The organism is Pelagibaculum spongiae (assembly GCF_003097315.1).
Taxonomy (GTDB): domain Bacteria; phylum Pseudomonadota; class Gammaproteobacteria; order Enterobacterales; family Pelagibaculaceae; genus Pelagibaculum; species Pelagibaculum spongiae.
The window spans coordinates 57,672-173,014 of the sequence record NZ_QDDL01000006.1; the positions used below are offsets into that span (position 1 = coordinate 57,672).

Annotated in this window: 97 protein-coding genes (2 of these 97 cut by a window edge); 62 read left to right on the forward strand and 35 right to left on the reverse strand. The window is 43.1% G+C overall.

The window, feature by feature from the left end:
• The 7 genes from DC094_RS14440 to radC all read right to left on the reverse strand — a co-directional run.
• Positions 1–409 carry the 5' portion of a response regulator transcription factor gene (locus tag DC094_RS14440; protein ID WP_116687834.1) on the reverse strand. It extends 287 nt beyond the left edge of the window, so only the first 409 of its 696 coding nucleotides appear in the window; it begins with the start codon at positions 407–409; the stop codon falls past the left edge of the window.
• Between the two features lie 749 nt (positions 410–1,158).
• Positions 1,159–1,368, reverse strand: a complete 210-nt coding sequence (locus DC094_RS14445) for a hypothetical protein (protein WP_116687835.1) — start codon at positions 1,366–1,368, stop codon at positions 1,159–1,161.
• 87 nt (positions 1,369–1,455) lie between these two features.
• Complete coding sequence (locus tag DC094_RS14450) at positions 1,456–2,814, reverse strand: Na+/H+ antiporter NhaC family protein (protein WP_116688000.1); 1,359 nt, start codon at positions 2,812–2,814, stop codon at positions 1,456–1,458.
• Positions 2,815–3,009: 195 nt separating this feature from the next.
• Positions 3,010–3,180, reverse strand: coding sequence for a hypothetical protein (locus DC094_RS22145; RefSeq protein WP_158527337.1), 171 nt, complete (start codon positions 3,178–3,180; stop codon positions 3,010–3,012).
• Between the two features lie 306 nt (positions 3,181–3,486).
• A complete protein-coding gene (gene rpmG / locus DC094_RS14455) occupies positions 3,487–3,642 on the reverse strand; it encodes a 50S ribosomal protein L33 (protein ID WP_116687836.1) in 156 nt (51 codons plus the stop codon).
• Positions 3,643–3,653: 11 nt separating this feature from the next.
• Entirely contained in the window at positions 3,654–3,890 is a 237-nt protein-coding gene (gene rpmB, locus DC094_RS14460; RefSeq protein WP_116687837.1) for a 50S ribosomal protein L28, read from the reverse strand.
• Between the two features lie 177 nt (positions 3,891–4,067).
• Entirely contained in the window at positions 4,068–4,742 is a 675-nt protein-coding gene (gene radC / locus DC094_RS14465; RefSeq protein ID WP_116687838.1) for a RadC family protein, read from the reverse strand.
• Between the two features lie 257 nt (positions 4,743–4,999).
• Between radC and coaBC the strand changes: the two genes are divergently transcribed.
• From coaBC to DC094_RS14495, 6 genes are all read left to right on the forward strand, one after another.
• Entirely contained in the window at positions 5,000–6,220 is a 1,221-nt protein-coding gene (gene coaBC, locus DC094_RS14470; protein WP_116687839.1) for a bifunctional phosphopantothenoylcysteine decarboxylase/phosphopantothenate--cysteine ligase CoaBC, read from the forward strand.
• A gap of 25 nt (positions 6,221–6,245) precedes the next feature.
• Positions 6,246–6,707 carry a dUTP diphosphatase gene (gene dut / locus DC094_RS14475; RefSeq protein WP_116688001.1) on the forward strand — a complete coding sequence of 154 codons (462 nt, stop codon included), beginning with the start codon at positions 6,246–6,248 and terminating at the stop codon, positions 6,705–6,707.
• A gap of 282 nt (positions 6,708–6,989) precedes the next feature.
• Complete coding sequence (locus tag DC094_RS22630; protein ID WP_158527338.1) at positions 6,990–9,551, forward strand: phosphomannomutase/phosphoglucomutase; 2,562 nt, start codon at positions 6,990–6,992, stop codon at positions 9,549–9,551.
• Positions 9,552–9,617: 66 nt separating this feature from the next.
• The gene (gene argB / locus DC094_RS14485; RefSeq protein ID WP_116687841.1) at positions 9,618–10,511 is read left to right on the forward strand and encodes an acetylglutamate kinase; all 894 of its coding nucleotides are present in this window, start codon (positions 9,618–9,620) and stop codon (positions 10,509–10,511) included.
• Between the two features lie 7 nt (positions 10,512–10,518).
• Entirely contained in the window at positions 10,519–11,127 is a 609-nt protein-coding gene (gene slmA / locus DC094_RS14490) for a nucleoid occlusion factor SlmA (protein WP_116687842.1), read from the forward strand.
• Positions 11,128–11,615: 488 nt separating this feature from the next.
• Positions 11,616–12,764, forward strand: coding sequence for a porin (locus tag DC094_RS14495; protein WP_116687843.1), 1,149 nt, complete (start codon positions 11,616–11,618; stop codon positions 12,762–12,764).
• Between the two features lie 166 nt (positions 12,765–12,930).
• Here the strand turns inward: DC094_RS14495 and phnN are convergent, their stop codons facing one another.
• The 3 genes from phnN to DC094_RS14510 all read right to left on the reverse strand — a co-directional run bounded on the left by phnN (position 12,931) and on the right by DC094_RS14510 (position 16,756).
• A complete protein-coding gene (gene phnN / locus DC094_RS14500) occupies positions 12,931–13,485 on the reverse strand; it encodes a phosphonate metabolism protein/1,5-bisphosphokinase (PRPP-forming) PhnN (RefSeq protein WP_116687844.1) in 555 nt (184 codons plus the stop codon).
• 410 nt (positions 13,486–13,895) lie between these two features.
• A complete protein-coding gene (gshA, locus tag DC094_RS14505) occupies positions 13,896–15,512 on the reverse strand; it encodes a glutamate--cysteine ligase (RefSeq protein ID WP_158527339.1) in 1,617 nt (538 codons plus the stop codon).
• A 59-nt stretch (positions 15,513–15,571) separates the two neighbouring features.
• Positions 15,572–16,756 carry an ammonium transporter gene (locus DC094_RS14510; protein ID WP_422615586.1) on the reverse strand — a complete coding sequence of 395 codons (1,185 nt, stop codon included), beginning with the start codon at positions 16,754–16,756 and terminating at the stop codon, positions 15,572–15,574.
• An 857-nt stretch (positions 16,757–17,613) separates the two neighbouring features.
• Here DC094_RS14510 and rraA point away from each other — a divergent pair.
• The 3 genes from rraA (at position 17,614) to ybaK (ending at position 20,024) form a co-directional block, all read left to right on the forward strand.
• Positions 17,614–18,102, forward strand: coding sequence for a ribonuclease E activity regulator RraA (gene rraA / locus DC094_RS14520; RefSeq protein WP_116687848.1), 489 nt, complete (start codon positions 17,614–17,616; stop codon positions 18,100–18,102).
• A gap of 106 nt (positions 18,103–18,208) precedes the next feature.
• Positions 18,209–19,297 (forward strand): hypothetical protein, encoded by a 1,089-nt coding sequence (locus DC094_RS14525; protein WP_116687849.1) that lies wholly within the window; start codon positions 18,209–18,211, stop codon positions 19,295–19,297.
• A gap of 256 nt (positions 19,298–19,553) precedes the next feature.
• Positions 19,554–20,024 (forward strand): Cys-tRNA(Pro) deacylase, encoded by a 471-nt coding sequence (gene ybaK / locus DC094_RS14530; RefSeq protein ID WP_116687850.1) that lies wholly within the window; start codon positions 19,554–19,556, stop codon positions 20,022–20,024.
• A 35-nt stretch (positions 20,025–20,059) separates the two neighbouring features.
• On the opposite strand, the gene DC094_RS14535 is transcribed toward ybaK, so the two are convergent.
• Both DC094_RS14535 and DC094_RS14540 read right to left on the reverse strand, forming a co-directional pair.
• Positions 20,060–20,581, reverse strand: coding sequence for a DUF4442 domain-containing protein (locus DC094_RS14535; RefSeq protein WP_116687851.1), 522 nt, complete (start codon positions 20,579–20,581; stop codon positions 20,060–20,062).
• A gap of 135 nt (positions 20,582–20,716) precedes the next feature.
• Positions 20,717–21,940, reverse strand: a complete 1,224-nt coding sequence (locus tag DC094_RS14540; protein WP_116687852.1) for a GGDEF domain-containing protein — start codon at positions 21,938–21,940, stop codon at positions 20,717–20,719.
• Positions 21,941–22,431: 491 nt separating this feature from the next.
• Between DC094_RS14540 and glnA the strand changes: the two genes are divergently transcribed.
• From glnA to DC094_RS14575, 5 genes are all read left to right on the forward strand, one after another.
• Complete coding sequence (gene glnA / locus DC094_RS14550; RefSeq protein WP_116687854.1) at positions 22,432–23,841, forward strand: glutamate--ammonia ligase; 1,410 nt, start codon at positions 22,432–22,434, stop codon at positions 23,839–23,841.
• Positions 23,842–24,623: 782 nt separating this feature from the next.
• Positions 24,624–25,154 carry a DUF4124 domain-containing protein gene (locus tag DC094_RS14560; protein WP_116687856.1) on the forward strand — a complete coding sequence of 177 codons (531 nt, stop codon included), beginning with the start codon at positions 24,624–24,626 and terminating at the stop codon, positions 25,152–25,154.
• Positions 25,155–25,429: 275 nt separating this feature from the next.
• Positions 25,430–26,671 carry a nitrogen regulation protein NR(II) gene (gene glnL, locus DC094_RS14565; protein WP_116687857.1) on the forward strand — a complete coding sequence of 414 codons (1,242 nt, stop codon included), beginning with the start codon at positions 25,430–25,432 and terminating at the stop codon, positions 26,669–26,671.
• Between the two features lie 12 nt (positions 26,672–26,683).
• Positions 26,684–28,123: a nitrogen regulation protein NR(I) gene (ntrC, locus tag DC094_RS14570; protein WP_116687858.1), complete on the forward strand. Its 1,440-nt coding sequence runs from the start codon at positions 26,684–26,686 to the stop codon at positions 28,121–28,123.
• A 200-nt stretch (positions 28,124–28,323) separates the two neighbouring features.
• Entirely contained in the window at positions 28,324–28,782 is a 459-nt protein-coding gene (locus DC094_RS14575; RefSeq protein WP_116687859.1) for a DUF3465 domain-containing protein, read from the forward strand.
• Between the two features lie 1,152 nt (positions 28,783–29,934).
• Here the strand turns inward: DC094_RS14575 and DC094_RS14580 are convergent.
• Complete coding sequence (locus tag DC094_RS14580; RefSeq protein ID WP_116687860.1) at positions 29,935–30,234, reverse strand: hypothetical protein; 300 nt, start codon at positions 30,232–30,234, stop codon at positions 29,935–29,937.
• A gap of 123 nt (positions 30,235–30,357) precedes the next feature.
• On the opposite strand from DC094_RS14580, the gene DC094_RS14585 reads away from it, so the two are divergent.
• From DC094_RS14585 to DC094_RS14595, 3 genes are all read left to right on the forward strand, one after another.
• Positions 30,358–31,038, forward strand: coding sequence for a fumarate reductase cytochrome b subunit (locus DC094_RS14585; RefSeq protein ID WP_116687861.1), 681 nt, complete (start codon positions 30,358–30,360; stop codon positions 31,036–31,038).
• 71 nt (positions 31,039–31,109) lie between these two features.
• On the forward strand, positions 31,110–33,101 hold the full coding sequence (locus tag DC094_RS14590; protein WP_116687862.1) for a fumarate reductase flavoprotein subunit: 1,992 nt from the start codon (positions 31,110–31,112) through the stop codon (positions 33,099–33,101).
• Positions 33,101–33,838 (forward strand): fumarate reductase iron-sulfur subunit, encoded by a 738-nt coding sequence (locus DC094_RS14595; RefSeq protein WP_116687863.1) that lies wholly within the window; start codon positions 33,101–33,103, stop codon positions 33,836–33,838. The genes DC094_RS14590 and DC094_RS14595 overlap by 1 nt, the downstream gene beginning before the upstream one ends.
• A gap of 88 nt (positions 33,839–33,926) precedes the next feature.
• Here DC094_RS14595 and DC094_RS14600 read toward each other — a convergent pair whose 3' ends face one another.
• Positions 33,927–35,273, reverse strand: coding sequence for a hypothetical protein (locus tag DC094_RS14600; RefSeq protein WP_133245563.1), 1,347 nt, complete (start codon positions 35,271–35,273; stop codon positions 33,927–33,929).
• A 464-nt stretch (positions 35,274–35,737) separates the two neighbouring features.
• Here DC094_RS14600 and DC094_RS14605 point away from each other — a divergent pair, with 464 nt between their 5' ends.
• Entirely contained in the window at positions 35,738–35,911 is a 174-nt protein-coding gene (locus DC094_RS14605; RefSeq protein ID WP_206605667.1) for a hypothetical protein, read from the forward strand.
• 73 nt (positions 35,912–35,984) lie between these two features.
• Here the strand turns inward: DC094_RS14605 and DC094_RS14610 are convergent, their stop codons facing one another.
• The 3 genes from DC094_RS14610 to rimO all read right to left on the reverse strand — a co-directional run bounded on the left by DC094_RS14610 (position 35,985) and on the right by rimO (position 40,905).
• Positions 35,985–37,820 (reverse strand): hypothetical protein, encoded by a 1,836-nt coding sequence (locus tag DC094_RS14610; protein WP_133245564.1) that lies wholly within the window; start codon positions 37,818–37,820, stop codon positions 35,985–35,987.
• A gap of 370 nt (positions 37,821–38,190) precedes the next feature.
• Positions 38,191–39,381 (reverse strand): M20 aminoacylase family protein, encoded by a 1,191-nt coding sequence (locus tag DC094_RS14615; protein WP_339374127.1) that lies wholly within the window; start codon positions 39,379–39,381, stop codon positions 38,191–38,193.
• Positions 39,382–39,567: 186 nt separating this feature from the next.
• Positions 39,568–40,905, reverse strand: a complete 1,338-nt coding sequence (gene rimO, locus DC094_RS14620) for a 30S ribosomal protein S12 methylthiotransferase RimO (protein WP_116687866.1) — start codon at positions 40,903–40,905, stop codon at positions 39,568–39,570.
• Positions 40,906–41,156: 251 nt separating this feature from the next.
• On the opposite strand from rimO, the gene DC094_RS14625 reads away from it, so the two are divergent.
• On the forward strand, positions 41,157–42,062 hold the full coding sequence (locus DC094_RS14625) for a DMT family transporter (protein ID WP_116687867.1): 906 nt from the start codon (positions 41,157–41,159) through the stop codon (positions 42,060–42,062).
• A gap of 1 nt (position 42,063) precedes the next feature.
• Here the strand turns inward: DC094_RS14625 and DC094_RS14630 are convergent, their stop codons facing one another.
• On the reverse strand, positions 42,064–43,572 hold the full coding sequence (locus tag DC094_RS14630) for a hypothetical protein (RefSeq protein WP_116687868.1): 1,509 nt from the start codon (positions 43,570–43,572) through the stop codon (positions 42,064–42,066).
• Positions 43,573–43,776: 204 nt separating this feature from the next.
• Between DC094_RS14630 and DC094_RS14635 the strand changes: the two genes are divergently transcribed.
• Positions 43,777–44,412, forward strand: coding sequence for an FKBP-type peptidyl-prolyl cis-trans isomerase (locus tag DC094_RS14635; RefSeq protein ID WP_116687869.1), 636 nt, complete (start codon positions 43,777–43,779; stop codon positions 44,410–44,412).
• Between the two features lie 64 nt (positions 44,413–44,476).
• Here the strand turns inward: DC094_RS14635 and DC094_RS14640 are convergent, their stop codons facing one another.
• From DC094_RS14640 to DC094_RS14675, 8 genes are all read right to left on the reverse strand, one after another.
• Positions 44,477–45,472, reverse strand: a complete 996-nt coding sequence (locus tag DC094_RS14640) for a methyltransferase (protein WP_116687870.1) — start codon at positions 45,470–45,472, stop codon at positions 44,477–44,479.
• A 70-nt stretch (positions 45,473–45,542) separates the two neighbouring features.
• A complete protein-coding gene (gene tagF / locus DC094_RS14645; protein ID WP_116687871.1) occupies positions 45,543–46,301 on the reverse strand; it encodes a type VI secretion system-associated protein TagF in 759 nt (252 codons plus the stop codon).
• On the reverse strand, positions 46,301–49,801 hold the full coding sequence (tssM, locus tag DC094_RS14650) for a type VI secretion system membrane subunit TssM (protein WP_116687872.1): 3,501 nt from the start codon (positions 49,799–49,801) through the stop codon (positions 46,301–46,303). The genes tagF and tssM overlap by 1 nt, the downstream gene beginning before the upstream one ends.
• 21 nt (positions 49,802–49,822) lie before the next feature.
• On the reverse strand, positions 49,823–51,142 hold the full coding sequence (icmH, locus tag DC094_RS14655) for a type IVB secretion system protein IcmH/DotU (protein WP_116687873.1): 1,320 nt from the start codon (positions 51,140–51,142) through the stop codon (positions 49,823–49,825).
• 6 nt (positions 51,143–51,148) lie between these two features.
• Positions 51,149–52,486 (reverse strand): type VI secretion system baseplate subunit TssK, encoded by a 1,338-nt coding sequence (gene tssK, locus DC094_RS14660; RefSeq protein WP_116687874.1) that lies wholly within the window; start codon positions 52,484–52,486, stop codon positions 51,149–51,151.
• A 17-nt stretch (positions 52,487–52,503) separates the two neighbouring features.
• Positions 52,504–52,953 (reverse strand): type VI secretion system lipoprotein TssJ, encoded by a 450-nt coding sequence (gene tssJ / locus DC094_RS14665; RefSeq protein ID WP_116687875.1) that lies wholly within the window; start codon positions 52,951–52,953, stop codon positions 52,504–52,506.
• A gap of 58 nt (positions 52,954–53,011) precedes the next feature.
• Positions 53,012–54,523 (reverse strand): type VI secretion system-associated FHA domain protein TagH, encoded by a 1,512-nt coding sequence (gene tagH, locus DC094_RS14670; RefSeq protein ID WP_116687876.1) that lies wholly within the window; start codon positions 54,521–54,523, stop codon positions 53,012–53,014.
• A 26-nt stretch (positions 54,524–54,549) separates the two neighbouring features.
• Positions 54,550–54,843, reverse strand: a complete 294-nt coding sequence (locus tag DC094_RS14675) for a PAAR domain-containing protein (protein ID WP_116687877.1) — start codon at positions 54,841–54,843, stop codon at positions 54,550–54,552.
• Between the two features lie 368 nt (positions 54,844–55,211).
• On the opposite strand from DC094_RS14675, the gene tssA reads away from it, so the two are divergent.
• The 17 genes from tssA to argF all read left to right on the forward strand — a co-directional run bounded on the left by tssA (position 55,212) and on the right by argF (position 74,708).
• The gene (gene tssA, locus DC094_RS14680; RefSeq protein ID WP_158527340.1) at positions 55,212–56,357 is read left to right on the forward strand and encodes a type VI secretion system protein TssA; all 1,146 of its coding nucleotides are present in this window, start codon (positions 55,212–55,214) and stop codon (positions 56,355–56,357) included.
• A 117-nt stretch (positions 56,358–56,474) separates the two neighbouring features.
• Complete coding sequence (gene tssB, locus DC094_RS14685) at positions 56,475–56,975, forward strand: type VI secretion system contractile sheath small subunit (RefSeq protein ID WP_116687879.1); 501 nt, start codon at positions 56,475–56,477, stop codon at positions 56,973–56,975.
• 21 nt (positions 56,976–56,996) lie between these two features.
• On the forward strand, positions 56,997–58,484 hold the full coding sequence (gene tssC / locus DC094_RS14690) for a type VI secretion system contractile sheath large subunit (RefSeq protein ID WP_116687880.1): 1,488 nt from the start codon (positions 56,997–56,999) through the stop codon (positions 58,482–58,484).
• A gap of 24 nt (positions 58,485–58,508) precedes the next feature.
• Positions 58,509–58,994 (forward strand): hypothetical protein, encoded by a 486-nt coding sequence (locus DC094_RS14695; RefSeq protein WP_116687881.1) that lies wholly within the window; start codon positions 58,509–58,511, stop codon positions 58,992–58,994.
• A 12-nt stretch (positions 58,995–59,006) separates the two neighbouring features.
• Positions 59,007–59,477 (forward strand): hypothetical protein, encoded by a 471-nt coding sequence (locus DC094_RS14700; RefSeq protein WP_116687882.1) that lies wholly within the window; start codon positions 59,007–59,009, stop codon positions 59,475–59,477.
• An 8-nt stretch (positions 59,478–59,485) separates the two neighbouring features.
• The gene (locus DC094_RS14705; protein ID WP_116687883.1) at positions 59,486–60,331 is read left to right on the forward strand and encodes a type VI secretion system accessory protein TagJ; all 846 of its coding nucleotides are present in this window, start codon (positions 59,486–59,488) and stop codon (positions 60,329–60,331) included.
• Positions 60,312–60,827: a type VI secretion system baseplate subunit TssE gene (gene tssE / locus DC094_RS14710; protein ID WP_241504062.1), complete on the forward strand. Its 516-nt coding sequence runs from the start codon at positions 60,312–60,314 to the stop codon at positions 60,825–60,827. The genes DC094_RS14705 and tssE overlap by 20 nt, the downstream gene beginning before the upstream one ends.
• 17 nt (positions 60,828–60,844) lie before the next feature.
• Entirely contained in the window at positions 60,845–62,731 is a 1,887-nt protein-coding gene (gene tssF / locus DC094_RS14715) for a type VI secretion system baseplate subunit TssF (protein WP_116687884.1), read from the forward strand.
• A complete protein-coding gene (gene tssG, locus DC094_RS14720; RefSeq protein ID WP_116687885.1) occupies positions 62,695–63,708 on the forward strand; it encodes a type VI secretion system baseplate subunit TssG in 1,014 nt (337 codons plus the stop codon). The genes tssF and tssG overlap by 37 nt, the downstream gene beginning before the upstream one ends.
• A 54-nt stretch (positions 63,709–63,762) precedes the next feature.
• Positions 63,763–66,513, forward strand: a complete 2,751-nt coding sequence (tssH, locus tag DC094_RS14725; protein ID WP_116687886.1) for a type VI secretion system ATPase TssH — start codon at positions 63,763–63,765, stop codon at positions 66,511–66,513.
• An 8-nt stretch (positions 66,514–66,521) separates the two neighbouring features.
• Complete coding sequence (gene tssI, locus DC094_RS14730; protein ID WP_116687887.1) at positions 66,522–68,813, forward strand: type VI secretion system tip protein TssI/VgrG; 2,292 nt, start codon at positions 66,522–66,524, stop codon at positions 68,811–68,813.
• 678 nt (positions 68,814–69,491) lie between these two features.
• Positions 69,492–70,676: a metallophosphoesterase gene (locus tag DC094_RS14735; protein WP_116687888.1), complete on the forward strand. Its 1,185-nt coding sequence runs from the start codon at positions 69,492–69,494 to the stop codon at positions 70,674–70,676.
• 96 nt (positions 70,677–70,772) lie between these two features.
• Complete coding sequence (locus tag DC094_RS14740; RefSeq protein WP_116687889.1) at positions 70,773–72,059, forward strand: deoxyguanosinetriphosphate triphosphohydrolase; 1,287 nt, start codon at positions 70,773–70,775, stop codon at positions 72,057–72,059.
• 147 nt (positions 72,060–72,206) lie between these two features.
• Complete coding sequence (locus DC094_RS14745) at positions 72,207–72,902, forward strand: PspA/IM30 family protein (protein ID WP_116687890.1); 696 nt, start codon at positions 72,207–72,209, stop codon at positions 72,900–72,902.
• 47 nt (positions 72,903–72,949) lie between these two features.
• On the forward strand, positions 72,950–73,186 hold the full coding sequence (gene pspB, locus DC094_RS14750; RefSeq protein WP_116687891.1) for an envelope stress response membrane protein PspB: 237 nt from the start codon (positions 72,950–72,952) through the stop codon (positions 73,184–73,186).
• Entirely contained in the window at positions 73,168–73,494 is a 327-nt protein-coding gene (locus tag DC094_RS14755; protein ID WP_116687892.1) for a PspC domain-containing protein, read from the forward strand. Before pspB ends, DC094_RS14755 begins: the two co-directional genes overlap by 19 nt.
• 212 nt (positions 73,495–73,706) lie before the next feature.
• Positions 73,707–74,708 (forward strand): ornithine carbamoyltransferase, encoded by a 1,002-nt coding sequence (argF, locus tag DC094_RS14760; protein WP_116687893.1) that lies wholly within the window; start codon positions 73,707–73,709, stop codon positions 74,706–74,708.
• Positions 74,709–74,764: 56 nt separating this feature from the next.
• On the opposite strand, the gene DC094_RS14765 is transcribed toward argF, so the two are convergent.
• From DC094_RS14765 to rhlB, 3 genes are read right to left on the reverse strand one after another with little or no spacing between them, the layout of a single operon-like run.
• A complete protein-coding gene (locus tag DC094_RS14765) occupies positions 74,765–75,553 on the reverse strand; it encodes a methyltransferase domain-containing protein (protein ID WP_158527341.1) in 789 nt (262 codons plus the stop codon).
• Positions 75,553–77,049 carry an exopolyphosphatase gene (gene ppx / locus DC094_RS14770; RefSeq protein WP_116687895.1) on the reverse strand — a complete coding sequence of 499 codons (1,497 nt, stop codon included), beginning with the start codon at positions 77,047–77,049 and terminating at the stop codon, positions 75,553–75,555. Before ppx ends, DC094_RS14765 begins: the two co-directional genes overlap by 1 nt.
• Positions 77,050–77,058: 9 nt before the next feature.
• On the reverse strand, positions 77,059–78,348 hold the full coding sequence (gene rhlB, locus DC094_RS14775; RefSeq protein WP_116687896.1) for an ATP-dependent RNA helicase RhlB: 1,290 nt from the start codon (positions 78,346–78,348) through the stop codon (positions 77,059–77,061).
• Positions 78,349–78,541: 193 nt separating this feature from the next.
• Between rhlB and trxA the strand changes: the two genes are divergently transcribed.
• The 9 genes from trxA (at position 78,542) to DC094_RS14820 (ending at position 90,135) form a co-directional block, all read left to right on the forward strand.
• Positions 78,542–78,868: a thioredoxin TrxA gene (gene trxA / locus DC094_RS14780; RefSeq protein WP_116687897.1), complete on the forward strand. Its 327-nt coding sequence runs from the start codon at positions 78,542–78,544 to the stop codon at positions 78,866–78,868.
• Positions 78,869–79,162: 294 nt separating this feature from the next.
• Complete coding sequence (gene rho / locus DC094_RS14785; protein ID WP_116687898.1) at positions 79,163–80,422, forward strand: transcription termination factor Rho; 1,260 nt, start codon at positions 79,163–79,165, stop codon at positions 80,420–80,422.
• 157 nt (positions 80,423–80,579) lie between these two features.
• Positions 80,580–80,894, forward strand: a complete 315-nt coding sequence (locus tag DC094_RS14790) for a DUF3135 domain-containing protein (protein ID WP_158527342.1) — start codon at positions 80,580–80,582, stop codon at positions 80,892–80,894.
• A 162-nt stretch (positions 80,895–81,056) separates the two neighbouring features.
• Positions 81,057–81,812, forward strand: a complete 756-nt coding sequence (locus DC094_RS14795) for a FadR/GntR family transcriptional regulator (protein ID WP_116687900.1) — start codon at positions 81,057–81,059, stop codon at positions 81,810–81,812.
• 384 nt (positions 81,813–82,196) lie between these two features.
• Positions 82,197–83,669: a 4-hydroxy-3-polyprenylbenzoate decarboxylase gene (gene ubiD / locus DC094_RS14800; protein WP_116688004.1), complete on the forward strand. Its 1,473-nt coding sequence runs from the start codon at positions 82,197–82,199 to the stop codon at positions 83,667–83,669.
• 132 nt (positions 83,670–83,801) lie between these two features.
• Positions 83,802–84,536, forward strand: coding sequence for an NAD(P)H-flavin reductase (locus DC094_RS14805; protein WP_116687901.1), 735 nt, complete (start codon positions 83,802–83,804; stop codon positions 84,534–84,536).
• Positions 84,537–84,798: 262 nt separating this feature from the next.
• Entirely contained in the window at positions 84,799–86,781 is a 1,983-nt protein-coding gene (locus DC094_RS14810; protein WP_133245565.1) for a TonB-dependent receptor plug domain-containing protein, read from the forward strand.
• A 41-nt stretch (positions 86,782–86,822) separates the two neighbouring features.
• Positions 86,823–87,314, forward strand: coding sequence for a YfiR family protein (locus tag DC094_RS14815; protein WP_158527343.1), 492 nt, complete (start codon positions 86,823–86,825; stop codon positions 87,312–87,314).
• Positions 87,315–87,318: 4 nt separating this feature from the next.
• On the forward strand, positions 87,319–90,135 hold the full coding sequence (locus DC094_RS14820) for a hybrid sensor histidine kinase/response regulator (RefSeq protein WP_158527344.1): 2,817 nt from the start codon (positions 87,319–87,321) through the stop codon (positions 90,133–90,135).
• 61 nt (positions 90,136–90,196) lie between these two features.
• Here the strand turns inward: DC094_RS14820 and DC094_RS14825 are convergent, their stop codons facing one another.
• From DC094_RS14825 to mnmG, 4 genes are all read right to left on the reverse strand, one after another.
• Positions 90,197–91,117, reverse strand: a complete 921-nt coding sequence (locus DC094_RS14825; protein ID WP_116687905.1) for a ParB/RepB/Spo0J family partition protein — start codon at positions 91,115–91,117, stop codon at positions 90,197–90,199.
• Between the two features lie 64 nt (positions 91,118–91,181).
• Positions 91,182–91,979 (reverse strand): ParA family protein, encoded by a 798-nt coding sequence (locus DC094_RS14830; protein ID WP_116687906.1) that lies wholly within the window; start codon positions 91,977–91,979, stop codon positions 91,182–91,184.
• Between the two features lie 8 nt (positions 91,980–91,987).
• Complete coding sequence (rsmG, locus tag DC094_RS14835; RefSeq protein ID WP_116687907.1) at positions 91,988–92,680, reverse strand: 16S rRNA (guanine(527)-N(7))-methyltransferase RsmG; 693 nt, start codon at positions 92,678–92,680, stop codon at positions 91,988–91,990.
• Positions 92,680–94,590: a tRNA uridine-5-carboxymethylaminomethyl(34) synthesis enzyme MnmG gene (gene mnmG, locus DC094_RS14840; RefSeq protein WP_116687908.1), complete on the reverse strand. Its 1,911-nt coding sequence runs from the start codon at positions 94,588–94,590 to the stop codon at positions 92,680–92,682. The genes rsmG and mnmG overlap by 1 nt, the downstream gene beginning before the upstream one ends.
• A 160-nt stretch (positions 94,591–94,750) precedes the next feature.
• Here mnmG and DC094_RS14845 point away from each other — a divergent pair, with 160 nt between their 5' ends.
• From DC094_RS14845 to DC094_RS14885, 8 genes are all read left to right on the forward strand, one after another.
• Positions 94,751–95,386: an RING finger protein gene (locus DC094_RS14845; protein ID WP_133245566.1), complete on the forward strand. Its 636-nt coding sequence runs from the start codon at positions 94,751–94,753 to the stop codon at positions 95,384–95,386.
• Between the two features lie 192 nt (positions 95,387–95,578).
• Positions 95,579–96,970 carry an efflux transporter outer membrane subunit gene (locus tag DC094_RS14850; RefSeq protein ID WP_116687910.1) on the forward strand — a complete coding sequence of 464 codons (1,392 nt, stop codon included), beginning with the start codon at positions 95,579–95,581 and terminating at the stop codon, positions 96,968–96,970.
• A 16-nt stretch (positions 96,971–96,986) separates the two neighbouring features.
• Positions 96,987–98,213 (forward strand): efflux RND transporter periplasmic adaptor subunit, encoded by a 1,227-nt coding sequence (locus DC094_RS14855; RefSeq protein ID WP_116687911.1) that lies wholly within the window; start codon positions 96,987–96,989, stop codon positions 98,211–98,213.
• Positions 98,210–101,329 (forward strand): efflux RND transporter permease subunit, encoded by a 3,120-nt coding sequence (locus DC094_RS14860; RefSeq protein WP_116687912.1) that lies wholly within the window; start codon positions 98,210–98,212, stop codon positions 101,327–101,329. Before DC094_RS14855 ends, DC094_RS14860 begins: the two co-directional genes overlap by 4 nt.
• Before the next feature lie 62 nt (positions 101,330–101,391).
• Complete coding sequence (locus tag DC094_RS14865) at positions 101,392–102,900, forward strand: YcjX family protein (RefSeq protein ID WP_116687913.1); 1,509 nt, start codon at positions 101,392–101,394, stop codon at positions 102,898–102,900.
• Positions 102,897–104,012 carry a YcjF family protein gene (locus tag DC094_RS14870; RefSeq protein ID WP_116687914.1) on the forward strand — a complete coding sequence of 372 codons (1,116 nt, stop codon included), beginning with the start codon at positions 102,897–102,899 and terminating at the stop codon, positions 104,010–104,012. The genes DC094_RS14865 and DC094_RS14870 overlap by 4 nt, the downstream gene beginning before the upstream one ends.
• A gap of 626 nt (positions 104,013–104,638) precedes the next feature.
• Positions 104,639–104,896: a T3SS effector HopA1 family protein gene (locus DC094_RS14880; RefSeq protein WP_255420937.1), complete on the forward strand. Its 258-nt coding sequence runs from the start codon at positions 104,639–104,641 to the stop codon at positions 104,894–104,896.
• 1 nt (position 104,897) lies between these two features.
• Positions 104,898–105,077: a hypothetical protein gene (locus DC094_RS14885; protein WP_116687917.1), complete on the forward strand. Its 180-nt coding sequence runs from the start codon at positions 104,898–104,900 to the stop codon at positions 105,075–105,077.
• Between the two features lie 88 nt (positions 105,078–105,165).
• Here the strand turns inward: DC094_RS14885 and DC094_RS14890 are convergent, their stop codons facing one another.
• The gene (locus DC094_RS14890) at positions 105,166–105,588 is read right to left on the reverse strand and encodes a zinc ribbon domain-containing protein (RefSeq protein WP_116687918.1); all 423 of its coding nucleotides are present in this window, start codon (positions 105,586–105,588) and stop codon (positions 105,166–105,168) included.
• A 526-nt stretch (positions 105,589–106,114) separates the two neighbouring features.
• On the opposite strand from DC094_RS14890, the gene DC094_RS14895 reads away from it, so the two are divergent.
• From DC094_RS14895 to DC094_RS14910, 4 genes are all read left to right on the forward strand, one after another.
• Positions 106,115–106,936 (forward strand): sulfurtransferase, encoded by an 822-nt coding sequence (locus DC094_RS14895; RefSeq protein ID WP_116687919.1) that lies wholly within the window; start codon positions 106,115–106,117, stop codon positions 106,934–106,936.
• Between the two features lie 26 nt (positions 106,937–106,962).
• Positions 106,963–107,841, forward strand: coding sequence for an archaetidylserine decarboxylase (gene asd / locus DC094_RS14900; protein ID WP_241504063.1), 879 nt, complete (start codon positions 106,963–106,965; stop codon positions 107,839–107,841).
• 274 nt (positions 107,842–108,115) lie between these two features.
• Positions 108,116–108,331, forward strand: a complete 216-nt coding sequence (gene zapB, locus DC094_RS14905; protein ID WP_116687920.1) for a cell division protein ZapB — start codon at positions 108,116–108,118, stop codon at positions 108,329–108,331.
• 322 nt (positions 108,332–108,653) lie between these two features.
• Positions 108,654–110,642 carry a neutral/alkaline ceramidase gene (locus tag DC094_RS14910; protein ID WP_116687921.1) on the forward strand — a complete coding sequence of 663 codons (1,989 nt, stop codon included), beginning with the start codon at positions 108,654–108,656 and terminating at the stop codon, positions 110,640–110,642.
• Between the two features lie 71 nt (positions 110,643–110,713).
• On the opposite strand, the gene DC094_RS14915 is transcribed toward DC094_RS14910, so the two are convergent.
• A complete protein-coding gene (locus tag DC094_RS14915; RefSeq protein WP_116687922.1) occupies positions 110,714–111,184 on the reverse strand; it encodes a GNAT family N-acetyltransferase in 471 nt (156 codons plus the stop codon).
• A gap of 290 nt (positions 111,185–111,474) precedes the next feature.
• On the opposite strand from DC094_RS14915, the gene DC094_RS14920 reads away from it, so the two are divergent.
• The 4 genes from DC094_RS14920 to DC094_RS14930 form a co-directional block, all read left to right on the forward strand.
• Positions 111,475–111,837, forward strand: a complete 363-nt coding sequence (locus DC094_RS14920; protein WP_116687923.1) for a hypothetical protein — start codon at positions 111,475–111,477, stop codon at positions 111,835–111,837.
• 259 nt (positions 111,838–112,096) lie between these two features.
• Positions 112,097–114,202, forward strand: a complete 2,106-nt coding sequence (locus DC094_RS14925; protein ID WP_116687924.1) for a metallophosphoesterase family protein — start codon at positions 112,097–112,099, stop codon at positions 114,200–114,202.
• Positions 114,203–114,525: 323 nt separating this feature from the next.
• A complete protein-coding gene (locus DC094_RS22150; protein WP_158527345.1) occupies positions 114,526–114,675 on the forward strand; it encodes a hypothetical protein in 150 nt (49 codons plus the stop codon).
• Between the two features lie 193 nt (positions 114,676–114,868).
• Positions 114,869–115,343, forward strand: partial view of a gamma-glutamylcyclotransferase family protein gene (locus DC094_RS14930; protein WP_116687925.1) — the 5' portion only. Its footprint extends 14 nt past the window's final position; 475 of the gene's 489 nt are visible here — the first part of the coding sequence; its start codon is at positions 114,869–114,871; its stop codon lies beyond the right edge, outside the window.

Genomic DNA, 115,343 nt, shown 5'->3' on the forward strand with positions numbered 1-115,343 from the left:
ACCAGTGGCGAAACTCAACAGCTTGACTGGCTTCAACTGGCACATCTCCCGAGCGCACTCGCTGTGACAGGTTTTTTGCGCAGGCAAGTAACTCTCGCATTGGAATAGGTTTGGCGTAGTAGGCATCGGCGCCATTTTCTAAGGCAATCACTCGTTCAACGGGATCATCGCAGGAAGTGGTAAAGATAATTCCAGTTTGAGATTTTTTACGAATTTCTTTACACAGAGAATGGCCATCGGTATCGGGCAGCATCAAATCGATAAAAATCACATCAAAATCGTAGCGCTGGATTCGCTGCAGGGTTTCTTTGCCATCTGGAAGCTCCTGAATCGTCCAGCCTCTAGCGCGAAGATATTCAGCTAGTAGGGTACGGGCAGCAGGATCGTCTTCAATAATTAAAGCATTCATGATCAGTCTGCAGCCTCTGTGAAAAGTAAGAAATATTCAGACTTAAAACGATTAACGTTATTTTGTAATAGAAAGCTATTGCAGCACAATCACTTTATTCAATAAAAAAGGCCGTGAGCATCGTTAAAAGATACTACGACCTTAACACTCATCCTGAGCCAAGCTGTTGTTTGAAATAGTTATTTTCAGCTGTCAGTCCATTGAGGTTCTATCAGAGCGTACTTGTAGAGCAGGAATACTTTTAATAGATGCTGTTTAAGTGTCTCTTCTAAACAATTCCTTCTCAGTGATGCAATTTCAACATATTTTTCGATGGATGTAATTTTTGTAAAATATGCGGTGCATCAAAATTTACAGCGTGGAATGAGTAAAAGGCTTGCTGGAGGATCTTAAGCAATCGTTGCAATCTTTACATTGTTATCGATTGCGATACATAAAAAAGAATAGCTGTCTATTTTCAGCGATAAGTTGGTATTTATTGCAAAGCTACTTTGTTGTCGTGTGGCTTTTTAAATTTTCGGCGTGTCTGTTGGAGTAGAATTTGATGGTTGAAATGGAATGCACCTGAATAGGTGGTATTTATGAGAGGCATGGCGAGCGTGCAACGTGGGCAGGAAACCGTTGAATATATCGTGCTAATTATTTTGATTGTGGTTGCGATAATAACAGTGGTTAATTTATTTCAGGCAACTATTTCATGAGCAGACATAAAAGGACATAAGCAGTTGTAAGTGTTGTGAGGTATGAAGTTAGGCAGGAATTGAACAGGATATTTTTGCTAGAAGGGTTTTGTTGAAAAAAGAACAGCGCCAGCTGCTTTTATTCAGCTGGCTCCGCATTTCCTGTTGTTGACGTTGTTTGTCGGTTTTACGTTTTGCCTTGTTAGTTTTCTGGTGAACTCCGCCTTTGCGCATGATGGGGTCAAATGCAAAGGGGTTACGCCGATCAGGCTTAGCCATAGCGATTTCCTTTCGATAAAAAAACACCGCGACCTAAAAAGTAGGCTGCGGTGCGAATTATGATTCAGCTAACTGGCCTTTGCAAAGTTAGGCGAATTTCTTTTGGTTGCCGGTGGTCACTGGCACCTTCTGCAGCCAGATGCTGGCTAATGCAATCACAGCTAATGCCAAGCAATAATGAACGCTTAAGCTCAATTCTACTGGTGATAAGCCAGCGATTGATCCGGCCAGCAATAATTGTGCACCCCACGGAATCACCCCTTGCACCGCACAAGAGAAAATATCTAAAAGGCTGGCGGTTTGTTTCGGTTCAATCGCGTGTTCATTGGCAATATCTTTTGCTACATCGCCGCTGATAATAATGGCGACGGTGTTATTTGCAGTGCAGGCATCAGTGGCGACGGCTAATGATGCAATACCTAAACAACCGGCCCGTTTTCCACCATTTTTTGTCAGGTTTCGAATCTTTTCCGATAACCAAACCAAACCACCTTGCTGCTTGATTAGGGCACTTAAGCCACCTACCAGCATCGACAGCAACATGATTTCAAACATGTTAGAAAAACCAGCGTAAATGTCGTTGGTATATTGGCCAAAGCTATAGTCAGCAACTAATAGGCCGATCACTCCGGAAATAATAAGGCCGCTGCCTAAAACTAGCAGTACGTTTAACCCGCTTAAGGCCAAAGCTAAAACGGCAACATAAGGTACTACCAGTAAAATTGAGCCAGTGTCTTTTGCTGCTACGGGAGCTGCGTCATTTAAAATAAATAACGAAATCAGAGTAATAATTGCTGCGGGTAATGCCAGCTTGAAGTTAACTCTGAATTTATCTTTCATCTCACAACCTTGGCTGCGAGTTGCGGCAATGGTGGTGTCAGAAATAATCGAAAGATTATCACCAAACATTGCGCCACCGACCACTGCGCCCATGGTAATGCCTAGCGACATGCCCGTTGCTTCAGCGGCGCCTACTGCGACAGGAGCGACTGCTGCGATGGTGCCCATCGATGTGCCCATTGCGGTTGCGATAAACGCTGCAATCACAAAAATACCGGGTAATACCAGAGATTCTGGGACTAGCGACAAACCCAATGCAACGGTAGCGTCGACACCGCCGATGGCTTTGGTAACCGCAGCAAATGCACCGGCAAGTAAAAATACCATGCACATGGTGATCAGATTGACGTTACCTATGCCTTCTAAAAAGGTTTCTAGCGCAGCATTTAGTTTTTGCCGGCTGATGAACAATGCAAGGATCAACGCCGGTAATACGGCAACAGGGGCTTTTAATTGGTAAAAAGCAAAGTCGGTTCCAGCCAGGCTGTGATAAATGCCACTGCCAATGAAAATCGCCAGAAAAAGCAGAATAGGCACTAAGGCAATACCGCGGCCTAGTGGTTTTTCAACAGAGTTAGAGGTTGTAGCAGATTGAATTTGAGTCATCTTCGAACTTCTCTTCTTCAGACCAGCGCAGTAAGCAGCCACATTTAGTTTGGGCAGGTAATGAGCGAAAAATTGGTCAGGGTAGTCCGGCAAGTTCATAAAAACGCCTCGCTGGCGTCCACCTACCGGGATTTGCCATAACTGGGTTATGGCGTGAATGATCTACAGAAAAAGTTACCTGTTAGATCGATATCGTTAGCGACACATTCGGTCGATCACCGCGCCATGAATAGATTCGCCTTCAGGAGAGGCAGGTGCGATGCAATAAAAAGTTGGCTGGGGGATGTCGATGAAAAATGCCATATCCATCGCCTCAGACGAAGTGTCTGATAATTCAGTGGCGTATTGGATAGTCAGGCCTTTCATGGATAACCAACTCTCAAGGGAATATTAGAAAAACCAGTCTAAGCACAGCTGAATAAAAATTCACAAAACAAAGGAAAAACGGTCTGAGAAACAAGATGGAAGGATTTCAATTGAAGGTGGCATGACCAAAAGTGACTTGGCCAATCGAAAATCAGCCGCAATTATTGCCAGAAGTGTAAACAGTAGGTCCGATATTCAAGTGCCGATCATAGAATTGAATTATCTAAATACAATTTTCAGATACAACAAAGGCGCCCGAAAGCGCCTTTGTCGTTGAACAAGCTCTAACAGCTCAGCCGGGATCAATTACTTGATCTTGGCTTCCTTGTAAGTCACATGCTTGCGAACAACAGGATCAAACTTTTTGATCTCCATCTTCTCAGGCATGTTCTTCTTGTTCTTGTCAGTGGTATAGAAATGGCCGGTGCCGGCGCTTGATACCAGACGGATCTTATCGCGCATGATTTAGCTCCTTATACCTTCTCACCACGGGCACGCAGTTCAGCTAGAACTACATCAATACCCTTTTTATCGATAGTACGCAGACCCTTACTGGATATACGCAGTTTTACAAAACGCTTCTCAGCTTCTACCCAAAAACGATGCGAATGCAAGTTAGGCAAAAAACGACGACGCGTTCTGTTTTTAGCGTGGGAAACATTGTTCCCGGTCGCAGGACGCTTGCCTGTAACCTGACAAACTCGTGACATATGTCTATCTCCAAAATTCTTTCACGGATGCCGTGTCTCAGCGCTGATAGGAACGACATCCGGCACATGCTGCAGCACGAAGCGGCACTTTATACCAGAGAGCGGCTGTCAACTCAAGAATTACTATTTTTTACCAGCTTGAATGCGATAAAAAACAGCTGGTTGGCGAAAAGTGCTTTATAACCAGCCCCTTTCTGCGAATGATACCGCTTGGCCGTCACCTATCACAAGGTGATCAAGCAACCTAACTTCAATTAGTTGTAACGCTTGGTCAATTCTTGAAGTAACGGCGCGATCTGCTGAACTAGGTTCAGCGACCCCGGAAGGGTGGTTATGGGCAACAATCATCGCTGCGGCGTTATAATGCATTGCCAGCTGAACCAATTGTCGGGGATATACGCTAGCACTGGCAATACTGCCTTGGCTCACTTCGTGAAAAATAATCAGCCGATGTTGTTGGTCGAGTAACAGCGCTGCAAACACTTCATGCTTTTTATGACGTAACTTGGCAAAGAGAAAGTCTTTTACCGCTTGTGGATTCTCTAAAACGGTATCTTTGGTTAGCTGATCTGCTAGATGCCGCCGCGCCATTTCCATTACAGCTTGAAGCTGTGCATATTTTGCTGGCCCAAGGCCTGGCATGTCACAAAACGTCGTTTGATCGGCTTCTAATAAACCGCGCAATCCATCGAAATGATTAATTAACTGCTGTGCCATTTCGACTGCTGAAACGCCAGGTCGGCCGATCCGTAAAAAAATCGCCACCAATTCAGAATCAGAGAGACTAGAAGGACCTTGATGCAGTAATTTTTCACGAGGTCGCTGTTGGTCAGGCCATTGCTTAATACTCATTAATAATCAACTAGCCTGAAATGGGCTTTATATAGACAAAAACAATAGTTGGAGGTGGTTTTTTTTATAAAAATCGGCATCTTGGTGAAGCAGTTCTCTGATTAACGGCTGATTAAATTGTAGATTGGTCTAGTGAACTTGGCCGTTTCTGTCGTCGTAGTTTCAGAATGCGTCACAAGTGTGCAAAATAGCTGGCAGATTTCTGATCGCCTTGCGATCTGGGCCCGATCTAGAAAAGGCGAGGTTAAGCGAAAGTTATGAAACTTGAAGGTAAAAAAATTCTTCTGGGCATTACCGGTGGAATTGCTGCATACAAATGCCCTGATCTGGTACGCAAATTAAAGCAAGCCGGTGCGCAAGTGCGGGTGGTTTTAACTCCAGCTGCCGGTGAATTTGTTAGTGAAATGAGCCTGCAAGCGGTCAGTGCTTACCCAGTGGCCAATTCTTTATTTGACCCGGCAGCTGAATTGGCGATGGGACATATTGAGCTGGCGCGTTGGGCAGATCTGGTGTTGATTGCACCAACAACGGCTGATTTTATCGCCAGAATGGCGGCAGGCATGGGTAACGATTTATTGTCTACCCTGTGCTTGGCGACCACGGCACCCATTGCAATTGCACCGGCAATGAACGTTGAGATGTGGAATCACCCGGCAACCCAACAAAACCTGACAACGCTAAAAGATCGAGCGGTATTTCAGTTTGGGCCAGCACAAGGTGATCAGGCTTGCGGTGAAATTGGTTTTGGCCGAATGCTTGAACCACTAGAGTTGGTAGATGCTTGTAGCGAAGTATTTTCTAAACGTGAAGTTGCACAAGTTCTGGCAGGTAAAAAGCTGTTAATTACAGCAGGTCCAACTCGCGAAGAGCTAGATCCTGTGCGCTACATCACCAACCATAGCTCGGGGAAAATGGGTTATGCGCTGGCTGAAATGGCAATGGCTGCGGGTGCTCAAGTAACGCTGGTTTCTGGGCCGGTGAATATCTCTGCACCAAAAGGTGTCGAGCTAGTGCGAGTCGGTAGCGCGTTGGATATGCATCAGGCAGTATTATCTCGCGCACAATCGCAAGATATATTTGTTGCTGCAGCGGCAGTTGCAGATTATCGACCTGCTAGTCGGGTCGACCAAAAGATTAAGAAAACTGGCGACAATGATGACATGGTGATCGAGCTGGTTCGCAACCCAGATATTTTGGCTGACGTTGCTGCTTTAGCGAACAAGCCGTTTTGTGTTGGTTTTGCCGCAGAAACCCGCGATCTGGAACACTATGCGCGTGGCAAGCTGAAACGTAAAAAGCTCGATATGATTTGCGCCAATCTGGTATCGATACCCGGGCAAGGATTCAATGTAGATACCAACGCATTAGATGTCTTCTGGAAGGACGGCGGTAAAAGTCTTTCTTTGGCAAGTAAACAACAATTAGCTGTGCTGTTGGTTGAGTTAATCGCCGAACGTATGGCGGTTGCCAGACAATAAAGTTAACCCAAAAGTGGATACTCAAGTGAGCAAGCAAACCTTACAAGTAAAAATTCTTGATCCCCGGTTGGGTAATGAAATTCCCATGCCGCAATATGCAACAGAAGGCTCTGCAGGATTAGACCTTAGAGCCTGTGTTGAATATGCAACTGAAATTAAGCCGGGTGAAACTCAGCTGATTCCAACGGGAATGGCGATATATATCGAAGACGCTAATCTGGCGGGAATGATTTTACCTCGCTCAGGATTAGGCCATAAGCACGGCATCGTTCTGGGTAACTTGGTCGGATTAATCGATTCAGATTATCAAGGTCAATTAATGGTGTCTTGTTGGAATCGTGGTGATAAGCCATTCACTATTTTGCCCGGTGAACGCTTGGCGCAATATGTTTTAGTGCCGGTATTGCAGGCTGAATTTCAGATTGTTGAAGAATTTGAACAGACCGATCGTGGTGAAGGTGGCTTTGGTCATTCTGGTCGACACTAAATCGCGCTATAAGTCTGTAGGTGAGTCGTTTGGCTGGTTAATCACCCGGCAAGCGGCTTTAATCATTTTTACCACACCGCCGATTCTTTAACCTGACTGACCCGTTTGAGCAGGATGCTCCAAATAAATCAGTAAACTGGTTAATGTAAATGGCTATTTAAGCGCTTGTTGATTATCTGCTGATGGCCGTCAGCAACGTTGTTAGTCATTAATAAGCACTATTTTTGATCAGTATTAATCGCTATACCGAACAGGTATAGATAGATGCGATGGAGAAAAAGGATGAAGGTGTTCGGACGTAATCTTTTCACAAGGAAGGAAACCTCCAAAGTACCTGATAACAAGGAGCCACGTATCGAGCGAAGTATGCGGTTTAGCAGCATGCTATGGCGAGGAGCCGGTCTGGTCGCGTTATCTTTGATGGTGGTGTTAGCCTGGCATGGTTGGAGCGCCTTAGTCGTTCCCGCTGAAACAAAGCAATTTGAAAAGGCACAGCAGCAATCCACTGTTTTGGCCAGCGCATTGGCCGGCCGTTTGCAGCTCTGGCAATCTCAGCTCGATCAATCAGCGGCCAATCCTTATTTAGCGGTTTTGCTACAAGGAAAAGATCCGAGTTCAATTGCTCGTATGGAAAGTGAGCTTTCTGCGCGTCAACCTTGGTCGATTGATGCCCGTTTATTGCCAACCAATTTGATTGATCCAGATCTTGAAGCTGGCCTAACTTATTCGGTGCTGGAAATGCTACGGCATGCTGAACGTGGCGAGATGACAGTTGAAGCCATCAACTGGAAGGATCGACAAGCTCGAATCAATATGGCATCGCCAATCCGTGATGCTAAAGACCGTGTTAATGGCGTATTACTAGCCAGCTATGACAAGCGTTTTGTTAAGTCGATTACTAAAGGCCTAGAATCAGAAGGTTTCTTTGTTGAGCTGCACCAGCAATTCAATCAAGGCTCATCACAGCTGTTAGCGCGTTTCGGTGCACCATCACTTCGTTCGGGTTCACAGCTTGCTAGCGCCAATATTCAGGGTACGTCTTGGCAGTTACGAGTATGGGCAGGACAGCCCAGTGAAAATTGGATGGAAATGATTCAACTCTGGCCGTTTTCTGTAGTATTTCTAACCATGTGGCTAGGCGTTTTACTGGTCTCCAGACGACAGCAAAAACTGCTCAATGAAGATGCTCATTTATTAATTGAAGTGGTCCAGCGCTACGACACCAAACGACTCGGTAATTTTGCATTACCACAATTTAAAGATGTGGCTGAAGTTCTGATCGGCCCACGAGCGTCCCATAGCAAAGACCCGCTAGTGCCGATGAAAACTGCTGCAGTTGCTAGCAAACCGAGCACAACTGAAGCATTGCAACCAAATACCGGTGTTGAAGTAACTGAGTTAGGTAGTGGCTCAAATAATGGCTTAGATAAAGGTTTGATTAATTTTGACTCTAAACCTGAACCCAAAGTAGAGCCAATCAGTAATGAGATCTTCTTTGATAGTGAAATTAGAGGCGTAGTCGATCAGCAAATTACCGATGAGTTAGCTTTTTCACTAGGTCGAGCAATTGCCAGTGAAGCCTGGGAAAGGGGTGAGCGTTCGATTGTCGTTGGACGGGATGGCCGTAACTCAGGTGTGCAACTGATCCAGCATTTAATTCGAGGCTTGGTTGATAGCGGTATGGATGTAGTCGATTTAGACCAAGTACCTACGCCAGTGGTTTATTTCGGCATGGAGCATTTAAAAATTGCTTCATCGGTGGTGGTGACAGGAAGTCATCATGCTTTCAATGAAAATGGTTTCAGAGTTATTTTGGCCGGTGAGCCGCTATTGGGTGATGGGCTAACATCACTTAAAACGCGCATTGAACAAAATAATTTTAATCAGGGCAAAGGCAGTTTCCGCCAAGAATCTTTAGAAGCCGATTATATGGACCGGATTCTGTCAGATGTGGTGGTTGCTCGACCGATCAAAGTGGCAGTGGATTGCGGCAATGGTGTTGCCGGTACTTTGTTACCAGAGTTGTTACGTCAGCTAGGTTGTGAAGTCGAACCGCTTTATTGCGATGTTGATGGCAACTTCCCCAATCACCAGCCAGACCCTGCCAATGCCGATAATCTAAAAGATTTGATCGCCCATGTGAAAAAGCACGACTGTGAGCTGGGTATTGCTCTGGATGGCGATGGTGATCGTTTAGGCGTGGTTAGCAGTGATGGTTCAGTTGTTTGGGGCGACCAGCTATTAATGCTGTTTGCTGAAGATATGCTAGAGCGTAATCCGGGTGCTGATGTGGTATTCGACGTCGCTTGTAGTAAATTTTTACGCCAATGTATTTTGCGTAATGGCGGCCGGCCATTGATGAACCGTTGTGGTCATCTACACATTCAATCTCGCATGAAAGAAAGCGGCGCCTTACTTGCCGGTGAGTTGTCCGGGCACATTTTCTTCAAAGAGCGCTGGTATGGCTTTGATGATGGTTTATATGCCGCAGCGCGTTTGTTAGAAGTGATTGCACAAAAACCAGGCAGTGCAGATCAAATATTCTCTCGGTTACCTCACGGTGTGGTTTCTCCGAAAATCACCATGACCGCTTCAGATAATGGCAAGCATCAACTGGTGCAAAAGCTGGCGGCTGAAGGCAATTTCCCCGATGGTGAAAAAATTACTTTAGATGGTTTGCGAGTTGAATTTGAGCAAGGTTGGGGCATGGTGCGGGCTTCTGCAATCAGCCCTGCATTGGTAATGCGCTTTGAGGCAGATACCGAGCAAGAACTGCAAAAGATCCAGAATCTTTTTAAAGGTGAGATTTCCCGGCTCGAGCCGAATATAATGCCCAGCTTCTGATTCTAAATCAGGTGTCTGTCATATGTTGCAAGCAGCAGGCAGACACCGGTCATAACGAGGCCTGCCATGTCTTTTTCTCTTGATAAGGCCACAGAAACAGCGCGCGTGCTGTCTGAGGCTCTGCCGTACATCCAACGTTTTACCAATCGAACCATTGTCATCAAATATGGCGGCAACGCCATGGTCGATGAAAAGTTAAAGAACAGTTTCGCCCGCGATGTAGTACTAATGAAGCTGGTTGGTATGAATCCGGTGGTGGTTCATGGCGGTGGGCCACAAATTGGTGATCTACTGAAGCGAATTGGCAAGGAAACTGAGTTTGTTCAGGGAATGCGAGTTACCGACAATGAAACCATGGATGTGGTGGAAATGGTGCTCGGTGGCTTGGTAAACAAATCGATTGTTACCCTGTTAAATCAAAATGGTGGTCGTGCGGTCGGTCTTACCGGTAAAGATGGCGGCTTGATCAAAGCGCGTAAGCTGAAGCTAAAACAATCAGCACCAGAACTAAAAGCATCAGAAATTATCGACATTGGTCATGTTGGCGAAGTGGCATCTGTGGATACTACGGTGCTGGATATGTTGCTTCAGGGCGATATTATTCCGGTGATTGCTCCGATCGGAGTGGGCGAAGATGGTGCGACCTATAACATCAATGCCGATCTGGTCGCAGGGCGAATTGCCGAAGTGCTTCAAGCTGAAAAGCTAATGCTACTAACCAATATTTCCGGTCTTCAGGACAAGCAAGGCAATGTGCTCACTGGCCTGAATACCAAAAAAGTATCTGCACTTATCGAAGATGGCACCATTTATGGTGGCATGCTGCCGAAAATTCAGTGTGCACTGGATGCGGTCGCCGCAGGGGTAAAGTCTGCGCATATCGTCGATGGTCGGGTACCTAACTCCATACTATTGGAAATCTTTACCGACGAGGGTGTTGGCACCCTGATTCAACGATGAGGACAGGATGAGCTCAGGCAGTACAGGTAATAATAGAAAGGAGCAAATTCTTCAGGCTTTGGCGCATATGCTGGAAAAAAACAGCAAAGCCAAAATCACTACTGCAGCTTTAGCAAAAGAAGTAGGGGTATCTGAAGCGGCACTTTATCGGCATTTTCCGAGCAAAGCTCGAATGTTCGAAGGTTTGATCGATTATGTTGAGCAGACCATATTTGAGCGAATTGGCCGAATTGTTGAGCAAGAAAAAGCATGCCGAATTCGCACTTACCAGCTGTTAACACTGGTGTTGGGTTTTGCAGGAAAAAACCCAGGCTTGTGTCGCATTCTTACGGGTTCAGCCCTTCAGGGTGAGAACGAGCGATTGCACCAGCGGGTGGTCAAGTTCTATGAGCGGCTAGAAACTCAACTTAAGCAGATTTTGCGAGAAGCCGAGCTTCGGGAACAATTGCAGGCAGTCATGCCAGTAACTGAGGCGGCTGCTTTGTTGTTAGCGGTGGTTGAAGGACGACTGCAGCAATATGTTCGTAGTGACTTCGAGCGCAAGCCATTAGATAACTGGGATCTTCAAGCAGAATTTTTAATTGGCCCACTGTTAATCAGTAGCGAGAAAAGCTAGTCGGCAGTGAAAAAAAACTAACTGTCAGTAATTTGAAATCTGCCGAAGCTAACTTATTAATACAACGAAATAAAAGCCTCTGTTTTGTTTTTATAAAGCAGGGGCTTTTATTTTTGATTTTAAGGAGCATTAAGAAAATAAAGCGTCATTTTTTTGACGCCTAAAGCTTCAATTCAGAAACAAAAAAGAAGGAGATAAAATATCACTTTAATTTCTAATATCAGATGTTCCCGAAAATAGCAAGTGCGCCTCAATGCAGGTGATGACAAGTTTTTTTATCAAAATAATTTTTCCATCCAGTTGATTTTGTTCGGTTAATTTTTAATGTTTTTAAATATATAAAACTAAGCAAAAAGTCCATGGTTATATTAATGAAATTCCAACTTTCATCAATTGATACTTTATTGCAGCAAAATTGATTTTAGTCAGCATAATAGCTGAATCATCAGGATATAAAGTCAGCGCGCATTCCTGGAGATTTAAACTAAATGAAAACTAAACAAGTATTCCCTATTGCTGCTGTTGCACTGGCAGTAGCGATGGCAGCACCTACCGTTTCAGCTGAAGCACAAGCTTATCTGTCACTGCGTCCTACTATCGAATCAGACGTTGTTAAAGGTGGCGATCGTGAAACTAAAGTAGACGATTACTACTCGCGTTTTGGCCTGAAAGGTTCTGAAGAATTTGGCGATTTAACTGTTGGTGCTCTGGGTGAGTGGAACGCTAATGGCGATCTGGGTACTACCCGTTACAGCTACGGCTGGATCCAAGGCTCATTTGGCAAAATCAAGATTGGTAAAACTGACGATGTAATGGTCGGTAACGTATCTGGTATGACTGAGCTGGGCTGGACTGACAACGCATCTTTCGCGCGTTTCTCTCTGGACGGCCACGTTGGTAGCGGCTTTAAAGATGACAACATCCGTTATACCTATACTGCAGATATGTTCCAAGCTGACGTATCTTACCGCCGTCCAGACAGTGACATCACTGAAACTAACTTGGGTGGTCAGGTTTACCTAGGTGACTTTACTATTGGTGCAGCATATAAACTGACTAATGGTAAAGCTGGAAAAGCTGCGACTACAAAAAATGAAAACGTTCGAGTAGAAGTTCGCCACTTTGATGCAAATGGTAAGCCACTAGACGTAAATGGTGACATCATTACTGATCCTGCGTTAGTAGCAACTACACAAGCTTTTGTTGAAAAAGAGATGGAGGTCGTTGTTCCTGTAGCAGCAACTGCAACGAATAAAGATTATCAGTCAGCAACTTTTGCTATTGGTGCGACTTATGCTTCGGGTCCTTTAACTTTGGCTGGTACTTATCACAGCGTTGAAGTTGAAAAAGACGTTAAAGCAGTAAATAACAAAGATTCATCAGCGATTGAAGTTGCTGCAGCATATTCTATCAACGATAAAGTAACGGTTGACGGTATTTACACTAGCTTTGACGACAACACTGTTGATTCTGAATATGGTGTAGGCGTTTCTTACAAGCTGGCTTCAAACATGCTGATTTTCACCACTTATGAAAATCGTTCTTTTGATGCTGCTGGCACCAAAGACACTAATAAGGCAACTATCGGCTTCAAGTTTGACTTGAACCTGATGGCTCCTAGCGCAATGAAGCAGTAATCATTAGATTACAGCAGATTTGCTAAACGTTTCTTCCTAGGAAGGCGTTGAAAAAAACCGGTCTTTTAGGCCGGTTTTTTTATGGCCGAATTTCAGCCATAAAAAAACGGATTGTTTTTAACAATCCGTTTTAATTTAAAAAATCAGTTGTTAGGATAATTTAAAATTATTCCGCTGGAATTTCCAGCACCTGATTAATATATCGAACCAGCTCTTGGCTGGCTTGGCCGATCGAATGGTTATTGTCGATTAGTTTTAATCGTGGGTGGTTTACCGGCATTTTGGAAGTGTGAATACGGTCTTCAATTGCTAGCTCGTCATCCTTGCCACGCTGTTCTAGTCGTTGGCGTAAAATGTCTGGGTGCACGTCGAGCAAAATTGGCCAGATATTAGGGAATATTTTGGCAACTTCAGATAAATATTCACGCGATCCATTAATCATCACATGTTTGCCATCAGCTAATAGCTGATGAATTTCTTTGGCAAAGCCATACCAATAGCCATGGCTGTTCCAGCTCAGTGCTAATTCACCGGCGGTTTTCATTACTTCAAATTGTTCTACTGAAACAAATTGGTGGTTTTCCTGATCCTTGGCTTCCCGGGTAATCATACGTTTTGGGAAGCTGAGCTGGGATTCGCCCAGGCTTAATCTGAGATAGCTGATCAGGCTCTCTTTTCCGGAGCCAGATGCCCCCATTAAATAAAAAAGTTCGCCATGCATATTATGTTTATCCTATTTCTTTACTTCTAGCGACGATTAACAATTACCACAGGTACTTTCTATACAATTCAATGTGATACAGAGTAATGCCTGCTAGCTGGCTTAAGTTATAATCAGGCGGTTTATTGATAATTAACTTTGCCTGCCTGATATGTACAAGAGTATCTACGACCACTATTACAACTTGTTTTATCCATTGGTACTAGTGATGCGAATGGAAGAATTCTAGGGATATTCAGCAACTTCTTTTACTACTTCGATCAAGTTCTTGAACGAATCACAGTAGTCTGAAGCTACAAAAGCCATTTGTGGCCTCGGGTGTGCCGTGGCTTACTTAAGCTACAACAAAAAATGATGCGTATCCCGTACCAGTTAAGCAAAGGATGACGCATCATTTCCAGATGTTTCGCTTATTGAGCCAGATAATCTGCTAAAAACTGGTCAAAATCACCCGTTTGTTGCTGTTCTACGTGTCGCTGCTTCGCCAGTGACTGATCTGCCAGTTGCATAAAGTGCTGTAATGTCTGACGGTCGGGCACTGCAAATGATGCTGCAGCCTGTTTACTTAGCTGCAAAGTGGCTTGCTGCAAACTGCCGTGGCGTTCGATTTCAGCCAGCACTTTGGCAGAAGGCAGTTGGTCAGGTGTTTCCAGGGCCAGCTTGCGGTAATACTCAACCGCTTCGATAGCTGCGGGTTGTTGTAGTGTTTCCGCTAATTGCTGCAGCTGATCAAATAACTGCTCGGCTTCAGATGTAACTGACGCAGAACCTTGTTCAGTTTCCAGTTGTAAGCCTGGCTTGCGGCCTTGCTCAACGATTAATTCCAAATTGCGGCCAATCCGGCTGCATTCAGTCTCTGCAATTAGCGGGCTGTCTTTAATCTGGCAATAGCTAAGGAACAGGTCGAGGAAGATTGACTGCTGATGACCAATGCCGGTCGGTTGCCATGGGTCGATATCTAGGCAGCGCACTTCAATATATTCAACGCCGCGTTCTTTCAGCGCATGAACTGATTTCTCACCGCTTCTGATGGTTCGCTTAGGTCGAATCGGGCTGTAGTACTCATTTTCGATCTGCAGAATATTACTGTTGAGCTGTAAATATTCGCCATTAACTTTAACGCCTTTTTGCTGCCATTCTGGCCATGGTGTATTGATCGCATGGTTTAGGCTATCGCAATAGCTGGGTAAATGGTTAAAGCAGATATTCAGTCCGGCCTGAGCATTATTCTGATAACCCAGTCCACTCATGCGCAATGAAGTTGCCCATGGCAAACACAAACTGTCCTGGCCAATGCTCTGCAATGGTAAGGGAGAAGGCTTATCTTGAAGAAAGTCTTTGCCTACCGCTGGAGATGCACCAAAAAGAAGCATTAATAACCAGCTGTGGCGGCGGAAGTTTCGGATTAAGCCGAAATAACCTTCCGATTGAAAGTCGATTGCAGATTGCCCATTACCATGTAATTTATGCCATTGCGGCCAAAAATCGTCGGGCAAAGAGAAGTTGTAATGGATGCCGGCAATGGTTTGCATCCGTCGGCCATAGCGTAAATCGAGGCCTTTGCGGTAGATGTGCTTTAACTGGCCAATCGGAGAACTGCCATATTGAGCAATCGGAATTTGATTGCTGTCAGCAGGTAACTGGCATGGCATGCTGGAGTTCCACAGCAGCTCACCACCAGGTAAATTGTGCAGGACAAAACTATGGATTTGATCTAATTGTTCTAAAACAGCTGCGCGGTCGTTGCCGGGTGCTGTAATGAACTCCAGTAAAGCCTCAGAATAATCGGTAGTTATTGATTCGTGGGTCAGTGCAGAGCCCAATGAAACCGGATGCGCTATTTGTGATAGCTGCCCGTTTTGGTCTACCCGCAGCGTTTCTCGCTCGATACCGCGATTAACACGCCCAAACAATCCTTTGTCGATACAGCTAAGACTGCCCAGTCGGCCGTTGTAAGCCTTATTCAATGGCTGAACACCAATATATAAACAGGCGCTAACTATGTGGGCATTGCAGAGGAATTTCAAGCTTGCACCTGTGAAGTGCAAGCTTGCATTTCTGAAGGGTTTAACCGCTGGGTATGCGGCTATTCCATCATATGGCTGGCTGCATGAATTTTATGGATGCTTAAATCGGCACCATAGAATTCCTGTTCTTCATCTAAACGAATACCAACAAATTTCTTCAATACACCGTAAACAACAAAACCAGCAATCGCAGCAATGGCTACACCGAGCAAGCTGCCAACAATTTGCGACATCAAACTAACACCGCCCATGCCGCCTAATGCTTGCTGACCAAAAATACCGGCAGCGATGCCGCCCCATAAACCACACAAGCCGTGTAATGGCCAAACACCCAGCACATCGTCGATCTTCCAACGCTTTTGGGTCAGATTAAAGCAGACCACAAATAATGCACCGGCAATCGCACCAACAACCAAGGCACCCATTGGATGCATTAAATCAGAACCAGCACACACGGCTACTAAGCCAGCTAAAGGGCCGTTATGAATAAAGCCAGGGTCATTTTTACCGACAATTAATGATGCCAATATACCGCCGACCATGGCCATCATGGTATTGACTGCAACTAGCCCGGAAATATCGCCGACCTTCTGTGCTGACATCACATTAAAACCAAACCAGCCAACGGTTAAGATCCAAGCACCGAGTGCCAGAAAAGGAATGTTTGAAGGTGGAAAGGCGACTAGCTTGCCTTTTTTGGTATAGCGGCCTTTGCGTGCGCCAAGCATGACTACAGCACCCAGTGCGATCCAGCCACCCATCGCATGCACCACTATTGAGCCAGCAAAGTCATGGAATGCCGCGCCAAAAGTAGCTTCTAGCCAGCCTTGAAAACCAAAGTTGCCATTCCAAGCAATGCCCTCAAAGAATGGATAAATTAGGCCGACTAATACAGCAGTGGCCACTAATTGTGGATAGAAGCGAGCACGTTCAGCAATGCCACCAGAAACAATGGCCGGTATTGCAGCGGCAAAGGTCATTAGGAAGAAAAATTTGACCAATTCGTAGCCATTTAAGCTAGCGAGTTGCTCGGCACTACGAAAGAAATCGACGCCATAGGCAACCGAATAACCCACAAAGAAGTAAGCAACCGCCGAGACAGCAAAATCGACCATGATTTTAACCAGCGCATTAACCTGGTTTTTATCTCGAACCGTTCCAACTTCTAAAAATGCAAATCCAGCATGCATTGCCAGAACCAGAATTGCGCCTAACAGCACAAAGAGCGTATCGCTGCTGCTCATTTCCATGGGACACCACTTATTTGTTAGTTAGCTTTTCAAAACAGAAGTTTGATCGCCGTTTATTATTAGAATTAGTGCTTCTTATTGGTGCGCATATGTAGTTTATTGCACCTTTATTGCTCGCTTGGCAAGAGTTGCCTATGCAAAACTCTCAATCGGCGGGCGGCGTCGAAGCCGGCGATAAATTTGTCTGACCTTTTGCAATATTGTTAGCAGAAAGTGTGCCAATCCTGAGCAGAGTGCACGGTTATAGCGATCTGTTGGTGCGCTGTTTTGAACTGAAATGGTGCTTACATCAAAAAAGCTAGAGATGGCTGAAAAACCGGTTCATAATCGCCGCCGTTTGCTGCTTCGCTATAAAAAGATCTTAACCAAATCAACGTTAAGGTCTTTGGGAAGTCGCTTCCCAGCAAAGGTTTTGCTTTTGCGACTCAGTACCGCAGCAACCGTGCATAGGTCAGGGTTTTGTTTTGTTTAGATCTCTATAGTTCTATCCAACAGCAGCGAACAAGCTTGCTCACCAGTTTTAACAGATAGCACATGTTGCTTCTGGCCCAAATCCGCCGACTCACCTCGGCGGATTTTTTATTTCCAGGGAAGGAATGTATATCGCAAGGAAGCATGGATGCTGGTGCGAATATTTCCAGGGAAGGAATGTATATCGCAAGGAAGCATGGATGCTGGTGCGAATATTTCCAGGGAAGGAATGTATATCGCAAGGAAGCATGGATGCTAGTGCGACGACAGGCAGAACATAGATCTTTAACTCTCGACTATTCCGTTCAATATTTTGAAAAACACCAGACTCCGGTTAGCATTCTGAAAAATTAATTCAAATAAACTCAGGAAACATAATAATGAGCAATCTTTCTACTCCTGATCTGTGTGATCAATTCCCTAAACAAGTTTCTGTTTTAGATCCGGTTTATAAAAGCTTTGGTGGTAATGAAAGCTTTTGTGGCGAAGTGGTGACAGTGAAATGTTTTGAAGATAATTCCAAGGTAAAGCAGCTGGTCGATACCGACGGAACCGGAAAAGTAATGGTGGTTGATGCCGGCGGTTCAATGCGACGCGCTTGCCTTGGCGACATGCTGGCAGAAAAAGCACAAAATAATGGTTGGGCTGGCATTATTATTTATGGCTGTGTTCGCGATGTAGAAATTCTTAAAACACTCAATATTGGTGTACAGGCTTTAGGCAGCCATCCAATGAAAACCGATAAAAGAGGTTTGGGTGATATTAATATTCCACTTCAATTTTCTGGTGTTACTGTTATACCAGGAAACTATATTTATGCCGATTTAAATGGAATTATTGTTTCTGATAAAGCACTTGTTGAACGGTAATTAATAAGTGACTAACGATATCTTTTAACTGGATTTTTAATTTAAATTGATATTGCTGTTGATAGGAATATACTTACGGATTCGGAGAAATAATGGTTGTTTAATTATGAGAAGAATTTTTTATATTTCATTTATCATAACGCTTAGTAGCATTATCTTATCTTGTGGGGGTGGGAGCAAGGAAAGCAGCAGTATTCGTACAGAAAGCTACATAGGCCCTGGATCAACATGGACGGTAGATCTTTCGTCCAATGATCAATTTTCAATTACTTATAGAGAGAATCCTCAAGCCGATGTTGAGCTTTCTTTTTCAGGTAATTATCAAAAGTTGCCATCAGGTTTTGTGGCGATGACGGTCACTGGCTCTTCAGATAGCGGTACTGTCGCTGGAAGCATGGCGTTTGGCTTGGAAGTGCCAGGCGTTATGTTTTTATTACAACCGGTTGGTGGTGATGGCTTGGTGCCAATGGTTTCTGCGGGAAATTGCCCCAACGAAGATTATGTTGCCAATTGGTTAGCTATTAACTTGGAAGATGGTGCAGACCTTACTTCAATAGATGTCGATCTATTTGGGCAGCTTGGGTTTAACACTGCAACTGGAGTGGCCAGCCTTACCTCTAGCTATAACTCTGCTGGAACTAGACGAGGATCTGCTTCAAGTTTTAGATCTGGATCCTGCCAAGACGGAATTTTAGTAATAGATGATCCGGTTGATAGTGATAATGGTGATGTACTTTATTTGACCGATGGTGGTGGATCGATTATTCAAACAAATATTGCTGACGACGCCGCATCATTATTCTATTTCTCTTTACCCGTTAAATCAGCTGGGACACTCTCTGGCTTTCAGGGTGAGTATGTTGGATTAGCTCTTAATAATGGCGATCCAGATGGTAGTCAGATAAATGCAGTTAACGTTTCGTGCAGCAATGCGGGCGTGTGCCAGTTGAAAGAAGTAAATCCGCTGACTGGTGTATTATCAAGCGATAGTGCAACTTTAACATTATCCACACCAAATTCACCAACGAATGGATTTATTGCAGCTGTGATGAATATTGATACGGATAATGGTAATTTTTACTGTATGGTTGATCGAGACGCAGCAGAGAGTGGAACAAAAATACTCATGTGTACGGGCCAAGTACCAACAGATAATTCTGAATATATTAATTTAATGTTGGTTTCAAAAAATTAGTTTTAATTATTAGTTTATTTTTTAAATCATAATTATTCTTTGCCACGGATGGCAGAAACCTAATCGTCAAGTAATGAAACTCAACATAATACCAAAGCATTTTAAAATTAATAAAAATTTAGATTGTTAAGCTTCATCAGTCAGAAATATGAAACTTCTTCACTTCCATAAATCTAGAAACAAGCACTTATTCTAAGTTGATGATAAAATTGCTGCTGACTTATTAGCATACATTTAGCAGCTGCTAGGAGTGAAGATGACCCCGGCTATCAATCTGGCGAAGAAAGCCAAAATCACCCATCGCGTGGTTAAGTATCAGCATGATGCACGTGCGCAATCTTACGGTATTGAAGCTGCTCAAGTGCTTGGCCTAAATCCTCAACAAGTATTCAAAACGCTATTGGCTGAGTTGGATAACGGTGAGTTAGTCGTTGGTATGGTGCCAGTTTGCTGCAAACTAGATTTGAAGAAACTAGCCAAAGTGGCTGGTGCGCGTAAAGCTGCCATGGCTGATCCAAGCAAGGCTGAAAAAGTTACCGGCTATGTAACGGGTGGCATTAGCCCGCTGGGGCAGAAGAAACGCTTGCGCAGTTTTCTTGATCTCAGCGCTGAGGATTTTGCAGAAATTCATGTCAGTGCCGGTCGGCGAGGGTTGGAAATTGCGCTGGCACCATCGGACTTAATTAATCTGTTAGATGGTAAGTTGGTTGCGATTGCTTGTGAGTAATTAAACTACTCACAAGCAATTTTTGCCGATATTGGTTATGCCGCTTCAGCTTTTTTCTCACGACGCTTTTTTGGGATCCATGCCCAAGTAAACTCGCCTAAAATTGGCTCGCCTGATTTGGAATCTCTCACTTCAAGTTGCACGGTCACCTCACCCTTGTCCAGAGTTCTGATCTGCTCACGCTGTTCATCTGATAAGGATGCAATGGCTTTCATATCACCATTGGCACGAGCGACATAGTCGATTTTCATGCTTTTGAGCAATGGCAATTTGTCATCTGGCAAGTTCATTGCCAATACAGAACCAGTGGCTGATTCACCCAAAGTTGCCATTGCCGTGGCGTGAATACCGCCAATGTGGTTTTGCACTCGTTTGATATTACGAATGCTGGCCCGAGTTTCTGACGAAGTCAGTTTGGTGAATTTGATTCCGGAAGTTTTGGCATAATGAATGCGGCTGCAAAATGCCCAAGTACCAATACGAGCACCCAGCTTATTGGAAAACATGTTGCCGAATCCGACAACTTTCATAAACGCATTTTTTTTCTGGCTGGCCATTGAGCTTCTTCTTATTTGTGGACAGATCGCTGGAATGTAACAGCATCTGAAATGAATAAGAAGCGGGGTAATTGAGATTTATATCGGATATTCAGGTACGGCCTAAGCACTATTCAAACATGACTCAGGCGCTATTCATGCACTACGAGAAAATTGTTGAGGGTAGCTAATTGAACAATTTCGGCCAGACGATTTGGCGTAATACAGGGCACTGTCAGCTTCTTCGACTAGTTGCCGACAATGCATATTGCTACAGATTTGTTCTCGAGTAGCAATGCCAATTGAAAGCGTAATGAAATTACTGGTGGGAGATTTTTTATGTTCCAGATTTAATCCAACAATTTTATTGCGGATTTTTTCAGCAATAATTTTGGCGCCTTTGGCATCGGTATTCGGTAATAAAACGGCAAACTCTTCCCCGCCATAACGAGCAACTTGATCGGTGGCGCGTTCCAAACTATCGCGAATTGCACCGGCTACCAGCTTGAGCGCTCGGTCGCCATTCACATGGCCTAGGTAATCGTTATAAAGTTTGAAATGGTCGATATCTAGCAGAATAACTGAATAGGGCTGAAGCCGATGCTTAGCCTGATGCCAGCCTTTTTGTAATAACTCATCAAAAGCACGCCGATTGGCAATACTAGTCAGGCTATCGATATTGGCCATTTTCCGCAGTGCTTCTTTTAACTGCATGGTTTCGGTTTGGGTCCGGCACATTCTTTTGGCAGACAACGCCAACACTAGCAGAATAAGGGTGCCAATCAGCTTCAATGTCATATCGATTTGATCATTGCTGCTGAGTAGAATTTTTATTGCGCTAGGGGGAATCAGTATTAGCAGGTAGGCCGCCAGTAAACGCGGACTAGATGAATGATGGTAGCTTGCACCATGGGCAATAATGCCAATGACGATAATCATATAAAGCTGGTGTTTGGCAGAAGATTCTGGAAATAAAATCATGCTGCCAGCACTCCAGACAATAGCTGAAGTTAGCGTGGATACTGCATAGATTAAATACCAATAGCGACTGGCGGGTTGGCCATTTTTTTCATATTTCCAGCCGATAAACACTCTGCCGCTATTTACGACCAAAACTGAAAGTATCCACCAGGCAAGCGCAATAGGCTGTATTACTGGCTGTAATAAAAGAGCCAGTACAGCTGCAAATACCAGATTGTTCAGCCAAGTACTTCGCCATGCACCAAGTGCAAAGGTGAGCCGCTGCCGAAGCAGAGGGTCCTGGCCGATAGATGCATCCAGGATCAAATTTGTTTTTCTTTTATTACCACCATTTTGCCAGATTATCCGCTGCCCACTATTTAAGCAATTACCATAAAGAGAAAATATTATTTGTCTCATCGATATTGCTAGATTGTTTTGAATATTACTCTGTTGTTTTATTGAGTTTTTTAACGAAATTTTGATATTGAAATATTTTGAATATTTATCGGCGTAAGCAGTCTGATTTCAACCGATATGCGGCAACAAGAGAACAAACTAGTTATTGAAGTAATCTACGGCAATCACAGATTTTACTTTTGCCAGTGGCAAATTGGCCATTGCAGCGGCAGCGTAAAGTGATAGCATCGAAAAGTCTCTATCATGGGCTGCACTAAGTTGGTGCGCCATTCGCGAGTGACGCACTGAAATGATGCGCAAAGTAATCTCAAAGCCAGTTCTTAAGTATCGTTTTATGCTGCATAAGTAATATTGATCTTTATGTTTCAATTGCTTATGTCGATTGGCACAAGCTTTGCTGTATCTCAGTCGTGCTCAATCCTGACTGCAAAAGCAGCAGGAAAAAACAGTCATAACTACAAACTGTAAGTTTTGTCGGAGGATGTTGTCAGATGTCTGCGGAAAAAGTGCTGGAAATGATCAAGGAAAACGACGTTCGTTACGTCGATCTCCGTTTTACTGATACCAAGGGTAAAGAGCAGCACGTTACCGTGCCAGCCAGCACCCTGGATGTTGACGCCTTCACTGAAGGTAAGATGTTTGATGGTTCTTCTATTGCTGGTTGGAAGGGCATTAACGAATCTGACATGATCCTGATGCCTGACGCAGATAGCGCGGTATTGGATCCATTCTTTGAAGATTCAACTCTGAACCTGCGCTGTGACATCGTCGAGCCAACCACTATGACTGGTTACGAGCGTGATCCACGTTCTGTTGCCCATCGTGCAGAAGAGTATCTAAAGTCTACCGGTATCGGCGACACCGCATTATTTGGCCCAGAGCCAGAGTTCTTCTTGCTGGACGATGTTCGCTGGAAAGTCGACATGCGCGGTGCTTCTTATGAGATCGACTCTCAAGAAGCTGCTTGGAACTCAGGCCGTAGCTACGAAGAAAACAACATGGGCCACCGCCCAGGTGTTAAAGGTGGTTACTTCCCAGTACCTCCAGTCGATTCATCCCAGGATATCCGCTCCCAGATGTGTAACATCATGGAAGAAATGGGTCTGGTAATTGAAGCGCATCACCATGAAGTTGCGACCGGCAACCAGAACGAAATTGCTTGCCAGTACAACACACTGGTAAAGAAAGCAGACGAAACTCAGATCCTGAAATATGTAGTGCATAATGTTGCACATGCATATGGCAAGACTGCGACTTTCATGCCTAAGCCAGTTGTCGGTGATAACGGTTCTGGTATGCACGTTCACATGTCGATTGTTAAAGATGGTGAAAACACCTTCGCAGGCAATGGTTATGGTGGTCTGAGCGAAACGGCTCTGTATTACATTGGTGGTGTGATCAAGCACGCACGTTCATTGAACGCATTCACCAACGCGTCAACTAACTCTTACAAGCGATTGGTTCCAGGCTTTGAAGCACCAGTAATGCTGGCTTACTCAGCACGTAACCGTTCTGCTTCAATTCGTATTCCATATGTGACTAGCCCGAAGGCACGTCGTATTGAAGTGCGTTTCCCTGATCCTACCGCTAACCCATACTTGGCATTCGCTGCCTTGTTAATGGCTGGCCTGGACGGCATTCAGAACAAGATCCATCCTGGCGATGCTATGGATAAAGACTTGTATGACCTGCCAGCGGAAGAAGCAAAAGAGATTCCAACCGTAGCTGCTTCTTTAGAGCAAGCGCTGGAATGTCTGAATGAAGATCGTGATTATCTGACTCGTGGCGGTGTATTCACCGACGATATGATCGATGCATATATCGCGCTGAAAAACGATGAAGTTACTGCTCTGAACATGACAACTCACCCAATTGAGTTTGAAATGTACTACTCCCTGTAATTTCTCGGGCGTAATGAAGGCCGGTTACCGTAAGGTGACCGGCCTTTTTATTTATAGGGACATAATGTATATCGCAAGGAGGCAGGATGCCGGTGCGTGTATTTATAGGGACATAATGTATATCGCAAGGAGGCAGGATGCCGGTGCGTGTATTTATAGGGACATAATGTATATCGCAAGGAGGAACTCACATGGATGTGAGAAATGCAGATAATGCCGGGAGCAATTATCTGTCAGGATGCCGGTGCGACGATTTTTAGCGAAGCTTTTCGTTTTGCGACTCAGTACCGTGGCAACCGTGCATAGGCCAGAGTTTTGTTTTTGTTGGCTCTCTATAGTTCTATCCAACAGCAGCGAACAAGCTTGCTCACCAGTTTTAACAGATAGCGTATATTGCTTCTGGCCCAAATCCGCCGACTAAACCCGGCGGATTTTTATTTATAGGGACATAATGTATATCGCAAGGAGGCAGGATGCCGGTGCGTGTATTTATAGGGACATAATGTATATCGCAAGGAGGAACTCACATGGATGTGAGGAATGCAGATAATGCCAGAAGCAATTATCTGTCAGGATGCCGGTGCGACGATCTTTGCCAAACCAGCAAGGTCTTTTAAAATCCTACGCTAGGTAGTTATTTCGGCAATACTCTCTGTTGATTTGGCTAAAATTTCTAAAACAGGTTTCCTGTCGACAGAATTTGCATTAATTTGGATAGATAATCCGGGCTTTGACGGATCGCCATATACCGGCAAAAATCTACATAAACGGAGAGTAGATTGATGATCAAGCTGAGACCATTTTTGATATTAAGCAGCCTGTTAGCAGCCACTTTAGTTGCTTTGCCAGCAAGTGCTGAGCTCTACCGCTACGTCGATAAAAATGGCAATACGATTTATACCGATAAGCAGGTTGCGGGCTCTGAGCTAGTGAATGTTGGTAAAGGGCAAACTTATAAAGCGACCAAACCTAGTCGTCGCTACAACAACAGCTCCAGCAATAAAAGCACTCAGCCTGCTAGTAATCAGATTCCTAAAATTACGATTACCAATCCTACGTCCGGCCAAGCGATTCGAGCCAATGATGGTAGCCTATCGATTAGTTTATCGTTAGCACCTTCGCTAGGGCAGAACGATAAGTTAGAAGTATTGTTAGATGGCAAAGTGGTCGGAAATAGCCCAAGTGTGGCTTTGAAAAATATTGATCGTGGCAGTCACACCGTTACTGCCCGAGTACTCAGATTTGGTAAGCCAGTCGCGACTACATCTAGTAGTTTCAATATTTTACGGGCTTTTCGTCGATCAGCTCCCTAATAACTATTCTAAAAATTCCCTAGGCCTTGGCTGAAAAAGTCAGGGCTTGATTTTTAGTTCCTTCCAAGCGTTTCCCTCTAGCAAGCCGCAATAGAAATCAATTGGTATCAGTTGCACCATCAGTGCTTCGGTATGCTCTATTTTGGTGCATACTAAAGATCAATTGATTCTAATATGACCTGTTTTAGATCTTGTCTGACCAATTCAAGCGCGTGATAAGAATCCTCGCGTATTAAGACAAGTGAACTGGTCTGCTTCTTGCACTGGTAATTGTCATGAAACTAAAAACATCAGAACTCCAGCCCAGCAATAAACTGCTGGATAGCTTGTCGACATCAGTGATGATGCTGGACGAGCAATTGGTGATTCGATATGTCAATGCAGCAGCAGAAGCCTTACTAGAAATCAGTGCCCGCCGTTTAACTGGGTTAGATGTGCTGGATGTTTTTGCCAGTCATCTATTTACTAAAGAAAAGTTATCTGGCGTATTTGGTTTGGGGCATCCATTTGCCGAGCGAGAGCTAGATCTGGAATTACCTGGTAATCGACACTTACTGGTCGATTGTTTTGTCAGTGCGATGTTGGAATCTTCAGGTGAGCAATACCTGTTGCTAGAGATGCAACCAATGGAACGCCATCGTCGTATTAACCGGGAAGAAAGTTTGCGCAGTCAGCAGCAAGCTACTCAAGGTATGTTGCGCGGATTGGCCCATGAAGTAAAAAATCCACTCGGCGGAATTCGCGGTGCAGCTCAGTTATTACATGGTGAATTAACCGACCCAGAACAGCGTGAATACACCGACGTTATTGTTGCAGAAGCAGACCGTTTAAAAGTATTGGTTGATCAAATGCTCGGTCCGCGTCAGGCACCGAACATGCAACCTTTGAATATTTTAAAAGTGCTAGAACGAGTGGCCCAAGTATTAAAAGCAGAATATCCGGAAGATATCGATTTTATTCGTGATTATGACCCGAGCATTCCCGATCTAATGGCAGATAAAGGAATGCTGATTCAGTCGGTTCTGAATATCACTAGAAATGCGGTGGAAGCGATTAAAGGTCAGGCAATTAATTTGTATCTAGATAGAAACGAATTACCGCCAACTGAAAATATCGAACCAATTGCTAAGGGTGAAATCACCCTCAGAACACGCGCATTACGCCAGTTTACGATTGGTCATATTCGACATCGTTTAGTTTGTCGAATTGATATTACCGATAATGGCCCGGGGATACCGGAAGATTTATTGGAAAATATTTTTTATCCAATGGTGACAGGCCGTGCTGAAGGTACCGGCTTAGGGCTTTCAATTGCACAATCTTTAATTAGCCGCCATCAGGGCTTAATCGAATGTGAAAGCCACCCCGGTTGTACTGTATTTACGATTTTATTGCCTTTGCAATCAAATCGGCCATCTAAAACAAACAGCCAAGCAAAACAAAGCCCGCAATCGATGAACAATTCACCATGTGTGCCGGATAAAAATATCAGTGCCGCAATGGTCGAGCAACAATAAAAGGAGTCAGCTATGTCACAAGACAAAGTATGGATAATTGATGATGATAGCTCGATTCGCTGGGTTTTAGAGCGGGCATTTACCAAGGCTGATATTGCTTGGCAAAGTTTTGATAATGCACTGCCAGCTTTAGATGCGCTGGAATATGACATGCCAACGGCGATGATTACCGATGTTCGAATGCCGGGTTTAGATGGCATGCAATTAATGCAGCGAGTACATAAGCGTCGGCCTGATGTACCGGTTATTGTAATGACAGCTCATTCGGATTTGGATAGCGCAGTAGCAGCTTATGAAGGTGGCGCTTTTGAATACTTGCCCAAGCCATTTGATATGGAAGAAGCGGTTGCAGTAGTGCGGCGTGCTTTTCAAAATTTCCATGAAAATCATCAGCAAGAAGTCATAGCCGATGATGCGGATACACCAGAAATTGTCGGTAAAGCACCTTCAATGCAAGAAGTATTTCGGGCAATTGGTCGGTTAGCAAAATCCAATATTACCGTGATGATTAATGGCGAATCGGGTACCGGTAAAGAGTTGGTTGCCAGAGCATTACATCGCCATAGTCCTCGCCGAGATAATACTTTTATTGCTTTAAATATGGCGGCTATTCCTAAAGATTTAATTGAATCAGAATTGTTTGGCCATGAAAAAGGTGCCTTTACCGGTGCCGCGGGTTCTCGCCAAGGTCGCTTTGAACAATCGAATGGCGGCACGCTTTTTTTAGATGAAATTGGCGACATGCCATTAGAAGTACAAACGCGGTTATTGCGAGTGTTAGCTGATGGTGAGTTTTATCGAGTGGGTGGCCATACGCCGATAAAAGTTGATGTACGAATTATTGCGGCAACTCACCAAGATCTAGAGCAGCGGGTAAAAGAAGGAAAATTCCGCGAAGATTTATTTCATCGGTTAAATGTTATTCGAGTGCATTTACCTCGGCTGGCCGATCGTGCTGAAGATATCCCCGATTTAATTAATCATTTTCTGGCGGCTGCGGCGCGGGAAATGGGCGTTGAAGCCAAGGTATTAACATCAGATACTGAAAAATATATGTCGAGCCTCGATTGGCCAGGTAATGTTCGCCAGTTAGAAAACACTTGTCGCTGGTTGACGGTTATGGCCAGTGGCCGCGAAGTTCATGTTTCTGATTTACCGCCCGAGTTACTTCAGGTTGATCAGGAAACTCAAATCGATGGTGATTGGCAAACTGGCCTTAAGCGCTGGGCAGAAACCAGCCTAGCAGCCGGTAAAGAAGGCTTGTTGGAAGAAGCAGTACCATGCTTTGAAAAGATTATGATTGAAGCTGCCTTGAAGCATACCGCAGGCAGAAAGCGCGATGCTGCGGTATTGCTTGGCTGGGGTAGAAATACGCTGACTCGAAAGCTAAAAGAACTGGGGTTGGATGAATACCGCAGTGATGGTGCTTTAGAGAAAGAAGAGCAGATTTGAATCTTGCTCTCATCGTAGGTTAGATAAATACAGCGTCATCTAACATTTTTAATTGTCAGAAGGCGCTAGTGCTTTTCTAACCTTGTATCTGCAGATACGAGGTTTGCCAACAAATACCAAGTTGTCTGATTGCGCCTTTGGCTTATCAAACCTACAGTTTTTAATCAAATAACTTCCGATATTATTAGACGAAACCCTCTATGAAAAAATTCCGCTTTATTCTGCCATTAATGCTGCTAGCAATTGCACTATGGATTTCCGGTGTCCCGTTAATTTATGACTCGGTTCCAGAAGAAATTCAGCTGGCTGAAAAATATCAATTCACACCATTGCGAACCATCCAAAAAGCCTTCGATGATGAAACATCGGACTTGCAAATTCTGCAGCAGGGTAAGGTTTATAAAATTCTTGAAGATGACCTTGATGGCACGCGGCATCAAAAATTTATTATTGGTTTAATTAATGGCCAGACTTTATTGCTGGCCCACAACATCGATTTGGCTCCGAGAATCGATAACCTGCAAGCAGGTGATCGAGTGATCTTCTTTGGTGAATACGAGTGGAACAAGCATGGCGGTGTGGTTCATTGGACCCATAAAGACCCGGCAGCTCAACATGTGGATGGTTGGATTGATCATCAGGGAATTCGCTACCAATAAGCGATGTTTTGTAGTTGTGGTTAACTAATGCAATTTAGTCGACTTGGTTGAATAGATTATTGGGTAAGGCTTTGGGTAACCTGTTGGCTAGCTTTGAGTAAGTTGTGGGCAGTTGTGAATAAAATCGCTAATCCATTTATTGGTAACGCTTTTTGCCGACGGGCCAAATAACCAGTTTTTTGTGAATAACTTCTCTAGGATCAAACGCTAATCGAAGCCGAAATAGCACATCTTGTGTTGTGGAAAACTTTAGTGTCTAAATGCTAATAACCGATTTTGTGGATAAGTCTTGGTGATTTATGATTGTCAGATCGCTAGTGGGTTGTCACTTAATTGTGGTGCAGTTGTTGCTTAGTACACGAAACCTGTGGATAACTCGGTGGTTAACCTCTGTACATACCTTGCACAAACTTCCATCCTGCTGATAACTCAACCTCACAGGCCGATTTGAAAAAGTGATCAAAAATTGAGCAGTGAGTTAAATTGTTTTGGTGGCCACAAGGCTTGATGCGACCGAAAATGTTTCCGATATTTTTCGGCATTTCCCACTGTTTTTCTCCATGTAGATCATGCAACGAAATCAGACATCGACCAACAAATTTCAAGGTATCTGATTGCGTCTTAGGTTTGTCAAACGACGGGTTCGTTATTAATTAATACAAGAATAAAAACGCCTTTTAGGGCAGTAGAATTTAATAAATGCACACTCTCCTGAGGCACTTAATTCCATGCTACAAGGTTGTACTGAGCCTACTGCGAACTACAACTTGACCATGGAAAAATTTATTCCAACGGTTGATATTTGTATTTTCCGAGTGGTAATTGGCCAATTGTTTGCTCGGCGTTTATCGAAGACCTCGAAAGTTGCAGGTCGCGCCTACCGCTGCTCCGTGCAACCTTGAGCCTGGCCAGAAGGCGCTGTTTTTCTAACCCACAGCGATCTTTTACTCCCCCCCAACATGCATTGATTAATCTTATTAATTAGCCTGCTGAGCATTTTCGCTTGGGTGCGTTAAATTTTCCTGTTCAGTGACTATCCCTTCTGAGGTAGCCATTTCTCAGCAAATTTTGTTCGTTTTTTGGTTCGTTTACTGGCATAACACTGTTGTCTGTTTTGACATAGGTCAGGCCAATTTTGTAGCGACAAGCGCACTATTCTTGCAGTGCAATTTTAACTGCGAGGCTTTTGTTTTCACTGCGAAAGTGGGATGTTGAAGATGCATTCAAAAACAGTGAATGCTGGTATGGCGGGGCAATAGGTTCCAATCGGCCAGCAGATTGATCGTTAGGTTGCTCGCCGGTTTGGTGTTGCTCGCTGAAACAAACAGCCACTTCATCTGAGTGTTTGATAGAACGGTTGTTGATCATTGCTGCCACTCTTGCCAAGTCAATACCAAGCAGCGAGCGCCATTGATCAAGCCAGTAGATGATAAAAATAACGACCGATAGCAAGGTTTGGTATTCCCAGATGCGGAATCATTAAGCCAAATTTGCTGCAGTTGCCCGGATAGGTAGCTGAAACGACAGATTTCTCAGACCTTCAATTAAGCTGTTCAAGCTAGGAGACAGGGTTTAATGACTGCAAAACTCTTAACGGATGCTAAACGCTGGAGCGCCAGACTCGATGTCGGGCAAAGCTTATCTGGCGCATTGCTTACCATCTTTCTCTGGACTCACCTGATTCTGGTTTCATCGATTTTACTCGGTGGCGATGCGATGGATTTTGTCGCCAGAAATATGGAACTAGCCTTTTTGACAGAAAACGGTCATGGCTATCCATGGGTGGTTACGGTGATTGCGATAGGCATTGGTGCCCTGGCAGTAATTCATATGTTAAGCGCACTTTATCGGTTGCCATTACAAGTAAAACAGCGACTAGCACTGCGTAATCATTTACAAGTTGTTCAACATGGCGATACCAAGCTTTGGGTTTGGCAGGCAGTGACCGGTGTGGTGATTATGGTGCTGCTGCCGGTTCATTTATGGTTGATTGGCTCGGATCCGATTTCAGTGGGTGCGGTAGGCTCGGCCACTCGAATCTGGATTGACCATGCATGGGTTTTATATATTCCATTGTTATTAGCAGCCGAAATACATGCCGCAATCGGCGCATATCGAGTAGTAATTAAATGGGGTCTGGTAAAAAATCTCGACCAGCGTGAAAAATTACGTCGTCTGAAAACTATTTTCAGTCTGGTGTTTATCTCTGTGGGAATGTTGTCATTGGCGGCTTTTTGGCCACATGCAGCAGGTTAACTACCAGTCTCGAAATTTGTTAATTCAAACTTTCGAGTGGACTCAAAATTAGGTTTTCAGCAGGAGCGACCATGAAGATTATCTATACCGATTCGCTGGTAATCGGTGCCGGCCTGGCAGGATTGCGTGTAGCGATTGCCTGTAAGAAGCAAGGATTAGACACCCAGGTTTTATCGCTGGTTCCCGCCAAGCGTTCCCACTCAGCCGCTGCCCAAGGTGGCATGCAGGCGTCTTTGGCCAATACCACCAAAGGCCAGGGCGATGATGAAGATGTTCATTTTATGGACACCGTCAAAGGCTCTGACTGGGGCTGCGACCAAGAAGTCGCCAGAATGTTTGCCCATGTGGCACCCAAAGCAGTCCGTCAGTTAGCCAGTTGGGGCGTGCCTTGGAGCAGAATTAAAAAAGGGCCACGTCAAGTTGTGGTCAATGCCGAAAAAGTCACCATTGAAGAAGCCGAACAGGCCCATGGATTAATTAATGCCCGTGACTTTGGCGGCACCAAAAAATGGCGGACTTGCTACAGTTCAGACGGCACTGGCCATGCGCTATTAAATACAGTCGATAACAAAGCCATCGAGCTGGGTATTCCAGTTCATGAGCGGGTTGAAGCATTGTCGTTAATTCATGATGGCAAGCGCTGCCACGGTGCAGTGGTTCGCGATTTAATTAGTGGTGAATTATTTGCTTATATTGCCCGCGCAACCACCGTTGCCACCGGCGGTTATGGCCGAATTTATTCGGTATCGACCAATGCCGTGATTTGCGAAGGCATCGGCCAAGCCATTGCGCTAGAAACTGGCGTTGCACAATTAGGCAATATGGAAGCGGTGCAATTTCACCCAACCGCAATTGTTCCCGTTGGTATTTTAACCACCGAAGGTTGCCGGGGTGATGGCGGTTTATTACGCGATAAAGACGGTTACCGCTTTATGCCCGACTATGAGCCAGAGAAAAAAGAATTGGCTTCGCGCGATGTGGTTTCTCGCCGTATGACCGAACACATGCGAAAAGGCAAGGGTGTCGATAGTCCTTATGGTCCACATTTATGGCTCGATATTACGTTACTAGGCCGGGAGCATATCGAAAAGAATTTACGTGAAGTAAAAGAAATTTGTGAAAGCTTTTTAGGCATAGATCCAGCCGAAGAATATATTCCGGTTCGGCCAACCCAGCATTACTCCATGGGTGGCATTAAAACCAATGCCAAGGGCATGAGCCCGACTTTAGAAGGTTTATTCTCAGTCGGTGAAGCAGCTTGTTGGGATATGCACGGATTTAACCGATTGGGCGGAAATTCATTGGCGGAAACTGTAGTGGCAGGAATGATTGTCGGTGAATATGTTGCTGAGTTCTGCCACGAAACTGATTTAATTGTTGATACCGGATTAATTAAAACCAGCGTAGATAAACTACAGCAAGAAATTGATCAATTATTAGAAAGTAAAGCCGGTGAAAATGTATTTGAGATAAAAGAGCAAATGCAACAAGTCATGATGAATTATGTTGGTATTTTCCGAAATGGAGATGAACTAACTAAAGCGGTTTCAGAATTACGTGACTTATTACGCCGCTCAAGAAAAATTCAACTGAAATGTAAAAAGCGCCATTCTAACCCAGAACTGGTCGAAGCGTTACGGGTGCGCCGAATGCTTAAAGTAGCGCTATGTGTTGCCAAAGGTGCCCGCGACCGGACCGAAAGCCGCGGTGCCCATGCCCGGGAAGATTTCCCCGAGCGAAATGACCGCGACTGGTTAAAGCGTACTTTAGCCAACTGGTCAGCAGAAGGTGAACTGGAGCCAGAGCTGAGCTACGAAGCGCTCGATATTATGAAAATGGAAATTCCACCGGGTTATCGTGGTTACGGTATCAACAATGCGATTCATCATTCAGACACCGAAAAGCGTCTGGCTGAAATTGAAGCCATTGTTAAAAATCTGCCAGAAAATGCCACCCGCGAGCAAAAACAAGCCGCCATTATGGCGTTTGATTTGCCGATTGATTTAGGTGAGCCAAACCAGCGAGCTGATATGACAGCAATCAACCAACAGGAGGCTAAATAATGGCGAAAGGTCGTATTGTCACCTTCAAAATATTCCGCTTCGACCCGCAGGTTGATGACAAACCAAGAATGGTTTCTTATCAGCTGGAAGAAGCACCGGGCATGACGGTTTTTATCGCATTAAATAAAATCCGTGCCGAGCAAGACCCATCATTACAATTTGATTTTGTTTGTCGCGCTGGCATTTGTGGCAGCTGTGCCATGGTAATTAATGGCTTACCGACTTTAGCCTGCAGAACTTTAACCAGTAAATTTGAAAACCCGGAACTGACATTAATGCCATTGCCCGGTTTTGAATTAATTGGCGATTTATCGGTAAACACCGGTAAGTTTATGCGTGAGCTAGCCGAGCGATTGGCATTGTATCTTCACCCTAAAAATGAAGACGACAATATTCACGCAGTGGAACAACGCATAGAACCGGAAGAAGCAGAAAAGGTTTATGAACTGGACCGCTGCGTAGAATGCGGCTGCTGTGTATCGGCCTGTGCCACCAAACAAATGCGTGAAACCTTTGTCGGTGCGGTCGGTATGATGAAACTGTCTCGCTTCGCTTTAGATAGCCGCGATGCCCGTGACGATGATGATTTTTACCATGTGTTGGGTAATCAAGACGGTGTGTTTGGCTGCATGAGCTTGCTCGGTTGCCAAGACACTTGCCCGAAAGATTTGCCGCATATGGAACAAATTGCTTATATGCGAAGGAAAGTGGCGGGGATACCTATTTTTAATAAATAACAGTTGCTTTAAAAATGGTGCGTTATTTTTAGCATAAAAAAACCCGGCAATAATCAATGCCGGGTTTTTTTATAGCCAATTATTGAGTTTATAAGTCATTAATTGACACAGCTATACCTGTTATTTTTTCACCACCGCTATTTTTAGTATAAACAGCAAGTTTAGAAGCAAAGGCTGGCTTTATCGTATTGTTTGGTATGCGAAATGTAAGATTGTTTCTATTATTAGCTTCCAATGAAATTATCGGTAGATCGTACAATCGATCACCAGCAGCATCAGCCCAGTAAAGCACGTAGTGAGTAATGTTGGTTTCATCTGGTGCGGCAGCTATTGTTACCGTGCCACTTAATTTACCTGCATTTGGATCAGTGTCGGTGAAACTAATTGCTGCAGCATCTAATATTGGCAGACCTATATCACTAATTGTTACAACAAAATCACGAAATGAAGCTGCTAAACCACCAGCATTTCGAGGTATAACAAACAAAAAACGTGCATCGGGCACTACAGGAGTATCGACGGGAAAAGTATATTGTAATGGGACGGTGTCAGCAGGAATACTCTCAATCAATGAAAGCCTTATTTGATTAGTCTTGCCCCAAAAAATATCGTAGTGAGTAGGGGGAAGAAAGCTTAGATCTGCTGCTGGTGTGATTGCTAGATTACCGGCTATCTGGCCGCCGTCAGGGTCAGTGTCAGTAAATGTCACGTTTTGTGGTGCACTCACAGGAGAAGCGCTTTCTATAATAGACAAATACCTTGGAATGGTATTTTCTTGCGTACCTAAATAGGTATAAGACAATATGTGAGTTACGCGTTCTGGAATGATTGTTGCCGTATTATTAGTATTGCTGCCCAAGCTATATATGAATCCATTATTTTTTATACCTCCTGCAAAACTCTCTGCATTAGGCAGTTTTTGAGTTTCGCTAACCCCCCAATATAGACGGTAGCCATCGATCATAGCTTCCGACGAGGACGCGATAACAGCTAACTGCCCCCCTAAAGAGCGAGGACGTTGATCAGCATCGGTTATTAAAACGCTGCCTGATTGAATTGTCAAAGGAGATGCACCCGCGTCGACAATTTCCATGTCGATACAAGTAGCCATTTCGGCGTCGTCATTGCCAGAAAACACTAGTAATTTATCTGCACCAACTCGAATTTGTGAAGCGTTTGCAGCAGGATAAAATCGATGAAAAACATTTCCACCAGTGGCAGCTATCCTGGCAATAGGCTCAGGATCAACTTTAATACAATCGTCTGTGCCCCAATAAAGGTTATATTCTGTTATATCGCTTTCATCAAGTGATGGTGAAATAGTTAAATCACCTGCAATCCTGCCAATGGCTAAATCTTCATCTTGAATGGAAAAGCTTAATGCGCCATCTTGAGGAGTCGGGTAAATTCCGTCGCAGGCAGTAATAGTTAACAAGCAGGTGGCCACGAAAGCCACTGCGCTTTTTTTAAGGGTGAATCTCGACATAGGGTGCATGAATATTAACCTCCGTGTTATCTCATGGCATAAATTAAAACGCAGCTGGTTACTCGTTTATAAAATTTGCTATTGGGTGTGTAAGCCATCCAGTTAAAGGTAGCTGCTCTACATCTCAATCAGGACAGATTTATAAACAATAGTTGGTTTATTGGCAATGGGTGCTTTTTCAAAATAGAAAGTGTGAGTAGTTTACTGAATTTCTTCGTGATTCATTGCATAGGTATTCGCAGAAGATGTAGGGGGAGTAAGATAATCTCTAAGGATGATGTGTTGAAGATTCACTACATTGCCTAGCCAACTGTTGGCTCAGCGCTAATTGAAATATCAGAGTTTTATTAATGAAAACCAATCGGTTTTTGTAGCCTACAAGCGTACTCTAAAATTAAAGCTGCGCACTCGACTTGCACAATGCCTGTGATGATGATTTCTTCCATGTATTAGGTAATCAAGACTGCGTGTTTGGCTGTATGAGCTTACTCGGTTGTCAGGACACTTGCCCCAAAGATTTACCGCATATGGAACAAATTGCTTATATGCGAAAGAAAGTGGCTGGGATACCGGTTTTTAATAAATAGGCTAATAAACAAACTATTTAAACTTAGCATAAAAAAACCCGGAATAAATGCCGGGTTTTTTTTGTTTTACACCTTAATTTGGCTGGTCAATTGCAATAAATGATGCAGTTGCGCTATTGCCATGAGCATTGACACCAACAACCAGCACGTGAGTTGCACCTGTTGGAATATCAGTTTCGTTATCAACATTATCAGCAAAATTGAATGAAAGATCTGTTTTTGAGACATTTGCCGCGATTACTGCATCTGCAGAGTCAATTTGTAAAATTGAGTTAGCGCCATCACCCCAATATATTGCGTAATGGGTGATATTAACTTCTTCAGAGGCGGCAGCAAAAGTCAGTTCATTTTCTAATTTATCATTAGCGGCTGAAGTGACACCATCAGTATCATTATCGACAAGAGTAATTAATCCAGGAGCTGCTGGTAACGCATTATCTACATTCGCAATAACAATATCTGTTTCTGATGTACTTTCACCTACAGCATTGCTACTGACGATGACAATATGTGTAGCAGCTGCAGGTACCACAGTGTTTAAAGGAATAGTTGCCGTTACATCTTCTTCAGAATTAGTAGCAACTCTGGTGATAGGTGTTTCGTACAACTTATTTTCTATTTCATTATCAGTGGCCCAATAAAGAACATACTCATCAACATCTGTTTCATCAGTAGCAGGTGCGATGGTTACGGTTCCAGAAAGTTCGTCAGCAGTTACATCACCATCAAAGAAAGTAACGGCGCCAGGACCATCTCCCGGAATGCTACCTGCAACATTATCAACGATGTCTTCTTCAACTGGTGCGCCGATGCGCTCGACTGAGTCTTTTACAGGAAATAGTAGGAAGTTATCTGCTAGTTCAGGAACCTGAGTGTTTTCAGAAAAGCTAAAGGTATATTCGTTAGTACCACTAACCGTTGCTACTTCACCTATGGCAGCGCCAACTTTATCTTCACCATCACCAAAGTAAATGTTGAATGAATTAAAGTCATCTTCTTCACCACTGGTTACTGAAAATTCTAAATCACCTTGAATTTGACCTTTGTCGTAATCCACATCGTTAAATGAAACACTTGCGATAGTTACGGTTGGGAAGCCTGCATCGGCAATTCGAACTGCGCGAGCCATTGTGGATTCAACTCGATCAGCATCAGCAACAGTACCAACGTAGCTATATACCAGCAAATGAGTTGCTCCAGTCGGCACAGCTACTGGGGCACCTAAATCTACACTAATTGAATCTGCTGAAGTTCCTTTTACAAAATCTTCTTTAAGGGCAGTGGAATTTAATTTGGTTGTTGCATTGCTACCCCAATAGACAACGTAGCCATCGATGATGTCGAAATTATCATCCGTAGCGTCACCATCATCAGTAAATTCTGTATAGGTAAGCTCGTTAACTGCAACTGTTGTATTGATTGTTCCTACATCAGTACTGGGATCTGTGAAAGTTGCTGCTGGAGGTTTTGGTAAACCACCAGCATCAGTCACAGCCATGGTGATACATTCTTTCATTTCGGTATCGCCATTACTGCTGAATACCATAATGTGGGTAGAGCCTTGTGGCATCACCGTATCTTCATCTAGAACATATTCAAGATTTTCACCGGTTTTATCGAGGCTAGTAAAAGCATCACCGACTTTATCGCAATCATCATTTCCCCAGTACAAATTGTATTTAGTGAAGCTATCTTCACTACTGGCTGGTGAAATGGTCAAAGTCGATGAAACCTGTCCAGAGTCGTTATCGCCATCAGCAGTCATGACAATACTCATGGCGCCAAAGGAAGGTGCTGCAGCTACTGGAGTGCTGCTATCACTACCGCCACAAGCAGTAATGGTTAAAAAGCTGGTGACGACTAAAGCCACTGCGCCTTTTTTAAAAATGGTTTTTGACATAGGGTGCATGAATATTAACCTCCGTGTTATCTCATGATACAAACCAAAACCACAGTTGGCTTTTGGTTTAAAACTTTTGCTATTGGGAATATAAATTAGCCAGTTAAACGTAGCTGCTTCTTTATCCCTAGAATGAAGGATGACTCAACAATAGTTGGTTTATTGATAATTGGTAGTTTTTGCAAAGTGAAAGGCGCTAGTAACCTACTGGGTTGCTCAAGTATTAATGGGTTTCTTTGAGATGGGAGTTTACTGAAAGCGGGTGTTTATCTGGGTTGGAGCAGGGAGTAGAAAATTTAAGTGTAATTTAAAAAAATATTTTTGTAATAAAAATGTAATGAAATGCTGGTTTATGATGAAGCACAAACCAGCCAAGTATTTAATTATTTAATTTAGCCAAGGCGATCCAAAAACTTGCTCCCAGCGGCAGAATTTCATCATTAAAATCGTAATAAGGATTATGCAGCCCTTTGCTTTGCTCGTGGTTGCCATTACCTAGCCAAAAATAAGCACCGGGTTTTCGCTGCAACATAAATGAAAAATCTTCTGAAGCCATGCTGGGCTGTAAATCGGTTATGACTTGTTCAGTTGATACCAATGATAAAGCGGTATTTATGCAAATATTTGCGTGTTCTGGTTGGTTAATCGTGGCTGGAGAAATTCGCCGGTAATTTAATTTGCCTGTTGCGCCGTAAGCCTCACAAATATGCTCAACATGCTGCTGCATTCTATGTTCGATTTTATCTTGGGTTTCTGCACAAAAAGTTCGACAGGTACCCGATAAAGTCACCGACTCTGGAATAACATTGTAAGCATCGCCACCCTGCATTTGAGTAATGCTGACCACACTGGCTTTTTGCGGATCTAATGAACGGCCAACAATACTTTGCAATGAAGTAATTAATTGACCGGCAACCACCACCGGATCGACACCGGCATGTGGCATTGCGCCATGGCTGCCACGGCCAGTAATTTCAATATCAAATACATCCATCGAAGCCATTACTGCGGTTTGATGAATTGCAAAACTGCCGGTAGGCACGCCTGGCCAATTATGAATGCCGTAAATGGCATCGACCGGGAATAGATCGAATAGTCCATCCTGACACATCACTTCTGCGCCATTTTCACCTTCTTCGGCGGGCTGAAAAATAAACACCACTCGGCCAGCAAAGTCTCGATGCTCAGCTAAATAACAAGCGGCACCCAGCAGCATGGCGGTATGGCCATCGTGACCACAGCCGTGCATTTTTCCCTGGTGAGTTGAGCAATGTTTGAATTGATTAAGTTCTTGTAGATTCAATGCATCCATATCGGCGCGAAGGCCAATGCAGCGATCGCTGGAAATATTGCCATCAAGCACGCCAACAACGCCGGTTTTTGCTAAGCCGGTATGCACTTCGATACCAAAACTTTTTAACAGCTCGGCAACTTTTGCTGCGGTTCGGTGCTCTTCAAAGGCGGTTTCTGGGTGGGCATGGAAGTCATGTCGCCATTGACGCATTTGCTGATGAAGCGGACTTTCAGGCTGAATAGACCAGCTGCTTGTATGCTCAGATTGCGTAGGCACGGCCAGAACTCCCGGGTAAATATTTAACTGCGATGAACCATTAGGGCGAAAAATAATGCGGAATACAAGGCTGTTGGATTTTTAGTATGAGCAACGGTATTGATCCTTCAACCGACTTACTATTTTGGGGCATAAAAAAAACCGGTCGCAGAATACGACCGGCTTGATTGAAAATTTTATCCAGAATTAATCTTCGGCAGGGCGGGCATAAAGGTCATATTCGTCAGCGTCATAAATTTCAACGTCAACCAAATCACCTGGCTGAAGCCCTTGGCCATTTTCTAGCCAAATGACGCTATCGGTGTCGGGCGCTTCTACAAAGCTGCGGCCATAAATTTCGCCGTTGTCACTCTCGCCATCAACCAATATCTGGTAGCGCTTGCCAATGCGTTGCTGAAGTTTTTCAGCACTGATTTGTTGCTGTAATTCAATTAAGCGCTCAAGACGTTGCTGTTTAATTTGTTCACTGACATTGCTAGAAAGCTGGTTGGCTGCGGCACCATCGACTGCGCAATAAGCTTGGCAGCCAATATGGTCTAGCTGCGCTTGCTTGAGGAAGTCGAGCAACATTTCAAAGTCAGCTTCAGTTTCACCGGGAAAACCAACCATAAAATGGGCTTTAAGGGCGATGTCTGAGCAGGTTTCTCGCCAGCTTTGAATGCGCTCTAATGCGTTTTCATTGGAAGCAGGTGCTTGCATTGCTCCGAGAATGGCTGGGCTGACATGCTGCAATTGTAGGTCGAGGTAAGGCAATATTGTGCCGTCGGCCATCAGTGGAATTAGCGCATCTAGTTCAGGTGCTAGGTAGGCATCTTGCAGTCGAATCCAAATTCCCATGCTGCCGAGATTTTCTAATAAATCTTTTAGGCGGGTGGCGATTTTTCTACCATTCCAATAATCAATTAGATAGTTACGATCTTTACCGTAAACACTAGTGTCGTGGGCAATGACTAATAACTCACCGGTACCTGCATTCATTAAGCGCTCTGCTTCTTCCAGCACACTGCCAGATGGCCGAGAGATTAGTTTTCCACGCAAGCTTGGCAAAATAGAGAAGCTGCAATGGTGATCGCAACCTTCTGAAATTTTAAGGTAGCCATAATGATGTGGCGTCAGTTTGATTCCTTGGGTAGGAACTTGCGCTGAAGCGAGTTGCTGAGCAGCTGAAATAGGGGCTTGTTGATGGACAGATTCAACGGTTTTCTCAATTGAGTGAGCCGCTTGAATGTCGAGCACTTGCGGATGCGCTTGACGAATCTTTTCTGCCAGCGAACCGCTACCCATACAACCGGTCACAATCACTTGGCCATTTTGCTGGATCGCTTCACCGATGGTATCGAGTGACTCTTGCTGCGCTTGGTCGATGTAACCACAGGTGTTAACGACAACAACATCGGCATCTTGATAATTATCAGATAGTTGATATCCATCGCGCGCCAGTTGACTGAGAATTCGCTCTGAATCCACCAAAGCTTTAGGGCATCCCAAGCTAACAAAACCAACTTTCGGTGAAGATTTATTCATTCAGAAAACCTCAGACTACAGAAAACGAGCAATTTTAAGGAAGCGGATGTTAAACCAGTTCGTGATGGTGAGATAGCGAGTTCGCTGCATTGTTTGTGATGTATCAATCTTGATAACCGGTTGATATTTAGTTGCCTTCACAAATACGCTTATCAAAAAGATGGGGGCTAACTACTTAAAATTCAAAAGAACCAAGTTTGTGGCATAGTCGGATTCTCTGCTGTTGTTACAAAAATGCTGGGACATTTATTTTGAAATCAGATTCCAATCGAACGGCCATGCTGATGTTGGTTTTTGCCTGCTTTTTTTGGGCAGGTAATGCACTGGTTGCTCGTAGTGTTGTTAACGAGACTGGCCCATTGGCACTGGCGTTCTTTCGTTGGTTGTTGGCATTGTTAATTGTTCTGCCATTCGCCAGAGGGATTTGGAAAAAGTCGAGCAGTTTACTTCAACATTGGCCAATGCTGTTGCTGCTAAGTCTGGTGAGTATTGTTGGTTACAACACTTTTTTATATCTGGCAGCACTAACTTCTTCAGCTTTAAATATTGGTTTAATTAGTGCCAGCATGCCGTTATTGACACTGCTATTGGCTCGGTTAATTTTGCAACAAGCCACTAGCCGATTGCAGTGGTTGTCGGTGTTATTGGCATGTGCCGGAGTGGTGTGGATTGTTTGCCAGGGAAGTTGGCAGCAGTTGCTGGCTTTTCAATTCAGTAACGGCGATTTATGGATGCTATTGGCGGCTTTGGATTGGTCGCTTTACAGCGTGCTATTACGAAAATATCAACAGCCGTTGCAACAGTTAGGCTTGTCAGTGACTGAACTATTGGCTGTCTTATTGATGATTGGTGTGCCCCTTTTGTTGCCACTATGGATTTGGGAGCAAACCGCATTCAATTATGTAGGGTTGGTGAATCAACAAGGGTTAATGGCGCTATTATATGTGGCGGTTTTTCCTTCTTTGCTGGCTTATATCTTCTGGATTAAAGGGGTTGCCAGCCTTGGTCCGGCAATGTCGGTAATGTTCATTCCATTAATTCCATTATTCGCCGCCATCGGTGGTTGGTTGTGGCTGGATGAATTCCTCAGCTCATGGCACTGGATTGGTGGAGGAATGATTTTATTGGGATTATTTTCATCAAAAAAAAATAATTGAATTAGACCCACTCACCGCCAATATCTCCCTCAGAGGATGCTTCTTTAATTTTCCCCCAGTTTTGTTGACTCTTTAGTAGGTAATTTTCTAGGGTGATTTTCCTACAAATTTCTTTCCAATCTTTTTCTTCCACAGTCAAAGAAGTGTCTATACCAAATTCATTAGCGACAGCCCCCAGATTATTTGTTTTCAGTGGACTAAGAAGCTCTCTAATAGTGCTACCTGGAAGATTTGATATACCAATAGCACCTAGCCCTTTCATTGCACTCGTTAGACCACGTTCATCTTCATCCATTCTATCCTGTGACCAGCTATCTGCTTGATCAAATGCTTCGCCAGTAATAAATTTTTTCATAAATTCAGGCGCTTTGCCTCTTGATTTAATGGCGTTGAATTTTGGAGGAACAAAAGTCCATACTTCAACATTGGAAATGTCGACGTGGTTTTGTAGTTGAAGTAGGCAAAAATAGAGATGCTGGTCACCTGGTTTGAAATGTCCACTAGCATTGGTAATGGCAGATAGTTTGCCATTAATAACTTTCCATGAACCGCTACAGGCAATAGATGATGCTGGAAGGTAACTGGAATGAAAGAACCCTGCTAAGTGCTTTGCTTCGGTATCATCAAGTTTATCGACGCCAAGGTCTAAATGGGGCGCTGTGTAGAAATTTCCTGACCTATCCATGATATAGCAGCAGAACCCGCTTTCATCTCCTGCTAGTCTTTGTTTAGTTTCTAGCTTATCTCCAGAATTTACCAAGTAAGATGATCTTAAATGAGAAGAGTTAAGCGGAATTAAAATATCTTTTTGTTTTGAATTAAGTACATCTACATGGTGCACTTGGCTAGAAATATTAAAAGGTCTGGAACCATGAGGGTTAACATATCCAGAATTTCTATCATTTGGATTTTCTCTGTAATGCAATAAAGTGTGTCCGTTGAATTGAACTCGATATTTTTGCGCTGCTGCTGCACCAAGAAATATTAATCGACCACGGGCAGCATGACGAATATCGGCTTCAATTCCTGTCACCCGAATTGTGAGGTTGAGTAGATCTTCGATAATTCTGTTTAAAGAACTTGCTAATTGTTGAGAGCTTGAGACACCTATTTGACCATAGTGAGATATTTGGTTATGAAGGCTGGCTATAAATCCACTAAATTCTATATTTTCAGTTTTAATACAATTACACAATTGTAGTATTTTAAGTAAAATAACTGTTTTTCCCTGAGGATTCTTTGCCTCTTCAGACTTTGCACAAAAATCTAAATATGCACTGTAGTAGAGGATAATTGCTTTATTTAAAGATTTGTAAGGGGTGGGTAATTTTGAAAGTACATTATCAAGGCGTGCTAAGGGAAAAGAAATAGATATAGGTTCTGCTACAGCCAACCCTGATGTAAGTAATGTTGTACCGCCCTGGCTCGTTGGTGTTATTGGTGATGGGCTAGCTGTTCTAGGAGTACGATGGCGACGTCTAAAATGAAGGGCTTTTAATAAACGATCCATGTAAATGCTCCTAAAAAACTACTAATGATTACGCTACCCTTAACTCATAGAACAAAAAGTAGAAAAGAAAAACTGGTTTAAGATTCAATTTAGGTTGTGTCGAAAGTTCTTGAATCTTTATCGAATGATGACTTAAATCCTACCCTTTCATCGGCTTAGTGGTTAGGATTGCCAGCCTAAGCTTGTTGCCAAGAAGTAATTGTTATGCAAATTCAGGAAAACAGTCACGTTAGCTTTCATTATGAACTGACTATTGAAGGCGGAGATTTCCGCGAAACCTCCCATGATGCTGAGCCAATGGAGTATATCCATGGCCACGGTATGATCATTCACGGTTTGGAAGAAGCGCTGACAGGCCATAAAGTGGGTGATAAGCTGCAAGTTCAGGTTGCACCAGAAGATGGATATGGCGAGTGGGATGAAGCACTGATTCAAGCGGTGCCTCGTGAAGCATTTGAAGATGCCGGTGAAATTACCATTGGCATGCGTTTTCAGGCGCAAACTCCATTTGGTATGCAGGCTGTAACTATCGTTGAAATCGGCGATGAAGAAGTTAAGTTAGATGCCAACCATGCATTTGCAGGCAAAACACTTAACTTTGATGTTGAACTGAGCACAGTTCGTCCAGCAACTGATGATGAAATTGCTGCATTGCAAAGTGACGCTGAAGGCGGCTGTTGCGGTGGTGGTAGTTGTGGCGGTGAAGGCCATGACCACGATCATGAGCACGGTGAAGGCGGTTGCTGTGGTGGCCACGGTGATGAAGGTCACGAGCACGGTAAAGATAAAGAGGGCGGTTGCTGCGGTGGTGGCAATGGCGGCTGTGGTTGCGGTCACTAGGCTAAACACACATACAACGAAAAAGGGTGCCTGAATTGGCACCCTTTTTTGTATTTGTGGATAACTAACGCAGCCGACAACTCCAGATGCGGAACTGATTATTTTGTGCGATCAGTTCAGTGGTTCCCAGCTTTTCTAGTAGTGGCTGATATTTCAAAAACCGATTGGCAACAATGCGAATTTCACCGCCCGGTTTGAGGAAGGTTTTGGCATGCTGGATAAATCGTTCACTGCTTAAATAATGGGTATCAACACCCTTGTGGAAAGGTGGATTGGAAAGCAGTAGATCGTATTTATCTTGGACATCGGAATAAACATCTGAAGCAAAAACATTGCCAAACAAACCATTGCTAGCAAGGGTTTGCTTACTGGATTCAATGGCTAGTGCGTCAACATCAACCATATCACTCTGCCAACCTTTACTGGCCATGATTGCGCCTAAAACGCCGGCACCACAACCAAAATCGAGCAGTTTTCCTGGTTTAGAATTGGGTAAATGTTCAAGCAGTAATTGAGTCCCCTCATCTAACCGACCGTGACTGAAAACGCCCGGTAGACTTTGAATGGTGAGCTCTGTTTGTGGAATGTTCCACTGACGACTTGCTGGCGTAGCAGGCAGAATGCTGGCTGCTGATGCTTTAAAAAGCTGGCAATGTTTACCACTCGCCCATTTGGTCGTTTCGCTGAAGAAATCTGCCTGTTGATTGATACCTGATTTAATCCCGCCGCGGTTATCACCAATCAACCAGATTTCAGCGGTATCAGTTAATTGCGGAAGTAGGGTAGATAGCATCCAAGCGGCACGTTCTTTGGATTTTGGCCAGAATAAAATTAATCCATCATGCGGTGTTTTTGCTTGGTAGCTATGGCCGAAAGTGACGGATTTTTGCTGTTGCTGTAATTGGCGATAATCGCTGTAATCAGTACAGAAAAACCGAGGGTCATTTAAAGCTAAATGGCCAGCGTCAACGGGTGGGTTAGCGATTAAAGGATGGTTACAGGATATTTCCGACAGGTTCTTCTCAAGCAGAATAACCGGGTTGCTCAGGGCTTTGCTCATGCAGGCTGGCTAGATGGGGATAATAGATGCCGATTGTAACAGAAGTTATTGCTAGGGCACTGGCCCCGGGTCAGCGACCCGAAGCCATAGGGAAAGACATTGCCCAGTCTTCCCAGTTACCACTTTGCCAGTAGCCACCTAACATGCCACTGAAGCCACTTACTGGTGGCATATTTCTCGATACCAACATACAAGGCTGAACCTGATTGGAGCCTTTGCTCCAGAACAAACTGTAAATTGGAAACCGCTGGCGAACCAGAATATGCAACATGTGCGGATAGCTTACTGAAACATCGGCACTGGGCTGAGGTATATGCCAATTATTTGAATCGTCTTTTGGTATAAACCTAGGATCAGCTGCTGGCAACGATCGGGTCAACATGGTGGTGTTGAACTGTGCTGACAGCCTGGATACTTCCATATCAAACTTGGCCATGTCGAACTGGCGATCGTTCAATGTCGATAGTAAAAGCTTTTCTGCTGCGTCGTAGCATTCCTTGAATTCACCTGCGAGGGTAAAAGGATTGGTTGAAGCAGGTAGAGCTAGTGCAATAGTCAATGGGAAGTATCGACCAACGCTATCGACGCTGGGAATCATCACACCAGTCCATAAGCGGTTATCACATTGCCCTGGGGACAATGCGAAACGCCAAATTGGACTAGTGAGATAAGTTTGTAGCCAGCTGTCTTGCAATTGGTCACGGCTATAAGCGATCGAATTCTGTAGCCAGTGATCCCAAAAGTGGATGAATTCCCGGGGTAACCGTCGTGAGACAAAGTCACCCTGGGAAGGCATTTTTCCATAAAACCCAGTACTACTATTTTGCATTACAAGCGATCCAGGCAGCTGAATTCATTCAATGCTTGCAGCTGGAACGGATTCACAATACTGCTGGCATTCATGGTAAATACCGCTTTGCGACTTCCAACACGGAAGGTCATAGCAAAAGACTCGGCACGACGCGTTTTGCGCAGATTCGACTTGTCTAGTAAACGGAACCAAGCCCATGGGCCAGTAGTTGATCGGCCTGAACGCTTACCTGCTGGTGTCGGTGCCATATCAAAGCGCACTTCCTGATCCTGATCCGGGCCAGGCCATACCAGTTTATTCGGGCGAATTGGACCATTTCGGTAAACCACGCGCTGACCTTCAATATTCAAAAGAAAGCGAGTAATCGTCGAGTCCATCACCACCGGCGTTATGGTAAAGCGGACTGCTGGTGATTCGCCGCCCTGACTGAAAAATCCAGTACGGATTGCTTCAGCGTTTTGGAACATTCTCAAAGATTTTGCATCCAGTGGAGATGATGCACCTTTAATGGTACGCCAGCGCCATGGATCCTTGGTGGTATCAACAAAGTCTTTCAAATTTTCATCAAAGAAGGTTGAAAGAATACCGCTAGGTGAGAAAAACCGACCAAAATCAACCAGCGTAATGTTTCGTTCTGAGGTTCTATCTAAAGGATAGCGACCATCAATGCCTTGCTCACAGAATGGACGAACGTCGTTAGCCCATTGGTTGTTGAGGTAGGAATTCACGTTGAATAACACCAGGTTCAAACTACTACCTGCAAGCTGTCCCAATAATCGAGATACCGGCAATGGCTGGTTAGCAGACTGAAGCTTTAACCGAGCGATAATATTGCTACCGGCATTGGTTTCTCTGGCAACTGCCATTGCTGCAACACCCTGATCGGCTGCGATTAGCATACCGTTCATGTAGGCGTGTAGCTCGCCAACCTGAGCCAGCACAGCGGCAATTGGGGCAGCTTCGCCTTCAGCAGGTGCTTCTAGTAATTTATAGGTTGAAGCAAAGGCTAGTTCCGGACGCAGTCTTTGAGATAACTTGAACTGATCAGGATTATCTTTGAACGATAAGGCTTCTTCATCAAGCAAGGTTTGCTCTTTTACTGCAGTCACTAATTTTTGAATCGGAGAAGGTGATTCTGAAATTAGCTGTAAAGCAACCACTGCCTGAGGCAAGTTAGAGAACTTCTTGATCGCGAGATCGTTTAGATAGGTTCTCCATTGACGAGTGAACTCCTGGAAATATAACTGTTCCATTTGTTCAACCATTGCATTGAGCTGATCTGGGTCGACATTCGTTTTCTGGCCAAGAATCCACTCTTCATTTGCCAAGTTTTCCAATAAAGGTAACGCGGCGTCTTTGAAATAGTTGTGGTAACCATCACGAGTGAATATTCCCGGAATTCCCTTAGTGATCGGTTCACCACTATCACGACTAAAGATTAACTGTGCATCGGCACCAATTAATTCTTCAACGTTGAACTCAGGAAGTGCCAGTGCTTCTGGTGTCAGTTGAATGCGGCTAAACGCACGCTCTGCCAAAGGAACCTGTTGCTGAACTTTTCGAACATTGTCGATTAGTTTGTCGTCTTGTTCGATATTCAATTTTAGCGGGCCATTGGCGGCCAGAGCAGCGACGTGTTGATTGAGAATTTGTTGTTGCTCGCGGCTGTATTCACGAGGAATACCCTGTTTCCAGCTTTGCTCCAGAAAGCGAGCCAATGACTCACCGTCGTAGTTCTCATCGCTATTTAATGTCAGATAGGTTTTTAGCGCTTCATATTGTTGGTCACTGCGAAGGCTTGGTGTTTTAAGTATTTGTTCAACCTGCAATGACAAACGAGGCAAAAAAGCACTCTTAAGTAAGCGAACATAAGCGTCTGATGCAGCTTCGCCTAATTTGGTATCTTGAGCTAACCCCAAGCCACGTGAGAAGGGTACGTCATGATCAAGGTTGGCATATCCAGAGCTTAAATTTCTCGCCTTGTTAAGCATTGGCAAAGTAGCGGTTAACTTACTTTGTTCTGGGCGTAACCGATCGACTTGAGTTTCAAGGTCGAGCACTTCGTTACCGACTTGCTGAACATAATCACCGTTGTTGCCGTAGCTCATGATCCAAAAGCCAATCGACAAAACTATAGTAGCCGCGGTTGCGATGTAAGAGCCTTTCTGCAACTGGGCACGCCGCCTTTCTACTTTGGCATTACTGCCAACTAATGATGCTTCTGGGAAGATCACACGACGGAAAAGGTTGGTAATAAAATAACTGCGCTCGGGAACGTCCTGACTTCGAGTTTCTTGTTGTTCCAAGCCCATGCTTCGAGCCATGCTGCCCATCATACGACTGATTGGCGTGCCTTCCTGAGTGCCACTAGTGAAGTAAACACCACGTAACATGGCGGTTTCTTGAAACTTATTGGCTGCAAAAACTGCACGTAAGAAAGGCTCAAGGCGTATACGCAAGGTATCCATCTGGTTTGGGAAATTAAATACCAAACCACGGCGGTGCATGCTGCGCTCCTGATTCAAACGATTCAACATTCTACTGTTGAGGCGCTCCATCAGTTGATCGAAGGATTTTTGGAAGTGCTCAACAGGACTTGTTTCAGTACCTTCTTCCATTGGAAGGGTCAGGCCCAATACCTGCTCGCGGTCTTCTTGGCCAAGGTCATCAAAAAACTCGGTGAAACCAGCGACCAAATCGCATTTGGTTAGCAACACATAAACCGGAAAGCGAATACCGAAGTGCTCGTAAAGCTCTTTAATTCGGGTACGAATTGAGTTTACGTGGCGATTTAGATTGGCCTCATCAGATTGCATTAAATCTGCTAGAGACAATGAGACCATTACACCGTTCACAGGGCGACGGCGGCGATGCTTTTTAAGCAGAGTTAAAAAACCTTTCCATGCTGCGCTATCTGCTTCGGAGTTACTATCTTGGGTAACATAGCGACCGGCAGTATCAAGAAGTACAGCATCATCGGTAAACCACCAATCACAATTTCGAGTACCACCGATACCGCGAATAGATTGCTGCCCAGTTTCTTCTGCTAAAGGAAAATTTAATCCTGAAGATGCAAGAGAGGTAGTTTTACCACTGCCAGGAGGACCAATGATAATATATAAAGGCAAATCAACTAGGCTTTTTCCACCTTTCCGGCTGTGCTTTTTTAATACCGCAATACCTTCAGAGAAGCGTTCTTTTAATACAGAAACTTCATCGTCAGAGATGCTTTTTTTATCATTGGTAGGTGCTGGTTGTTGCATCAAACCTTGTTCAATTTCCTGATCTTGTTTTTTCTGCCTAGCCATTTTCCAAATAATATAAAGCAGCCAAATTAAAACAAAAACAAAAATAACAACAAGACGAGCTGTAACACTTCCTAGCGGGGTTGAGCCACCAATAGAAATTAACGGGCCACCAAACCACACGATAGCACCGAACATAAACAGGCCGAGAACAGAGATAATGATTCGTTGTTTTAAAAAACCAATCATCCTCTGGAAAAATTGTTTAATCATACATGTTCCAGGTAATCGTGTTTATTCGGGAAGAATCCGGATTTCAATCCGCTGGTTAAGATGTCGCCCATCTGCAGTATTACTACTAGCTAAAGGCTCCTCATCAGCAAGCCCAAGACTTGAAAAGCGCTCATTTTGTCCAGTTACTTTAATAAATAATTGTTGTAAAGCTATTGCCTGAGATTCACTAAGTGCCAACATATCTTTAGGATTGGAGACCTTGTCTGATGCGCTGGTATGTGCCGCTACTAACAAGTTACCAGGTAAAGATTTCATCATATTGGCTAGATCGAGCAACCATGGAACTTGCGCACCATCAATCTCGGCGGATTCACCATTGAATACTTCAGCAGAAGGAATTAATAAACGCACCTGTCCATTGACTTGTTTTACACTAAGTTGCTTCTTATCTAGCAAGTCACCTAATCCAGACTGAATAATATCAATCAAAGCGCTAGATGAAGGCAAGCCAGATGATCTTTGAATAACGGGTGGCGGTAAATTTCTTCCGACTAAAGATAATTGATTAACTAAAGGGTCAGAATTGGAACCAGCGAGGAAACCGAAAATTGTATAAAGCAGTAGTAATACACCACCACCTGCAACACCGACTACCCATAAAGGAATGTATTTAGTTAATTGGCTGCCACTATCAGTATTGCCTTTCCATTGTGGAGATAATTCTTTTTCAAACTCCCCGCGCTGCTTGCGAACTGATTGAAATAGCTGCTCTCGGAGAATGGTTAATTGTTCTAATCCTCGAGGTAAAACTCGATATTTTCCTTCAAAACCAAAGCTGATGCAGCTGAACAATAATTCTAACAAGTGCAGGTTAGTTCTTGGGTCTTGCTGCAACCGATCCAGAATTAAAAAGAATTTTTCGCCACCTGATGCTTCATTATGAAAACTGCTCAACAAAGTCTGTAGCGGCCAATTACTACTGCTTCCCCATGGTGTGGAAAGTACTGCTTCATCAATTAAGGTACACATACAGTAGCGAGCAGTGAGAATTTGTTCTGGGGGACAATTCTTTGCTTTGGCCGCTTCTTCAAATTGTTTAATTTGTTGAATTGTCTGTCCTTGGAGCTGCGGAACATTACTATGCTGAACCGTGGCTCTTATTTGATATGACAGAGTTAAAAGTGGTGCTGCTGCGGCTACCAGAGGATTGACACTAATTTCTGCAATTTGAATGTCATCACCATCCTGTGTGGGGAGGCTGGAAGTTGCTCTGAGAGGCTGCTGCTGGAAGTTTCCATTGCTAGAATTGGTAGCCTGCCCACCGCCGGGGGTGGGTTTAAGCAAGGATGAATCAGGGTTATTGTTTTCGTCAGAAGTCATGCTGCATTATCCCCTGATTGCCCAGAATTCCATTTCAAGACCAGGAAATTCACCGCCAAGATGCATTGCACAGTTTCCTGATGCTTTGAGGCCTTGCCAAAAATCATTATTCTTATCCAATTCAAAATAGACAAAGCCACTATGGTAGGGGATTTGTCGTGGTGCTACAGGTAATGGACTAATTGGAATGCCTGGTAGCTGGACATTAACCAATTCACGAATCTGTTCTACTGAACCGATTTTAATTTGTAACGGAATGCGGCGTCGAATATCTTCTGCGCTGATATCTGCTTTCACTGCTAAAACAAAACTAGCACTATCAAGCAATGAAAGATCTGCAATAGTTCCCACTTTAATACCGAAACGTTTTTCCTGAATTTTAATTGAAACAGCAGTTTGTTCCATCACCATGCTGAGCTGATCTCGTAGAATGGCGGATACTTCAGAAAAACAATCAGAAAGTTTGTTGTGTTTATAAGCAGGTAGTTCAGGTGTCATTTTGTTTCCAGCAGCAAAACTGGATAATTCACCAATAAGAGAAATCAAGAACCGATAAAATTCTTCAGGATGTACTGCTGGCAACTGCTGCAAATGACGAATCACAGGAAGGCTTCTATTGACGACTTGTAAAAATAAAAAGTCTGCTATTTCTGCGGTGCCACCACGGCCACTACCGGATACGCGTGCGGCTAATGCGTTGGCCCTTTGCGTTAATAATCCATTAAGCTCACTTAATTGGCTTACTAGCACTTCTGAAGCTTGGCAATGGATGGCAGTAGGGATGAAACTTTTTTCCAAAGAAATAGATTCGTCAGCTTTTCGTTCGATGATTTTGCAAATCGGCAGGCAATTAAAATCATCTTTTTGCTGGTTTTCTAACATGAGGCTGGTTTTCAGGCTACCAACCTGAATATCAGCCATTCTAGTAGAATTGGCTGTATTGTCTCTTGCTTCAACTATTTTAGCTTTGTATCGAGCCATTACGGCAGAATGATCATCTGCAACGTCAATTTCTGAAATGCCAGGTTTACGAAATGGCAGGCATAAGTAAACCTCTTGGTCCCTAGTGTTTTCAGTAATTTCAATGGGTGATGGTGGTTCGTGATCTTCAGGAATCCGAAAAACGGTTCCGTCAGGGAAAACCCCTATGGCTTCGGTAATTGCAATCTTTCCCATTTCCAGCTGGCGTTGATCCAGACTAAAAGAGCTAAAACCCCAGGAGTATGCCCTGAGGTTTTTTACTCTGCCTTCAATGAAGGCTTCCAGAAATCTGTCCTGCTGCTGGAAGTGCTGAGGCCGAAGAAAAGTCCCCTCGAGCCATGCGACTTTATTGTTCCAGGACATGCTACTCCCCAGGTGAGTTAGTCACCGATAGATACAGATAATTTATCTAATTTAATAGTAAAGCTGCCGCTTAAAAGGCCGCCCAGATCTTTAAGTGGGCGAATATCGCGCCACTTAGCACGTTGAATATCTCTAAAAGATGCAACAACGCCAATGTACTTAGTTTTTTCATTTAAGGGAGCTTCGTAATCCAGCTCTGTGCCGGGTTGTAGCTCTACTTCTTCAATCAATAGCAAATCTCCGCCAAGAGAAGATCCGCCATCATCGATCAGCTGGAAAAAATCCTGGTTCTCAAATTCTTCTGGGGCTTGCAAGTGATAGATTTGCACTACGATTGGAGACGGTTTTCCTGAGCGGTTTGGGTTGACATCACCACTAGCAGAAATGTTGGCGCGTACGTATGAATCACCACATCCAGTGAGAAGGGTTACTGCTAAAATAAGTGTCAAAGAAAATTGCCTGAACATGATTCATTCCTGTGTGAAAGTCGGCCGCAGCCAATTTAGTCGAGCAAAACGCGATAGCTTATTTATTTCTTCTGGCAAGGTCATCGTATGCTCTGTTAAATGCTTCTGCGAAGTGGTTTTGGAATGCTTCTGTACCATCTTTGCTCAACTGAGTGTAGTACGCTTTATAGCTATCCCAATAACGTCTCTTCTTTCCAAGTGCCAGATCTGTGATATTGCTCTTGGCTGTTTTTTCAAATTCTTTTTCCAGAACGTCTGGTGACTGACTTTTGATGTACTCACTGAAGGCAAGTTGCATTGCTTCAGGAAGAATTTTTTGATGAGTTGCCAGGTTTAAGCTGCTTTCATTGATAGCTAATTCAGGTGTTTGATTAGTTTTTTTTATTAACAGATTAAACAAGGCATCGCTGCCATCTAGAGATTGGCTAAATATATTGCTTTGATTGGTTGCTTGCTGCATGCGTAATTGTTTTTGTAGCTGGTCCATAGCAGATAAATTATCCAATAATCCTTGAAGGCTAGACTTAAGTAACAAGGCAATGGATTTTAAAGCATGTTCTGGTTCTAGCATGGAGACTAGGTTTACATCTAAACCTGCCAATTCAAAAATTCTACGACACGCTAAAAGGTTGAAGTCGCCGCTTTGAGCAACAGGAGCCGCTTGCTGAGGTGCTGCTAATGGTATGGCACTAGCCGGCTGAATTTGTTCTGGAATGCTGGCTTCAGCAGAAGGCGTTTCAACTGCGAATGGCTCGTCTCCTAAACCATCATCATCCAAGTTATGCCAGTCTTCAGGGATAAATCCACCCCCTTGGATAGGTTGACTAAGAGGACTAATGGATTCAGCTTGAAACTGCTCACTGATATTGGGCTCTGGAGTAGAAAACGGCTCGGCAGCAGCTGAGTTATCACTAATTCCCAATAGTTCTAAAGGATCTAAACTTTTTGGTGCTTCACCGTCTAGGTGATGGGTGTTTTCTGGGATAGTGGGCACGACTGTTTCTTCTACTTCAGGAGTTTCGGGAATAACAGGTTCTGTTGGTAATTCTGATTCAGGTTTGTCTTCCATTTCATGAACCTCCTCAAACTGTTTTTCTGCTTCTGCAATTAATTTATTGGCTTCGTCGGTCATTTTTTTTGCTTCTGCTTTTCTCTCGTCTAACTTAGCAACCATTGTTTCGAGTGTTTCATCATGAATTGCAGCCAAAGCTTGGTATGGCCCAATACTCAGGTAGTCACCATTTCTGAGTTCTACTTTGTCACCGAAAGCAATCTCATCATGCTGCTCCATTAAAACGTCTGTTCTTTTTATCGTAGATAGATTATTGGTTACTTCGAGGTAGAAAAGGTTTTCCTCAAAAGAAATCTTGGCGTGCTCACTATGGATTGGATGAGCTTTACGTTCATCTTCATTTTTAAGCTCAGGTAGATGCCATTTAACGGTTGTTTCGTTGGATCCAATCAGTCCACCACAAGCTTGAAAAAAGCATTGAGCCTTTGCTTCGAGCTCAATGTTATGGTTACTAATAACACAAAGCGTGAGTGTTTTTTCTGGATTAATTTCGGCCATCCTTATGCTCTCAGTAACAAAAAAATTTATCCGCCAACAAGCACCATCGGGCTTCCTGGACTAACAATTAGACCGCCATGTCCATTTTGACTGGTCATTTTTGCAACGGGTAACCCTCCAGCCAAAACCATCGTGCTACCCATTGCAATTAGATCGGGAGGTCCAACGCAGACGCACATAGATGTCGCTGTAGCCACAGGTAAGCCGCCAGCTAAAACCGTAACGCATGGTTGAGCAATGGGTCCACCAACATGGGGAACTACAACGGTAACCATAGGACAGACATGCATTGATGTGATGCATGCGATAGGCAGTGACATTGCAACCCCTTTTTTCCCAATGAATGTAGTTAATTCCTCAGCACGTACTATAGGCCAGTATTAATCGACTGCACAAACCGTTGGTAAGTAAAAGCTGCCAGCTTGGCGATGTAACGGTTAGTTGTGTTTGTTATTTTTAGTGTGGATTGTTTTTTATTTCATCCGGTTGCCCCTTATTGTGACTACTTGTATTTTTTTTTCCGCTAGATTGAATCCTTTTTTTTGTTCCTTACTAATAAACTTTCGATTATTTTGCACTCTAATAGATTTGCTGCTAATGCTAATTGTACTTAGCTAGTGAATACGCGTGCTAAACAGCTCGTGCTTAGCAAATGTGACAGACTGAAATTAAAAAGGTGAGCTTACCTGTGTTGGATATTACAAAATTACTTGAGCCAATCAGTGATGAGACCCCTTGCGGTGAGGATCTCGAATATGATCCGAAATTTATGGAGCTGTTTCAGATTGCTGAAGAAAAAAATGAGCAGCAGTTTGGCGACACTATTATTGAAGCAGAAGAAGTTGACTGGAAGTCGATAAAAAAAATTGCGACTGATTTAACTAAAAAAACAAAAGATCTTCGAGTTTTGATTTTGTTAGCAAAATCCTCTCTGAAACAAGATGGTTTTGGTTCTTTTTCTGAAGCTTTGTCTTTGATAGCACAACTTATAGAAAATAGTTGGGATGGAATTCACCCTGAGTTAGATCCGGATGATGATAATGACCCTACTATGCGAATCAATATTCTTACGGAACTTGTTAGTCCTAAGAATTTTCTCAAAGAAATTCGTTTTGCTCCAATGGTATCTTCAAAGGCTCTAGGCCGATTTTGCTATGAACAAATTGCAGTTTCGAGTGGGATTATTGAGGGTGATGATAAATATAACGTTGACGGAAAGACTTTAGATGCTGCATTTCAAGATAGTGATCCCGAAACAATAAAAAAAGATGCGGATGCAGTTTCATTTGGAATAGAAGCATTAAAGAAATTAGAAAATACGGTTTCTGAAAAAGTTGGAGTTGTAAATGGTGTAAACCTTGATCCTCTTTGCAAGCTTATGGAAAAGGTTCATGCAGAATTTATTAAAAAATTGGAATTTCTCGGAGTTTTCAATGATGACGCTGCTAGTGAGGGGGATGTTGAGGTTGCTTCGGGTGCGGTAAGTAGCCCAGGAGCTCAGGCGAATGGGTCCAGCTTTACTGGTGATATCACCTCTCGTGAGGATGTAGTACGTGCGATAGATAGTATTTGCCTTTATTACCAGAAATTTGAACCCTCCAGTCCGATTCCAATCCTAATTAGGCGATGTCGCAACTTAGTATCGAAAAGCTTTTTACAAATTCTAGAGGACCTTGTTCCAGATGGTATCAGAGCAGTAGGTGTGATTGCAGGTACGACTGACGAAGTTCCACAGATAACTCCATCATCAACGTCTAGGCCTGCAGCAGCGACTAATACAGCACCAATTGAAAAGAGTGCTTATAATGAAATGGTTGAAGTGGTTGATGACTAATTCTAAAATTAGAATTTTTAAGTTTGGAACTGCTTCACATAAGTTGAATTAGCTAGTAATTATTTTTTGAAAATTGTCTATTATGACAAGCAGCGAATAAGACAGAGGATTTGCTCAATGGGCAGCAGCCAGAAATTTATCGGAAGAAATCGAGCTCCTAGAGTTCAGATTGAATATGACGTTGAAGTTTATGGAGCCGAAAAAAAAGTTCAACTTCCTTTTGTTATGGGAGTAATGGCGGATCTTTCAGGGCAGCCATCTGAGAGCTTACCTCCAGTCGGTGATCGGAAATTTCTTGAGATTGATGTAGATAATTTTGACGAGCGAATGAAAGCGATGAAGCCGAGAGCGGCTATGAGGGTTGAGAATACATTAACTGGCGAAGGCGAGTTGAATGTGGATTTAACTTTTGAATCGATGGATGATTTTTCGCCAGCAGCTATTGCAAGAAATGTTGAGCCGCTTCGAAAATTACTAGAAGCACGTCAGCAACTATCTAATTTAGTTACTTACATGGATGGTAAAGAAGGGGCAGAAGAGTTAATAGCCAAGGCAATTAATGACCCAGCTTTGCTGCAATCTCTGGCTTCAGCGCCAAAGCCTGATGATGCTGAATAAAGAAATTTGAGGAAGAAAAAAATGGCTGAAGAGTTAGAAGGACAGCAATCGCAATCAGAGACCATTGAAGTTGACGAGTTTACTTCGCTATTAACTAAAGAGTTTAAGCCTAAATCAGACAAGTCAAAAGAAGCGGTAGAGATAGCAGTTAAAACTTTAGCAGAACAGGTGCTTGCTGATTCGAGTGTTGTTTCTGGTGATGTGATTTCTTCGATTGAAAGTATTATTGCTGAATTAGATAAAAAATTATCGGATCAAGTTAATCAAATCATTCACCATGAAAATTTTCAGAAAGTCGAAAGTGCATGGCGTGGTTTGCACTATTTGATTAATAATACTGAAACAGATGAAATGCTGAAAGTTCGTGTAATGAATATCAGTAAAAAAGAACTGCATAAAACACTTAAAAAATATAAAGGAACGGCTTGGGATCAAAGTCCTCTTTTCAAAAAAATGTATGAACAGGAATACGGACAGTTTGGTGGTGAACCATACGGTTGTTTGGTAGGTGATTACCATTTTGATCACAGCCCACCTGACGTTGAATTACTTAGTGAAATTGCCAAAATTTCTGCTGCTTCACATGCTCCATTTTTAGCTGGTACAGATCCGAAAGTGATGCAAATGGAATCATGGGATGAATTAGCTAATCCAAGAGATTTAACTAAGATTTTTTCTACGCCTGACTATGCAGCATGGCGGTCATTACGCCAATCTGATGATTCAAAATATCTTGGTCTTACAATGCCCCGCTTTCTAGCAAGATTACCTTATGGATCAGCTACAGACCCAGTCGAAGAGTTTGATTTCGAAGAAATCACTGAAGGTGGTAATCACAGCAAGTATTGCTGGGCTAACTCAGCTTATACCATGGCAGTTAATATTAACCGTTCCTTTAAAGAATATGGTTGGTGTTCAAGAATACGTGGCATCGAATCAGGTGGTGCTGTTGAAGGCTTACCTTCTCATGCATTTCCTACTGATGATGGTGGTATAGATATGAAATGCCCCACTGAGGTTGCAATTAGTGACCGACGTGAAGCTGAATTATCTAAAAATGGTTTCTTACCATTAATTCATAAAAAGAATACAGATTTTGCTGCATTTATCGGTGCGCAATCATTACACGAACCTGCTGTTTATGACGACCCTGATGCAACGGCAAATGCGAATCTTGCAGCAAGATTACCGTATTTATTTGCTACTTGCCGTTTTGCGCATTACCTGAAGTGTATCGTGCGAGACAAAATCGGTTCATTTAAGGATCGTGATGCAATGCAAGCTTGGTTGCAAAAATGGATTTTGCAGTATGTCGACGGTAGTCCAGCATCTTCAAGTGAATCTACTAAGGCTAGAAAACCTCTAGCTGAAGCTGAAGTTATTGTTGAGGCTGATGAAGAAAATCCAGGGTATTATCGCTCAAAATTCTTTTTACGGCCCCATTACCAGTTAGAAGGTTTAACGGTTTCTTTACGATTGGTTTCCAAATTACCATCCGCAAAAAGCTAACTTGATTAACAAGAGGACTTTACAATGGCTTCAATTTTTGAAGAACTGCAGCAAGGCCACCATACAGACTTTATGGAAGTCGATGGTTGGGATAATCAAATTCAAGATGAAGACTTTCCAACAGGATTCAGGTTGTTGAGCTATTCGCACAGTATTGCAAAAACAGGACAAGGCGCACAATTTGCCCCCAAATCTGTTGTAGTACAACGAGGAACTGGTTTTGGGTTTCTGGCTACTGCAGCACTAAATGGTATGAAAATTCCCAGTGCTGTTATTCACTCACGACCTGGTAATGCGGGAACTGCCGAGTCATATACTGCAGAACTTACAGGTGTAATTATAAGAATCGGATCTATCGGAATGTATCCTGGCTCTGTAGTTGAATATGACAGCGTGACAATTTCTGCTGATGAAGGGAAATTTAAATTCGCTGAGGTTGATGCTTCAGGTGTGGAGAAGCAAGCTCCAACAGAAGCTGGTCTAAACAACATTACACGTACATTCACTTAAGGAGATAACACCATGGCAGATTCAAAAGTTTGGGTTCAGTTTGATAATCATTTGGAGGGTGTAGTCATGACCAAATCAGTTGGTAGGGCTTATAACTGCTTTGGGTGTACGTTGACAGCTAATGGCCATGATTCAGATGTGGAAGAGGAGGGTGGTGTTAAAGGAGAATTTTCTGCCTTTATACAACCAAGATTCCATGAAGGATTATTTTTCCAGGAAGATGCATTTAATGTCATCGATACCATGACAATTTCTAAAACAGCCAAAGATGACCAAGGTGTCTCCTTTATTAGAGAGCAAGCTGTATTAACAGGAGTCAGTCTCACATCAACTGGTTTTAATAAATCTGCTGGTGATACTGATCGTCTGTTGAGTATTGCAGGCACATATAACGATGCAACATATATTTTCACACCGGTTGACGAAGCTGGTGCGGCAGCTGCAAAAGTTGAAGCTTTTGACACGTCGTGTGCGGGGGGTTAAACGATTTAATGAAAGCATCAAGCGAGCAGCTCATAAAACAAGGCAAGCTCACTGAAGTTATCCAGTATCAGGTTGATGCGGTAAAGCATCAACCTGATATTGCGAAAGAAAGAATTTTTTTGTTTCAGTTATATTGTTTGTCAGGGCAATGGAAAAAAGCGCTGGTACATTTAAATGCTTCGGCAAAGCTAGAGCCGTTAGCACTCGCTATGGCTCAAGCTTATAGAGAATGTATTGGGTGTGAGATTTTTCGAGCTGAAGTTTTTTTAGGCAAGCGAAAACCATTAATTTTGGGTGAGCCCCCTCATTGGATTTCGGGTGTTATAGAAGCTCTTTCTGAAAAAGATCCAGATAAAGCTTCTTCTATGAGGCGAGTTGCATTTGAAAATGCCGAAGCAAGTTCAGGAAAAATTAATGAAATTGATTTTGAGTGGATAGCAGATGCAGATTCAAGAATTGGTCCTGTACTTGAAGTAATGGTCAATGGTAAATATTTTTGGTTACCATTTTCCCATATCAAAGAAATCCAAATAGATGCGCCCGAAGATTTAAGAGATTTCGTGTGGATGCCTGCACGATTTGTTTTAATCTCTGGTGGTGAGCTCATGGGTTTTATTCCTTCGCGGTATCCCGATTCGGAAAACAATCAGGATGAATTAGTAAGGCTGGCTAGAAAGACAGTTTGGGAATCTTTTGGGGACAATGAGTTTTTTGGTTTTGGCGCACGTCAGTTAGTAACTAACAGTCAAGAAATTAGCCTTTTTGAAACCAGAAATATTACAATAAATTTAGACTATGAAAAATCGCAATTAGACTCAGAAAAGAACTCAGCTGATGTTCAGCCTGATGACTGAATTCAATCAATCTGAGCATTTACAGCCCTCTCTGTTAGATCGTTTGACAGACTCAGAACCGAATAAACAGGTTGAATCTCTCTCTTCGCGTTCTTTAGGCATGGATCAGTTGAGAGCATGTGTCCAGAGGGATTTGGCTTGGCTTTTAAATTCAACTTCAATTAGTCCGTTGGTCGATTTTAGTGAGTTTGATGAATTACCTTCTTCCGTTGTCAATTTTGGTGTTCCTGAATTTTCAGGTGTTAGTGCCTCTAGTTTAGATATTAAAGATATTGAAAAGGGTATTAAGCAGTCGATATTAAATTTTGAGCCTCGGCTAATGAAAGGGAGCGTAAAAGTTTCATCGGTAAGCCGTGATGAGATGAGCGAGAATGCAATTAGTTTCGATATTGAAGCTAATTTTTGGGCGCAGCCTGTTCCAATTCGTATTCTTCTTCAGTCAGACCTGGATTTAGAAACGGGTGATTTTATTGTCCGTGAGAAAACAGGCTTTTAATAGTAGGAAGGCATTAAATGGATCCGCGTTTTCTGACATATTATAACAGGGAGTTACAGCACATTCGTGCTGCTGCTGAAGAATTTTCTCGTGAGCATCCTAAAGTTGCCTCTCGCCTTGGCATAGAAAGTTTCGAATGTGCTGATCCTTATGTTGAAAGGTTGTTAGAAGGTTTTAGTTTTGTTGCAGCAAGAATACAGTTAAAACTTGAAAATCAATTTGATAATTTCATCTTACATTTGCTGGAAATGGTTTACCCGCACTATTTATGTCAAATACCCGCAATAGGAATAGTTGAAATAAATCCAAATTTATCTGAATCTTCTTTATCTGAAGGATATTTAGTTAAAAAGGGGGCGGTATTAAAGAGTACTTTAGCTAAAGGCCAACAAACACCTTGCCAATTTACTTCTACACAAGATGTTACTCTTTGGCCATTGCAAATTAATGAAGCAACTTATCTTTCAAGTGCAGCACAAGCTGGTTTCGCCTTACCGACTATCCCAGGACTAAGAGCCGGATTGAGAATAAATTTTTCAGTAACGAACAGTAACCCAGTTAGTCAAATTTCATTAGATCAACTTGTATTGCATTTAAGAGGAAGTGATCAGCAGGGAGCGCTTATATATGAACAGGTTATTTCCAATTGCATTGGTATTGCTGTAAAACCGCCCAGTCAATCAAAGGCAGCGGCAGAAAAACCTTTTTATAGAATTATTGACAAAAAAGAAATTAGACCTATTGGCTTCGATAAAGAACAATCACTTTTGCCGTATACTGATCATTCTTTTGATGGTTACAGAGTAATATCAGAGTTTTTTCATTTCCCTCAAAAATTTCAATTTGTAGAAATATCTGGTCTAAAAGAGGCATTAGTAGATTGTGAATTGAATGAGTTTGAACTTGTTTTTCTTTTTGATAGAGCTGAGCATCGGCTTGAAAATTCTGTTAATTCAAGCAATGTTTCTCTTCATTGTACGCCAGTTATCAATCTTTTTGAAAAACGATGTGACCGAATATCAATTGATAAAAAATCAAACGAATTTCATGTATTGCCTGACAGAACGAGGCCAATGGATTTGGAAGTATTTCAAATTCTTGAAGTGATGGGTTACGGGGCTGACAAAGATCCAGATTTTGAATTTAGACCCTTTTATTCTTATTCAGATCAAAATAAAAATAAATCTTATTACACAATGCAAAGAAAACCTAGGGCTTTTTCTTCAAAGCAAAAGAAGAAAGGTCCAAGAAGTAGTTATTTAGGGACAGAAGTTTTTATTTCATTAATTGATAGCGAAAGAGCAATTAGCTCTGGGGACTTAAAACAAATTGGAATAAAATCATTGTGTACTAATCGTGATTTACCTCTAATGATAAGTACTGGACGGGGGGCGACCGATCTTAATCTTGTTGGGGGTGCTCCTGTGTCGTCTGTGCGTTTTTTGTCTGGTCCAACCAAACCAAGAGCGTCATCTGTTGTAAGTAAAAGAGAAAGCGCATGGAAGTTAATTAGCCATTTGAGCCTCAACTACCTCTCACTTGTTGATAATGATAGGCATCAAGGTGCGGCAGCGCTTCGTGAAATGCTATCTCTTTATTGCGATCCGAATGATCAAACCGCTCGAAAAATGATTGATGGGATTAAATCGGTTTCTGCTGAAGGGGTTACTAGAAGGTTGCCTTTTTCTGGACCGGTTACATTCGGCCGTGGCCTTAGAGTAGATTTACATTGTGAGGAATATGCATTTGAAGGAACAGGGTTGTTTCTTTTTGGTGCAGCAATGAATAATTTCTTGCAAAAATATGTTTCATTAAACTCTTTTGTGGAGCTTAAGTTGCATTCAAGTGAGCGTGGAGAAATACACAAGTGGCCAGTGAAAGCAGGCAAAAGAGATCTCCTATAGATTTTTTTGATGAAATTAGCCAAGCCCCATGGGAGTTTGGTTTTTATCAGACAGTGAGAGATATTGAAGCAGTATCAGCTGATAAACCTAGGCTTGGTAATGCTGTGATGCTTTCAGATGAGCCGATCCGATTAGGTCAAACCCCAAGCTTAAGTTTTGCTCCTGCTGCATTGTCAGGTTTTTCTAAAGCGAACCAATTTCGTGCAGTTCCTAGGTTGGATGTTAATTTCCAAGGGTTGTTAGGGCCTAATGGCCCTATGCCTTTACATATTACTGAATACGTATATCAGCGAGAAAGACACCATAACGACAGCACATTAAGAAATTTTCTAAATATTTTTAATCACCGCTTATTAAGCTTGTTTTATAGAGCGTGGGCGAATACTGAGCCTGTATGCAATGCTGACCGTGATGATGACCGCTTTAGGAAATATATCGGAGCATTTCTTGGTATTAGCCTAGATACGATGACTCATCGAGATAACCTCGATGATAATGTTAAGTTGAGTAATGCAGCGAATTTTTCAAATCCAACTAAAACAACTGATGGCCTGTCCAATATTTGTGCTAATTTTTTGCAGGCGCCAGTAAATATTGTTGAATATGTTGGTCATTGGCTGGAGCTTCCTGAGGAAGGTTATACTGTACTTTCTGAAGTAAATATTGGGTGTGATTTGGGAAAAACTGCTGTACTAGGTGCTAATGTTTGGGATAGGCACAGCAAGTTTGCAATCGAGATTGGTCCTTTGGATTATTCTGAATACAAAGACTTGCTCCCGACAAACCCAGTATTTACTGCTTTGACAGATCTTATAAAAAACTATATAGGATTCGAGTTTTTATGGGAGGCTAGGTTAATAATTAAATCTAGCCAAATCCCAGAATTGAAGCTATCAGGAAGGCAAGGCTTAGGCTGGAATTGCTGGGTTGGAGATCCTGGAGATAAAGATCGGATGGATTTAGCGCTTCAATTATAAAATATGAGTTAACCAGCTACATTGTCTAACTGGCTGAAAAATTGGGAGATTGGCATGACAGAAATAAGCCGAGTTGCATTATTTGGTAAACTGAATCAAGTTGCCTATAAAGCAATAGAAAGTGCGACTGTATTTTGTAAGATGCGAGGAAATCCTTATGTTGAACTGGTGCACTGGTTACATCAAATTCTTCAATTACAGGATTCTGACTTACATCGAATAATTCAACATTATGATTTGAACCCTTCTGTTTTAGCTAAAGACTTTACTGCTGCATTAGACCGATTGCCTCGTGGCGCTTCATCGATTTCTGATTTATCTTCACATGTTGAAGAAACGGTTGAAAGAGCTTGGGTTTATGCTTCACTGTTATTCAATGATCGGCAGGTGAGAAGCGGTTATTTACTAGTAGGCATTTTAAAAACTAAGGATTTAAAAAATGTACTATTAAGTATTTCCAAAGAATTTGATCGTATTCAGCTCGACAATCTTACTGATCGTTTTGATGAAGTTTGTACGGATTCTCCCGAACAGGGTATGGCTGCATCAGATGGTTTTGATGCGGGTACTCCTGGCGAAGCATCTAGTGCTATGGCGCCAGCTGAAATGGGGCGTGGAGAAGCTCTAGCCCAGTTTACCCAAGATTTAACTGAGCAAGCCAAATCTGGTGAAATGGATCCAATTGTTGGGCGTGATGAAGAAATACGTCAAATGGTAGACATTTTGATGCGTCGCCGACAAAACAATCCAATTTTGACCGGTGAAGCCGGTGTTGGTAAAACCGCAGTCGTTGAAGGTTTTGCCCAAAAAATTGCTTCGGGAGATGTCCCACCTCCACTTCGTGATGTTCGTTTGCTTTGTCTTGATGTTGGCCTGATGCAGGCTGGTGCGAGTATGAAAGGTGAATTCGAAAATCGCCTGAAACAAGTGATTGAAGAAGTCCAGTCTTCAGAGCGCCCCATTATTCTATTTATCGATGAAGCGCATACTTTGATTGGTGCTGGTGGTGCGGCGGGCACAGGAGATGCTGCTAATTTACTTAAACCTGCCCTAGCTCGAGGTAAGCTAAGAACTGTTGCAGCGACAACATGGGCTGAATATAAAAAGCATATTGAAAAAGACCCAGCTTTAACCCGTCGCTTCCAGGTAATTCAGGTTGATGAGCCTGATGAAGAGAAAGCTATCCAGATGATGCGTGGTATGGCTGCTGTAATGGAAAAGCACCATGCTGTTCAGGTGTTAGACGAAGCATTGGAAGCTTCAGTTAAATTATCCCACCGCTATATACCTGCCCGACAATTGCCAGATAAGTCTGTCAGTTTATTAGATACCGCCAGCGCTCGTGTGGCAATTAGTCAATTCGCTGTTCCTGCCGAAGTTGAAGATACTAGGAATAAAATTTCTGCTCTGGATATCGAGTTAGAAATTATAAAGCGTGAAGAAAAAGTGGGTATTGATACCTCTGTTCGTGAGAAAAAAGCAATTGAAACGCGTGAAGTAACGGTTGCTCGATTATCAGAATTGGAAGCGCAATGGGGTAAGGAAAAAGAATTAGTTGCTGAAATTAACCAATTGAAGATGACTATTACTGGCGCAGAGGCAGAGGCAGAGGCAGAGGCAGAGGCAGAGGCAGAGGCAGTTGAAATAGAAGCGTCTGCTGAAGTTGATGGAAGTGTTGCTAAAGAAGCACCAACAAAAGCACAACTAGCTTTAGATCCTGAGCAAGCGAAAGGCCAGCTAACTCAGATGCAAGAACAATTACAAAAGCTTCAAGGCGAGCACCCATTGATTTTGCCATGTGTGGACTCTCAAGCAGTTGCGTCAGTTGTTGCTGACTGGACTGGTATACCCGTTGGTAGAATGGTTAAGAATGAGCTCGAAACAGTTCTAAATCTGGATAAATTATTAGCCGAACGAATTATCGGCCAAAATCACGCTTTAGAAATGCTTGCTAGACGAATTCAAACATCGCGGGCAAGTTTAGATAATCCTAACAAACCTATTGGTGTGTTTATGCTGGCAGGTACTTCCGGTGTCGGTAAAACTGAAACAGCATTAGCATTGGCAGAAACACTTTATGGTGGTGAGCAGAATTTAATCACTATTAACATGAGTGAATTCCAAGAGTCCCACACCGTCTCTACCCTGAAAGGTGCGCCTCCCGGTTATGTAGGCTACGGTGAAGGTGGCGTATTAACAGAAGCAGTTCGCAGAAAGCCGTACTCTGTTGTGTTATTAGATGAAGTAGAAAAAGCGCACTCTGATGTGCATGAGATCTTTTTCCAAGTATTTGATAAAGGTTGGATGGAAGATGGTGAAGGTCGTCGGATAGATTTTAGAAATACTTTAATCTTGCTGACAACTAATGCTGGTACAGATTTAATCATGGATTTATGCGCCGATGAAGACACTAAGCCGGAACCTGAGGGTATGGCTAAGGCATTGCGTAAGCCACTGCTTGAAGTATTCCCTCCAGCACTTTTGGGCCGTTTGGTAACTATTCCATACTACCCATTGAATGACGAAATTATCGGTCAAATTGCACGTTTACAATTAATTAGAATTGAGAAGCGTGTTAGAGAACATCATAATCTTGACTTCACCTATGATGATTCAGTAATTCAATTAATTACTGAACGTTGTACTGAGTTAGATAGTGGCGGTCGATTAATAGATGCAATTCTCACTAATACTGTATTGCCGAAAATCTCCAAAGAATATTTAACTCGTTTGGTTGATGGTAAAAGTATTAATAGGATCCATATATCAGTTGATACTGGTGAGTTTTCTTATAGTTTTGACTAGGAAAGAAAATGCCTGAATATGATAGTCATTTTAAAGTTATTTCTGCCGAAGCAGGAACGTTCGAAATAATTAAAATCGAATATGAAGAAGAGCTGGGGCAGCCTTTTGTTCTTCAACTTGACTTAGTTGAAGTTATTGCAGAAACAGATACTGGTCCTGAGGATATTGTAACTCCTGATGCTATTGTCGGTAGTAGTTTTTCTCTTGAAACAAAACTGGCGCAAGATAACAAAAGGCAATTCAATGGAATAGTCACAAACTTCGTTTTTGATGGCTATGATCGGAATTTTATTTACTATAAAGCAAGAGTTGAGCCGACATTTTCTTTGTTGCGCCAGATTAGTGACTGTAGAATTTTTCAGGAATTACCAGTAGACAAAATTATTGAAGATGTTTTAGGAGAAATAGGTGTTTCCTGTGATCTTTCAGGTATTTCTGGGAGCTATTCTGAACAAGAAGTGGTCGTTCAGTACAATGAAAACACTTTCGATTTTATTAGCAGATTAATGCAAGAAAATGGAATTTTCTATTATTGGGAGCATACTGATTCTGATCATATGATGATGCTTTGTGATGATGCGACGTCATTTTCTGCTTCTACACTTTTTGATGGCCCCGTTTCTTTTTATAAAGGAACGCTTAATAGATTTCCTGAAATGGATTCAGAAAATTTACCAGAATTTTCATGGCCAGAAAAAAAGTCAGATAATCAGCAGTTTTCGGCTGATCAGTATGGTAGTCAGGATCTTGGGATTCCCTCTGGATATTATGTAGCTACTGGAGCTTTGATTCAGGGGCAAGCAGAAAAAAATCATGCTAATTTCCTTGAAGAAGATTCTTCTGAAAAGATTTTTTCGCTTAAATCTGTAGGGCGGCATACTTCGGCAGGATTTGCATCGATATCTCAAAATCCAATTGAAACTGCAACGCCTATTGAGTCTGTAGAAGTAGCTGTTCTCGAATTTACTCCAGAATTTAGTGGCGAGGGTTTTTATGAAGCAAACCTACAAGCTTTAGATGAAGAAACTAGTACGGTTTTTGCTAAAGTTCGCACTGAAGCTTTGGCGGTTGACCAAAGTAAATATATTGGAGAAGGCACGGTTTGTTCAATGGAAGTTGGTACAACCTTTGAAATGTCTGATCATCAGATAGCGGTGTTTAATCAAGAGTACCAAGTCAATTCTATCCATTTGATTATTGTCGATCCGTTGGATGTGGAAGGTTGGAATGCAGCGAGAGTTGGCAAAGCGATTTATCGCAGTCGATTTTCTTTGCAGGCTTCAGGCACGGCTTTTAGAAGCGTGTATACCACTCCAAGGCCAAAAATTTCAGGGCCTCAGCTTGCTAAAGTTGTTGGACCTTCATCAGATGACATTTTTACTGATAAATTCGGTCGCATAAAAGTTGAATTCTTCTGGGATAAAGAATCAGAAGGGGACGACACAGCTTTTTGTTATATCCCGGTATCTCAAAGCTGGGCAGGCAATGGTTTTGGCAGTCAGTTTATTCCAAGAATTGGTTCTACTGTAGTGGTCAATTTTATGGACGGTAACCCCGATAGGCCTATTTGTACGGGGTGTGTATATAACGATGTCGATAAGCCACCATTTGCATTGCCAGATGAAATGAATAAGTCAGGTTTTCGTTCAAAAAGCACTCCTGATGGTGGTACTGAAGATTTTAACGAAATCATGTTTGATGATACTGCTGGTGAAGAAAAGCTCAGTATTACTGCTCAGTTTGACTACGAAACCAAAGTCAAAAACAACATGAAATTAGAAGTTGCTAAAGAAACGGAGTTCAAGCTTACCGATAAAGTTGCTGGTAAATGTGAAGCGGCTGTTACTTTGGAATTTGAAGACACTTATGATGCTAAGTACGCAGCAGCGGTTTCTCTTGAATGTAAAGATGCTTATACGCTGGAAGCCAAAGAAGTAGCGGTTACTGGCAAAAGTGAAATTGCTTTTGATGTCGGCGGTTCTAAGTTTGCAATGAGCTCTTCAGATATAAAGATGGAATCTGGTCCTGCCAAGATTGAGATGGGATCGTCGGGTATCAAAATGGAATGTGCTGGTGCTAAATTCGAGCTTGGATCTTCTGGGTTTAAACTGGTATTTGGAAGCACTAAGATTGCAGGCACTGCTACAAATATTGATATTTTAAGCCCTGTTAAATTGAACATGAAGGGAACATTAGCATCGCTTGAAGCTAACGGAATGCTTAAAATTAAAGGTGCTTTAGTTAAAATGGAGTCAGCTGGACCTCTAATGTGTAAAGGCATGCCAATAATGCTCAACTAGAAAGCTTGTAATAAATAGAATATCTCATTGCCAGGGAAGGTAATTTAGAGAATTGGAAATAGGTAAGACCGCTAACACCAGATGATTGGTAGGGCAATTTTAGGAAGCTGTCTTGACGAGCGTCAAATGATATGCAGAATAGAGGTCAAGAGCTTGATCACAAGCCAGATAAAAAGAAAGGCCCGTTGAGGAAACGGACCCAAAATGTCTCTTGCTGCGAGACCTAATCTAACAAAAAAACGCTTTATCGCCCTGATATGCATCAGGGTCTACTTCTTTTGGTAATAGATGTAAATACTAAAGTAATACTTCCATACAGGGAGACACCAAAAGTTGAAGGTTGTGAATAAAATATAAGAATGTTTCTTGAAAAGTAGATCTGGAATGGATTTGCTGAATTGCGGACAAAAAAAAGGTCCGTTGAGGAAACGGACCCAAAATGTCTCTTGCTGCAGGACGTACTTTACCCCTTTCCCTATTTGTCACCCTGACTTGAATCATATTACCTCTTTGTGGGTAGGGTTGTTTGTTACCTTTTGATTCGCATCAAGTTCTATCTATCCCAATTTCTGGTTGAAATAATTCATTTATCGGTCACTATTGGCTGTTAATGTAAGCAAATAGCTTGCTTGGCTGATTCAGCCAGTTATCAAATAAGAATAAAAACAAGGGATAACCATGAATTATAAGGCAGTCAAACTTTCTAGCTTGCTACTGGGGCTTGCACTCGCTGCTTGCAGTGATAGTAATGCACCTGCTGAAACTCCAACTCCTGGAGATGACCAAGCCCAGCAACCAACAGAGCAGAGCTTTTTGGTGATCGGAGATATGGGAACTGGCGACATTAAACAGCTACGAGTTGCGGCAGCTATGGAGCAAGTTTGTGGTAGCCAAGGTTGTGACTTTGTTATTGCCACCGGCGACAATATTTATGAAACCGGGGTTAAAAGCGTCGACGATGCTCAGTTTCAAAGCAAGTTTGAAACGCCTTATGAAAACTTTTCTATTCCGTTCTTTCTGACTTTGGGTAACCACGACAATACTTCTCTGATTCCAGGTGTTTCAACCAGTAACCAGCGCGGAGACTTTCAGGTTCTATACGCTGCCAGTGATGAAGCGATTAAGAATGGCCGTTGGAAAATGCCAGCACGCTATTACCAAGTATCACTTCCTTATAAAGGGCGTCAGCAACAGATCTATTCAGATCCGTTGATTGACCTGTTCTCGATCGATTCATCGCCGCTGACTGGCGTGATGCGAGATCTTGATCCAGATTACCAGCCAAGAACCTATAAAAAAGTAATGCAGCAGTGGATGGACGCCGCTTTAGAGCAAAGTCAGGCGCGTTGGAAATTTGCTTTTGCTCATCATCCTTATTTGTCTAATGGCAAGCATGGTAACGCTGGACATTATGATGTTTTCTCCGGTACCAATAATATTTTCCCATATGAATCAGGCTGGATTTACAAGAAGTTCCTTGAAGAGACGGTATGTCGTAATCAAGGCAACCAGAGGGGTGTGAATGTTTATTTCTCCGGGCATGACCACGACTTGCAATGGCTGAAGTCAGTCGAGCCATGTAGCGACACTCAATTAATTCATTCAGGCGCTGCCGGCAAAGCTCGACCATTTAAAGATGCGCAGCGTAATGAAGTTTATTGGCAGAAAGATTTAACGCTGGGTTTTTATCATATCAAGGCGACGAATGATCAGTTGCAGGTGAAGGCTTATACTCTCGACCCAGAAGTTGAAAATGCGCAACCACAATTAGCTTGTGAAGGTGTGATTAATCATCCAACTCTTACCGGTGCCGGACAGGATGCTGTGATCGTAGACTGCACCAGTGAAGCTGCTTCGATTTAGGTTGCTTCACAAGCTAGGGTAAACTGCCAATACTAGAGGCGATGCTGATTAATTTCAGTGTCGCCTTTTTTATTACTTGGGAGTTGTATTGTGACCATGCACTGGAAACAATTACTCAGTGAAACGCGTGTTGGCGGTAGCAAAGAAGCAGAAACAGGCCGTAGTCAATTTCATAAAGATGTAGATCGAATTATTTTTTGCGATGCATTTCGCCGCTTAGCCCATAAAACCCAAGTACATACGCTGACAGAAAATGATCATGTGCATACTCGCCTTACTCATAGTTTGGAAGTTGCTAGTTTGGGCAGAAGCATGGGCAGCCGAGTGGGGCATTTATTACAGCAACAGCTCCCTCAAAATATAACTCCAGATAGCTTAGGAGCAATTGTACAAGCTGCAGGCCTCGCGCATGACATTGGCAATCCGCCATTTGGCCATGCTGGAGAAAATAGTATTCGCCGATGGTTTGCTTCGTCTGAAGCAGAAACTTTTCTCGAACCTCTGACCGCCGAACAGGTGAAAGATTTAACCACTTTTGAAGGCAATGCCAGCGGCTTTCGTCAACTAGTGCGGGTTGAGCAATACCTCGATCAGGGCGGTATTCGCTTAACCGCAGCAACCTTAGGTGCTTCAATAAAATATCCATGGTGCAGCAATCAATCTTTAGCCAAAGGTAAATTCTCTATTTATCAGGATGAAATTGAAATTGCCCGTTTGCTCGCAAGTGACCTTGGACTAATTAAAGAATCAAATGATCAATGGGCTCGGCATCCATTAAGCTTTTTAATGGAAGCGGCGGATGACATTGGTTACGCAGTGATGGATTTAGAAGATGCAGTGGAGCTGGGTTTACTGCAATTTGAAGAACTGTTGCCATTGTTTGAAGATTTATTAGGAAAACAAGTTTACCAATATATAAAAAAAGATTTTTCCCAGCGTCGCCAATTAGCATTAATGCGAGGCCAAGCAATGGAATTAATGGTTAATGAAATATGCGACAGCTTTGTTGCTAAAGCCCCTCAATTATTAGCCGGTGAAATTAATCGTCCGCTGATTCATCAACAGAGCCAGAATCCGGCATCGAAAATGGTGCTGAAAATGAAACAACTGGGTAAAGAAAAAGTCTATCTAGATAGTGGTGCAACTGCGGCGGTGTCTACGGCAGATCGAGTATTGCCGCAATTATTACAGCCATTGATTAGTGCAGTTTACCGGGACTGGCAAAACCAACCACTCACCAATGAAGATCATCAGTGGCTATCCTACCTTGATGAATCTGTCGGCCTAGCAGAGCTCTCACTTTACCAGCGCTACCTGCGGGTAATGGACTTTGTTGGTGGTTCCACTGACCGGTTTGTTTGTAATTTGGCGAGTAAAATCTGAAGAGATTCCAAAGTGATTAGAATGAGAGGTTCGATGCTCTGAGTAAATTTTTTTGTCGTTGCAGTTGACATATTATGTCTGGAGATCCATTCTCTAGCCATCGACATAATATGTCGCAAGCAAAATATTCACTCAGGAGATTCAACCATGTCCATTTTCTCTAAAATTGTGACTGCAATTCGTGGCGGTGCCCGTGAAGCTGGCGAAGCAGTGGTCGACTCCCAGGCAACCCGTATTTTCGAGCAAGAAATCAAGGATGCAGAGCATCACTTGAAAAAAGCCCGTGAAGAGCTGACTGGAGTAATGGCAGAGCAAATGAAGCTAGAGCGGCAAAAATCCACTTTGAAAGCTGATATCAACGAGCATGAAGGCTTTGTAGAAAAGGCGCTGCAACAAGGTGACGAATCTTTAGCGATGGAAGTTGCCGAAAAAATTGCCGTGATGGAAAACGAAGTTTCTGAGAAAGATGTTATTTTGGAAAATTGTGTTGCGCAAATTGCACGTTTGAAAAAACTAATTTCGCAAGGTGAAAAACAAATGGCAGAACATCGCCGTCAGTTATCGATGGTCAAGACTACGGAAAGTGTGCAAAAGGCGACCTCGGCGATCAGCGATAGTTTTATTAATTCAAGCTCCAAGCTGAATAATGCTAAAGAAAGCTTGGATCGAATTAAGAATCGCCAGCAACGCTATGATGATAAGTTAAAAGCTGCCGAAGAATTACAGTCTGAAATGAATGGCGATGATCTGAAAGACCGTTTGCGTAAGTCAGGCATTACAGGCGAAGCCAAACCAAATGCCAATGCAGTGCTGGAGCGGTTGAAGAAGAAACAGGGCCAATAGTTCTGTTTCTAATAATTGTTTAAAGTGAGATCAACCCGGAGTAGCCGATGAGTACTTTGATGACTTTATTGATAATTCTGGCTTTCCCCATTGTGCTGGTAGCAGTACCTCTGTGGTTGATTCTTTATTTCCGCAATCGATATCAGGCAGATCACTCTGCCAACCATCAAGATCGAAAGCGTTTTGACAGTGCTTGTAACGAAATAAAGCATTTACAGAAACGACTCGAAAATCTTGAGGCAATTCTTGATCAGGAAGCTCCAAGATGGCGAGAAAAAGATTAAAACAACCATCGCCGGTGATATTAGGTGTTGCCGGTGTCATTGCTAAAGAGTTGAAAGTTTCCCCTCTGGCAGTTCGAATCGTAATGGTGCTGTTATTGATAAGTTCTTTTGGACTCATGACACTCGGCTATTTCGGCTTATGGGCCTGGTTTAACAGCAATGGCATGTTGACTAGCCATACCGCTTTTGATGACGATGATATGGACTGGATGGATCGCGATTTGAAGCAGTTAGATAAACGATTGGATCGATTGGAAAGCTGGGTTGCTGATAATGATGTCAGATTAAGAAGCGCATTTAGAAAGTAAGGTCTTATATAACGGGCTGCTTTTGAATAGTAATTTTGAAATTTTTCCGATAGAAGCTGACAGACTGTTAAGCACCGTAAGGGTTAATCTAGCCTCGATAGAGCAAATCTGTTGGGGCTTTTTTTTGTCTGGTTGTCGATGGAGGTTATTGCTGGTTGTCGATGATCAATTGGCTGGTTATGATCAGTTTTTAACAAGGCGGGAAGTACAACATGCCATTCAATCTGCGTAACCGGAATTTTCTCAAGCTGCTGGACTTCACTCCAAAGGAAATCCAGTTTTTGATCGACCTTTCTATGGACTTGAAGAAGGCCAAATATGGTGGTTATGAACAACCACGATTGAAAGGTAAGAACATTGCGTTGATCTTTGAAAAGGCATCTACCCGAACCCGCTGCGCTTTTGAAGTGGCAGCTTTTGATCAGGGTGCGCAAGTTAGTTATATCCATGGCGGCTCACAGATTGGCCAAAAAGAAACCATGAAAGATACCGCCCGTGTATTAGGGCGAATGTATGACGGTATTGAGTATCGTGGTTATGGTCAGGCGATTGTTGAAGAGCTAGGGGAGTTCGCCGGTGTTCCGGTATGGAATGGCCTAACCGATGAATTTCATCCCACCCAGATTTTGGCCGATTTCTTGACCATGATTGAGCACGGTGAAGGCCGTCAATTAAACCAGATGTCTTTTGCTTATCTAGGCGATGCTCGAAATAATATGGGCAACTCACTGATGGTCGGTGCTGCAAAAATGGGCATGGATATTCGGTTGGTGGCACCAAAAGCTTTCTGGCCGGAACCAGCATTGGTCGCTGAATGCCAAAAAATAGCCGAACAAACCGGTGCAAAAATTCTACTTACCGAAGATGTTGACCAAGGTGTTAAGGGTACAGATTTCTTATATACCGATGTTTGGGTATCGATGGGTGAATCAGATGCAGCATGGGATGAGCGAGTTAAGTTAATGCTGCCTTATCAGATCAATGCTGAAATGATGGCGAAAACTGCTAATCCTAAAGCTAAATTTATGCACTGCTTACCGGCGTTCCATAACTCCGATACTGTTGTTGGTAAGCAGGTTGCTGAAAAATATGGATTGGAAGGATTAGAAGTTACCGAACAAGTTTTTGAATCAGAAGCATCGATTGTTTTTGATGAAGCTGAAAACCGTATGCATACGATTAAAGCGGTAATGGTTGCTACGCTGGGAAGTTAGTTTTTACGACGCACAATTGCTGATAAAAAACGCCGACTGATTTAATCGGCGTTTTTTTATGGCTTGCTGGCAAAAAAATGAATGTAGCGAGCCAGATTTTTAAAAGGTTCTAGCTGGCTATACATCTGTTCAATTTGCTGCAGCTTTTCAAGTTCAGTTTCTGATTCTTTCCAGTCACCTTGCAGCCAATCACCAAAACATCGAATGCCGGTTTGGCTTTTCAGGGTTAGGCCCCACTGGTTAATCCAGCTTAATACTGTGTCTGGTTTTTGCGGGTTGGTCGGTGTCAGTGTTTTTCCAGTGCCACGAAACTGCTGGGCCAATACTCGATCCAGATTACCGCGCACAATATTAAAAAATATCAGTGCGTCGAGATTATAAGCCATTAACGAAAGCCAGCCGCCAGACCGGATCATTTCAGGTAACACACTTAAGGTTTCTTGTGGGTCCGCCAGCCATTCGGTTACCGCATGGCATAAAATACCGTCGAATTGCTCGCCAGCCAGCCAATGGGGTAATTCCTGAATGGGGCTGTGTAGCAAGGTGATCTGACTTTCTAACCCTGCATCACGAAAATTTTGGTGTGCTAGTTCCAGCATGGCTTCCGAGTAGTCACACAAAGTAATTTTGTGCCCCTGGGCGGCCAGCATTAATGAAAACTGTCCTTGCCCGCCGCCGGCATCAAGAATATTTAGTGGCTGCTGGTTTAACTCTGGAATTTGCTGGTTAATATCTCGCCATAAAGTTTCCAGCCGTAATTGTCCTTTGCGGCTGGTATAAATATTTTTTTGAAATCTCTTAGCTAAAGAATCGAAGTTCTTATCTGTTTGCGGTTTCTGACGCACTATTCTGCTTCCACGTCTAACAACATTCCGGCAGTTTTAAGAAAATCTTTTTCTTCATCTAGGTCTCGCTGGGTCAGAGGGTGCAGCTTTAACCATTCTTTTGGCAAAACAATTTTCAAACGAAAATCATTGGCAATTAACCGAAATGGTGGCAAAGGTGCATCGTGGCGAGAGTGGTGCAAGATAATTGCCAATCGCAGCAAGCAAGCAAGTCGCTTGCAGCTATCTTGTAAACTGACAGGTAAATCGTGAATCACCTGGCTAGAAAATTTACGACGATGTAAGCGAACCAAGGTTGCTAGCACTGATTGATCGAGTCCGCTGAATCCAGCCAAATCAGAATGACGTAAAATATATTCGCCATGTTTTTGGAACTGGCTATGCGAGATATCCAGGCCGATTTCATGTAGTTTGGCAGCCCATTCCAACCACAGGCGAGCTTGATTATCGAGCGCCCATTCATCGGCAACTTGCACGAAACAGGTTCGAGATGTTTCACAGACCCGACGCATTTGCGCGGTATCTAATGAATAGCGCATGGTTAAAGCACCAATCGTTCGATCGCGGACATTTTCATGACCACTTCTGCCGATAGTGTCGTATAAAGTGCCTTCTCGAACGGCACCATCAGAAATTGTCATTTCAACAATTTCCAATTCTTTGAATAAACCAATTAAAACAGCGACACCCGGCGCGAAATTAAATCGTCGTTCGTCGCGTAATCCCGGTAATTCAAGCTTTTCGACATTACCTTGTTTGATCAGTTCTTTGCGTAACGATTGCAGCGCTTCAAGGGTGATTTTTCCATGATTCAACTCCATCGCTTCTAGTACCGATAAAACAGTTTTGATGGTGCCAGAAGAACCAACGGCTTCATCCCAGCCGGTATCAATATAATTACGGCTGATTAATTGAACTTGCTGGCGAGCAGCCATTTCGGCTTCACTAAAACCATCGCGTGTGATTTTGTCATCGGTAAAAAATAACGCACGATAACTGACGCAGCCCATTTGTAGGCTTTCAGTTAAAATTGGTTCAAAACGACTGCCAATAATAAATTCAGTACTGCCACCGCCAATATCAACCACTAGGCGTTTATCTGCATCATCAGCCAAGGTGTGCGCCACGCCTAAATAGACCAAGCGCGCTTCTTCTCGACCGGCTACTAGCTCGACTTGGTGCCCCATAATCTGTTCAGCTTTGTCTAGAAAAAGCTGACGATTTTTAGCGATCCGCAGAGTATTGGTGGCAATAATCCGAACCGTCTGAACTGATAAGTCTTGTAGCCGCTGGGCAAACCGCTCCAGGCAATCCCAGCCACGCTGCATTGCCTCATCATTAAGAATTTTATCTGCAGATAAGCCAGCACCGAGTTGTACTTTTTCACCCAGCTTTTCGATGATTTTTAACTCGCCGCCATCGGCGCGCGCAATCACCATATGAAAACTGTTAGAACCAAGATCGAGAGCGGCAATCGTAAATTTACTTCTATTCATACTGCGAATTTAACTTTTTGGTGAGCGACGAGGTGAGCGCTGGCCAGCAGAATTTGGGCGGCTACCAGAGCGATTTCGTGCATTGTGGGCTGGTTTTTTAGCGATACGTTGTGCAGGTTTTATTTCCTGAGGTAGCTCCACATCACTGATGGCTCGAGTCTCGAGTGAGCGTTCAATAAATGTTTCGATATCAGGAAGGTAGTAGGCGTAATCTTCGCAAGCAAAGCTAATTGCTTCACCACTAGCACCAGCACGTGCAGTACGACCGACTCGGTGAACATAATCTTCACTGTCTTGTGGTAAATCATAATTGAATACATGAGTAACGCCGTCGATATGCAAACCACGCGCGGCAACATCGGTAGCTACCAATAGTTGCAACTCACCTGCTTGAAATTCATTCAATAAGCGAAGACGCTTGTTTTGCGGTACATCACCACTTAACAAGCCGGCTTTTAATCCATTGCCTAATAAATAGCCACAGACTCTATCGGCTGCATGTTTGGTATTGACAAACACCATCGCGCGCTCAGGTTTTAACTGATTCACCAATCCCAGTAACAGAGGGATTTTTTCACTGTTGGCTGGGTGAAATAAAGATTCTTCAACTCGGTTGGCAGTTTTTTTGGTGCTTTCAATGGTGACTTGCTGCGGGTTATTCATGTGCTCGTAAGCTAGCTCATTCACTCGATAAGAGAGGGTGGCTGAGAACAGCATGGATAAACGCTTTTCAGGCGCTGGGCAACGGCGGATCATAAAACGAACGTCTTTGATAAAACCCAGGTCGAACATGCGGTCTGCTTCATCAAGTACCAGTGCATCAACTGCACGCAAATCAAAACAGCGTTGTTTGAGATAATCGATTAAACGGCCAGTAGTACCAATCAAAATATCAACGCCTTGGCTGACCATTTCCATTTGTTGGCGGTAGGCTGTACCACCATAAACACAGCCAATCGAAAAACCGCAGCTTTCAGCTAATAACTTGGCATCTTTTTCAATTTGAACTGCCAGTTCGCGGGTCGGCGCCATAATCAGAGCGCGTGGTTGATTAGTTTTTCGATTTGGATTGGCAGGTTTGGTGAGTAATCGATGGAATACCGCGGTCAAAAAAGCCAGTGTTTTACCGGTACCTGTTTGTGCTTGCCCTGCAACATCATGCCCTGCCAGTAGCTTTTCTAAAGCTTCGGCTTGAATGGGAGTGCAGTGGCTAATACCATTGCGGGCAAGGCCATCCAGCACCGGTTGCGCAAGAGGAAGCTGGTCGAAACGAATGTCGGTCAGGTGGGTGTTGCTCATTTATATTATCTATTTGGGCTTATGCCTAGCCGCCTAGCATAGCAGTCTCGACTAGCCTGACAAAATGACGTAACTGCTAGACGTAGAGACTAAGAAGTATTCTGGATTAGTTGGCTAAGGTTTCTGCCAGTTGAAATCTGTTTTATCGTGCATATATAAGGTGAGCATTAATGCATCATCAGGAGAATTAAGAATGAGTGATCATATTGTTGCAGTGACTGACGGCGACTTCGACGAGAAGGTACTGCAGGCTTCCGGGCCAGTCCTGTTAGATTTCTGGGCAGAGTGGTGTGGTCCTTGCAAAATGATTGCTCCTATCCTGGATGAATTAGCAGAAACTCTGGCAGGTAAAGTTACTATCGCCAAGATGAACGTGGATGAAAATAACGGCACGCCAGCTAAATTTGGCGTTCGTGGGATTCCAACACTTTTGCTGTTTAAAGATGGTGAAGTGGCCGGAATGAAAGTCGGTGCGCTGTCTAAGTCACAGTTACAGGCTTTTATTGAAAGCAATATTTAAATCGTTTTCTATACACCATGGCAGCGTTTTACGTTGCCTGGTTTATATTCAAGCGATTAAAAAAGTGTGACAAGTAACGGGGGTTTTTGACATGGAACAAGCACCCTGTTCAAAGGTTTGCTGGACAGCCCGAAAGGGATCACATACACTCCAGACAAATAGATTCTATTATAACCCCCTCGACTAACTACTTATCTGAACCGGACTTTCGGGAAGTTCTGCAAATTGTTACTCAAAGCTTTGCATTGAGTTATCAAACGCAGGAAGAAAAGCCGCACTAATCAGTCATGAGCTATGAACCTAACCGAGCTTAAGAAAAAACCCGTCTCAGAATTAATGGATATTGCCCAAGAGCTGGGTCTAAACAGTATCTCCCGTTCTCGCAAGCAAGATATGATTTTTGCCATCCTAAAGGCTCACGCCCGAAGTGGTGAAGACATTCACGGCGATGGAGTATTGGAAATTTTGCAAGATGGCTTCGGCTTCTTGCGATCAGCAGACAGCTCTTATCTGGCAGGCCCAGACGACATTTATGTTTCTCCCAGCCAAATCCGACGATTTAGTCTGAGAACTGGTGATACCGTTGCAGGTAAAATCCGGCCGCCAAAGGAAGGTGAAAGATATTTCGCTTTGCTGAAAGTGGATCAGATTAACTTTGAGCGACCAGAAGCTGCTAAACATAAAGTTTTGTTTGAGAGTCTGACGCCACTTTTCGCTGATGAACGAATGTCAATGGAGCGTGGTAATGGCAGTACCGAAGACATCACCGCTCGAATCATCGATCTTTCTGCACCGATTGGTAAAGGCCAGCGTGGCCTAATTGTTTCACCGCCGAAGGCTGGTAAAACAATGCTGATGCAGAATATCGCCCAGAGCATTTCGATTAATCACCCTGAATGTTACTTAATGGTATTGCTGATTGATGAGCGCCCAGAAGAAGTAACAGAAATGGAGCGTTCGGTTCGAGGTGAAGTGATTGCTTCTACCTTTGATGAACCAGCAAGCCGTCACGTTCAGGTTGCTGAAATGGTCATCGAGAAAGCCAAACGTTTGGTTGAGCACAAAAAAGATGTAGTGATCCTGCTGGATTCGATTACTCGTCTGGCACGTGCTTACAACACTGTTGTGCCGTCATCAGGCAAGGTGTTGACTGGTGGTGTTGATGCTAACGCATTGCATCGTCCAAAGCGTTTCTTTGGTGCAGCACGTAATGTGGAAGAAGGCGGAAGCTTGACCATTATTGCAACTGCCTTAGTAGATACTGGCTCTAAGATGGACGAAGTAATCTACGAAGAATTTAAAGGCACCGGTAACATGGAGATCCATCTGGATCGTAAGGTTGCTGAAAAACGTCTTTATCCGGCGATTAATATCAACCGCTCCGGCACCCGTCGTGAAGAAAAGCTGTCTACAGCAGCTGAATTGCAAAAGGTTTGGATCCTGCGCAAAATTCTCCACCCGATGGATGAGTTGTCAGCGATTGAATTCTTGCTGGATCGCTTGAAAGATACCAAGACCAATGCGCAATTCTTTGATTCGATGAAGCGCATTTGATCTGAAAAATCTTTAAAAAAGGGCCTGCGGGCCCTTTTTTATTACCAGTCAAAATAATCGATGCGCTAAAAATGTTTTAGCGGCTAAAATGGTCTTACCGATCTGAATGATCATTCAGATATCGCACCGGCATAACATTACTCGAAAGAGGTGCGCGATGAGTCAGTCTTTTTTTAGTCAATTGAGTTTTGACCAGTGGGTTGAATTAGCTCAGAAAAATCCGAAAAAGCTTGATCAGATAAAACAGAAAATGGTCAATGAAGTGATTGATCAAGCCGCTTCTGACAGGCAACTGAGACTAAGGGCATTTCAATGGAAGTTGGAACAAATTAGTCGCATTGCACCAAGTCCACTAAGCGCCTGTATTACATACAGTCATATGATGTGGAAGCAAATTTACGGAGGGCAAGGATTGGTTAGTGCATGTCAATTATCTTCGCATAAGGCAAAAATCCTGCCGTTAAAGAAATAAGTGGCTGTTTTCCGGTTACTTGTTGATCTGTGTTTTGATAAATATGCGCAGAGCGCTTTATTGTGTTTTCTTATCGGCTTAATCGTGCAGAACTGTGTAGCTTTTGCTGTAATTGAGTCAGTTTATTCTAGTTAGGCACCCTAGCGGTGTATAGGCGTTAAGATGGCTGCAGGTAAACAAGCTCCAAGAATATCAGATACGATCATGGCCAAGATCGAAGCTATGATTCTCGAAGGTGAAATTCCTGTTGCTAGTCGCTTGCCTCCTGAACGAGTTTTAGCCGAGCGCTTTGGAATTTCTCGCCCTTCATTACGTGAAGCAATCCAGAAATTAATAGCCAAAGGCTTATTGTTCAGCCGTCAAGGTGGTGGCACTTATGTCACTGCAAGTCTGAGTGATACCTACATCGGCCCATTGGCTGATTTGCTAGCAATCTGCCCCGAACTTGTTGACGATACGTTAGAATTTAGAAACCTTTTGGAACAACAGGCAGCAGCACTTGCCGCGTTACGCGCCAGTGATGAAGACAAGGCTGAGCTGGTCAAATGCTTAGATGCAGCTAACCACCTTAAGCATGAATATGAGCAAACACCTGCAGAAATGGATATTAGTTTCCACCTAGCAGTAGTGAAAGCGAGTGGTAACAAAGTACTGTTTAATACCTTCCGTTGGATGTATCAATTGCTTAAGCGCACTGCGGCTAGCAACTTGAATGCAGCATTAACCAACGAAGATGCACGTAACGAAATGGATTCACAACATCGTCATATTGTTGATGCCATTTTAGCGGGTGATGCAACGGCTGCTGCTAAAGCAGTTTCTAGCCATTATCATCATATTCGCCGTTGTCTGGAGGAGCACGGTGACTTGCCTCCAGCGAATATTCCTACACCATTAGTTGATCCGGTCAGTAAGTAAAATATTCAAAACGGCAGCCTTGAGCTGCCGTTTTATTATCTATACCCAAACCACTTCATGATGAATGCACACCTTAAAGTGACCTAGTATAAAAATTCAATTTCAAAGTTCTGACAACTAAATCTACTAAAAACAATCACCTTTAGTGAATGCTTAAACCAATTCTTCGAAAATTTCTGAGTAAGCCATGCTCATTGTTGCATCTCTTTTGAAGAGAGCGACCATGAATGTCCGTACCAGAGCCCATGCTTTATGCGATATACATTCCGTTCTTGGAAATAAAAAGAAACACCTCAGCCATGATTCTCTCAGAAGTTCTGAAACTCACACCTTGAAGTAGCTTGGGTATATACTGGCGCGGTTTTGGCTGCCTCGGAAAAGCAAATGAAGTACAGGGATCTGCGTGATTTCATCAAACTTCTTGAAAAGAAAGGTCAACTAGTACGTGTGAAGCAAGAAGTTTCACCGGTGCTGGAGATGACCGAAATCTGTGACCGTACCCTGCGTGCCGCTGGGCCGGCATTGTTGTTTGAAAATGTCACCGGCCATTCAATACCAGTATTGGGTAATTTGTTTGGTACGCCAGAGCGTGTTGCTTTGGGTATGGGTGAATCTTCAGTTGAGGCTTTGCGGGAAGTTGGCAAGCTTCTCTCTGCGTTGAAAGAACCTGAACCGCCCAAGGGTATGAAGGATGCTTTCAAGCAGCTGCCGCTCTATAAAAAAGTGCTCACCATGGCACCGAAACAAGTCAGCAAAGCACCCTGCCAGGAAATAATTTTAGAAGGTGATCAGGTTGATTTAAACCAGTTGCCGATTCAAACCTGCTGGCCCGGTGATGCAGGCCCGCTGCTTACTTGGGGTCTGACGATCACTAGAGGCCCAGAAAAGCCAAGGCAGAATTTAGGTATTTATCGCCAGCAGTTAATTGGCAGAAATAAACTGATTATGCGTTGGTTGCACCATCGAGGTGGTGCGCTAGATTTTCATGAGTGGAAAAAAGCCCACCCAGGAAAACCTTTTCCGATATCTGTCGCATTAGGTGCAGACCCTGCGACTATTTTGGCGGCGGTTACTCCGGTACCAGACACTTTATCTGAATATGCCTTTGCCGGTTTATTACGAGATAGTCGTACTGAAGTAATTAAATCGATCGGTAATGATCTTCAAGTACCAGCCTCAGCTGAAATTGTTCTTGAAGGTGTTATTCACCCTAATGAAATGGCGCCAGAAGGCCCGTTTGGTGATCACACCGGTTATTACAATGAAGTAGAAAGTTTTCCGGTATTTACTGTCGAGCGAATTACTATGCGACAGAAACCGATTTTCCACAGCACCTATACCGGGCGGCCACCAGATGAACCTGCAATTTTAGGCTTGGCGCTTAATGAAGTGTTTGTGCCGATTTTACAAAAACAGTACCCAGAAATTGTCGATTTTTATTTGCCGCCTGAAGGATGCTCCTATCGGATGGCAATTGTCACAATGAAAAAGCAATATCCCGGCCATGCCAAGCGAGTCATGATGGGAGTTTGGTCGTTCTTACGTCAGTTTATGTATACCAAGTTTGTAGTGGTCTGTGATGACGATATCAATGCCCGCGACTGGAACGATGTAATTTGGGCGATAACCACTCGAATGGATCCAGCACGCGATACATTACTGATTGAGAATACACCCATCGATTATTTGGATTTTGCGTCACCGGTTGCAAGTCTTGGTTCAAAAATGGGTATGGATGCAACCAATAAATGGCCGGGTGAAACTAGCCGTGAATGGGGAGAACCAATCACTATGGATCAATCGGTAAAAGATCGGGTAGATCAGATGTGGGATAAACTGAACATCCCGCTAGATTAAATTGCGCGAAAAGAGGATTAGAAATAATCCTTTTTTATTATATGGTTATTGTTGATGAATTTGACGGCAATGCCACAATAAATTACTTTTGCCAGCCTCAAGCAAAAGCTAAAAGTAGTTAGGAGCACATCCTTGAGCAAAAATGCCCAGCTTTGCCATTATCAGGTTCACTCCCTGAAGCAGCTTAATTCGACCTTGTATATCGCGCAATTATCACCTGCTAATAAACAGTGCGCACTGGAATTCAAAGCCGGACAATATCTGGAATTCTTGTTTGAAGATGATTCTGCATTGCCATTTTCAATTGCCAACAAGCCAGATTCCAGCGGTCGACTGGAAATGCATATTCGCTGTCGAGCAGGTTCCGAGCTGCCAGCGCGTTTGTTAAGTATGTTAAAAAGTGATCTGCCGATCCGCTTGCGTGGTCCATATGGCCAATGTTTATTGAGTGAGAACGCCGACCAGCCGTTATTATTTGTTGCGACAGGAACCGGCTTTAGTCAGATTGGCGCCTTGATCGAACAAGCATTAGCAGATAATCCTAATCGGCCTATCAAATTCTATTTTGGCGCTGAAGTGCCAGAAGATTTATATGCTGATGCTCAAGCAAACGCTTGGAGTCAGCAATATCAACAATTTTGTTATGTGCCTGTGGTTTCTGATGCACTTCCAGAACACGCTTGGCAGGGTCGAGCAGGCTGGGTTCAGCAGACAATCGCTGAAGATTTTAGCCAACTAGCTGAGTACCAAAGTTATCTGTGTGGCCAACCTGAAATGATCATTGAAATGGTTAAAGTACTGGAGTCTAAAGGTGCGCAGCGTAAAGACATCTTTGCTGATGCATTATCCTGGTTGAAGATCGACTAATTTCCGTTTTGATTTTTTCGGTTTCTATTTGTTTCAAAATACCGTCAGAACGCTTTCTGACGGTATTTTTGTGAGTCTGCTTGCAAACCTCTTGTTCAACATCCACCAAGTTTCCCTGTGTGAACTAGCTTTAAGGTATTAATTTCACCATGGAGTGGTGTGCTTGTTGCAGATATCTGCTGACAAGCTTCATAAAGCTATCTGTCTTATTTGCTGTTTTGGGTTCTCTTCCTTTGGGTTCGCTAAGCCAGCCGATGACGTTTTGGCAGACAAGCTACTGGGGCTTAGTCTGGAAGAACTGGTCAATATGGAGGTGACTTCAGTCTCTCGGCGCGCACAATCCATTTTTGACGCTGCAGCGGCGATTTCAGTGGTTACTTCTGAAGATATTCGACGTAGCGGCGCCACCTCAATTATTGATGCCTTGAGGTTAGTTCCAGGTTTTCAAGCTTCTCGAACTAACGCCAATAACTGGTCAGTAGGCATTCGCGGTTTTAACCAATCCTTTGCAAATAAATTACTGGTACTGATTGATGGTCGCAGCGTTTACTCGCCACTATTTTCTGGTGCGAGTTGGGATGTTCTAGATTTAATTCTGGAAGATATCGAGCGTATCGAAGTTTTAAGAGGTCCTGGCGCTGCGATGTGGGGCTCCAATGGCGTGAATGGCGTTATCAATGTTATTACCCGTCATTCAGATAATACACAAGGAGCATTTGTTAGTTTTTCTGCAGGCAATCAAGAAAAAAGCCAACTTAGCTGGCGTTATGGCGATGAGTTCTCTGGCGGTAGCTATCGAAGCTGGTTCAAACATATTGAAAAAGGCGATAGTGTTTTTACTGACGGATCTGATGCAGATGATGGCTGGACAGTTCAGCGGTTTGGTGGCCGTTTAGATTGGGAATCCGGTCATATGCTGGATGCACAGTATTATTCTGGAAATACCAAACCGCAGTTATTTTTTTTGAATCAGCAGAGTGGTGTTCTTAGTACAAATAACCCAGATCGCAAACAAGAAGGTGGCCATTTATTATGGCGATATCAGTGGGGTGATAGCGATGATATTTCATACCAACTGCAAAGCTATGTTGATTACTACAAAAGCCTAGATCCAAGGGTTGGAGAAAAAAGAGTCATATACAGTCTGGATTTTGAGCAAGGTATAAAAATCAGCGAAAATCAGCATTTGATTTGGGGTATTGAAGGTCGGATTAGCGACCACGAGTTACTACCGACTGACTATTCTTCATATATCAGCAATGATCAAAAAGAATCATTTTTCTCAGCATTCATTCAAGATGAATTCGAGTTAATTCCTGAAAAACTTCGATTAACACTCAGTAGCCGATTTGAAAACAACCCATACACAGGATTTGAATGGCAGCCCGATGCGAGATTATTTTGGCGGCCAAAAGAAAAGCAAACTGTATGGATGGCCATTTCTCGCGCGGTTAGAACGCCTACGATTATTGAACGAGAAATCGATATCTTAACCCCCCGGCAAGTGGCCGAAGCACCTATTCCTGGTATTGGTGTACTGCCAGTATATTTGCGTGCCATTGGCAATATAGATATGGAATCGGAATCGTTGCTAGCTTTAAATGGTGGGTTTAAACATAAAGTTAATAATCGATTTAATTATGATGTCGCATTATTTTTACATTTTTATGATGATTTAGTCGCCAGTGCTACTTCGACAGGTAGCTGCCTCGATGGAGATAGCTTTAATCCAACTTTTGGCATATGCATTTCAACATTTAATTCAATTCCTAACCTGCTTTATGTTAATGGAAAGTTAGAACATGGCATGGATGCCGAAACTTGGGGTGGTGAGTTATCAGCTGAATGGAAAGGCGATGGTTGGAAAGTAAAGGGCAATTATTCTTTACTGCAAACCCACGCGCATGCCAATAAAGATAATCCCAGTGCTAGTCGTAATGAAGATCTGGCTGAAGGTATTAGCGCAGATCATCAAGTTAGTATTACTGCAGGCATTGATCTTGATGGAGGCTTTGAGCTGGATAGCTGGCTCAGGTTCCAAGACAATCTTAGAGAACCTGACATTCCATCTTTTTGGAATCTCGATTTACGATTAGCATGGCAATTAGATGGAATAGAAATGTCTCTAGTTGGGCAAAACTTATTGTCAGATAGCCATGCTGAATTTGCAGAGCAGGTTACTGGTTTTGTACCAGTAGAAGTTAAAAAAGGCTTTTATTTTCAAATGAGGATCTACCCATGGTAAATCACCTCAATAAAAGCCTGAAGTTTTGGATGGTGAGTAGTTTGTTATTAAGCCTATCTACCAATGTATGTGCTGCTTCAGAATATGCAGTAAAGTCAGCGATTATTTATAAAATAACTAAATTTGTTCAATGGCCCGATTCAGTAGCAGACGGCGATGAATTGAAAATTTGCGTGGTAGGTATAAATCCATTTGGAAAAGCATTAAATGCAGTTAATGATAAAGTCAGTCAAGGTAAAACAATTAAAATTAGTTACCTTGAAAATCCGAACAAAGATATTGACTGCCACATTGCATTCTTGCATCCAAAAGCAGAACAAATGAAACAGTGGATTCAACAGCACAATGAACAAGGTATTTTAACTATCTCTGATATCAAAGGTTTTGCCAAGTCTGGCGGAATGGTTGAATTGGAAATGAAAGGAAAACGGATTGGATTTTTAATCCACCGTAAAAATGCATCGAAAGCAGGGTTTAATTTTAAATCTCAGCTTCTACGATTGGCAAAAATTATCAAAAGTCAGGGAGACTAGCCAGATGAGCGGAATGCATGATTGGCCAATCAAAAAGAAGCTTCGGCATGCTTTGGTTGTGACAACGGGCGCTGCATTACTGGTTACTTTAATTGCTTTCACTATTAATGATTTGTGGAAGACAAGAGAAGCGATCGTCAGCAAGTTACAAACTGTGGCTGAATTGGTGGGTAGCAACAGTCAAGCTGCTTTGAGTTTTGATGATATTGAAGGTGCAGAAATTTTGCTAGGGAGCCTAGCTGCAATTCCTGATATTCAGCATGCAGTAATTACCAATGCAAACGGTGATGTTTTTGCTAAATATGGTGATTCGTCTAGTTATCAACATCAATATCAAACTATGGCAGAGCCAGGTGAGTATACACAAGGTCTTGATTTGTATGTAGGCCAGCCAATAATGATGGATGGCCAGCTGATCGGCTACATCCACATGTTAGCTGACTTAACACCTCTGTTATACAAGCTATTACAAAATCTGATACTTGCTTTGGGCATTGCATTGCTGGCTATTTTAGTTGCTATTGGTTTAAGCGCGCGAGTTCAAAAATTAATTGCTCGGCCAATTCTTGAATTATCAGAAACCATGAATTGGATTGCCACTGAAAAAAATTATTCACACCAAATTCAAAAGCATGGCCATGATGAAATTGGTGAATTATATGATCGATTTAATGAAATGCTGCGGCAGATTAGTCGTCAGGAAAAAACACTAATCAAGCACCAAGAAAAGCTTGAACATACAGTAACCGAAAGAACGCAAGAGCTGTCTAATTCCAACCAAGAATTAAAAGGCGCAATACGCCAAGCAAACAAAGCTAAAGAAGAAGCGCTAGAAGCAGCTAAAGCCAAGAGTTCATTTTTAGCCAATATGAGTCATGAAATCCGCACACCAATGAACGGCGTGCTAGGAATGCTGGATCTTTTAAAAGATTCAGAACTAGATGAGACACAGCGTGATTTTGTAGAAACAGCATACAGTTCGGCAGATTCTTTACTGTTAATTATCAACGATATTCTGGACTTCTCAAAGATGGAAGCCGGAAAAATGATGATAGAAAAAGTAGAACTAAATGTAATGGATGTTGCAGATGAAGTCTGTGCATTGTTAGCTGGAAAAGCACGTGAAAAGCAATTGGAGTTAGTTTGTTTCACCGATGTTAGCCTGCCAAAATCATTGATTTCAGATCCAGTAAGAATCCGCCAGGTTTTGACTAATCTGGTGGGTAATGCGGTGAAATTTACTGAAACAGGTCAGGTAGTGACTAGGGTTGAGTTAGCTGATTGTAAAAATGACATGGCAATGGTTCGTTTTTCTATTCAAGATACCGGAATTGGTATTCCAGCAGATAAAGTACCTAAACTATTTCAGGCATTTACTCAGGCAGATGGAAGTACTACCAGGAAATTTGGTGGAACAGGCTTAGGCTTGGCAATTTCACGCCAGCTGGTGGAGTTAATGGGTGGAAAAATTAGCATTGATAGTGAGGAAGGGAAAGGCTCTACTTTTTACTTTGAACTACCCATGAAAATCTGCCCCAATGCGATTGAAAATGAAATTCGCGACCCAGTTGTTTTAACCGGTAAACGAGCGATGATCGTTGACGATAATCACATTAATAGAGAGATACTGCGTCGCTATCTCGATGCATGGCAAATGACTTCAGAAGAAGCAGTTAATACCGATGAAGCATTAAATAAAATGTTGAATGCAGCAAATAACGGCAACGATTATGATATTGCATTCTTAGATTTAAATATGCCAGGTGATGATGGATTGTCGCTGGCAAGAAAAATGAAGGCAACACCGCGACTGGAAAACATTCGTCGAATCATGCTGTCATCTTCGGGTATGATGAGCCTTAAAGAGCAATCAGATAACGGTCTAGATGGTTGCTTATCTAAACCGTATAAAAGAGAAAAGCTTAAACAATTAACTGCCGATGTGCTGGGCCGCCATCAGGCGAAAAAACAACAAAATGCTGTAGTTCATGCAGTAGATGAGCAGGCCAGGCAATCTTCAGATATCATTTTATTGGTTGAAGATAATGTCGTGAACCAAAAAGTTGCTCTGGCAATGCTGAGTAAAATTGGTTACCGAGTGGAGGTTGCTAATAATGGTCAGGAAGGAGTCGAGGCTTGGGAAAAGTTTTCGCCAAAAGTCATTTTAATGGATTGCCAAATGCCAATAATGAGTGGCTATGAGGCAACCACCGCCATTCGCCGTAAAGAATCAAACTCAGGGCTGCATGTGCCTATTATTGCGATGACGGCCAATGCAATGGAAGGTGATAGAGAGCAGTGCCTAGCGGCAGGTATGGATGATTACATTAGCAAGCCGGTTAAAAGGAAACTACTGCAAAGTAAGCTTTCAGATTGGATTAATAAAACACAAACTCCGATGCCTTTAGAAAGATCTGGTGGTTCAGGTGTTTTTTCTGCAAAGCGCGAAGATACTACTGCAGTTATAAGCAGAGAAGTTCAAGATATTTTATTGCTTGATCAGATAGTGTTTAATAGTATGCGCCAAATTACTGGTGCAGCATTTGATGAAATAAAGCAAAATTATATTGCAGAAACACCGCGTTTTCTTGAAGACATTGCCGCGGCTACCAGAAATGCTGATTTAAAAGTATTAGAACGATTGTTGCAGTCGTTAAAATCTAGTTGCGCTTCTTTGGGCGCTAAAAGAATGGCTGAGTTAACTCGACATTTAGAGCAGTCGGTTCGTGAGAATCGTTTAGAGCAAGCACCAGATATTTTAGCATTAATGCAGGCAGCTTTTAGAGACACAAAAATTGCGATGACTCATATGCAGCATTAATTTCACCTAAAATAGAAAGCATTAAAAAAACCGCTTTTGCGGCTTTTTTAATAGGAAATATTTATTTTTCGATGTGCGCCAATATGCCATCTAGCTGATCAAGGTCGCTATAATGAATTACCAATTTACCTTTGCCCTTAGCGCTATGCTGAACCGCAACTTTAGCACCCAGACGATCGGTTAATCTCTGTTGTAATTCATTAATATTTGGATCAATCGATTTAGTTGTTGGCTTTTGCTCAGGCTGCTGGTTGCGGCGGACCAAATCTTCGGTTTCCCGAACATTCATGCCCTTGGCGACAACTTGTTGTGCGACTTCGCTTTGCTGGTTGCCGGATAAACCGAGCAATGCTTTGGCATGACCCATTTCGAGATCGCCATATTCCAACAGTTTTTGCACATCATCATTTAACTGATTGAGGCGCAAATAGTTGGTGACGCCGGTACGAGATTTACCCACTGCTTCAGCAATTTCTTGGTGGGTAAGTTGAAACTCATCAGCCAACTGTTGTAATGCTCTGGCTTCTTCCATTGCATTGAGATCTTCACGCTGAATATTCTCAATTAAAGCCATGGCGATGGCAGCTTCGTCTTCTACCTGACGAATAATGACCGGTACTAGCTCTAGCTCAGCAAGTTGTGCCGCACGCCAGCGCCGCTCACCAGCAATAATTTCAAATTGCTTGCCGGACTTGTCAATTTGCCGCGCAACAATTGGCTGAATAATGCCTTGGACTTTTACTGATGCCGCTAGATCTTCCAGTGCTTCCGGGTTCATATCACGGCGGGGCTGATAACGACCTGGTTGTAAGTATTCAATTGGCAGTTGACGTAGCTGTTGATCTTCGCCGTTAGAAACCGCTTGGTAATCTTGATCAGTTAGAGGTTGTTCTGTAGAAGATTCAGTCGGTTCAGGCCTAACTTTGGCAGCACTTAGTAATGCATCCAATCCGCGGCCCAATCCTCTTTTTCTCGCTGCCATGTGTTTTCCATAAGCGTGATGAAATCAAAATAGTCGTTAAAGCATTTAAATAAGCTAGCTCGAATCAGGCTCTTTTAGAACTAAAACGAATCCGTTTGCCTTCATTGCGGCGAATTACTTCACCGGCCAGTGCCAGATAAGATACGGCACCTTTGGATTTACCATCGTAATGTAATACTGGTAATCCATGGCTGGGGGCTTCTGCCAAACGTACGTTTCTTGGTACTGCTGTGCGGTAAACCTTCTCACCGAAATGTACCGTGAGCTGTGCAGAAACATCTTTGGTCAAGCTGGAACGAGGATCATACATGGTGCGCAATAAACCTTCGATTTCCAGCCCTGGATTTAACTGCTCCTTGATCGAATCGATGGTATCGAGCAGCGCCGAGAGACCTTCCAATGCGTAGTACTCACATTGCATTGGAATTAATACTGAATCTGCCGCGACAAACGCATTCAGCGTCAGCATATTCAGTGACGGCGGGCAATCGATCAGAATGTAATCGTATTCATCGCGGATCGGTTTTAACGCCAAGCTTAACCGGTATTCCCGCATCGGCAATTCAAGAATTTCTACTTCAGCAGCGGTTAAATCAGCATTGGCAGGCAACAAATGATAAACACCTGGGTCGGTTACATGGACAATGTCCACCGCTTGTTGCTCACCGAGCAAAACATCCAGCATCGAAAGATCTAGTGATTGCTTGTCGATACCACTGCCCATAGTGGCATTTCCTTGCGGATCTAGATCGACCAGCAACACCTTGCGTTTAGCTGCGGCTAAAGAGGCCGCCAAATTGACACAAGAAGTCGTTTTGCCAACGCCGCCTTTCTGGTTGGCCATTGCGATGATTTTTGCCACGATGTTCCTCAGCCTGAGTGTTGTTGCGAGATCCTGAGAATGTGCCGAGCTTCTCCTAGCTCTGGTACGTTCAATTCACTACTGCTAACCAGTTTGCAGTCTGCGGGCAGTTGTGACAATTCTTCTTCAGGATACTGTCCTTTCATAGCTAGATAGACGCCATCTTTGGCAATTAGCTTATGACAACCGTCGATCATATCTTGTAAAGAAGCAAATGCACGGGAAACAATGTTATCAAACCCGGCAGCGGCAGAACCTGACCATTTAGGAGCAAAGCCTTCTTCGCGATCGAGTAATTCCACTCGTGATTGTAGTGCGGTCACATTTTTTAATTTCAGAGCGCCAATCGCCTGAATTAAAAAGCGTACTTTTTTACCGTTGCAGTCGAGTAATAAAAAATGTTTTTCTGGATAGCAAATTGCCAGCGCCATACCGGGCAAACCGCCGCCGGTGCCCACATCCAAAACCTGATGGCCATCGATATGTGGTACGACCGAAAGCGAATCTAACAAATGCTTGATCACCATTTGTTTTGGTTCACGAATCGCCGTCAGGTTGTAGGTTTTATTCCATTTGTGCAGCAGCTGTAAATAATCAATTAACTGCTCTGGTGCGCTTTCGGGCAATGAAAGTGCCATATTGGCAATGCCTTGTTCCAGCTGAGCTAGCAAGGCATTACGATCAAAATTAGTCTGTTCCATCAGGCGAACTTCTCTCCGTTCTGCTGCTGACCTTTTAACCAGCTGCGTTTTTTAAGATGCACTAACAATAATGAAATAGCGGCAGGTGTTATGCCGGAAATACGAGAAGCCTGACCGAGTGTTTCTGGCTTATGATTTTGTAGTTTTTGGACAATCTCGTTAGATAATCCAGAAATAGAAGCAAAGTCCATTTGCTCGGGCAATTTGGTTTCTTCGTTACGGCGCAGCTTTTCAATTTCTTCTAACTGACGGCTAATATAACCGGCATATTTAATCTGGGTTTGCACTTGGTTGGCGACCATTTCATCGTCAACACCCGGGCCAATACCGTCAATTTTCATTAGCTTGGCGTAGGTCAGGTCTGGGCGGCGCAGTAATTGATCGACCAGTTGTTCCTTGCTCATGGTTTGGCCGGTTTGTTCGATTAATGCTTTGCCGGCATCAGAATGTGGCGTCACCATTAAAGTACTTAGGCGTTGTTTTTCTAGCTCGACCGATTCTAGTTTGGTCTGGAAAGTTGCCCAGCGATGGTCATCGACTAAGCCTAATTCACGTGCTTTGGCGGTTAAACGAATATCGGCATTATCTTCACGCAGCAACAAGCGATATTCGGCGCGGCTGGTAAACATCCGATAGGGCTCTTTGGTGCCAAGGGTAATTAGGTCATCAATTAATACGCCGATGTAGGCTTCATCACGTCGCGGCGTCCAAGCTTCTTTTTCTTGGGTCTGCAGCGAAGCATTTAAACCGGCAATCAAACCTTGAGCGCCTGCTTCTTCATAACCTGTGGTGCCGTTAACCTGACCGGCAAAGAACAAGCCTGCAATGAATTTGCTTTCTAAAGATGCTTTCAAATCGCGCGGATCAAAAAAGTCATATTCAATCGCATAGCCTGGGCGAATAATTCGGGCGTTTTCCAAGCCTTTCATTGTGCGCACTAAACCGATTTGTATATCAAATGGCAAGCTAGTGGAAATACCGTTGGGATACACTTCGTGGGTGGTTAGGCCTTCTGGCTCCATAAACACCTGGTGTGAATCCTTATCGGCAAAACGCATGATTTTGTCTTCAACCGATGGGCAATAACGCGGGCCGATACCGTCAATCTTACCGGTATACAAAGGTGAGCGGTCCATACCCGAACGGATAACATCATGGGTTTGCAGGTTAGTCCGAGCGATAAAACAGCTGATTTGCTTTGGCTGCATTTCACGGTTGCCCAGATAAGAAAATATCGGGGTTGGGAAATCACCGGCTTGCTCTTCCAATACTGACCAGTCGATAGTGCGGCCATCTAAACGAGGTGGCGTGCCAGTTTTTAACCGTTCAATACGAAACGGTAAATCATGCAGCTTAGCTGCTAACGTTTCGGAAGAAGGGTCACCTGCACGGCCGCCGGTATAGTTTTCTAGACCAATGTGAATTTTACCGGAGAGGAAAGTACCGGCAGTAATCACCACGGTTTTGGCGCGGAATGACAAATTCATTTGAGTGGTTACGCCAACCACGCGGTCATTTTCAATCAGCAGATCATCAACTGGCTGCTGGAAAATTTCCAAATTGGGTTGGTTGCCTAAAATGCGTTGAATAGCGGCTTTGTACAAAATGCGATCTGCTTGCGCACGAGTCGCTTGTACTGCTGGGCCTTTGCGAGCATTCAAGGTACGAAACTGGATTCCGGCTTCATCGCTGGCCAGTGCCATCGCACCGCCCATGGCATCGATTTCCTTAACCAGATGGCCTTTGCCAATACCGCCAATTGCTGGGTTACAGGACATGTTGCCCAGCGTATCGACATTGTGAGTCAGCAATAGCGTCTTAACGCCGGTTCGAGCGGCGGCCAAAGCTGCTTCAGTACCTGCATGCCCGCCACCAACAACGATTACTTCATAGCTATCTTGATAGAACATAACTTTATCTAGTCAAAGGATAAGGGTACAGCGCCATGCTGGCTGGCCGGGAATAACTCGGGCGATCAGAGGGACTGCAAAATCGGGCTATTATAGAGGTTTAGCTAAGGGAAAGCATCTGTTGCTTAATCGCTGAGGTGCAGGCCGGGAAATGGGGTTTATGAAATTTTATTGTGCGATTTGTTTAGAAGAAATTGCTGAGGTTCAGCTTGATGAATTAATGTCGGCAAAGCTGGGGTGGGACGATACTGTTGACCATATTAATTTTCCTAAAGGTGTCTGTGCACTTGATTTACCGGTAGAAAAGCCATGTCTAATTGCGGTTCTTAGCTGTGGTCATATTTTTCATACTAATTGTTGGAAGCGCTGGGTCGAGAACTCACATCATTACGCTCCTCGCGGAGTCGGAACATCTGTCGATCCATTTTCTAGTAATCAAGCCTTGCCAATTACATCGTGTCCTACTTGTCGGAGATTGCCTGATTATGTGGTCAATCAGCCGGAGTTTTTAATCCAGCCTATGATGAGTAAGGCACTCTTGTCTCTTTTTAGTGGGGTAAGAATTGGTCAAGATAGTACGAACATTATTCGTATTTGTTTTCGAAAATGGATGGCTAGAGCCTTGCCCGACCGAAATAGAATTCTTGCACTAAGGCACGAGTTGAATAATCCAGCTGATAACGTTGAATTTGAAGATGTCGGCGCGGGCTTTCCGTCAAGTAGAGTTCATTGGTTAACTTATTTGATGATTGCCAGCGGTGAGATAATTTTCTTTTATTTACACGAGAGGCGTTAGCAAATTTTTAGCGCTTGATGCTGGACTGTTAAATAAGCATGGCTACTTTCATATTCATTACACCATAAGCAGTCTTCTCCGTGGCAAAATCACCCCTGTTAATACTGTCGCACAATTTGTTCTGGCTAACGCTCAAGTTGACCAAAACTAGTGCACAATATTGAAAATTTATAGCTGTGATGGATTCTGGTAATGACACCTGTTTCATTAAAAATCGGTTCAACTCCTTCTGTAATGAAATTAGTCGCGACGCTAGTGATGTCGTTAGCAATGGCAGGTTGTAGTCTGAATCCACCGACACGAAACGCTCAGCCTGTGCCAGAACTGCCGCAAAATTGGCAATCAGCGCAGAGTGAATCAGCTATTGATGGCTGGGCCAGTCAGCTTGCTGATCCTCAATTGACTATTTTGGTTAAAGAAGCCGTACAAGCTAATCCCTCTTTAGCAGCCAGCCGAGCAACTTTGCGCCGTTTTGCTGCCTTGGCGCGAATTTCTAGTGCCGATGGTAAACCGCAACTTTCTTTATCTGCCGGTTCTCAGCGAGGCCGCAGCAATGAATTGACCTCGACCGGGCATAATCTGCAGCTTAATGTCAGTTGGGAATTGGATTTATTTCAGCGGATTGCCAATCAAAATAGTGCTTCACAGCAAGATTACCTCGCCAGCGAAGCCGATTTGCAGTCAGCTCAGTTAACCATTGCCGCATCGGTTGCTAGAAGCTGGTTCAATTTGCAGCAAGCCGTGGCGCAAAAACGTTTGGCTCTGCAACGTCGAGATAGCCGAAATATCAGTCTGGAATTGGTACAAGCGCGTTATAACCGGGGCTTGGGAAATATTGGTGATGTGCATTTGGCCAAATCGACTCTGGCGAGTGCTGATGCTGAAGTCGCCAGTCGCCAACAAGCACTGGATGCTGCGGTTTTATCTCTGGAAAGTTTGTTGGGGCGTTATCCTGCCGGACAAATCAAAGCCGCCGGTGCACTTCCTAACTTACCGGATGTATTACCAGCCGGTATTCCTTCTGAGTTAATGACCCGTCGACCTGATTTATTAGCTGCACAAGCTCGATTGGCTGCCGCTGATAGCCGTTTGGCCGCGGCACATGCGGCGCGTTTTCCATCGATTAGTCTGACAGCTGCCGCTGGTGGTCGCAGTAATGAGTTTTCCGATATTTTTTCCAGCCAAGGATTGCTGTGGAATTTAGCAGGCAATTTAACTGCGCCCATTATTAACGGCGGGCGTTTAAAGGCCAATCAACAAGCCAATCAAGCAGCAGCTGAAATAGCAGAAGCCAGCTATAACAATAGTTTGCTGTCTGCCTTAACCGAGGTTGAAACTGCCTTGTCTGCTGAGCAACATTTGCGCACGCAACAGGCTGCTTATCAAGTGGCATTAGAGCAATCTCGTGCTGCAGAAACTCGAACCAAAGAACAATACGGCCGAGGCTTAACGGATTATTTAAATCTACTTGAAGCACAAAGAAGTGCCGATCAGGCAGAACAGCAACTAGTAGTTGTCACCACTCAGCTATTAATTAATCGTATCGATTTATACAGCGCTCTGGGTGCCAGAGCTTTGCCGTAATTTCCAGTGAGACATCATGAGCCAGAGAGTTAAAGTAGTTATTGCCGCAGTTGTGGTTTTATTGGTTGCCGGTGTTGTAGCTAAATTTATTTTATCTAATCCGCCGCAAGCTAAAACACGGCCGCAACAAGTACAAAAAGCACGGCTGGTTGATGTATTAAAATTGCAGCCAACTAATTATCAGATTGAATTAACCGCATTTGGCAGGGTGGCGTCGCGTTCAACGACCACTTTATCTAGCCAAGTTTCTGGTCAATTAATTGAACTGGGAAAAAACTTTAAGCAGGGCGGCCAAGTTAAAAAAGGTGAGTTGCTGCTGCAAATCGATGCTCGAGACTACCAAAACAGTCTGGCCCAAGCAGAGGCCGATTTGACCAACGCTGAAGCAGGCTTTGCTACCGAGCAAGCTCAAGCTAAACAAGCATTGGCTGACTGGAAGGTAATTAATGGTAACCGCGCTCCCGATCCGTTGGTTGCACGTAAGCCTCAGCTTTCGGCCGCTTGGGCGGCAGTAAATTCAGCGACTGCACGCGTTGATCAGGCTAAATTGAATCTCCAGCGAACCGCTGTTTTTGCACCTTTTGATGGTGTGGTGCAAAGCCGCTCTGTCGGCCCCGGCCAATATGTGAATGCCGGTAGCCAGCTGGCCAGCTTATTTGCCATCGACCGAGTAGAAGTCAGCCTGCCGGTTAATAATCGTGATTTAGGTTTATTAAATTTACCACCAGCAGTTTATCCCGATGTCATTTTAACCGCTGATTTAGGCAATAACGCAGCAACGAACAAGCGAGTGCAATGGCAGGCGAAAATTGTTCGTAGTAGCGGTTTAATTGATCCACAAAATCGTCAATTATCTTTAATTGCTGAAGTCGAAAATCCTTATGCAAGTTTATCTCAGCATCAGTCGAACCAAGCGCCATTATTAGTTGGACAATTTGTTGAGGCGAAAATTAAAGGCAAAATATTAAAGCAGGTTTTTGTCGTACCCGCTTCGGCAGTGCATCAAGGTAACCAAGTATGGATTTTAAATCAGGGTCGCTTAGAGTCGCGGCAAGTTCAGTTATTGCATAGCAGTGATGGTCAATCAGTTATTCAAGGAATTACTAACGGTGAACAGCTGGTAGTGAGCCCTCTAGGTGCCGATGTGGTAACAGGTACCTTAGCCAGAGACAGTTCATTACCCGTAGCAAAAAAAGCTAAAACCGATAAAAATAAAGCCAAGCAAACCGGAGCTGATTTATGATCAGTTGGTTTACGCGCAATCCGGTTGCTGCCAATTTATTAATGATTTTTATTTTAATGATGGGTGGCTGGTCAATAAGCTCTCGCCTGCCATTGGAAGTATTCCCTGATTTTGAATTAGATTTAGTTTCTGTTTCAGTTAGCTGGCCAGGTGCGCAGCCTGCGGAGGTTGAGCAAACAGTTACCAGCCGGTTGGAAGAAGAAATATTTGACCTAGAAGGGGTCAAAAAGATTAGCTCTACCAGTAGTGAAGGTTTTTCCAGCGTAGTAGTTGAAGTTTCACCTAGTTACGACCCTGAAGAACTGCGAGATAAAATAAAAAACCGCCTCGATGCATTATCTACTTTACCGTCAGGAGCCGAGCGGCCAACGGTTAATCTATTCGATACTAAGCGTGAAGTAATCAGTTTAGTGGTCAGTGGAGATTTACCAGAAACTGAATTGCGCAAGGTGGCTGAACAATTACGAGATGAATTGCAAATACTGCCCAAGGTTAGTCAAGTTGAGTTGGATGTTAGCCGTGATCGGGAAGTTTCGATTGAAGTATCCGATGCTGTTCTACGTCAATATGATTTAACGCTTGCTCAAGTGGCGCAAGCGGTTTCAGTCAGTTCGCTGGATTTATCAGCGGGTAACTTGCGAACTCAGGGTGGTGAAATTCTAGTAACCAGCCGTAATCAGGCTTGGCAGAGAGATGATTTTGAGGCAATCCCCTTAAGAAGTAGTGCCGATGGCAGCCGATTATTACTGGGTGATATTGCGACGGTCATTGATGGTTTTGAAGATGCGCCTGGCCAAGATTTATTTAATGGTCGGCCGGCAATGAGCATTGAGATTTACCGAACCGGTACACAAAGTGCGATAGAAGTTGCCGATGCGGTAAAAGCATTTGTTGCAGAGCGGCAGGTTACTTTAGGCGATTCGGTTAAGCTCAACTTATGGCGCGATCGCTCCAAAATAGTTAAAGCCCGCCTAAACACTTTAACCACATCTGCTTGGCAAGGTGGCTTGTTAGTACTGCTACTGTTATCGCTATTTTTACGGCCTTCGGTAGCCTTTTGGGTATTTGCGGGTATTCCGGTTTGTTTCCTCGGTGGTTTTGCTTTAATGCCAGAATTGGGCGTATCCATTAATGTCCTTTCTTTGTTTGCATTTATTCTAGTGCTCGGCATTGTAGTAGATGACGCAATTGTCACAGGGGAGAATATTTATACCCATTTAAAAAAGGGTAAAGATCCGCTACAAGCCGCTATTGAGGGAACAAAAGAAGTTGCTGTACCAGTAACTTTTGGTGTGCTAACAACGATTGCAGCGTTTATTCCTCTTATGCTGATTGAAGGTGCTCGAGGAAAATTGTTTGCCCAAATTCCTTATATTATTATCCCGGTATTGCTATTTTCTCTGGTGGAATCGAAATTGATTTTACCAGCACACTTGCGCCACATACGAATGAAAAAGCCCGGCGAAGGCAATCGGCTCAGCCGAATTCAACAAGCAATTGCTGATGGTTTTGAACGTGCAATATTACGCTTTTATCAACCATTTCTTGAAAAGGCACTTCGCTGGCGCGGGCTAAGCATTAGTGTGTTTATTGGCTTGCTGATTATTATCTTCTCTCTGGTTTCTAGTGGCTGGGTAAAGTTTGTGTTCTTTCCCCGAATTGAATCAGAAGTGGCGCGTGGTTATTTGAGTATGCCTGCTGGAACGGCATTTGAAATAACCGAAGGCCATGTTGCTCGAATGGTCGATGAAGCTGAAAAAATACAGCAGAAGTATATCGATCCGCTAACCGGCGAAAGTATTATTTTGGGTATTTCATCTTCTGCCGGTGGTGGTAATAGCCATGTTGGCCGGGTCTGGTTTGAAATTCAGGCGCCAGAAAAACGCACCTTAGATGTGTCATCGCCCGAGCTGTTGAATGAATGGAGAAAAGCCATTGGTTCGATAGCAGGTGCAGAAAATTTATATTATCGGGCAGAAATAGGTCGAACTTCGGATCCGGTTGATATTCAGTTGCAAGGCAAAGATCTTGATCGGTTAAAACAGGCGGCGTTATTAATCAAACAGCGGTTAAAACAATTTCCCGATATATTTGATATTAGCGATAGCCTTTCCTCAGGTAAGCAAGAACTACAAATTATCCTCAAGCCTGAAGCGATTACATTAGGTTTGACCCAGAGGGATTTAACCAGCCAAGTTCGTAATGCGTTATATGGTTTTCAAGCGCAAAGAATTCAGCGGGACCGTGATGATATTCGGGTGATGGTGCGTTATCCCAAATCAGAGCGAAGTAATTTAAGCCAGCTGGAAAACCTAATCATTCGAACGCCAGATGGTGCCCGCTTGCCGCTTAATCAGTTGGCCGAATTAAAACAAGGGGTTAGTCCACTATCGATTGAGCGAGTTAACCGCTTTAGAACCGCCAATGTCACTGCAGATATTAATAAGGAAACTGGTGATGTTGGTGCGGTGATGCGTGCATTATCTGAAGATTTACCTACCATTTTGGCCGATTATTCTGATGTTACCTATTCGCTGGAAGGTGAAGCTCGGGAGCAGGATGAATCCTTCTCCAGCTTGGTGGCAGGTTTGGTATTTGTATTGTTTGTGATTTATGTGCTGCTGGCGATTCCATTTAAAAGTTATTCACAGCCATTGATGGTGATGTCGGTGATACCATTTGGCGCAGCAGCGGCGGTTCTTGGCCATTTAATAATGGGCAAGTCGCTATCGATTATGAGCATTATGGGTATGCTGGCTTTAACCGGCGTGGTGGTGAATGATTCGTTGGTTTTGGTGGATTATATCAACCGACAGAAGCGCTCAGGCCGTTCCTTGTTAGAAGTGGTTAGCATGAGTGGTGCGGCACGTTTCCGGCCAGTTATTTTAACTTCTTTAACCACCTTCGCTGGCCTTAGCCCATTGCTGTTAGAGAAATCTACTCAAGCACAGTTCCTCATTCCAATGGCGATTTCACTTGGCTTTGGGGTGCTATTTACCACCTTTGTCACGCTGATTTTAATTCCTGTGAACTACATGCTGCTGGAAGATCTGAAAAGTTTCTTTAGAAAGCTATTGGGAATCACACCCAAGCCCCATAGATTATTGGAAGATTAAAAATAAATTAATGGCGATCTGCTGGTAGCAGATTGCCATATCAAAATGGTTGGGAGGTGTGTATGCCGGAAAAGAGCAGTTCAAAAACCAGTTTATCATCGAGCTGGAATCGCTGGTCGAAGTCTCTGGCAGAAAATGCATTAGTTGGCCGCCGTGCGGCAAAAAAACAGCTACAGCGAATATCCGACCGGCGTTTTAGTATCGGTATTACCGGCCTTTCACGCAGCGGAAAAACTACTTTCATCACCAGTCTGATTAATCAATTGTTGCAAGGGGAATCTGCCAAGTTAGGCGGCTTTGCACCGGCAATGGACCAACGATTACTCGGGGCAAAAATCCATCCGTTAGATGATTTACCGCTTTTTCCCTACCAAGCATCGCTAGCCAATCTGACCGAAGCCCATCCGCAGTGGCCTGAAGCGACTCGTGGTATTAGCGGCTGTTTGCTTGAGCTTAAATTGGCCAAAAAAGATGCTAATTTTAATCCGTTAAAGCGAGAGTATTATTCTTGTTGGATTGAAATTCGAGATTACCCTGGCGAATGGTTGTTAGATCTACAGCTGTTAGAAATGAGTTTTGCGGACTGGTCTGCTTGGTATGCTGAGCTATTCAACCGAACAGAAAGAGGGCAGCAGCTAGCGAAAAAAATATCAAGTTTGGCACCGTTAGCGAGCTTTGATCAATCTGAATTAAATAAATTAATCATCGAATTTTCTGAATATCTACTTGATGCTAAAGCCCAAGGTTTTAGCCAGATCTTTCCTGGGCGATTTTTAACCGGTGATTGGTCAGCCGCAACAGGCCAATCTGACGACGCCAGCAGTCAATTGGCTCAAGCAGATTTATGTAATTTTATTCCTTTGACGGGCGCTAAGAGCTGGTCATTGGAACAATTGGAAAATGCCGAAGAGAATAGCTGGTATAAAGTGTGTAAAAAACACTATCAGCAATATGTCGATCAACTAGTGAAACCTTTTTATAGCGAGTTTTTTAGTAAAATCGATCGACAAATTATTTTAGTCGATCTAATTGCATCATTGAATGGTGGGCCAGATAAACTGCAAGACACTCGCCAAGCACTGAGTGGTATTTCACGAAGCTTTAGTTATGGTAAGCAAGGAAAATTAGCACGTCTGTTTTCACCAAAAATAGATAAGGTTTTATTTGTCGCAAGCAAAATTGATCAGTTAGTTGCTAGCGATCATGAAGCGATGCGCCAGCTATTAGCCGAAGTGGTTCAAGCGGCATATCGTCAAGCACGTCACCAAGGTGTCACACCAGCAATTGAGGCAATTTCAGCGATTAGGGCATCTAAAGAAACGATTAATCAAGGCCAAGCTGCAATTGTTGGTCATAATGCTCAAGGCCAACCGATTGGCTATGTGCATCCGCCAATTCCGGAGCAAATTCCAGCGAATACTGAACAAGGGCAATTAGTATGGCAGCCATTTATTGAATGGAAAATACCCTTGTTAAGTCCACCTGCTGCTTTAGCCGGACAACACAATGCATGCTTGCCACATATTCGTTTAGATAGTCTGCTACAGGTTATTGTTGGTGATAAATTATGATTAATAATGAAAAAAATAACCAAAATCAAGATCGTCAAGCCTATTGCTTTAAGCCTGAATCCGAGCATAAAAAACAACAGACTAAGCAACCGCAAGCCAAAGAAAAACTTCAAGGACGAGATTGGCAGCCTGAAATAGATTCAACGGAAGATCAATTGCCGCAATCCATCGAATCGGTTGCCGATATTGATTTTAATACCTCAAATTTATCATCGTTACTGACATTGGAAAAACTGCCAATCGCCGGTTTGAAAGGTTTTGTTATTTCATTGTTGACGATTATTGGTGTGATTGCTGGTTATGAAGTTTGGCAAATATTTAGTGCCGCATTAAATACGCATTGGAGTCTGGCTGCAGCATTTTCAGCATTAATGATGGGTTTAACTGGCTTTAGCATTAAAGCAGTGTGCTCATTTTTATCAGATCATGATTTACAAATTGCCGCAGACCTTCAAGCACTGGCGCTACAAAGTCAGGTCGAGAATGAAACGGCAACTGAAAATAGCCAAGGGCGAAGTCATGCTGCCAGAGCGAGCCTGATTCATCGGTTTCAAAGTTTGTATGCTGGAAAACCACATGCCGAACTACTACAAAAAACTTTAGATAGTTTGCCTGACTATGCCGATGATTTAGAAACTTTGAATCACATTGAGCAGCACTTTTTAAAGCCGCTCGACCAGCAAGCACTGAAGCTAATTTCACAACATAGCTTAACGACCGGCACCGTAGTTGCGCTGAGCCCTTGGGTTGGTTTAGATATGCTGTTCTCACTCTATCGCAATACTAAAATGCTTAATCAAATTGGCCAGATTTACGGTCTGCGACCCTCATTAGCCAATCGTTGGCGTTTGATGAAGTCGGTGATTAATCATTTGGCATTGGCGGGTGCCAGTGAAGCATTACTCGATCAGCTAGTCGGCGAAGCGGGTATCGCTTCACTGGCCAGCCTTAGTGCATCAAAAATCATGCAAGGGCTAGGCTTAGGGTTATATACCGGACGCATAGGTCTAGCGGGAATTAAAGCCTGTCGACCAGTAGAATTTTCGGCAAACCAGCAGCCAAAGTTGAAGATGCTGTTAAAGCCGTTGTTAATGAAATTAACTCGAAGATAGCGGTAGTATCTGTCTGGCCTACACTGAAATAAATTAGTTAAGTAATTATCTAAATATGCTGCCGAAAGTTATCGCGAGTTTATTATGTTGCTTTCCTGGCTTTAGGGAGCGAAGTAGAGTTGTTCCTAGCGAATTACCTATTTTAGAACGATCCATATCGGCTCGCCCAGAGGATTAGAGCAATCAATAGAACACCGCTTTACTAGCCAGCAATCCCAAGCATTGAGTATTGAAGAACTTGAAGATGCACCGCCAGTTAATTCCCCTATTCTTTTTGAAAATATTGGTGCAAAAAAATATCTGAAAAAAATTTACGTATTGTATTGAATAATATTCATATTGAAGATGTCAGGGAAAATTTTCAAAAGGTATATCTTAAACTAAGGCCTCGATTCGAAGAGTTTATTCGATCTACCGATGGCCACTTATCTGTCTATAATGCTCTGGTGAGCTCTGAACATAAAAACAAACCGATAAAAAGAGGTGAAGTTGCCTCTTTGCTAGAACAAAAAAAGCATGTATTTATAAATTATTATGTTTGTTTTATATCTGTCATGATGCCGAGTTTCTGTCGAGATATTGATAGCCCAATTTTTTATTTAAAGACAAGTCTTACTGGGTAGCTGATTTTTACTGATAAAAATAGTGACCCAGAAAAAGTGCAGTTCAAAGTTTACATTGAATATGATGAAGAAAGATTTCATGATTTATTGGCTGTAATTATAAGCTACATGGAAAAATACAAGGTCACATTTGATTTTAAAATAATAATTAAGAAGCCAGATGAAAACAGAACTGATTCTATGGTTTTATACTTTGTTGATTATGTTTCGGCACTGAAAGCTATGGGATTTATTGCTGAGTTTTCTTCGGATTTCATTTAGGTTGGAAGGCCTGCTGCATGTCTTTGGTCGTCAGAAAAAAATAACCTTTCAATGGGGGGTTGTTCCTGAGTTCAACAAAGGAATACTCAGAAATAACAATAAGTTTCCAGGTTCTTCATGGAATAAAAATGTTGCGTTTATTATGTTCAATGCAATGGTTATATTGGAAAAAATTATCTAAAAGCTTTGGCACTCAAAATAATTATATAAAGTTAGTGGCTTTTGGGGTTTTTAGAAATAGATATTAATCCATTCAAAGTAAGTCGTGATTAATGCTCTGGACTAAACACTCCAAACCCATCATCATCTGAAGTCATACGGGTATTATAGAATTCAGATTTGCCGCAATAGTTGCAAATGACAGCATGAAATTTGTACCGTTCCCACTGAAACATGCTATCGCCATAGCTACCATCGGTAAAAATTTCTTTCTCGTGGTACTTCTCTCGCCCACAGCGCTGGCAACTCCAATCTGTAAGCGGGTCTCGCCGAGCCAATTCTTGGCTGATACGTTTGAGTTGTTGGTCGCTAGCCCAGCGTTTGCGGCGAGCTTGTTGTAATTCAACCAGTGTCATTTCTTCCAGATCTTTGTCTGTTAGAACTTTAGTGGGTTGCTTGACCAAGCCAAACATAGCGTCCTCAGAGTTTTGTGCAGCAGCACTATTATTATCAACTGATTGACTAAAGTGCAATTGGTAAGATCAATTTGAACAGGCAGAAGCTGTAAAAGTGCTACCAAGTGTAATCTGGATCAGTTAAATTAAACGGGAAATTTTTCTAACAATACTTCTTTTTATATGAATAATTCAAAAAAAATGTATTATTTTATTGCTTAAATTTAACTGAAATATAATTGAATTGGAGAGGGCAAATAATACAGTAGCAGCACAATGCCATTGCAGAAATATTACGCTGACTACGGCTGATATCTCTAGATAAATAACTTCATTATTGCCTAGAATGTGGTTGCTGTACACACTATGTGTCATCTAAAAAACTAAGAGTGACAATCAATGCCAGAATGTTAGATGACGATAAATTAACTGAGCTGGCCGTGCAAAATTTCGATGGTGCAGACAGTTGGCAATATTTAGCCGAATAGCAGAGTAGGTTTACTGTAGCGATGGCTGGATCATTCACCATCAACAGTGCGATTTTTACAGCTTAGGCTGCCCCAGTTACAATCAACTTTCTTGCGGGCCAATAAAGCTGATTTTCATGACTACTTCTACGACACTTCCTAGACTGCTCGAGGCAAGCCAACTGTCTGAGCGGCTATCTGATCCCCAGATTTTATTGGTTGATATGGGCACTGCTGAGCGTTATCAACAGCAGCATATTCCAGGTGCTATTTTTCTAGACTACAACCTGCTCACGCTAAACCAGCAGCCAGCACCGGGGCTGTTACCGCCGCTATCACAGCTGAAGCAAACACTTGCCAGCCATGGTATTGATGGCAGTAAAACTATTATCGCTTATGACGATATGGGCGGCGGGCGCTCTGCTAGGTTGATGTGGGTGTTGGAGCAATTTGGCCTGAAAAATAGTTGTTATCTGAACGGTGGATTACCAAGTTGGATTCGAGCAGGTTTGCCATTGGAATCTGAGGTTAACTTGCCAGAAGTAGTTGATAATCAATTTATTTTTAGCGGCAAGAGCTTGATTTCCAAGACCGAATTACTTGCTTTACTTGGTGAAGACCAGTTAGTGATATGGGATGCGCGATCACCCCAAGAATTTTCTGGTGAAAAGAAGCTGGCAAATTTAGCGGGGCATATTCCTGGTGCTGTGAATTTGGATTGGCGTAAAACTTGGTCAGCAGATGATGCAATGAGAATGTTGCCGCTGAAAGATTTGCAGCGACAATTGGATCAACAGGGAATTACTAAAGATAAATTAATAGTTACTCACTGTCAGACACACCATCGTTCATCTTATACTTGGCTGATTATGACCCTTCTTGGATATTCGCGCGTCAAAGGCTATGCAGGATCTTGGGGCGAGTGGGGTAACAGTGATGACACCCCGGTAGAAAATTAATTACACGTTTTTTCAGGACACTATCCGTGAAACAAGACAATACAGAACGCCTGATTGCTGGAATCCAGCATGCCGTGCCACACCATTTACTGTCTCGATTGGTTGGAAGCTTGGCTGCCAATAAAGGTATGCCAAACCTGAAAAACAAAATCATTCACTGGTTTATCAAACGCTATCAAGTAGATCTGAGTCAAGCTGAGAGAGAAGATCCGGAAAGCTACGAAAGCTTCAACGACTTCTTTACCCGAAGTCTGAAGCAAGGGATGCGTCCATTACCAGAAGATGCCAAGCAATTAGTATGTCCTGCAGACGGTGCGATTAGTCAGTTGGGTAATATTGAAAATGGCCGTATTTTTCAGGCAAAGGGTCATGACTATTCTCTGGCTGATTTATTAGGTGGAAGTGAAGAACGAGCTGCGCCTTTTCAAGGCGGTAAGTTTGCCACGATTTATTTATCGCCAAAAGATTATCATCGAGTTCATATGCCGATTGCAGGCCGTTTGACGCAAATGGTGCATGTTCCAGGTCGTTTATTTTCAGTAAATCCTCTAACCGCCCGACAAGTGCCTAATCTGTTTGCTCGTAATGAGCGAGTGGTTGCTATTTTTGAAACTGAGATAGGTCCCGTCGCTTTAGTTCTGGTCGGCGCAATGATTGTTGCTGGTATTGAAACAGTCTGGTCTGGCCTAGTAACACCACCGGCAGGCAAAGAAGTTCAGCAATGGGAATATCCAGAACAGGTTATTAAGCCAATTTGTCTTGAGCGCGGTGATGAAATGGGTCGATTCTTACTCGGTTCAACGGTGATTATGTTGCTGCCAGAAGGCAGTAGCGAGTGGGCTGAAAATTTGACCTCTGAATCAGTAGTTCGTATGGGTCAGTCGATGGGACAGATTCTTAAGTAACGCCACCAGTTTAAATTTTATTGCCTACGTGAATTCTTTTGGTAGCAGCGATAGCTTTCGCTGCTACCATCAAAGTCTTTCGAAGCAATGATTAAATTAAAGTGCATGTTCACTTAGCTCGCAGCGGCTAATAAGGTGCCATCAGTGCACTTTCTCTCCTCGTATAGCGGATTTTTATGTCGCAAATTTCGCCTTCAGCTTTACCTGATGCTGTCTCGCGCTATACTTCGTTTCCCCGGCTATGGAGCCGCTGAACTTTAAGTGAGCAATTATCATGGCGCTTGAACAACTAACTCAACTGGAAGGCCGGATTTCAGAAGTAATGGAACTGCTGAGCCTGCAGAAGATGGAAATTGAAGAACTGCGCGAAACCAAGTCTGATTTGGAAGCTGACAATCAGCGCTTGAAGGACGATATCAAGTCCTGGGAAGAACAATTGAGTGGTATTCTCGGCAAACTGGGTTCTGTAGAGGAAGAGGCGACTCTGTAATCTTTATACTCAGCTGGGGGGAAGTGCTTTGTACTGAACCCCAATGCTTTTCCCTTCTGATTCACCTGAAAAAATTCTTACAAAACCCCGCTGATTTTTAGAAACTTCTTCAATTAAAGTCAATTAACAGAATGACTTGCTACATCCTGTAACCTTTGCCACTAAAAGATAGAAAATGCTTGTGTTTTATTGATGCGGTAATAATTTAGAACTGCAATATAGAACGCCTGCCCGAAAACCAGCGTAGTTTTCTAACGGTTTTCAGACAGATTTCCAAGAATAATAATATGTTGATGCTACAGCATTAACAAAAGGAGATCTCATGAAGCACCTGGCAAATTTTGTTGTAGCTGCTTGTCTTTTTGTTGGCAGTTCAATCGCCAATGCATTTGAAAATAATTATCTGGTGGGTGTTGGTAAAGCTGATATTACCGGATCTGCCGCTGAAGTCGTCATGCTGGGATATGCCAATCCTGACCAGAAATCCTCTGGAATTCATACCCGTCAATTTGCCCGTGCTTTTATCATTGCTGACCCGGAAACAGCCAAGAGAATCGTCTTCGTTAATGCCGATGTCGGATTGTTATTTCAGTCAATCAAACAAGAAGTTTCCAGCCAATTAGCTCAAGAATTTCAAGGCTTATATGGCACTGAAAATGTTATTATTTCGGCAACTCACACTCATGCTGGACCCAGCGGGCAATCCCATTACACCTTATATAATGCGAGCGGTGCCGGTCATGCTAAAGAAAATTTTGACGTGTTGGTTGAAGGTATCGTTGATGCTGTGGCTCAAGCACATAGCGACCTAGCCCCCGGAAGTGCATTGATCAACCAGGCAAATCTTGACGGTGTGGTTGCCAATCGTAGCATGCCAGCATTTTTGAAAAACCCAGGTGAAATTACAAAACTCTATCCAGATGGTATTGATAGTTTAATGACTTCGTTGTGGCTAGAGCAGTCAGGAAAAACGATTGGTCTATTAAACTGGTTTCCAGTTCATGGCGTTTCCATGAGCATGTTTAACACTTTATTATCTGGTGATAATAAAGGTTATGCCGAGTATTTATTTGAAAAAGAAATGGGCGATGATTTTGTGGCCGCATTTGCTCAAGGTAACAGTGGCGATTTAACACCAAACGTATGGTTAAATGGAAGGGGGCCTACTGAGGATGAATTTGAAAACACCCGTTTGGTTGGTTTTTGGCAGTACCAAAAAGCCATGCAAATGTTCTATGAAACAAAAGATCAGTTAAGCGGAGCGATTGATTATCGCCATGCCCATAAAAATATGAGCATGCAAACTATTTCTAGTAAGTTTACTGGTAGCGAAGATCAGCAAACCTGCGTTGCTGCACTGGGGCCAGCATTTGCTGCTGGCACTGAAGATGGTCGCCCGGTAGAAATTTGGCATGAAGGCCAGACTAAAGCGGGGCTGTTGACTAAATTAGCTTCAACTATTTTATTCTTCCCAACAGAAGAAGATCGCGCTTGTCACCAGCCAAAACCAATTTTGATCGCTACAGGTAAAGGTTTTCCTTATCCATGGACGCCTGAAGTGTTGCCGATAGCGCTACATCGAATTGGTCAGTTTGGCATTATTGCCATGCCAGGCGAAGTTACCGTGGTCTCTGGCCACCGTTTGCGAGCGACTGCTGAAAAATATATGCCAGATCTTAAATACACTACGATTGCGGCGCTTTCTAATGCGTATTCTGGATATATCACAACCAATGAAGAATATTCTAGCCAGCAATATGAGGGCGGATCGACTCATTTTGGCCCTTGGACATTAGCGGCATACCGGCAAGTCTTAGCTGAATTGGCACAGGATATGTCTCAACAGCAATTAACTGCGGCGGGCCCCGAGCCTAGGGATTTATCTGACAAACAAATCATCAATATTACCGGTGTGATTTGGGATAACGTACCTTTAGGGAAACGGTTTGGTCAGCAACGAGATACTAAAGATTTTCCTCGAAATTATCGCCGAGGAGAAACTGTAGTTGCTGAATTCTTTACAGGCCACCCTCGTAATGATTTCAGAAATGAAGATAGTTATTTGCAAGTGCAGCAACGGAAAGGTTTCCGCTGGGTAACCATCGCTACAGATAATGATTGGGAAACCAAATATCACTGGAAACGCTTGAGCTGGTTTTGGGGAACATCCAAAGCAACTATCGAATGGACAATTCCTAATGAACAAGCAAAAGGCACCTATCGTATTGTCCATAAGGGTGATCGTAAGCGTCCATTCTCAGGGAAAATTGTTAGCTTCGAAGGTAAGAGCAAAACATTCAAAGTTAAGTAATCTAATAAAGAAATACTTTGAATTGTAAGCAACAAAAAAGGTCGTTAGGGCCTTTTTTGTTGCTTGATTCTTTACGGCTTCTTGAACTCAATTAAATGTGAGTCTTTGTTTATAGGTCGGGGAGATGATGAGGTGCGAATAAAACCGAGTTTTTTATAGAGTTGAATAGCCGGTAAATTCCTATCGAGTACCCATAAATAAACAGTGTTTTTATCGTAGTGATTGAAGTATTCCAAGCAAGCATTGATCAATCTGGTCGCAGTTCCAGACTTCCGATATTTTGAATCCACCATAACACCAATTAATGCCTTGTTGTTTCTGATGATGATTTCACAGCTTCCGATAAGTTGATCACCGAAAAAAGCCAATAAGTAAGGAACTTTATGAACCCTATTGCTGGCAATCAACTCTTTGATTCTGGAAGTAGATGCAGGTTGCCCGACAAAACAAGAGTTCTCTTGGTAAATTTCAGACCATAACAATTGTATTGATCGAGCATTCTTTATTTGAGCTTTTTTTAGCATCACAGATGGTTTGGTCATGGGCAACTCTGCTGTTGGTCTTTGAGCTTCAATATTGCTTGTGGATCTGCAGGTTAAATATTATCTAATTAAAGCGTAAAAGATGCAAAAAATAATCTTTTTTTGCGATGCATGCGTTGTATTGCAATGATTTTTAAAAAGAGTAATCTTCATAGTTAAGAGGATTTTTCGCTTGCTGAATCAGATAATAAATAATTTATTTGAATCAATTGGCATAGTGTAACGCTTATGCCCGAAATAAATGCGAAGACATAAGCGTGCTGGTAAAAATGGTAGTAAGGAGTTGCCTTATGGATATCAAACAAAAACTGGTTGTTCCTTTGTTTATTGCACTGGCAATTGTTTGTATGAGTATCGCGACAGGATGTGCGGAAAAGTTACCACCGATTCCGCCCAGCCAAGTAACGGGTGAAGCTCAACAGGCTGCTTGTGGGCAAATGATAATTGGTTATTCAAAACTGAATTTTCCAAAGTTAGGCAGTGCAAGCGCGCAACAACGTGAAGCACTCATTACACAAGCTAAAAGGATGAAAAGTGTGGGTGACGGTAAGCATACTAATGCGCAATTGCCTGCGTTCTTGTGGGGTCAATCAGCTAGCGAAGAAAGTTTCCAGGCTGAATTAAAAATGTGCATGGATCAATATGCTCAATAGCTTGGTTAACTTGTATGCTTTGCTTTGCTCTCCTCTGTCTGCGATACATACACCATGTAGCGCTGGCATTGCCTGACAGGGATGTTGGGCGCCTTCAACTATTGTTCTTCTTTAACCTTGTCAGCTTGTCTGAAAAAATTATGAATTCTCTGTGTAAACTGAGCTGACCGGTGCTGGTTGTACTTGTTAGCGTTAGTTAATCGTGCAAAATTATTATCTACTGCCAAAATATTCATTTGAAGTTCTGCTGTCTCAAAATATGTCATTAGTCGATAACCATTCAAATTTACCATTAATCGTTTGCGGTCCAATCTTGCGGCGGCTGGAGTCGCAGCAAGTGGTTCTATGGCTAACTTCGTCTCGGCCTCTATCTGGAGAGTTCGAGTTGTTTGCCACGCAGCAGGCAACTGAGAACGAAGTATCAAACAATCAACAGCTTGAGCAGGTATTAATACAGCGGGTTGCTCTGACTAATAATAATTGCCAGCAGCTGCAGATTGGCCAACAAGCATGGACTTGTTTGTTAGAGATTCATTTGGATCAACCGCTGGTGGCAGGTCAGCAATATTTTTATGACTTGCAGTTAGCGCAAAGTGCCGACCAGCTGTTTTGCTTGAGCAGAGATACACCACAAACTCAATTAACATACGCATCGGCCGATATTGGCCAGCCACAGCGTCCAAGTTTGATCTTTAGAGATAAACTCAGTTCTCTGTTGCATGGTTCTTGCCGATTGCCACATAGCGATTGTCCTGATGCGATGATTACTTGTGATCAACAATTGCAGCAAAAAATTAGCGATGGAAAGACTTGTCCAGATTTACTGCTGTTAACTGGCGACCAAATTTATGCAGATTCAGTTGCTGGCCCGCTATTGATAGCGATTCAAATAGTAATTAATAAACTAGGGCTGTGGCATGAAAGTTTTGCCAATGGATCAGAAAATGGATTTTCACAACAAGAGCCTCTTACTGATAGTCAGCAATTGATCGAGCATTCAGATAATTTATATCAGCGGCAAAAACTACTGCCTACTCAACATGCCACTATGCCAAACAAGAAAGCCGATCGGTTTTTAGCAAAAATAGGTTTTGAGCGACAGCCAGAGATATTTACCAGTACCCATCAAGAAAATCACTTAATTAGCATGGCAGAATTTAATGCTATGTATCTTTTGGTATGGTCGCCTGCGCTTTGGCCGTATATATGGCAGCAATTAGAGTTTCAACAATCGATTATTTTATCTAGATTAGAAAAAAAGCAGCAACGACTCTGGCATAAAGAATTAAAACAAATAAAGTTGTTTGCGAAAGGTTTGCCTGCTTGTGCCAGAGTGATGGCTAATGTTCCTTGTTACATGATTTTTGATGATCATGATGTAACTGATGATTGGAACTTAACTGCTGGTTGGGAACAGGCCGCATATGGCCATCCTTTTTCAAAACAAATCATTGGCAATGGATTAATTAGTTATTTTTTATTCCAAGGTTGGGGTAATAATCCAAGTGTTTTTGTTTCAGAAATATTGCCAGAATTAAAGCAGCTTTTTTCTGAACTAAAGCCGACACTGGCCACTGAAACTGTATCGGTAAGCAGTAGATTCTTACAAATTGAAAACCACCAACAAGCAATAAACAAATTACTTAAATTTGAGCGATGGCACTATAGCTTGCCGACTACGCCGATGGTTGTTGTATTAGATAGCCGAACCAGGCGCTGGCGTTCTGAGCGCAACTTAAACAAACCTTCTGGTTTATTGGATTGGGAAGCATTAACCGAAGCACAACAACAAATGATCAATCAACCTTCGGTGATTTTAGTTGCTCCAGCACCCATTTTTGGTGTGAAGTTCATTGAAACAATACAGCGGTTGTTCACTTGGCTTGGCCACCCTTTAGTGGTCGATGCTGAAAACTGGATGGCGCATCCAGGTACTGCTAATACCTTGCTCAATATTTTTCTGCATCGAAAAACACCCCAGAACTTCATTATTCTTTCTGGTGATGTGCATTATTCCTTTGTTTACGATGTGTCGATTCGTTTTAGAAGAAATAGCCCTAGAATTTGGCAGTTTACTTGTAGTGGCATCAAAAATCGTTTTCCAAGCGTGCTATTAAAAATTCTTGAGGCGGGAAATCGTTTTTTCTTTGGAGATTATTCACTGTTCAATTGGTTTACTAAACGCAAGCGTATGAGAATTCGCCAAAGGTCGGCACAAGAGGAAGTACGACCAAGGTTAATTAACCAGTCGGCGATTGGTTACCTTGAGCTTGATCAGCATGGAGCACCCACCCAAACTGGCTTGTGGCAAGGTAATGGAAAGCTTATCAATCTGTTGCCCGAAAAAAAGAGTTGCAACGACTGAGGTATTGGTTAAGCAAAGAAAACAAGAATGGCTTACATTCTTGGGTAGATATGTGCTTTAGCTATATGCACTATGTTAGATAGTCTTGATTTATCTTCTAGTTATCGGTTTCTTGAGAGTGCAATATAACGTTACTATTACTTTGTTTTTGGTGATGGTGATGATGCTCGCGAATTTGCGCTTGCATGGAAGTGGAAGTTGAGATCTATCTTTTGTTGGTAAGGCCAACTAAAAAGTTGATTTTTTACTCTTTCGTTTACTTTGCCATTAAAATGAATTAGCGAAAATTAGGATGGATTTTCGCGTCACCTCAGGAGAATCACATGAGTGACTTGATTACAGAAGCTTTGGCTGAAGGCATTTTAAGTAATGAATCGATGCAAATGCCAGCAAGAGCAGCACAGGAATTGCTGAGCGAAGATTCTGTTAGCAATAAAGATAACCAAGATTCAGCTGAAAAAAACGCAGCTTGATAATGATTGGTTGATCAAATTAAATAGCGGTGCGTTCAACTTCACCGCTATTTAATTAATAATTGTTTTTGATAGATTACTATGCAAAATAGTAATAATCTTTCTTATCAGCAATCAACTGATTTGCGACCCTTCTATTTCGCTGACTACACTAAGCTCATTGAAATAAACTTGCGCAGGAAGCGCTCCCACCATGAAATATTTTGCTTATGGCTCGAACATGTCTCAGTTGCGGATTCGACAAAGAATCAGCGCTGAGCAAATTTGCAGTGGCAAGCTGATTGGCTACCAACTTCGCTTTCATAAGTCTGGTGATGATGGTTCAGCCAAATGTGATGCGTTTTATACTGGAAAATCTGACGATATTGTTTTTGGTGTACTGTATGAAATTGATAACGAAGCAAAAAAGAAGTTAGATAAAATCGAAGGGCTTGGTGCGGGCTATCAGCAAAAGCAACTATATATTCTTGATCTTCAGGATGATGTTCATTTAGCTATTGGTTATGTTGCAACATCAATCGTTTATTCATTAAAGCCTTATGATTGGTATTTACAACATGTTTTAGTTGGGGCCAGACAAGCATTGTTACCTGCTGGCTATTTAGAAAAACTGCAAAACATAGACGCAGTTGAAGATAAAAATATCGAACGGAGCCATCAAGAAAAAT

Coding starts and splice junctions, on each gene's coding strand:
- DC094_RS14445 (WP_116687835.1), bottom strand. CDS start 1,368: ATGGCTAAGCCTGATCGGCGTAACCCCTTTGCATTTGACCCCATCATG.
- DC094_RS14450 (WP_116688000.1), bottom strand. CDS start 2,814: ATGACTCAAATTCAATCTGCTACAACCTCTAACTCTGTTGAAAAACCA.
- DC094_RS22145 (WP_158527337.1), bottom strand. CDS start 3,180: ATGAAAGGCCTGACTATCCAATACGCCACTGAATTATCAGACACTTCG.
- rpmG (WP_116687836.1), bottom strand. CDS start 3,642: ATGCGCGATAAGATCCGTCTGGTATCAAGCGCCGGCACCGGCCATTTC.
- rpmB (WP_116687837.1), bottom strand. CDS start 3,890: ATGTCACGAGTTTGTCAGGTTACAGGCAAGCGTCCTGCGACCGGGAAC.
- radC (WP_116687838.1), bottom strand. CDS start 4,742: ATGAGTATTAAGCAATGGCCTGACCAACAGCGACCTCGTGAAAAATTA.
- coaBC (WP_116687839.1), top strand. CDS start 5,000: ATGAAACTTGAAGGTAAAAAAATTCTTCTGGGCATTACCGGTGGAATT.
- DC094_RS22630 (WP_158527338.1), top strand. CDS start 6,990: ATGAAGGTGTTCGGACGTAATCTTTTCACAAGGAAGGAAACCTCCAAA.
- argB (WP_116687841.1), top strand. CDS start 9,618: ATGTCTTTTTCTCTTGATAAGGCCACAGAAACAGCGCGCGTGCTGTCT.
- slmA (WP_116687842.1), top strand. CDS start 10,519: ATGAGCTCAGGCAGTACAGGTAATAATAGAAAGGAGCAAATTCTTCAG.
- DC094_RS14495 (WP_116687843.1), top strand. CDS start 11,616: ATGAAAACTAAACAAGTATTCCCTATTGCTGCTGTTGCACTGGCAGTA.
- phnN (WP_116687844.1), bottom strand. CDS start 13,485: ATGCATGGCGAACTTTTTTATTTAATGGGGGCATCTGGCTCCGGAAAA.
- DC094_RS14510 (WP_422615586.1), bottom strand. CDS start 16,756: ATGAGCAGCAGCGATACGCTCTTTGTGCTGTTAGGCGCAATTCTGGTT.
- rraA (WP_116687848.1), top strand. CDS start 17,614: ATGAGCAATCTTTCTACTCCTGATCTGTGTGATCAATTCCCTAAACAA.
- DC094_RS14525 (WP_116687849.1), top strand. CDS start 18,209: ATGAGAAGAATTTTTTATATTTCATTTATCATAACGCTTAGTAGCATT.
- ybaK (WP_116687850.1), top strand. CDS start 19,554: ATGACCCCGGCTATCAATCTGGCGAAGAAAGCCAAAATCACCCATCGC.
- DC094_RS14535 (WP_116687851.1), bottom strand. CDS start 20,581: ATGGCCAGCCAGAAAAAAAATGCGTTTATGAAAGTTGTCGGATTCGGC.
- DC094_RS14540 (WP_116687852.1), bottom strand. CDS start 21,940: ATGAGACAAATAATATTTTCTCTTTATGGTAATTGCTTAAATAGTGGG.
- glnA (WP_116687854.1), top strand. CDS start 22,432: ATGTCTGCGGAAAAAGTGCTGGAAATGATCAAGGAAAACGACGTTCGT.
- DC094_RS14560 (WP_116687856.1), top strand. CDS start 24,624: ATGATCAAGCTGAGACCATTTTTGATATTAAGCAGCCTGTTAGCAGCC.
- glnL (WP_116687857.1), top strand. CDS start 25,430: ATGAAACTAAAAACATCAGAACTCCAGCCCAGCAATAAACTGCTGGAT.
- ntrC (WP_116687858.1), top strand. CDS start 26,684: ATGTCACAAGACAAAGTATGGATAATTGATGATGATAGCTCGATTCGC.
- DC094_RS14575 (WP_116687859.1), top strand. CDS start 28,324: ATGAAAAAATTCCGCTTTATTCTGCCATTAATGCTGCTAGCAATTGCA.
- DC094_RS14585 (WP_116687861.1), top strand. CDS start 30,358: ATGACTGCAAAACTCTTAACGGATGCTAAACGCTGGAGCGCCAGACTC.
- DC094_RS14590 (WP_116687862.1), top strand. CDS start 31,110: ATGAAGATTATCTATACCGATTCGCTGGTAATCGGTGCCGGCCTGGCA.
- DC094_RS14595 (WP_116687863.1), top strand. CDS start 33,101: ATGGCGAAAGGTCGTATTGTCACCTTCAAAATATTCCGCTTCGACCCG.
- DC094_RS14610 (WP_133245564.1), bottom strand. CDS start 37,820: ATGCACCCTATGTCAAAAACCATTTTTAAAAAAGGCGCAGTGGCTTTA.
- rimO (WP_116687866.1), bottom strand. CDS start 40,905: ATGAATAAATCTTCACCGAAAGTTGGTTTTGTTAGCTTGGGATGCCCT.
- DC094_RS14630 (WP_116687868.1), bottom strand. CDS start 43,572: ATGGATCGTTTATTAAAAGCCCTTCATTTTAGACGTCGCCATCGTACT.
- DC094_RS14635 (WP_116687869.1), top strand. CDS start 43,777: ATGCAAATTCAGGAAAACAGTCACGTTAGCTTTCATTATGAACTGACT.
- DC094_RS14640 (WP_116687870.1), bottom strand. CDS start 45,472: ATGAGCAAAGCCCTGAGCAACCCGGTTATTCTGCTTGAGAAGAACCTG.
- tagF (WP_116687871.1), bottom strand. CDS start 46,301: ATGCAAAATAGTAGTACTGGGTTTTATGGAAAAATGCCTTCCCAGGGT.
- tssM (WP_116687872.1), bottom strand. CDS start 49,801: ATGATTAAACAATTTTTCCAGAGGATGATTGGTTTTTTAAAACAACGA.
- icmH (WP_116687873.1), bottom strand. CDS start 51,142: ATGACTTCTGACGAAAACAATAACCCTGATTCATCCTTGCTTAAACCC.
- tssK (WP_116687874.1), bottom strand. CDS start 52,486: ATGTCCTGGAACAATAAAGTCGCATGGCTCGAGGGGACTTTTCTTCGG.
- tssJ (WP_116687875.1), bottom strand. CDS start 52,953: ATGTTCAGGCAATTTTCTTTGACACTTATTTTAGCAGTAACCCTTCTC.
- tagH (WP_116687876.1), bottom strand. CDS start 54,523: ATGGCCGAAATTAATCCAGAAAAAACACTCACGCTTTGTGTTATTAGT.
- DC094_RS14675 (WP_116687877.1), bottom strand. CDS start 54,843: ATGTCACTGCCTATCGCATGCATCACATCAATGCATGTCTGTCCTATG.
- tssB (WP_116687879.1), top strand. CDS start 56,475: ATGGGCAGCAGCCAGAAATTTATCGGAAGAAATCGAGCTCCTAGAGTT.
- tssC (WP_116687880.1), top strand. CDS start 56,997: ATGGCTGAAGAGTTAGAAGGACAGCAATCGCAATCAGAGACCATTGAA.
- DC094_RS14695 (WP_116687881.1), top strand. CDS start 58,509: ATGGCTTCAATTTTTGAAGAACTGCAGCAAGGCCACCATACAGACTTT.
- DC094_RS14700 (WP_116687882.1), top strand. CDS start 59,007: ATGGCAGATTCAAAAGTTTGGGTTCAGTTTGATAATCATTTGGAGGGT.
- DC094_RS14705 (WP_116687883.1), top strand. CDS start 59,486: ATGAAAGCATCAAGCGAGCAGCTCATAAAACAAGGCAAGCTCACTGAA.
- tssE (WP_241504062.1), top strand. CDS start 60,312: ATGTTCAGCCTGATGACTGAATTCAATCAATCTGAGCATTTACAGCCC.
- tssF (WP_116687884.1), top strand. CDS start 60,845: ATGGATCCGCGTTTTCTGACATATTATAACAGGGAGTTACAGCACATT.
- tssH (WP_116687886.1), top strand. CDS start 63,763: ATGACAGAAATAAGCCGAGTTGCATTATTTGGTAAACTGAATCAAGTT.
- tssI (WP_116687887.1), top strand. CDS start 66,522: ATGCCTGAATATGATAGTCATTTTAAAGTTATTTCTGCCGAAGCAGGA.
- DC094_RS14735 (WP_116687888.1), top strand. CDS start 69,492: ATGAATTATAAGGCAGTCAAACTTTCTAGCTTGCTACTGGGGCTTGCA.
- DC094_RS14740 (WP_116687889.1), top strand. CDS start 70,773: ATGCACTGGAAACAATTACTCAGTGAAACGCGTGTTGGCGGTAGCAAA.
- DC094_RS14745 (WP_116687890.1), top strand. CDS start 72,207: ATGTCCATTTTCTCTAAAATTGTGACTGCAATTCGTGGCGGTGCCCGT.
- pspB (WP_116687891.1), top strand. CDS start 72,950: ATGAGTACTTTGATGACTTTATTGATAATTCTGGCTTTCCCCATTGTG.
- DC094_RS14755 (WP_116687892.1), top strand. CDS start 73,168: ATGGCGAGAAAAAGATTAAAACAACCATCGCCGGTGATATTAGGTGTT.
- argF (WP_116687893.1), top strand. CDS start 73,707: ATGCCATTCAATCTGCGTAACCGGAATTTTCTCAAGCTGCTGGACTTC.
- ppx (WP_116687895.1), bottom strand. CDS start 77,049: ATGAATAGAAGTAAATTTACGATTGCCGCTCTCGATCTTGGTTCTAAC.
- rhlB (WP_116687896.1), bottom strand. CDS start 78,348: ATGAGCAACACCCACCTGACCGACATTCGTTTCGACCAGCTTCCTCTT.
- trxA (WP_116687897.1), top strand. CDS start 78,542: ATGAGTGATCATATTGTTGCAGTGACTGACGGCGACTTCGACGAGAAG.
- rho (WP_116687898.1), top strand. CDS start 79,163: ATGAACCTAACCGAGCTTAAGAAAAAACCCGTCTCAGAATTAATGGAT.
- DC094_RS14790 (WP_158527342.1), top strand. CDS start 80,580: ATGAGTCAGTCTTTTTTTAGTCAATTGAGTTTTGACCAGTGGGTTGAA.
- DC094_RS14795 (WP_116687900.1), top strand. CDS start 81,057: ATGGCTGCAGGTAAACAAGCTCCAAGAATATCAGATACGATCATGGCC.
- ubiD (WP_116688004.1), top strand. CDS start 82,197: ATGAAGTACAGGGATCTGCGTGATTTCATCAAACTTCTTGAAAAGAAA.
- DC094_RS14820 (WP_158527344.1), top strand. CDS start 87,319: ATGAGCGGAATGCATGATTGGCCAATCAAAAAGAAGCTTCGGCATGCT.
- DC094_RS14825 (WP_116687905.1), bottom strand. CDS start 91,117: ATGGCAGCGAGAAAAAGAGGATTGGGCCGCGGATTGGATGCATTACTA.
- rsmG (WP_116687907.1), bottom strand. CDS start 92,680: ATGGAACAGACTAATTTTGATCGTAATGCCTTGCTAGCTCAGCTGGAA.
- mnmG (WP_116687908.1), bottom strand. CDS start 94,590: ATGTTCTATCAAGATAGCTATGAAGTAATCGTTGTTGGTGGCGGGCAT.
- DC094_RS14845 (WP_133245566.1), top strand. CDS start 94,751: ATGAAATTTTATTGTGCGATTTGTTTAGAAGAAATTGCTGAGGTTCAG.
- DC094_RS14850 (WP_116687910.1), top strand. CDS start 95,579: ATGACACCTGTTTCATTAAAAATCGGTTCAACTCCTTCTGTAATGAAA.
- DC094_RS14855 (WP_116687911.1), top strand. CDS start 96,987: ATGAGCCAGAGAGTTAAAGTAGTTATTGCCGCAGTTGTGGTTTTATTG.
- DC094_RS14860 (WP_116687912.1), top strand. CDS start 98,210: ATGATCAGTTGGTTTACGCGCAATCCGGTTGCTGCCAATTTATTAATG.
- DC094_RS14865 (WP_116687913.1), top strand. CDS start 101,392: ATGCCGGAAAAGAGCAGTTCAAAAACCAGTTTATCATCGAGCTGGAAT.
- DC094_RS14870 (WP_116687914.1), top strand. CDS start 102,897: ATGATTAATAATGAAAAAAATAACCAAAATCAAGATCGTCAAGCCTAT.
- DC094_RS14895 (WP_116687919.1), top strand. CDS start 106,115: ATGACTACTTCTACGACACTTCCTAGACTGCTCGAGGCAAGCCAACTG.
- zapB (WP_116687920.1), top strand. CDS start 108,116: ATGGCGCTTGAACAACTAACTCAACTGGAAGGCCGGATTTCAGAAGTA.
- DC094_RS14910 (WP_116687921.1), top strand. CDS start 108,654: ATGAAGCACCTGGCAAATTTTGTTGTAGCTGCTTGTCTTTTTGTTGGC.
- DC094_RS14915 (WP_116687922.1), bottom strand. CDS start 111,184: ATGACCAAACCATCTGTGATGCTAAAAAAAGCTCAAATAAAGAATGCT.
- DC094_RS14920 (WP_116687923.1), top strand. CDS start 111,475: ATGGATATCAAACAAAAACTGGTTGTTCCTTTGTTTATTGCACTGGCA.
- DC094_RS14925 (WP_116687924.1), top strand. CDS start 112,097: ATGTCATTAGTCGATAACCATTCAAATTTACCATTAATCGTTTGCGGT.
- DC094_RS22150 (WP_158527345.1), top strand. CDS start 114,526: ATGAGTGACTTGATTACAGAAGCTTTGGCTGAAGGCATTTTAAGTAAT.